Source organism: Brevibacterium sediminis (assembly GCF_013623905.1).
Taxonomy (GTDB): Bacteria; Actinomycetota; Actinomycetes; order Actinomycetales; family Brevibacteriaceae; genus Brevibacterium; species Brevibacterium sediminis.
The window spans coordinates 1-115,343 of the sequence record NZ_JABKDD010000001.1 but is presented as its reverse complement, the minus strand read 5'-3'; the positions used below and the strand labels follow the sequence as shown (position 1 = coordinate 115,343).

Annotated in this window: 100 protein-coding genes, 2 tRNA genes and 1 rRNA gene (1 of these 103 running past the window's edge); 42 read left to right on the top strand and 61 right to left on the bottom strand. The window is 64.5% G+C overall.

The annotated features are described in order from the left end of the window. The 6 genes from HK108_RS00515 to HK108_RS00490 all read left to right on the top strand — a co-directional run. On the top strand, window positions 1-1,159 hold the 3' portion of the coding sequence (locus tag HK108_RS00515) for a four-carbon acid sugar kinase family protein (protein WP_229663876.1). The gene continues 248 nt to the left of window position 1, outside the view; 1,159 of the gene's 1,407 nt are visible here — the last part of the coding sequence; its start codon lies beyond the left edge, outside the window; it ends in the stop codon at window positions 1,157-1,159. Between the two features lie 65 nt (window positions 1,160-1,224). Continuing rightward, on the top strand, window positions 1,225-2,271 hold the full coding sequence (gene pdxA / locus HK108_RS00510; protein ID WP_181270337.1) for a 4-hydroxythreonine-4-phosphate dehydrogenase PdxA: 1,047 nt from the start codon (window positions 1,225-1,227) through the stop codon (window positions 2,269-2,271). A gap of 66 nt (window positions 2,272-2,337) precedes the next feature. Further along, window positions 2,338-3,063 carry a DeoR/GlpR family DNA-binding transcription regulator gene (locus HK108_RS00505; protein ID WP_181270336.1) on the top strand — a complete coding sequence of 242 codons (726 nt, stop codon included), beginning with the start codon at window positions 2,338-2,340 and terminating at the stop codon, window positions 3,061-3,063. 162 nt (window positions 3,064-3,225) lie between these two features. After that, the gene (locus HK108_RS00500) at window positions 3,226-4,683 is read left to right on the top strand and encodes an amino acid permease (protein ID WP_229663875.1); all 1,458 of its coding nucleotides are present in this window, start codon (window positions 3,226-3,228) and stop codon (window positions 4,681-4,683) included. A 423-nt stretch (window positions 4,684-5,106) separates the two neighbouring features. Further along, window positions 5,107-6,489, top strand: a complete 1,383-nt coding sequence (locus HK108_RS00495; RefSeq protein ID WP_181270335.1) for an MFS transporter — start codon at window positions 5,107-5,109, stop codon at window positions 6,487-6,489. Between the two features lie 131 nt (window positions 6,490-6,620). After that, window positions 6,621-8,237: a nuclease-related domain-containing DEAD/DEAH box helicase gene (locus HK108_RS00490; RefSeq protein ID WP_181270334.1), complete on the top strand. Its 1,617-nt coding sequence runs from the start codon at window positions 6,621-6,623 to the stop codon at window positions 8,235-8,237. A 42-nt stretch (window positions 8,238-8,279) separates the two neighbouring features. On the opposite strand, the gene HK108_RS00485 is transcribed toward HK108_RS00490, so the two are convergent. Next, window positions 8,280-8,918 (bottom strand): TetR/AcrR family transcriptional regulator, encoded by a 639-nt coding sequence (locus HK108_RS00485; RefSeq protein WP_181270333.1) that lies wholly within the window; start codon window positions 8,916-8,918, stop codon window positions 8,280-8,282. 230 nt (window positions 8,919-9,148) lie between these two features. Here HK108_RS00485 and HK108_RS00480 point away from each other — a divergent pair, with 230 nt between their 5' ends. Further along, a complete protein-coding gene (locus HK108_RS00480; RefSeq protein WP_181270332.1) occupies window positions 9,149-10,315 on the top strand; it encodes an acyl-CoA dehydrogenase family protein in 1,167 nt (388 codons plus the stop codon). Between the two features lie 12 nt (window positions 10,316-10,327). Here the strand turns inward: HK108_RS00480 and HK108_RS00475 are convergent, their stop codons facing one another. Next, window positions 10,328-11,299 (bottom strand): NADPH:quinone oxidoreductase family protein, encoded by a 972-nt coding sequence (locus tag HK108_RS00475; RefSeq protein WP_181270331.1) that lies wholly within the window; start codon window positions 11,297-11,299, stop codon window positions 10,328-10,330. Between the two features lie 176 nt (window positions 11,300-11,475). Here HK108_RS00475 and HK108_RS00470 point away from each other — a divergent pair, with 176 nt between their 5' ends. From HK108_RS00470 to HK108_RS00455, 4 genes are all read left to right on the top strand, one after another. Then, window positions 11,476-12,498 carry a phosphotransferase family protein gene (locus HK108_RS00470; RefSeq protein ID WP_139907412.1) on the top strand — a complete coding sequence of 341 codons (1,023 nt, stop codon included), beginning with the start codon at window positions 11,476-11,478 and terminating at the stop codon, window positions 12,496-12,498. Beyond that, a complete protein-coding gene (locus tag HK108_RS00465) occupies window positions 12,495-13,289 on the top strand; it encodes an SDR family oxidoreductase (protein ID WP_181270330.1) in 795 nt (264 codons plus the stop codon). The genes HK108_RS00470 and HK108_RS00465 overlap by 4 nt, the downstream gene beginning before the upstream one ends. A gap of 82 nt (window positions 13,290-13,371) precedes the next feature. After that, window positions 13,372-14,577, top strand: a complete 1,206-nt coding sequence (locus HK108_RS00460) for an acyl-CoA dehydrogenase family protein (protein ID WP_172168705.1) — start codon at window positions 13,372-13,374, stop codon at window positions 14,575-14,577. An 85-nt stretch (window positions 14,578-14,662) separates the two neighbouring features. Beyond that, complete coding sequence (locus tag HK108_RS00455) at window positions 14,663-16,381, top strand: class I adenylate-forming enzyme family protein (RefSeq protein WP_181270329.1); 1,719 nt, start codon at window positions 14,663-14,665, stop codon at window positions 16,379-16,381. Between the two features lie 54 nt (window positions 16,382-16,435). On the opposite strand, the gene HK108_RS00450 is transcribed toward HK108_RS00455, so the two are convergent. Genes HK108_RS00450 through HK108_RS00440 form a run of 3 tightly spaced genes read right to left on the bottom strand, consistent with a single transcriptional unit; the run spans window position 16,436 to window position 20,457 of the window. After that, complete coding sequence (locus HK108_RS00450; RefSeq protein WP_181270328.1) at window positions 16,436-16,669, bottom strand: hypothetical protein; 234 nt, start codon at window positions 16,667-16,669, stop codon at window positions 16,436-16,438. Between the two features lie 54 nt (window positions 16,670-16,723). Further along, window positions 16,724-19,327 carry an AAA family ATPase gene (locus tag HK108_RS00445; RefSeq protein WP_181270327.1) on the bottom strand — a complete coding sequence of 868 codons (2,604 nt, stop codon included), beginning with the start codon at window positions 19,325-19,327 and terminating at the stop codon, window positions 16,724-16,726. Then, the gene (locus HK108_RS00440; protein WP_181270326.1) at window positions 19,324-20,457 is read right to left on the bottom strand and encodes a metallophosphoesterase family protein; all 1,134 of its coding nucleotides are present in this window, start codon (window positions 20,455-20,457) and stop codon (window positions 19,324-19,326) included. Before HK108_RS00440 ends, HK108_RS00445 begins: the two co-directional genes overlap by 4 nt. A 122-nt stretch (window positions 20,458-20,579) precedes the next feature. On the opposite strand from HK108_RS00440, the gene HK108_RS00435 reads away from it, so the two are divergent. From HK108_RS00435 to HK108_RS00425, 3 genes are all read left to right on the top strand, one after another. Then, on the top strand, window positions 20,580-21,404 hold the full coding sequence (locus HK108_RS00435) for an ABC transporter ATP-binding protein (protein WP_181270325.1): 825 nt from the start codon (window positions 20,580-20,582) through the stop codon (window positions 21,402-21,404). An 85-nt stretch (window positions 21,405-21,489) separates the two neighbouring features. Next, complete coding sequence (locus tag HK108_RS00430) at window positions 21,490-22,533, top strand: ABC transporter substrate-binding protein (RefSeq protein WP_181270324.1); 1,044 nt, start codon at window positions 21,490-21,492, stop codon at window positions 22,531-22,533. Between the two features lie 3 nt (window positions 22,534-22,536). Continuing rightward, window positions 22,537-24,672, top strand: coding sequence for an iron ABC transporter permease (locus HK108_RS00425; RefSeq protein ID WP_268236614.1), 2,136 nt, complete (start codon window positions 22,537-22,539; stop codon window positions 24,670-24,672). 160 nt (window positions 24,673-24,832) lie between these two features. Here the strand turns inward: HK108_RS00425 and HK108_RS00420 are convergent, their stop codons facing one another. Both HK108_RS00420 and HK108_RS00415 read right to left on the bottom strand, forming a co-directional pair. Beyond that, window positions 24,833-26,197 (bottom strand): SLC13 family permease, encoded by a 1,365-nt coding sequence (locus HK108_RS00420; protein WP_181270323.1) that lies wholly within the window; start codon window positions 26,195-26,197, stop codon window positions 24,833-24,835. A 70-nt stretch (window positions 26,198-26,267) separates the two neighbouring features. Further along, the gene (locus HK108_RS00415; RefSeq protein ID WP_181270322.1) at window positions 26,268-27,401 is read right to left on the bottom strand and encodes a PrpF domain-containing protein; all 1,134 of its coding nucleotides are present in this window, start codon (window positions 27,399-27,401) and stop codon (window positions 26,268-26,270) included. A gap of 113 nt (window positions 27,402-27,514) precedes the next feature. On the opposite strand from HK108_RS00415, the gene HK108_RS00410 reads away from it, so the two are divergent. After that, window positions 27,515-28,435 carry a LysR family transcriptional regulator gene (locus tag HK108_RS00410; protein ID WP_139469629.1) on the top strand — a complete coding sequence of 307 codons (921 nt, stop codon included), beginning with the start codon at window positions 27,515-27,517 and terminating at the stop codon, window positions 28,433-28,435. Window positions 28,436-28,504: 69 nt separating this feature from the next. Here the strand turns inward: HK108_RS00410 and HK108_RS00405 are convergent, their stop codons facing one another. Continuing rightward, window positions 28,505-29,416, bottom strand: a complete 912-nt coding sequence (locus tag HK108_RS00405) for a LysR family transcriptional regulator (protein WP_181270321.1) — start codon at window positions 29,414-29,416, stop codon at window positions 28,505-28,507. Between the two features lie 64 nt (window positions 29,417-29,480). On the opposite strand from HK108_RS00405, the gene HK108_RS00400 reads away from it, so the two are divergent. From HK108_RS00400 to iadA, 7 genes are all read left to right on the top strand, one after another. Then, window positions 29,481-30,962, top strand: a complete 1,482-nt coding sequence (locus tag HK108_RS00400) for a malate:quinone oxidoreductase (protein WP_181270320.1) — start codon at window positions 29,481-29,483, stop codon at window positions 30,960-30,962. A 212-nt stretch (window positions 30,963-31,174) separates the two neighbouring features. Next, complete coding sequence (locus HK108_RS00395; RefSeq protein WP_181270319.1) at window positions 31,175-32,737, top strand: ABC transporter substrate-binding protein; 1,563 nt, start codon at window positions 31,175-31,177, stop codon at window positions 32,735-32,737. A 101-nt stretch (window positions 32,738-32,838) separates the two neighbouring features. After that, the gene (locus HK108_RS00390; RefSeq protein ID WP_139469708.1) at window positions 32,839-33,852 is read left to right on the top strand and encodes an ABC transporter permease; all 1,014 of its coding nucleotides are present in this window, start codon (window positions 32,839-32,841) and stop codon (window positions 33,850-33,852) included. Beyond that, complete coding sequence (locus HK108_RS00385; RefSeq protein ID WP_181270318.1) at window positions 33,849-34,781, top strand: ABC transporter permease; 933 nt, start codon at window positions 33,849-33,851, stop codon at window positions 34,779-34,781. Before HK108_RS00390 ends, HK108_RS00385 begins: the two co-directional genes overlap by 4 nt. Continuing rightward, the gene (locus tag HK108_RS00380) at window positions 34,778-35,569 is read left to right on the top strand and encodes an ABC transporter ATP-binding protein (RefSeq protein ID WP_181270317.1); all 792 of its coding nucleotides are present in this window, start codon (window positions 34,778-34,780) and stop codon (window positions 35,567-35,569) included. Before HK108_RS00385 ends, HK108_RS00380 begins: the two co-directional genes overlap by 4 nt. Next, the gene (locus HK108_RS00375) at window positions 35,566-36,402 is read left to right on the top strand and encodes an ABC transporter ATP-binding protein (protein WP_181270316.1); all 837 of its coding nucleotides are present in this window, start codon (window positions 35,566-35,568) and stop codon (window positions 36,400-36,402) included. Before HK108_RS00380 ends, HK108_RS00375 begins: the two co-directional genes overlap by 4 nt. 50 nt (window positions 36,403-36,452) lie before the next feature. Continuing rightward, entirely contained in the window at window positions 36,453-37,607 is a 1,155-nt protein-coding gene (iadA, locus tag HK108_RS00370) for a beta-aspartyl-peptidase (RefSeq protein ID WP_181270315.1), read from the top strand. A 6-nt stretch (window positions 37,608-37,613) separates the two neighbouring features. Here the strand turns inward: iadA and HK108_RS00365 are convergent, their stop codons facing one another. Next, the gene (locus HK108_RS00365) at window positions 37,614-38,480 is read right to left on the bottom strand and encodes a helix-turn-helix domain-containing protein (protein WP_229663873.1); all 867 of its coding nucleotides are present in this window, start codon (window positions 38,478-38,480) and stop codon (window positions 37,614-37,616) included. Window positions 38,481-38,531: 51 nt separating this feature from the next. Between HK108_RS00365 and HK108_RS00360 the strand changes: the two genes are divergently transcribed. After that, window positions 38,532-38,954, top strand: coding sequence for a VOC family protein (locus HK108_RS00360; protein WP_181270313.1), 423 nt, complete (start codon window positions 38,532-38,534; stop codon window positions 38,952-38,954). Between the two features lie 29 nt (window positions 38,955-38,983). Here the strand turns inward: HK108_RS00360 and HK108_RS00355 are convergent, their stop codons facing one another. The 11 genes from HK108_RS00355 to HK108_RS00305 form a co-directional block, all read right to left on the bottom strand. Then, a complete protein-coding gene (locus HK108_RS00355) occupies window positions 38,984-39,568 on the bottom strand; it encodes a hypothetical protein (protein WP_181270312.1) in 585 nt (194 codons plus the stop codon). Between the two features lies 1 nt (window position 39,569). Then, window positions 39,570-41,108 (bottom strand): sodium/proline symporter, encoded by a 1,539-nt coding sequence (locus tag HK108_RS00350; protein ID WP_181270311.1) that lies wholly within the window; start codon window positions 41,106-41,108, stop codon window positions 39,570-39,572. Further along, on the bottom strand, window positions 41,105-41,311 hold the full coding sequence (locus tag HK108_RS00345; RefSeq protein WP_139469641.1) for a hypothetical protein: 207 nt from the start codon (window positions 41,309-41,311) through the stop codon (window positions 41,105-41,107). The genes HK108_RS00350 and HK108_RS00345 overlap by 4 nt, the downstream gene beginning before the upstream one ends. Before the next feature lie 166 nt (window positions 41,312-41,477). Further along, window positions 41,478-43,076 (bottom strand): molybdopterin-dependent oxidoreductase, encoded by a 1,599-nt coding sequence (locus tag HK108_RS00340; protein WP_181270310.1) that lies wholly within the window; start codon window positions 43,074-43,076, stop codon window positions 41,478-41,480. 20 nt (window positions 43,077-43,096) lie between these two features. Further along, complete coding sequence (locus HK108_RS00335) at window positions 43,097-43,423, bottom strand: hypothetical protein (RefSeq protein ID WP_181270309.1); 327 nt, start codon at window positions 43,421-43,423, stop codon at window positions 43,097-43,099. Window positions 43,424-43,476: 53 nt separating this feature from the next. Then, entirely contained in the window at window positions 43,477-44,994 is a 1,518-nt protein-coding gene (locus HK108_RS00330) for an aldehyde dehydrogenase family protein (protein WP_181270308.1), read from the bottom strand. Then, the gene (locus tag HK108_RS00325; RefSeq protein WP_139469645.1) at window positions 44,991-45,887 is read right to left on the bottom strand and encodes a dihydrodipicolinate synthase family protein; all 897 of its coding nucleotides are present in this window, start codon (window positions 45,885-45,887) and stop codon (window positions 44,991-44,993) included. The genes HK108_RS00330 and HK108_RS00325 overlap by 4 nt, the downstream gene beginning before the upstream one ends. A gap of 217 nt (window positions 45,888-46,104) precedes the next feature. After that, a complete protein-coding gene (locus HK108_RS00320; protein WP_139469709.1) occupies window positions 46,105-46,887 on the bottom strand; it encodes a Bax inhibitor-1/YccA family protein in 783 nt (260 codons plus the stop codon). Between the two features lie 217 nt (window positions 46,888-47,104). After that, window positions 47,105-48,688 carry an AbgT family transporter gene (locus tag HK108_RS00315; RefSeq protein WP_181270307.1) on the bottom strand — a complete coding sequence of 528 codons (1,584 nt, stop codon included), beginning with the start codon at window positions 48,686-48,688 and terminating at the stop codon, window positions 47,105-47,107. A 299-nt stretch (window positions 48,689-48,987) separates the two neighbouring features. Beyond that, window positions 48,988-50,073 carry an inositol-3-phosphate synthase gene (locus HK108_RS00310; RefSeq protein ID WP_101545123.1) on the bottom strand — a complete coding sequence of 362 codons (1,086 nt, stop codon included), beginning with the start codon at window positions 50,071-50,073 and terminating at the stop codon, window positions 48,988-48,990. Between the two features lie 152 nt (window positions 50,074-50,225). Then, complete coding sequence (locus HK108_RS00305) at window positions 50,226-51,818, bottom strand: peptide chain release factor 3 (RefSeq protein ID WP_181270306.1); 1,593 nt, start codon at window positions 51,816-51,818, stop codon at window positions 50,226-50,228. A gap of 163 nt (window positions 51,819-51,981) precedes the next feature. Between HK108_RS00305 and HK108_RS00300 the strand changes: the two genes are divergently transcribed. Further along, window positions 51,982-52,350 carry a hypothetical protein gene (locus tag HK108_RS00300; RefSeq protein ID WP_181270305.1) on the top strand — a complete coding sequence of 123 codons (369 nt, stop codon included), beginning with the start codon at window positions 51,982-51,984 and terminating at the stop codon, window positions 52,348-52,350. 178 nt (window positions 52,351-52,528) lie between these two features. On the opposite strand, the gene hrpA is transcribed toward HK108_RS00300, so the two are convergent. The 3 genes from hrpA to HK108_RS00285 all read right to left on the bottom strand — a co-directional run bounded on the left by hrpA (window position 52,529) and on the right by HK108_RS00285 (window position 58,984). Beyond that, window positions 52,529-56,836 (bottom strand): ATP-dependent RNA helicase HrpA, encoded by a 4,308-nt coding sequence (gene hrpA, locus HK108_RS00295; RefSeq protein WP_181270304.1) that lies wholly within the window; start codon window positions 56,834-56,836, stop codon window positions 52,529-52,531. A 51-nt stretch (window positions 56,837-56,887) separates the two neighbouring features. Further along, a complete protein-coding gene (locus HK108_RS00290; RefSeq protein ID WP_218973669.1) occupies window positions 56,888-58,210 on the bottom strand; it encodes an Nramp family divalent metal transporter in 1,323 nt (440 codons plus the stop codon). A gap of 186 nt (window positions 58,211-58,396) precedes the next feature. Then, the gene (locus tag HK108_RS00285) at window positions 58,397-58,984 is read right to left on the bottom strand and encodes a DinB family protein (protein ID WP_139469650.1); all 588 of its coding nucleotides are present in this window, start codon (window positions 58,982-58,984) and stop codon (window positions 58,397-58,399) included. 51 nt (window positions 58,985-59,035) lie between these two features. Between HK108_RS00285 and HK108_RS00280 the strand changes: the two genes are divergently transcribed. The 5 genes from HK108_RS00280 to HK108_RS00260 all read left to right on the top strand — a co-directional run bounded on the left by HK108_RS00280 (window position 59,036) and on the right by HK108_RS00260 (window position 62,574). Further along, window positions 59,036-59,428: a YidH family protein gene (locus HK108_RS00280; RefSeq protein WP_181270303.1), complete on the top strand. Its 393-nt coding sequence runs from the start codon at window positions 59,036-59,038 to the stop codon at window positions 59,426-59,428. After that, window positions 59,428-59,775, top strand: coding sequence for a DUF202 domain-containing protein (locus HK108_RS00275; protein WP_101545131.1), 348 nt, complete (start codon window positions 59,428-59,430; stop codon window positions 59,773-59,775). Before HK108_RS00280 ends, HK108_RS00275 begins: the two co-directional genes overlap by 1 nt. Before the next feature lie 140 nt (window positions 59,776-59,915). After that, the gene (locus tag HK108_RS00270) at window positions 59,916-60,233 is read left to right on the top strand and encodes a hypothetical protein (RefSeq protein ID WP_229663872.1); all 318 of its coding nucleotides are present in this window, start codon (window positions 59,916-59,918) and stop codon (window positions 60,231-60,233) included. A 161-nt stretch (window positions 60,234-60,394) separates the two neighbouring features. Then, a complete protein-coding gene (locus tag HK108_RS00265; RefSeq protein ID WP_139469653.1) occupies window positions 60,395-61,321 on the top strand; it encodes an AEC family transporter in 927 nt (308 codons plus the stop codon). A gap of 68 nt (window positions 61,322-61,389) precedes the next feature. Beyond that, window positions 61,390-62,574: a TIGR01906 family membrane protein gene (locus tag HK108_RS00260; protein ID WP_229663871.1), complete on the top strand. Its 1,185-nt coding sequence runs from the start codon at window positions 61,390-61,392 to the stop codon at window positions 62,572-62,574. A 199-nt stretch (window positions 62,575-62,773) separates the two neighbouring features. Here the strand turns inward: HK108_RS00260 and ppk2 are convergent, their stop codons facing one another. Together ppk2 and HK108_RS00250 are read right to left on the bottom strand one after the other, a co-directional pair. Next, window positions 62,774-63,676: a polyphosphate kinase 2 gene (ppk2, locus tag HK108_RS00255; protein ID WP_139469655.1), complete on the bottom strand. Its 903-nt coding sequence runs from the start codon at window positions 63,674-63,676 to the stop codon at window positions 62,774-62,776. Window positions 63,677-63,743: 67 nt separating this feature from the next. Continuing rightward, the gene (locus tag HK108_RS00250; protein WP_172168655.1) at window positions 63,744-65,030 is read right to left on the bottom strand and encodes an MFS transporter; all 1,287 of its coding nucleotides are present in this window, start codon (window positions 65,028-65,030) and stop codon (window positions 63,744-63,746) included. Window positions 65,031-65,120: 90 nt separating this feature from the next. Between HK108_RS00250 and HK108_RS00245 the strand changes: the two genes are divergently transcribed. Then, window positions 65,121-65,197, top strand: a tRNA-Leu gene (locus HK108_RS00245). Between the two features lie 65 nt (window positions 65,198-65,262). Beyond that, a complete protein-coding gene (locus HK108_RS00240; protein ID WP_139469657.1) occupies window positions 65,263-65,706 on the top strand; it encodes a hypothetical protein in 444 nt (147 codons plus the stop codon). Between the two features lie 124 nt (window positions 65,707-65,830). Here HK108_RS00240 and HK108_RS00235 read toward each other — a convergent pair whose 3' ends face one another. After that, window positions 65,831-66,226 (bottom strand): winged helix-turn-helix transcriptional regulator, encoded by a 396-nt coding sequence (locus tag HK108_RS00235; RefSeq protein ID WP_219922142.1) that lies wholly within the window; start codon window positions 66,224-66,226, stop codon window positions 65,831-65,833. Window positions 66,227-66,344: 118 nt separating this feature from the next. Between HK108_RS00235 and HK108_RS00230 the strand changes: the two genes are divergently transcribed. Beyond that, window positions 66,345-66,950, top strand: coding sequence for an NAD(P)-dependent oxidoreductase (locus HK108_RS00230; RefSeq protein ID WP_139469658.1), 606 nt, complete (start codon window positions 66,345-66,347; stop codon window positions 66,948-66,950). A gap of 116 nt (window positions 66,951-67,066) precedes the next feature. Here the strand turns inward: HK108_RS00230 and HK108_RS00225 are convergent, their stop codons facing one another. From HK108_RS00225 to HK108_RS00205, 5 genes are all read right to left on the bottom strand, one after another. Continuing rightward, window positions 67,067-68,440 carry an NAD(P)/FAD-dependent oxidoreductase gene (locus tag HK108_RS00225; RefSeq protein WP_139469659.1) on the bottom strand — a complete coding sequence of 458 codons (1,374 nt, stop codon included), beginning with the start codon at window positions 68,438-68,440 and terminating at the stop codon, window positions 67,067-67,069. 91 nt (window positions 68,441-68,531) lie between these two features. Continuing rightward, the gene (locus HK108_RS00220) at window positions 68,532-69,776 is read right to left on the bottom strand and encodes a S8 family peptidase (RefSeq protein ID WP_229663870.1); all 1,245 of its coding nucleotides are present in this window, start codon (window positions 69,774-69,776) and stop codon (window positions 68,532-68,534) included. Beyond that, window positions 69,773-70,720, bottom strand: coding sequence for a Ppx/GppA phosphatase family protein (locus HK108_RS00215; RefSeq protein WP_181270301.1), 948 nt, complete (start codon window positions 70,718-70,720; stop codon window positions 69,773-69,775). The genes HK108_RS00220 and HK108_RS00215 overlap by 4 nt, the downstream gene beginning before the upstream one ends. Before the next feature lie 8 nt (window positions 70,721-70,728). Beyond that, window positions 70,729-71,256, bottom strand: coding sequence for a DUF501 domain-containing protein (locus tag HK108_RS00210; protein ID WP_181270300.1), 528 nt, complete (start codon window positions 71,254-71,256; stop codon window positions 70,729-70,731). Beyond that, window positions 71,256-71,750, bottom strand: a complete 495-nt coding sequence (locus tag HK108_RS00205; RefSeq protein WP_172168647.1) for an FtsB family cell division protein — start codon at window positions 71,748-71,750, stop codon at window positions 71,256-71,258. Before HK108_RS00205 ends, HK108_RS00210 begins: the two co-directional genes overlap by 1 nt. A 487-nt stretch (window positions 71,751-72,237) precedes the next feature. On the opposite strand from HK108_RS00205, the gene HK108_RS00200 reads away from it, so the two are divergent. After that, window positions 72,238-73,335 carry a DUF559 domain-containing protein gene (locus HK108_RS00200; RefSeq protein WP_181270299.1) on the top strand — a complete coding sequence of 366 codons (1,098 nt, stop codon included), beginning with the start codon at window positions 72,238-72,240 and terminating at the stop codon, window positions 73,333-73,335. 446 nt (window positions 73,336-73,781) lie between these two features. On the opposite strand, the gene eno is transcribed toward HK108_RS00200, so the two are convergent. From eno to mfd, 5 genes are all read right to left on the bottom strand, one after another. Beyond that, on the bottom strand, window positions 73,782-75,062 hold the full coding sequence (eno, locus tag HK108_RS00195) for a phosphopyruvate hydratase (RefSeq protein WP_139907336.1): 1,281 nt from the start codon (window positions 75,060-75,062) through the stop codon (window positions 73,782-73,784). A 76-nt stretch (window positions 75,063-75,138) separates the two neighbouring features. Continuing rightward, window positions 75,139-75,981 (bottom strand): tyrosine-protein phosphatase, encoded by an 843-nt coding sequence (locus HK108_RS00190; protein WP_181270298.1) that lies wholly within the window; start codon window positions 75,979-75,981, stop codon window positions 75,139-75,141. Beyond that, window positions 75,978-76,427, bottom strand: coding sequence for a MazG nucleotide pyrophosphohydrolase domain-containing protein (locus HK108_RS00185; RefSeq protein WP_229663869.1), 450 nt, complete (start codon window positions 76,425-76,427; stop codon window positions 75,978-75,980). Before HK108_RS00185 ends, HK108_RS00190 begins: the two co-directional genes overlap by 4 nt. Window positions 76,428-76,490: 63 nt before the next feature. Then, window positions 76,491-76,685, bottom strand: a complete 195-nt coding sequence (locus HK108_RS00180; RefSeq protein WP_139469666.1) for a CsbD family protein — start codon at window positions 76,683-76,685, stop codon at window positions 76,491-76,493. A gap of 120 nt (window positions 76,686-76,805) precedes the next feature. After that, complete coding sequence (gene mfd, locus HK108_RS00175) at window positions 76,806-80,408, bottom strand: transcription-repair coupling factor (protein WP_181270297.1); 3,603 nt, start codon at window positions 80,406-80,408, stop codon at window positions 76,806-76,808. A 97-nt stretch (window positions 80,409-80,505) separates the two neighbouring features. On the opposite strand from mfd, the gene HK108_RS00170 reads away from it, so the two are divergent. After that, window positions 80,506-81,984 (top strand): arylsulfotransferase family protein, encoded by a 1,479-nt coding sequence (locus tag HK108_RS00170; protein WP_181270296.1) that lies wholly within the window; start codon window positions 80,506-80,508, stop codon window positions 81,982-81,984. Window positions 81,985-82,106: 122 nt separating this feature from the next. Then, the gene (locus HK108_RS00165; protein WP_139469669.1) at window positions 82,107-82,823 is read left to right on the top strand and encodes a rhomboid family intramembrane serine protease; all 717 of its coding nucleotides are present in this window, start codon (window positions 82,107-82,109) and stop codon (window positions 82,821-82,823) included. Between the two features lie 43 nt (window positions 82,824-82,866). Here HK108_RS00165 and pth read toward each other — a convergent pair whose 3' ends face one another. The 6 genes from pth to HK108_RS00135 all read right to left on the bottom strand — a co-directional run bounded on the left by pth (window position 82,867) and on the right by HK108_RS00135 (window position 88,134). Continuing rightward, on the bottom strand, window positions 82,867-83,466 hold the full coding sequence (gene pth, locus HK108_RS00160) for an aminoacyl-tRNA hydrolase (protein WP_172168632.1): 600 nt from the start codon (window positions 83,464-83,466) through the stop codon (window positions 82,867-82,869). A 188-nt stretch (window positions 83,467-83,654) separates the two neighbouring features. Continuing rightward, complete coding sequence (locus HK108_RS00155; protein WP_139469671.1) at window positions 83,655-84,299, bottom strand: 50S ribosomal protein L25/general stress protein Ctc; 645 nt, start codon at window positions 84,297-84,299, stop codon at window positions 83,655-83,657. A gap of 148 nt (window positions 84,300-84,447) precedes the next feature. Beyond that, on the bottom strand, window positions 84,448-85,464 hold the full coding sequence (locus HK108_RS00150; RefSeq protein ID WP_181270295.1) for an alpha/beta hydrolase: 1,017 nt from the start codon (window positions 85,462-85,464) through the stop codon (window positions 84,448-84,450). Between the two features lie 144 nt (window positions 85,465-85,608). Further along, entirely contained in the window at window positions 85,609-86,580 is a 972-nt protein-coding gene (locus HK108_RS00145; RefSeq protein WP_025777652.1) for a ribose-phosphate diphosphokinase, read from the bottom strand. Next, window positions 86,573-88,030, bottom strand: a complete 1,458-nt coding sequence (gene glmU / locus HK108_RS00140) for a bifunctional UDP-N-acetylglucosamine diphosphorylase/glucosamine-1-phosphate N-acetyltransferase GlmU (RefSeq protein WP_181270294.1) — start codon at window positions 88,028-88,030, stop codon at window positions 86,573-86,575. The genes HK108_RS00145 and glmU overlap by 8 nt, the downstream gene beginning before the upstream one ends. A 32-nt stretch (window positions 88,031-88,062) precedes the next feature. Then, window positions 88,063-88,134: transfer RNA gene (locus HK108_RS00135), tRNA-Gln, on the bottom strand. Between the two features lie 64 nt (window positions 88,135-88,198). On the opposite strand from HK108_RS00135, the gene HK108_RS00130 reads away from it, so the two are divergent. Continuing rightward, complete coding sequence (locus HK108_RS00130; protein ID WP_139469675.1) at window positions 88,199-88,591, top strand: hypothetical protein; 393 nt, start codon at window positions 88,199-88,201, stop codon at window positions 88,589-88,591. 121 nt (window positions 88,592-88,712) lie between these two features. Continuing rightward, window positions 88,713-91,262 carry a UvrD-helicase domain-containing protein gene (locus tag HK108_RS00125; RefSeq protein ID WP_181270293.1) on the top strand — a complete coding sequence of 850 codons (2,550 nt, stop codon included), beginning with the start codon at window positions 88,713-88,715 and terminating at the stop codon, window positions 91,260-91,262. Between the two features lie 189 nt (window positions 91,263-91,451). Here the strand turns inward: HK108_RS00125 and HK108_RS00120 are convergent, their stop codons facing one another. From HK108_RS00120 to purN, 4 genes are all read right to left on the bottom strand, one after another. Continuing rightward, window positions 91,452-91,634: an antitoxin gene (locus tag HK108_RS00120; protein ID WP_139469677.1), complete on the bottom strand. Its 183-nt coding sequence runs from the start codon at window positions 91,632-91,634 to the stop codon at window positions 91,452-91,454. 136 nt (window positions 91,635-91,770) lie between these two features. Beyond that, window positions 91,771-92,112: a DUF3017 domain-containing protein gene (locus tag HK108_RS00115; RefSeq protein WP_181270292.1), complete on the bottom strand. Its 342-nt coding sequence runs from the start codon at window positions 92,110-92,112 to the stop codon at window positions 91,771-91,773. 1 nt (window position 92,113) lies between these two features. Further along, window positions 92,114-93,658 carry a bifunctional phosphoribosylaminoimidazolecarboxamide formyltransferase/IMP cyclohydrolase gene (gene purH, locus HK108_RS00110; protein WP_181270291.1) on the bottom strand — a complete coding sequence of 515 codons (1,545 nt, stop codon included), beginning with the start codon at window positions 93,656-93,658 and terminating at the stop codon, window positions 92,114-92,116. A 48-nt stretch (window positions 93,659-93,706) separates the two neighbouring features. After that, window positions 93,707-94,330: a phosphoribosylglycinamide formyltransferase gene (purN, locus tag HK108_RS00105; protein WP_139469680.1), complete on the bottom strand. Its 624-nt coding sequence runs from the start codon at window positions 94,328-94,330 to the stop codon at window positions 93,707-93,709. A 102-nt stretch (window positions 94,331-94,432) separates the two neighbouring features. On the opposite strand from purN, the gene HK108_RS00100 reads away from it, so the two are divergent. Further along, the gene (locus HK108_RS00100; protein ID WP_101545186.1) at window positions 94,433-94,885 is read left to right on the top strand and encodes a hypothetical protein; all 453 of its coding nucleotides are present in this window, start codon (window positions 94,433-94,435) and stop codon (window positions 94,883-94,885) included. A gap of 166 nt (window positions 94,886-95,051) precedes the next feature. Here HK108_RS00100 and HK108_RS00095 read toward each other — a convergent pair whose 3' ends face one another. Continuing rightward, window positions 95,052-96,386, bottom strand: coding sequence for a cell division protein PerM (locus HK108_RS00095; protein WP_181270290.1), 1,335 nt, complete (start codon window positions 96,384-96,386; stop codon window positions 95,052-95,054). A gap of 115 nt (window positions 96,387-96,501) precedes the next feature. Here HK108_RS00095 and HK108_RS00090 point away from each other — a divergent pair, with 115 nt between their 5' ends. Further along, entirely contained in the window at window positions 96,502-98,310 is a 1,809-nt protein-coding gene (locus tag HK108_RS00090) for a hypothetical protein (protein ID WP_181270289.1), read from the top strand. 137 nt (window positions 98,311-98,447) lie between these two features. On the opposite strand, the gene HK108_RS00085 is transcribed toward HK108_RS00090, so the two are convergent. The 10 genes from HK108_RS00085 to clpS form a co-directional block, all read right to left on the bottom strand. Further along, entirely contained in the window at window positions 98,448-99,866 is a 1,419-nt protein-coding gene (locus HK108_RS00085; protein ID WP_181270288.1) for an amidase, read from the bottom strand. Window positions 99,867-99,915: 49 nt separating this feature from the next. Further along, entirely contained in the window at window positions 99,916-101,763 is a 1,848-nt protein-coding gene (locus HK108_RS00080; protein ID WP_181270287.1) for a dipeptide ABC transporter ATP-binding protein, read from the bottom strand. After that, complete coding sequence (locus tag HK108_RS00075; RefSeq protein WP_181270286.1) at window positions 101,756-102,709, bottom strand: ABC transporter permease; 954 nt, start codon at window positions 102,707-102,709, stop codon at window positions 101,756-101,758. The genes HK108_RS00080 and HK108_RS00075 overlap by 8 nt, the downstream gene beginning before the upstream one ends. After that, a complete protein-coding gene (locus HK108_RS00070; protein ID WP_181270285.1) occupies window positions 102,706-103,653 on the bottom strand; it encodes an ABC transporter permease in 948 nt (315 codons plus the stop codon). Before HK108_RS00070 ends, HK108_RS00075 begins: the two co-directional genes overlap by 4 nt. Window positions 103,654-103,665: 12 nt before the next feature. Continuing rightward, window positions 103,666-105,171: an ABC transporter substrate-binding protein gene (locus HK108_RS00065; RefSeq protein WP_181270284.1), complete on the bottom strand. Its 1,506-nt coding sequence runs from the start codon at window positions 105,169-105,171 to the stop codon at window positions 103,666-103,668. Window positions 105,172-105,297: 126 nt separating this feature from the next. Further along, window positions 105,298-105,903: an RdgB/HAM1 family non-canonical purine NTP pyrophosphatase gene (gene rdgB / locus HK108_RS00060; protein ID WP_139907320.1), complete on the bottom strand. Its 606-nt coding sequence runs from the start codon at window positions 105,901-105,903 to the stop codon at window positions 105,298-105,300. After that, window positions 105,900-106,622, bottom strand: a complete 723-nt coding sequence (gene rph / locus HK108_RS00055) for a ribonuclease PH (protein ID WP_139469689.1) — start codon at window positions 106,620-106,622, stop codon at window positions 105,900-105,902. The genes rdgB and rph overlap by 4 nt, the downstream gene beginning before the upstream one ends. A 58-nt stretch (window positions 106,623-106,680) precedes the next feature. Further along, window positions 106,681-107,502, bottom strand: coding sequence for an MBL fold metallo-hydrolase (locus tag HK108_RS00050; RefSeq protein ID WP_181270283.1), 822 nt, complete (start codon window positions 107,500-107,502; stop codon window positions 106,681-106,683). Further along, window positions 107,499-108,077 carry a DUF2017 family protein gene (locus tag HK108_RS00045; protein WP_181270282.1) on the bottom strand — a complete coding sequence of 193 codons (579 nt, stop codon included), beginning with the start codon at window positions 108,075-108,077 and terminating at the stop codon, window positions 107,499-107,501. The genes HK108_RS00050 and HK108_RS00045 overlap by 4 nt, the downstream gene beginning before the upstream one ends. 3 nt (window positions 108,078-108,080) lie before the next feature. Next, on the bottom strand, window positions 108,081-108,386 hold the full coding sequence (gene clpS, locus HK108_RS00040; RefSeq protein ID WP_101545203.1) for an ATP-dependent Clp protease adapter ClpS: 306 nt from the start codon (window positions 108,384-108,386) through the stop codon (window positions 108,081-108,083). A 52-nt stretch (window positions 108,387-108,438) separates the two neighbouring features. Here clpS and HK108_RS00035 point away from each other — a divergent pair, with 52 nt between their 5' ends. Next, on the top strand, window positions 108,439-109,758 hold the full coding sequence (locus HK108_RS00035) for a nicotinate phosphoribosyltransferase (protein WP_139907319.1): 1,320 nt from the start codon (window positions 108,439-108,441) through the stop codon (window positions 109,756-109,758). A gap of 112 nt (window positions 109,759-109,870) precedes the next feature. On the opposite strand, the gene HK108_RS00030 is transcribed toward HK108_RS00035, so the two are convergent. Beyond that, window positions 109,871-111,664 (bottom strand): DEAD/DEAH box helicase, encoded by a 1,794-nt coding sequence (locus tag HK108_RS00030; protein ID WP_139469693.1) that lies wholly within the window; start codon window positions 111,662-111,664, stop codon window positions 109,871-109,873. Beyond that, the gene (locus tag HK108_RS00025) at window positions 111,665-111,919 is read right to left on the bottom strand and encodes a DUF3039 domain-containing protein (protein WP_035320920.1); all 255 of its coding nucleotides are present in this window, start codon (window positions 111,917-111,919) and stop codon (window positions 111,665-111,667) included. A 31-nt stretch (window positions 111,920-111,950) separates the two neighbouring features. Here HK108_RS00025 and HK108_RS00020 point away from each other — a divergent pair, with 31 nt between their 5' ends. After that, complete coding sequence (locus HK108_RS00020; RefSeq protein WP_139907318.1) at window positions 111,951-112,466, top strand: flavin reductase family protein; 516 nt, start codon at window positions 111,951-111,953, stop codon at window positions 112,464-112,466. 279 nt (window positions 112,467-112,745) lie between these two features. On the opposite strand, the gene gdhA is transcribed toward HK108_RS00020, so the two are convergent. Further along, window positions 112,746-114,092: an NADP-specific glutamate dehydrogenase gene (gene gdhA, locus HK108_RS00015; protein WP_139907317.1), complete on the bottom strand. Its 1,347-nt coding sequence runs from the start codon at window positions 114,090-114,092 to the stop codon at window positions 112,746-112,748. Window positions 114,093-114,218: 126 nt separating this feature from the next. Here gdhA and HK108_RS00010 point away from each other — a divergent pair, with 126 nt between their 5' ends. After that, window positions 114,219-114,884, top strand: a complete 666-nt coding sequence (locus HK108_RS00010; RefSeq protein ID WP_308423754.1) for a GNAT family N-acetyltransferase — start codon at window positions 114,219-114,221, stop codon at window positions 114,882-114,884. Between the two features lie 133 nt (window positions 114,885-115,017). Here HK108_RS00010 and rrf read toward each other — a convergent pair. Continuing rightward, window positions 115,018-115,136, bottom strand: a 5S ribosomal RNA gene (rrf, locus tag HK108_RS00005). Window positions 115,137-115,343 lie beyond the last annotated feature (207 nt).

Here is a 115,343-nt window from a genome sequence, read left to right as displayed (position 1 = left end):
GCAGGCAAGTGAGCTCTACACCGAGCTCATCGAAACCGCCGGGGCTGTCGACCTCGTAGCATGCCGAATCGACACCACCCTGCGCGGCAACGTCGGACCCGCCGCGGCCGCCGCCATCTCGGCCCGCAGACGATCTCTCGCCGCGACCGACGGGCCACGCCACCGCGTACTGGGCCTGTGCGTGCCGGCGTTCCCTGCCGCAGGCAGAACCACCGTGCAGGGGCGACAGCTGCTGGGCGGCCGACTGCTCGAACACACCGAGCTCGCCCATGACGTCCGCTCCCCCATGCGCACCTCCGTCATCGAGGACATCCTTGCCGCCGGCACGGATCTCAACAGCCGCCTCATCGATATCGCCACGGTGCTGGCCGGTCGGGATGCCGTACGCACCGCCGTACTCGACGCCATCGGCGAAGGAACGGACGTGCTCATCGCCGATGCCCTGACCACCGACCACATCGACCTCGTCGGGTCCGTCATGGCTGAGATCAGCCACGAGCTCGCCGAGGCGGCTTCCCCCGACATCCGCGACCGGGCAGGTCTGGCCGACGGTGAGCGGTTGGACTGGGTGACCATCGACCCCGGGCCCGGCAGCCTCGCCCTGGCTCAGTCTCGGCTGCCGACTCGCGCCGACGGCATTCTGCTCGGCATTTCGGGATCGGCCACTGAGGTCACCCGTGCACAGCTTGCAGCAGTGGCCGAGGACCCCACGATCACGGTCCTGCGCGCGCCTTTGGACGACGCGGGACTGCCCGATGTGGAGGCCGCACTCGCCCTCATCGATCGGACCGCCTCGGCGCGGGCGATCATCATCGCCACCGTCCTCGAGACCAGCGACCTGCGCGAACTCACCGACGCTGAATCCGAAGAGACGACACGGCGCCTGGCACTGATCGCCTCGGCGGTCATGTCCGCCATCCCGGTCTCCGGCCTCTACACCACCGGCGGGGACGTCACTGCCACGGTGATGCGCGAGCTCGGTGCGATGGGGATGGAGATCGACAAGGAGATCGTGCCTCTGGCCGTGGGCGGTCGCCTCGTCGGCGGAAGCGCTGACGGACTGCCGATCGTCACGAAAGGCGGGCTCATCGGTGAAACCGGCACCGCCGTCGACTGCCTCGAATTCCTGTCGACGACTGCTCGCGTCAGGCGAGACTGAATCGTGCACGACGACCCCAGCACCCCACCCACCGACATCCATCCGAACCATCTGAGGAGACAGAAATGACAGCACCAGCACTCGCCGTGACCGTGGGTGACCCGGTCGGAATCGGACCGGAGATCACCGCCACGGTGCTTGCGGAGTTCGCCGGCAGAGACGATCAGCATGGAATCGCTGTGGCGGATCTGGCCGTGATGAAACGGGCCGTCGACGTCCTCGGACTCGACGTCGAACTGCGCTCCATCTCCGACTGGTCGACCCCGTCAGCCGGTGAAGGCGTCATCGACGTCTTCGATACCGGCGTTCTCGGGGATGACCTTCCTGACTGGGGAGTCGTCGATGCCCGCGCCGGCAGGGCTTCGGTGGCCGCGATCGAGCTCGCCACCAAGGCGGCCATGGATCAGCAGGTCGCCGGCATCGTCACCGGCCCCATCAACAAGGAAGCCGTATGGAAGTCCGGTTCGCAGCACCTCGGGCACACCGAGATGCTCGGTGAGCTGACCGGAGTGACGAAGCAGGACACGATGTTCGTCGTGGAGAACACGAAGGTTCCCGACCACAAACTCCAGATCTTCTTCGCCACCCGCCACATGTCCCTGCGCAAGGCTCTCGACGCCCTGACCGTGGACACTCAGGTCGACTCCATCGAACGCGCCCACCGGGCCCTCCAGCTCTACGGCGTCGCCTCGCCGAGACTGGCCGTCGCTGCTCTCAACCCCCACGGTGGCGAGAACGGCGCCTTCGGCGACGAGGAGATCGAGATCCTCCGCCCGGCCGTGGAGAAGGTCAATGCGGGTGGCGCCTTCGAAGTCGCCGGACCGATCCCGGCGGATTCCGTCTTCCACCAGGGGCTGACCGGCCGCTATGACGGAATCCTCTCTCAGTACCACGATCAGGGGCACATCGCATCGAAGACCTTCGACTTCGACGGCACCATCTCGGTCACCGTCGGATTGCCGATCCTGCGCACGTCCGTCGATCACGGAACCGCCTTCGATATCGCCGGTCAGGGTATCGCCGATGCTGGCACCATGCGCTCGGCCTACCGCGCGGCCATCAGCTACGCTCCGTTCGTCGACGGCATCCGCGCGGAATACCTGCCGCAGTAGGCTGAGTCGTATCTCCGGCCGCGGCGTCGCTGCGGCCGGATCACTGCCGAAGGAGAGGGAGAACAGATGGCGATCCGATCGGGCACTCAGCGCCGCCGCGAAGCCATTCTCGGCCTGCTCAAGACCGGTTCGTGGAGCATCCCTCGCCTGGCCGATGCACTCGAGACCTCGGAATCGACGATCCGCCGCGACCTGCGTGAGTTGGCCGCCGACGGTGAGATCATCCGCACCATCGGCGGAGCAGCAGCCGCGGGCTATGTCGAACCGCCATTGGGCGAGCGGATGGAGCAGCAGGCGGAGGCGAAGGACGCGATCGCCGCACGAGCGCTCGAACGACTCGACGACGCCCGAGTGCGCACCGTCTTCCTCGACGCCGGTTCGACGACCGTGCGTTTGGCCGAGCGGATCAGGGACCGTAAAGAGCTCACCGTGTTCACTCGCGGTCTCGAGATCGCGCTGGCCCTGGCTCATCCCTCCGGCCCTGCAGTGATCATGGTCGGCGGTGAGGTCTCGACACTTTCGCACGGCACCACCGGCGCGCTGTCCGATCATGCGCTGTCGCGCATCCATGTCGACATCGCTTTCCTCGGTGCCGATGCCGTCGATCCGGCACAGGGCCTCGGCGAACCGAGTCTCGACGAAGCACGCACGAAAGAGCTCATCGCCGAGCGGGCCGGAACAGTCGTCGTCCTCGCCGACAGTTCGAAAGCCGGCCGCGACGTCGCCGCATGGGCACCGATGCCGTCCGGCTGGACGTGGATCGACGAGCACGCGTCCCACCGGCACGATTGACAACTCTGGGCTGACGACTCCATTCGCCGACCACCGTGTGATCGACGACATCTGATTCTCGCGACTTCTGTGTAGAATCCCGGAGGCAGTTTCAACAGTGACTGCCTGGAGGCTCGGCATTCGTGCGAAATCCGAGCCCTGGTCTCACAAGGAGAAAGCTCTATGAGCGAACCCCACAACTCGGGTGCTGACACTGACAACGCCGCTGGGGGCGGCAAACTGCGCAACCGGCACATCACCATGATCACGCTCGGCGGCATCATCGGTGCAAGCCTCTTCGTCGGATCCGGAAACGTCATCCGCTCGACTGGACCGGCTGCCATCCTCTCCTATCTCATCGGCGGACTTCTCGTCTTCCTCGCCATGCGGATGCTCGGTGAGATGTCGGCGCGACGACCTGCCGTCGGCTCCTTCATGGAGTACGCGAACGAGTCCTTGGGCGGGTGGGCCGCCTACCTCGTCGGCTGGCTGTATTGGTACTTCTGGGTCGGCGTCATCGCCTATGAAGCGGTCGTCGGCGGCGGAATCATGTCAGGCTGGTTCCCCGCGATTCCCACCTGGCTCTGGTCCCTCCTCCTCGTCATCGTCTTCATCGGCACGAACGTCCTCTCGGTCCGCGTCTTCGGTGAGGTCGAGTTCTGGCTCGCGAGCATCAAGGTCATCACGATCGTCGTCTTCCTCATCGTCGGTGCACTCTTCGTGTTCGGCGCCTGGCCCAACGCGACGAATTCCGTATCCAATCTGTGGGACCACGGCGGTTTCATGCCCATGGGCTTCAGTGCCGTGATGATCGGCGTGGCCACCGTCATCTTCAGCTACTTCGGCACCGAGATCGCTGTCATGGCATCGGCCGAGTCGGTCGATCCGGCTCGCGGCATCAACCAGGCCACTCGGACTGTCATCTGGCGGATCATGCTGTTCTTCGTCGGCGGCGTGCTCATCATCGTCACCGCGGTTCCCTGGGATGAGCTGCCCGATCCCGATACGATCGCTCCGTTCGCTCATGTCTACGGTCTCTTCGGTCTGCCGGGCGCCTCGGCGATCATGACGATCGTCCTCTTCACCGCCGTCATCTCGGTGCTCAACTCCGGCCTCTATTCGGCCTCCCGCATGTTCGCTTCCCTGGCCGACAAAGGGTATGCGCCCGCGCTCATCCGCAAGCGCTCGAAGACGAACGTCCCAGTGGCCGCTCTCATCGCTTCGAGCCTCGGTGCACTGGCGGCAGTTGTCGCCAACTTCACCGTCCCGGCATCAGGGATCTTCGACTTCATCATGAACTCCGGCGGTCTCGTAGCCCTCTTCGTCTATGTCTTCATCGCCCTCGCCCAGTGGCGCATGCGTCTCAAACTCAGCCCAGCCGAGCGAGAAGCTCTGACCTTGAAGTCGTGGCTGACGCCGATCCTCAACATCTTCCTCATCATCGTCGTCATCGGCGTCGTCGTCATCATGCTCCTCAGCGAAGACGGCCGCGCGCAGGTGTGGACGAGTCTCGTCGCCACTGCGGTGCTCTTCGCCGTGTGGCCGTTGGTCAAGCGTCGTCTCAACGCTCGCGGGATCGATACGTCTCCGGCGATGGATCAGCGCGCAGCAGCCGCGGCGAAGGAATCTGCGGCATCCTGATCCAGCACCGCAGTTCGGACATCTGAGTCGCTCGGCCAGAGCCGATTGAGCGGAGGGACCGTGCTTATGCGCGGTCCCTCCGCTCTTTCCGCGAACAGGGGTGCGCGCTGCGGTCGATTGAGGCGAAAGAGAAGACTACTCTTTTCGTCTGCGCAGTTAAATTCGGTCATTGATTGAGTTTTCTGTCAACCCGATTGCCATAACGATAACTTCACTGTTCCCTGTGAAGACGACTTGCCGCTCCGATATTGACGACGCAGAGCGTTCTTCCAGGTCATATACGCCAAAACCGAATGTTCTCCTAATGACACGCCGATGATTTGACAGGATTCTTCGATTGAGAAGCTGAGCACAGGCTCGTAACGTGGCTTCGGTTCGAATGAAGGATCACTTCGACTGTGGTCCACATGACTGGAGGAATTCATGAGTATCCCCTATACCTCAGGATCCGCATCACCTGCTTCCCCGCCCGAACCTGATCTCAAGACGGTCCGCAAGGCCGTCGCCGCCTCCGCCCTGGGCAATGCGACGGAGTGGTTCGACTACGGTCTCTACGCCGTTTCAGTGACCTATCTCGCTCAGCACTTCTTCCCCGGCGAGCATGCTCAGCTGATGGCGCTGCTGACGTTCGCCGTGTCCTTCATCTTCCGCCCACTCGGCGGGATCATCTGGGGCCCGATGGGCGATCGCCTCGGCCGCAAACGCGTATTGGCGCTGACGATTCTGCTCATGGCCGGTTCCACATTCTGCATCGCGCTGCTGCCGTCCTACGCCACGATCGGCGTCGCCGCACCCATCATCCTCGTTCTGCTCCGCGTCATCCAGGGCTTCTCCTCAGGCGGTGAGTATGGTGGTGCCGCCACCTTCATGGCCGAATATGCCCCGGACAATCGGCGCGGATTCTTCGGCAGCTTCCTCGAATTCGGCACTCTGGCCGGAATGGCCGCCGGTTCGCTCTTCGTCCTCCTTCTGCAGCTCGGCCTCGGCGAACAGACAATGACGGACTGGGCATGGCGGATTCCGTTCGTCTTCGCCGGTGTGCTCGGCGTCGTCGGCCTGTACCTGCGCTCACAGCTCGACGAATCCCCTGTCTATGAAGAGCTGGACAACAGCGATCAAGGCAAGTCCGTCAAGGAGGTCTTCGCTACCCTGTTCGCGAACTACAAGAAGCAGCTCCTCGTCCTCGGCGGCATGGTCGTCGCGGTCAACGTGGTCAACTACACGCTGCTGTCCTACATGCCCACCTACCTGCAGAACCCGGTCGGCATGAGCGCGAACGCCTCACTGACCGTGATGTTCCTCGCCCAGGCATTCATGATGATCCTCATCCCGTTCGGCGGAATGCTTTCGGACAAGGTAGGACGCAAGCCCGTCTGGTACTTCTCGCTCATCAGCCTCTTCGTCGCGGCGATTCCGATGTTCATGCTCATGGCCAATGGCTTCGTGTGGGCACTCATCGGACTGGCCGTCCTCGGTGTCCTCTACATCCCGCAGATCTCGACCATCTCGGCGACGTTCCCGGCGATGTTCCCCGGACCTGTGCGCTTCGCAGGCTTCGCTATCTCTTACAACGTCTCCACTGCACTGTTCGGTGGCACCGCCCCCTCGATCAGCGATGGACTCATCGGCGCGACGGGAAACACCATCATTCCCGCCTACCTCGTCATGGCTGCATGCGCGATCGGTTTGATTGCCACGATCTTCATGAAGGAGACGAACGGTGCCTCGCTGCGCGGCTGCGGCCTCCCCGAGACCGGCGCGGACGTCATCCTCGACGAATCGGAGCTCGTCGACGACGCGAAATGACCGTCCGGACCCCTCGTGACCGCATCTGAGTGACGCGTCACCTCCGGCAGAGCAGACCGGCGGCACTACAGCGGAACTTCCGTTGCAGTTTCGCCGGTCTTCTGCGACTGAGTCTGGGTTAATCTCGTGTCATGGTCACGTTGCTTCCCGAACAGCCAGATTTCAATGGATCTACGACCGAGGAGCTCGTGTGGAATGCTCTGTGCCGGCAGCTGCCCGATGCAGCGGCGATCATCCATGGTCAACGACTGACCGGCGATGACAAGGATGTCGAGATCGATTTCCTCATCGTGTGGCCGGGCGCCGGCATCGCCGTCGTCGAGGTCAAAGGCGGACGCGTCGAGGTCGTCGACGGCGCTTGGTTCACCTCCGGCGCCCAGGGAAAGCGAAACCGACTGCCCACCTCTCCCCTCGAGCAGGCGATGATCGCCAAGCACACCCTCGTGGACTATCTGCGCCCGCGGCTCTCCCGCCTCCCCGGACCGATCAGCCACCTTGCGGTCCTCCCCTACACGGAACTGCCGGGCGACTGGGACCAGCCGGACGCGCCGAGGCGTCAGCTCGTCGACAGCACCGAGATCGGTTCCCTGGCATCGAAGATCGCCACTCAGCTGCGCTTCGACTTCGACCCCGAACGCCACGACCTCACGGCCGGCCACGAGTTCGTGCTGAAGAACCTCCGCAGGACCAACCAGGCGGTGGAGAATCTCAAGCTCAGAGCCTCCGAAATCTCTGACCGAGCCGATGCCCTCAGCCGTGAGCAGGCGAAGCTCATCCGCATCCTCCGCCACCAGAATCGTGCCGAGATCAGCGGCGGTGCAGGATCGGGCAAGACCTATCTGGCCCTGCTCAAGGCCAGAGCGCTGACGCAGGAGGGGAAGAAGGTCGCCCTCATGTGCTATTCCCGCGGGCTCGGCCGCTTCCTCCAGCTCTTCACCGCACAATGGCCCGAAGTCGACCGGCCCGCGTTCGCTGGGCTCTTCCACGACCTGCCCATCAGCTGGGGTGCGCCCACCGGCAGCGACGACGACTCGGAGTACTGGGAACAGCGACTGCCCACGATGCTCAAGGAACTCGCCGACGAGCGTCCGCGCAAGAGCCTCTTCGACGCCATCGTCATCGACGAAGGCCAGGACTTCAGCCTGCTGTGGTGGGAAGCCGTCCAATCCTGCCTGCGCAATCAGCTTGCCGACACCCTCTACGTCTTCACCGATGAGCGCCAACGGATCTTCGACCGTCACGGCGCATCACCGATCACGATGAACCCCATCCAGCTCGACGAGAATCTGCGCAACTCATCCCAGATCGTCGCCGGAATCGCCGACCTCGCGTTGGAACCGCCGATCGCACGCAACGGACCCGGCGACGAAATCGAGTGGATCGACGTCGGCCTCGAGGACGCCGTAGCCGAAGCGGATGGGCAGGTCGAAGCACTCATGGATGCCGGGTGGAACGCCGGCCAGGTCGCGCTGCTGACCACCGGATCCAGGCATCCGGAGCAGAAGAACATCGTGGAGAGCGAAGAGATCGCAGCCTACTGGGATCAGTTCTTCGCTGAAGAGGACGTCTTCTACGGGCATGTGCTCGGTTTCAAAGGACTTGAAAGGCCCGCCGTGGTGCTCAGCCTCAACGGGTTCAGAGACCCCCAGCGAGCCGTCGACATGCTCTACGTCGGTATGTCGAGAGCGACGACGAAGCTCATCGTCGTCGGCGACCTGACCATCTTCGACGTGATCTACGACAACTGATCGCTCAGCTTCTCACCGGCTCTCGTCGGTGGGTCTGCGATCTCAGTCCGGTGCCGCACCCAAGAGCAGGGTTCGCGCGGTCCGCTGCCAGGTGGTGAGCATCGGCTCCCGGTGTGGGTCACGTCGGGAGAAGGTGTAGGTCACGGCCATTCCGCGCATGCTCGCGAAGATCATCGTGAAGACCTCATCGAACTCCGGGTTCCGCGTGACCGCCGACCCGAAGAGCTCACGGGCATTGTCCCGGACGCGGTCGAGGACGATCTTCTCGTGCTCACGGACGTTCACGGCCAGTTCATCGTCGGTGCGCGAAGCCGTCCACAGTTCGAGGGCAGAGAAGAAGCTGCCGTGCATCAGCCCCGTCCACAGGGTCCGAATCGCCCAATCGCTTCTGGCGTCGGCGGCGTCGGGTCGTTCCGTTTCCAGTATCCGACCGAATTCGTCGTCCTGGTCCTCCAGCCGTAGGCTGAGTCTCTGTTCGCCGAGGCGGCTGACTGCAGCCGTGAGCAGATCCTGCTTTGAGGGAAAGTGGTGGAGCAGACGCCCCCTAGTCACCCCCGCGATCGATTGGACTCTCACCGTCGTCGTCGCCGCATATCCTTCGCGCAGCAGGCATTCGATCGTGGCATCGAGGATGAGGTCGCGTGAGCGCGCAGTGCGTTCGGCTTGGTTGCCGGCATCCATCGCATCCCCTTCTGCCGTGTTCCGTTCCGGAGCTGTTCGACACCGCAGAACTGCGGTCGAAACGGGCTGCTTCCGACTATCTCACAGATCCAGTCTGTATTGACTGTTTTTCAGGCGGATGCCAGACTGAACGCACGCTCAGTGACCGGGCACACATCATCGCCTCGGCCCGAATACCGGCCTGTCTGCCCGCCCAGCGACAACCACTGCTTGAGAAGAGGACGCAATCGATGAAGAGGAATCTGTACAACGAGGATCATGAGGCATTCCGAGGATCGGTCGCTGCGTTCCTCGACCGCGAAGTCGTCCCCCACTTCGAGGATTGGGAGGAGAACCACCTCGTCGATCGGGAAATGTGGCGCAAGGCAGCGCAGTCGGGCATCATCGGCCTGGCCATCCCCGAGGAGTTCGGCGGTGGCGGCGTCTCCGACTTCCGGTTCGAGATGGTGCGAGCCGAAGAGATCGCCCGCCGTGGCGTCGGTGCGGCCACGAGCGGCTGGGGCGTCTCAGACGGAATCGTCCCCGGCTATCTCATGGAGTTGGGCACTCGGGCGCAGAAACAGAAGTATCTGACTGGACTGACCTCGGGCGCGATGATCGGGGCGATCGCCATGACCGAACCGGATGCCGGTTCGGATCTGCAGGGCATCACCACGAAGGCTGTCCGCGACGGCGACGATTGGATCATCAACGGCGCCAAGACCTTCATCACCAACGGCATCCACTGTGATTTCGTCATCGTCGTCGCCCGCACGAACCCGGAGGCGAAGGCGTCTCAAGGCACTTCGCTGTTCATCGTCGAGGCAGGCACACCTGGGTTCGAGAAGGGCCGCAAACTGAAAAAGCTCGGCCTGGACGCCCAGGACACCGCCGAACTCTCGTTCACCGATGTCCGGGTGCCGGCCGATGCCCTCCTCGGCGAACTCGATCAGGGGTTCATCCACCTCATGGTCAACCTCCCCACCGAACGCCTCCTCATCGGATCGGGAACCCTGGCATCGGCGCGGGCAGCGCTGGCATGGACGGCCGATTACGTCTTCGACCGCCCCGCTTTCGGTCAGACCATCGGCGACTTCCAGAACACTCGTTTCGAACTCGCCGAGCTCGAAACCCGCGTAGACGCCCTGGAGGCGTTCGTCGACCGCTGTGCCCTGGCTCTCAACGAAGGCGAACTCACCGCGGTCGACGCCGCCAAGGCGAAGTACTTGGGCTCGGACCTCGAGATCGAGGTCGTCAATCGCTGCCTGCAGCTCTTCGGCGGCTACGGCTATATGCTCGAGTTCCCCATCGCTCGCGCCTACAAGGACAACCGCATCCAGGCAATCTTCGGCGGAGCGAACGAGGTGATGAAGGAACTCATCGGACGCGATATCGCCAAGCGCAACCGCAAGAGGTGATAACGCCCGCGGCTACTCTCCCGCGACTTCGAGAACGACCTTGCCCATCACGGAACGGCCGTCGAGTTCCCTGATCGCCGAGGAGGCCTCGGCGAGCGGGTAGTTCGCGTGGATGCGCGGGTTGAGGTCACCTGCGGCAACGTGCCCGAGGACGGCGTCCCACTGCTCGTGGATGAAGTTCGGGTGACCCCAGGCCGCCGCGCCCCAAGCGACGCCGTCGACAGAGATGTTCTTCAGCAACAGGCGATTGACCTTGATCGAGGGGATTTCACCGGCAGTGAAGCCGAGAACGAGAAGCCGACCGAACGGAGCGAGCACTCGTGTCGAATCGGTGAATCGGTCGCCGCCGACGGGGTCGAAGACGAAATCGACGCCGCCCGGACAGATCTCCTTCGCCGCGTCCTTGAAGCCGTCGGCGAGGACGACATGCGTAGCGCCGATCTCGCGAACCGCTTCAGCCTTCGCCTGGGTCGAGACGACGGCGATGACTTCGAGGCCCATCGCCAGACCCAGCTGCACTGCGGCCGAACCGAGACCGCCTGCGGCTCCGTGGACGAGGAGGCTCTGGCCAGGCTGGGCATTCGCGCGCACCCGCAGTGCGAAGTCAGCGGTGAGCACGTTCATCGGCATGCCTGCGGCATCGGCCAAGGAAACCGAATCCGGGACCTTCACGGTGGCCTCGTCACCGGCGACGAGGTATTCGGCGAAGGTACCCTTTCCGGTGATCGCAGCAACGCGGTCCCCGACGGAGTAGCGGGAGTCCGGACCCACCTCGGCGACGACGCCCGAGGCCTCGGAACCCAGAGTGAAGGGCAGGTCGTGCTTGATCTGGTACATTCCGCGAGTCTGCAGGACTTCGGGGAACGTCACGCCGGCATATGCGACCTTGATGAGCACCTGGCCCGGCCCCGGCGACGGGCGCTCCACATCGAGATGCTCCACATCATCGGGGCCGGTCAGAGCGGTGACGCGAATGGCTTTCATTGTTTCCTCGCTATCGTTGTGACGCACACGGAACACTCGAGCTCCGGTGTCGGCGGTCTTCTCACCTCTATCACACCGAGCGGCTATGACCGTGATCACTTTCACGGCTTGACTCCCCCGCTCGGGATGAATACTGTGAACTCTACTGAACGACTGTTCACTCGGGAAGGTCAAGGATGACACAATCACCGGCAGGGTTCGATGCGGACAGCATCGGCAGATGGATCGAGCGGAGATTCGGGATCAGCGATTTCGACGTCGAAGTGATGTCGGTCGGTCGGTCGAATCTGACGTTCACCATCCTCGTCGACGGCAACCCACGCTGGGTCCTGCGCCGCCCTCCCCTGGGCCACGAGGGCGGCAGCGCTCACAATGTCGCCCGTGAGGGCCGGATCATGGCAGCGCTCAATGACAGTGACGTTCCGGTGCCGACCGTCCTCGACATCGTCGACGACCCCGAGGTCCTCGACGTGCCCTTCGTGTTCATGGACCACTGCCCGGGATTCCCGATCAACACTCCCACCGAGTGGGAGTCCATCCCACCTGAGAACCGCCGCGACTGTGCATTCGGCATGGTCGACGCGCTGGCGGCGATCCATTCCGTCGACGTCGATGCTGTCGGATTGTCCGATCTGCGTCGACCCGGCGGACTCATCGACCGGCAGCTGCGTCGTTGGATCGGGCAGGTCGAGAAGATCGCGATGCGCGAGACTCCGACAATCCACGAAGTCCACGATGTCCTCCGCGAGGCCATGCCCGACCCTGCGGGCTCGCCCGTGGGAATCGCACACGGGGACTTCAAACCGAACAATATGATCTTCGCGCCGTCGGGGTCGGTCAACGCCGTCGTCGACTGGGAGCTGACAGCCATCGGCGAGGTGCTCACCGACCTCGGCTATTTCGTCGCCATGCTCACGGTGCCCGAACAGTACACCAGCATCTGGGTGCCCCGAGCCGACGACGGTTTCCCCACCACAGACGAACTCATCGACCGCTATCAGGAAGTCAGCGGGCACGAAGTCCACGATGTCAGCTACTACTCGGCGTTCGCGATGTGGAAACTGGCCTGCATCCGTGAAGGCGTCTACACACGACTGGCGACAGGCAAGATGGGCGACCTCGATCTCGACCCGGAAGAGGCCGGAGCCGGGGTCGAAGACCTCGCTCGCCAAGCCCTCGACCTGTTGGAGAGATCATGACCTCATCCCTGGTCGGCAAGCGTGCGGTCGTCACCGGGGCCGCCGGTGGAATCGGCGCCGCTTTGGCCGCCGAGCTCATCGAACGCGGTGCGTCAGTCGTTCTCGCGGACCTCTCCCCCACGGTCGGCGACACCGCCGCCGTACTCGGCACCTCGGCATTCGCGTGGACAGGCGACGTGTCATCGGTCGAAGGAATCGGTGCGCTCATCGAATCTGCCGACGACAGCCTCGGCGGGATCGATCTGTACTTCGCCAATGCCGGAATCATCGGTCCGGCGATGCTCGGAGATTCCGACGCCGACTGGGACGCGATCATCGACGTCAACATGCGGGCCCATGTCCGCGCCGCGCAGGCACTCGTCCCCCGTTGGCAAGAGGCCGGTTCCGGGTATTTCGTCGCCACCGCCTCGGCGGCAGGGCTGCTCACGCAGATCGGCTCGGCCGCATATTCGGTGACGAAGCATGCGTCAGTCGGATTCGCGGAATGGTTGGCTATGACCTATCGCGACGACGGAATCCGCGCCTCGGTGGTCTGCCCGATGGGAGTGAACACGAATCTGCTCGACGACGCCGGATCCGCCGGCGGCGCCGCCCAGAAGGCCGTGACCTCAGCCGGAACCGTCCTGGAACCCGCCGAGGTGGCCGCCATCGTCCTCGACGCCGTCGAGAACGAGCAGTTCCTCATCCTGCCGCACCCCGAAGTCCTCGAGATGTACCGGATGAAAGGCAGTGACTACGACCGCTGGCTGCGCGGAATGTCCCGATACCAAGCCCGACTCAGCGAACAGTGACACCGAGCCCACCACCGAGTGAGACTCACCCAAGACCAGACCTCACAGCAGTGTGAGACCCACCGAGAAGCAAGGAGCCCACGTGTTGGAAATCAGCGAACGCGGACGCGAGTATCAGGAGCGTCTGAACGCCTTCATGGACGAATTCGTCTACCCGGCCGAGCCGGTCTACGCCGAGCAGATGGCCGCGGCGGCCAGCCCCCACACACAGCCGCAGATCCTCGAAGACCTCAAAGCCGAAGCGAAGAAGCAGGGCCTGTGGAACCTCTTCCACCCGCACCCGGAATGGGGACCCGGGCTGACGAACCTCGAATACGCTCCATTGGCCGAGATCACCGGGCGCAGCCTGGAGATCGCCCCCGAAGCGATCAACTGCAATGCACCGGACACCGGCAATATGGAGGTCTTCACGGTCTTCGGCACGGATGAGCACAAGGAGAAGTACCTGGGGCCCCTGCTCGAGGGTGAGATCGCTTCGGCCTTCGCCATGACCGAGCCGGCCGTGGCCAGCTCCGATGCGACGAACGTCGAGATGAGCATGGAGCGCACCGACGACGGATTCGTGCTCAACGGCCGCAAGTGGTTTGCGTCGAACGCGATGCACCCGAACTGCCGGGTGCTCATCGTCATGGGCAAGACCGATCCCACCGCCGAGGTGCACCGTCAGCAGTCGATGCTCGTCGTGCCGATCGATGCCGCCGGAGTCACCGTGGTGCGCAACCTGCCCGTATACGGCTACGCCGACCGGGAGGGCCATGCCGAGATCATCTTCGAGAACGTGCTCGTGCCGTTCAAGGACATTCTCAAGGGCGAGGGCGAAGGCTTCGCCATCAGTCAGGCGCGCCTGGGTCCGGGCCGGATCCACCACTGCATGCGTGCCATCGGAGCCGCCGAGCGGGCGCTCGAACTCATGGTCAAGCGCGCAGAATCTCGCGTGACTTTCGGTGAGAAGCTGTCGAACCGGGCGAACATCCAAGACTGGATCGCCGAGTCCCGGATCGAGATCGATCAGGCTCGGCTGCTGACCCTGCACGCCGCGGACATGATGGACAAGTACGGCAACAAGGTGGCGAAGAACGAGATCGCTGAGATCAAGGTCGTCGCACCGACGATGGCGCTGAAGGTCATCGATCGGGCGGTTCAGGTCCACGGCGGCGGCGGAGTCACCGAGGACTTCCCACTGGCCCGGATGTGGGCGCATATGCGCACCCTGCGTCTGGCCGATGGACCGGATGAAGTGCACAAGCGCTCCATCGCCCGCAATGAGATCAGGAAATACCGCGGCTGAGGTCGGCTCTTCCTCGATACAGTGAGACCCCACCGGGCCCGCAGCAGTGTGCACGGGCCCGGCACCGCCTGCGAAAGGATGTTCAATGACGAACAATTGGTTTGAGGATCGCCCATGGATCACCACTTTGGGCGATCTCGCTCAGGAGCCCTATGTGCTGCCGGATTCCACGCCCTTGGCCGACCTGGCTGCAACAGTCGACGCCCGTGGCGACGAGGAAGGCATCAACTACTACGGATTCACCCTGACCTGGGCGGAGTTCGACCGGTGGTCGACAGCTTTCGCTGCCTTCCTCTCGGCCCACGGGATCAAGCCCGGCGACCGTGTCGGCATCTATGATCAAAACACCCCCGCGTTCGTGATCTCCACCTATGGGGTCTGGAAAGCCGGAGGCACCGTCGTCCCCCTCAACCCCATGTACCGCGGCGAGCTCGAGCACATCTTCGCCGACTCCGAGGTCAAGGGACTCATCGTCTCTCAGGCTGCCTATCTCGACCGGGTCAAGGACTATACCTCGGACCTGCCGCTGGTTGTGCTCAGTGATGACCGGAGCTTCCAGACGGATGGCCCTGATGCGATCTATGCGATGTTCGACAAGCTGCCGCGCTTCGAGGACCTGCCGCCGGCCGAAGGACGTTTTGCGTTCGCAGAGGCGGTGGAGGACAACCTCGATACCGACTTCACCCCGTACTCCCCTGCTCCGTCGGACCTCGGTCTCATCGCCTACACGTCCGGCACCTCGGGACGGTCGAAGGGAGCGGCAGCGACTCATGCGAATATCTCGAGCAACTCGCGCTACTGCCTGCGCAACCCGATCCTGGGTCCCGGCGACGGCTACGTCTCACTGGCTCCCCTGTTCCACATCACCGGATTCATCTGCCAGTTCCTTGCGGCCGTGGCCGGTGGTGCCCGGCTCATCCTGAACTATCGTTTCGAACCCGGTTCGCTCATCGCTCTATGTGATCGGCAGAAGCCTGCGTACATGGCCGGCCCGGCCACGATATATACGGCGATGATGGCGCACCCCGACTTCAGCGCCGAGAAGTTCGCATCCTTCAAATCCCTCATGTCCGGCGGTGCACCGCTTCCCGAAGGACTGGTCAACAAATTCGAAGAGCGTGCCGATATCTATGTCGGTCAGGGCTACGGCCTGTCGGAGACCTGCGCCCAGGTCGCCACCGTGCCGCATGGATTCCAAGCCCCGGTCGACCCGGACAGCGGGAACCTCGCCTGCGGTCTGCCGCAGCCTGATGTGATGATCCGCATCCTCGATGACCACGGTCAGCCCATGGGCCCCGGGGAGGTCGGAGAGGTTGCGATCTCCGGACCGCAGGTGGTCTCCAGTTACCTCAACAACCCGCAGGCCACCGCGGAGCAGATCCCCAACGGCGAGCTGCACACCGGCGATGTCGGGTTCATGAATGAAGACGGGTGGCTGTTCATCGTCGACCGGAAGAAGGACATGATCAATGCCTCCGGCTTCAAGGTCTGGCCGCGGGAAGTCGAGGATGTACTCTACATGCACCCGGCCATCCAGGAGGCAGCTGTCGTGGGCATCCCCGATGACTACCGCGGCGAGGATGTGTCGGCCTTCGTCACCCTGCAGCCCGGCGCCGAGGCGACCGCTGAGGAGATCATGTCATTCTGCCGGCAGAAGCTCGCTTCCTATAAGGCTCCGCACCAGGTGACGTTCATCGATCAGCTGCCGAAGACGAGTTCCGGTAAGATCCTGCGACGGACCATCCGCGCCGATGCCGTCGAAGCCGCCCGGGCGGCCAAGGCAGCAGCGGGCACTGCCGACTGAGGCTGAGGCCAGGGCGGTCTTGCGCGAATCCGGCTTCCGCGGCGTCGGTGTCGTTCAGGGGACGCGGGATGCCGGATACTTGTCTGCCTCGCTGATAATCTCCGGAGTCTGTTCGTCGTCCTCGACAATGCCTGCCATCTCCCATCGGCCGTGGACCGGGCAATATTGGAAGCGATACGCACCGAAGCGGATGGATTTGAATGACATCAGCGGAATCCAGCGAGTGCGGTAGTACCCGCCGCCGGAGCAGCGGACGATGACTTCATCGGCATAGGTCTTCTCGCTCATGACCCCCAGGTTAACGCAAGGCCCCTTAACGACGTCGAGACTGGACGCCGAGATTCAGCCCAGGCTGACGGTTTCGGCGCCGCCGATGGAGGCGAAGCGGTCGGGCTGACAGGTGAGCAGAATGACCTGAGCCGTGCGGCCGACATTGCCGAGGATGACGTTGAGGGCGGCCAGGCGCTGCTCATCGGAGAAGCCGAAGGCATCGTCGAGGATGACCGGTGCTCCGGCTTCCGCATCGACGAGGGTGGCAACGGCGAGTCGGCCGATGAGCGCCAACTGTTCCTTCGTCCCGCCCGAAAGCGCGTCGAAGGCCACGGTGCGTCCGTCGAGCGTGCGGGAGACGATTTCGAGGTTCTCGGAGATCTCCACCGACAGTCCCTGACCGAAGATCACCCGACCCAGCTTCTCGATCGCCTCCTTGAACGGGGCGACGTACCTCCGCTGAGCCTCTTCCTTGTGTGCGAGCACGGTGTCGCGCAATAGTCGGATCGCATTTGCCTGCCGCTGCATGCGAGCCTGCTTCGACCGAATGGACTCCACGTTCTGCTCTGCAGCTTTGAGCTTGTCGTAGATGCCCTCGGCCGCACGGTCATCGATGAGAGCCGCGAGCTGATCGACCTCCTGCCGGTCCTTCTCCTGCTGCTTCTGTTTGCTGTCGACGAGCTGGAGAGCGTTCTGCAGTCGCATCTCAAGAGTCTCGGGGTCGGCGGCCTCGTATGCGGAGCGTGCGGCAGCGGCTTCGTCCTCAGCCTGTGTCAGTGTCGCCGTGGCAGCGGTCAGTGCTTCGTCGAGGGACTCATCGGAGTTCGCTTCCCTGTCCATGCTCAGGCGGGTGCTGAGGTTCTGCAGCGTCGTCGCCGCCTGTTCGCGCGTCGACTGTGCACGCACGGCAGCCACACGTGCCTCATCCCGGTCGGTGCGAATGCGTTCGAGCGCGGTCCTAGCCGTCTCGACCTGCGCGGTCGCATCGTCGACGGCTGCTGACGTCGATTCGACCAGTGCTTCGAGGTCGTCGATCGATGCGGCGGTTCCGCTCGTATCAGCGGGGTCCCCCGCCACGTGTTCGGCTCGGGTGAGCGCGGCATCGAGTCCGTCGCGGTCGTCGTCGCCGATGAGCACCCGCAGAGTCGATGAGGCTTCGGCCAGCACGGACTCGGCATCGGTGCGCACCTCGCTGCGTTCGCGTGCCTGTTCTAGGGAGGTCACGCCGAGCCGGTCGAGTTCCGCGTCGAGAAGGGTCTGCGCGGAGTCGACGGCTCGGTCGAGTTCGGCTGGTGACTGTCCCGGTCGCACGGTGATGTCGACGACGGAGTCGATGAGGATCTGCAGGTCCGAGGTGACGGCGAATTCCTCGGCGGACCCCTTGGGCACATCGGTTCCGTCGATGCTCACGGCGGTATCGCCGAGGCGGCGGGCGACGATCTGTGCGGCGGCCGCGGTCTTCGCGTTCTGCGCAATGCGCAGCTCGGTGAACAGTCCTCCGAGTTTCTCCACGTCTTTCGCGGTCACGGTGATCGACCCGATCGTCGCTTTCGCCTCAGCTGCTCTGCGTTCCTGGTCGCGGATGTCGGCCAGCCTCTTCCGCAGAGTGTCGACCTCTCTGCGTGCGCGGGCCCGAGCGAGATCGGCGGCTGCGGTCTTCGCTTCAACCTGAGCGGTGAGGAGTGCGGCCTGTTTGGCCTCGAGGCCCTTCTGCGCCTCGGCGAGAGACGAGTCCTCTTCCTGCTGTGCGGTCGTGACCGTCTTGAGTGCATCGTCGGCAGTCTTCACCGACTCTTCGGCCGCAGTGACCTCGGTGATGAGTGCCTGACGTCGGTCTCGCGCCTCCTCGGCACGCTGACGTTCTCTCTGTGCGACGCCCGCGCGTTCGAGAGCTCGATCGAGTTCGGTCTTGAGCCCGGACACGGACTGCACAGCCTGTTCAGCCTCTTCGCGTTCGGTCACGGCCGATGCCAGCTGATTACGCCCATTCGTCAGCCGCTCGGCTGCTCGAGCATGCCGGTCGACGAGCCCGTCCATATCGGCGCTGCGAGCCTTCAGTTCACGATGCTGCTCTTCGGCGCCGGGGAGTTCTTCGGTGAGCCTTCGCAGCTCACCCGTCTCCTTGCCCTTTGCCGTGAAGAACCTCAGGTATTCGGTTTCGACTCTGTCGAGGAAGGCATCGTGGTCAGCCGGTTCCTCCCCGGCCTCGCCCAGAGCACCGTGCAGTGCCTTGATCTCGGCCAGGGAAGCCTGGTCGAGGCTCCGGCCCTGAGCGACGTCGAGAGCGTCGAGCAGGTCGACATCGACGGTTTCGTCGAGGATCGCCAAGAACCGCTCATGTGCTTCGCTGCCGCTGAGCTGTTGGGGGACGGGGTTGAGAATGCTCAGCTCGGTGAAGGGCTGTTTGATCCAGCGTTTGCTGTATCGGAGTTCGTAGTCCCCGGTGCTCAGGTGCAGTTCGACCTGCGGACCGACGTCGGAACCGACCGGTTGGGTGTCTTTGACGCTGGCCTTGCGGGAGCTGTCCTTGTCCTCGCGCAGCTGCGTGATGGCCTGATGGATCGAGGACTTCCCGACCTCGTTCGGGCCTTCGACGATCGTCACCCCGGAGCTGAAGTCGACGGTGGCGTCGCTGATGGCGCGGTAGTCGATGAGGCGGATGGAATGGAGTCTCATGAGCCGCTCCTGGCGAATCGGTAGAGCAGACCGAGTGCGTCTTGGGCCGTGACTGCTGAGTCGTCGTCTGCGGTGGCACGTGCGGAGAGTTCGTCAAGAGTCTCCTGCAGGTATCCGCTCAGTCCGAGATCGGCGAAGTCGTCGTCCGCAGCGACGACGGCCAGGTCCATGTGACGCTCCCAGAGTGAGACGAGCGCGAACAGGTCGGAGAAGTGGTCGAGCTGTTCGTCGAGTCGGGCCTTCGCCGCCGTCGGCAGAGTGCCGCGCAGGATCAGCCACACCGCCGTGCGGTCCTTGTCGGGAACGGCATTCATCCGCTCTTCGAAATCGGCGACATCCTCGGCGGAGTTGAGGTCGGCTTCGATGACGGTGAATGCCCATGTGCCGACGTGGACCTTCTCGACCTCGGCCCGGTGGGTGTCGGCATCGATGTCGACGAGGAGCACGTTGCCCGGATCGGTCTCCCGCCGAGAGGTCACTTCCGGTGCTCCCGGATACCAGATGCGGTCGGCGACCTCGAAGGTCGCGTGCCGGTCGCCGAGCGCGACGAACTGGGCCCGGTCGTCGCGCAGCAGTGCCTGCAGATGGTCGGTGTCGATGGTGGCCAGCGATTCCCGATCCGGGTCGAGGACGCTCACGGCTCCGTGGCCGGCGATGATCCGGATATCACCGGCAGCCACCTCGGCGAGGTCTTTCGTCGCTGCGGCGACGAGATCCCCTTGAGGATGTTTGGAAGACCAGGGGGCGCCGATGATCTCGACCCCGGAAACGACGGTGAACGGGTCGCTGCCGCGCAGGACATGCACATGCGAGGGCACCCGTGAGGAGAAGGCCGGGGAGTCATAGATCGATGCGGCGTCCAAGGGGTCATGGTTGCCGGGAAGCAGCACGACCGGCACGGTGAAAGCGTTGAGGACTTCGAAAGTCCGGGCGATGATCGCGCGGTCGAGCTGGTTGGTTTCGAACACGTCCCCGCAGACGAGGACGAACTCCGCGCCTGTCTCGGCGGCGAGCGCTCCGATGCGGGCAACGGCGTCGAGGCGGGCGCGATGGTACCTGGGCCGGGCCTCGTCGCTGAGGTAGTGCGCGGTCATACCGAGCTGCCAGTCCCCCGTGGCGATGAATCTCATCTGCTCCTCCTCAATCGGTCCCATCCTACGGTCGCAGGCCCACACTATCGGCAGGCACTGACGCGGGTGTTCTGCACCACACAGATACCCTCAAACGCTGACTTAGGTTAGGCTAAACATTTGTGAATGCGATTGCACTGACTGCCACCGGCCTCAATCTGGGCTACGACCGCGCCGAGGTCGTCCATGACGTGAGCCTGACGATCGTCCCCGGACGGGTCACCGCCCTGCTCGGACCCAATGGGTCGGGCAAGTCCACCGTCCTGCGCTCATTGGCCCGGCTGCATCCGATCACCTCGGGCGACGTCGTCATCACCGAGGCTGACGCAGACACTCCATCAAGCACTCTGACGGCCAGAGAGTTCGCCCGGTTCGTCACCCTGCTGTCCCAGTCGCGCCCACACCCGTCGGGCCTCAGCGTCCGTGAGATCGTCACCTTCGGCCGCCACCCGCATCGTAAGCGCTTCGCCGGGCTCACCGACGTCGATCGCGCTGCCGTCGATCGCGCACTCTCCCTCACCGGCACCATGGTGATGGCCGACCGTCCGGTCGACCAGCTCTCCGGCGGCGAACTCCAACGCGTCTGGTTGGCGACCTGTCTGGCCCAGGACACCGGAGTCCTCCTGCTCGACGAACCGACGAACCATCTCGACCTGCGCTACCAGGCGGAGATCCTCGACCTCATGCGCGAACTCGCCGACGACCACTCCATCGCCGTCGGCGTCGTCCTCCATGACCTCGAACATGCCGCCACCGTCGCCGATCACGTGGTCCTGCTCGAACAGGGGCGCATCCGCTCGGTCGGCACCTGCGAAGACGTCTTCACCGCCGAGACGCTGAGCGAGGTCTACGGGCTGCCCATCTCGACCCGGATCGATGCCGACACCGGCCTGGTCCGGGTCGAAGCCCTCCACCGACGGACTCGTCGCCCGGCCGCAGCGCTCTAAGCGCACCACCCCACCTTCTGACAGTCACACCCAGAAATCGCACCACCTCATCTCCGATCGTCGATCGGTTCACAGAAAGAACACCATGACCAGAACACCTCTGTCGCGCACCTCGTTCGCCGCCTTCGCCTCGGCAACGGCGGTCTGCGCACTGGCCCTGACCGGGTGCGGCACTACCGATACCGACGCACCTGCTGATGCGAAGGGACAGACCTCCGCATCGTGTGCGGACGACTCGAGCACCACCTCGGCGGATCCGGTCACCGTCACCGACGACACCGGCCACGAGATCGAACTGGACAAGCCGGCGGCGAAGGTCGTATCCCTCGAATGGCAGTACACCGAGGATCTTCTCTCCCTCTGCGTCGATCCCGCCGCCGTCGCCGATGCGAAGGGCTTCACCACCTGGGACACGGCAGAGAAGCTGCCCGACTCCACCACCGACGTCGGCACTCGCCAGGAACCCAACGTCGAATCGATCCTGTCGGCCGATCCGGATCTCGTCATCATCGAAACGACGAATCGCAAGGACAAGATCGTCAGTCAGCTCGAGAAGCAGGGAATCCCCGTGATGGCGATGGCCGGCGCCGACGGCAAGGACCCCGTCAAGTACATGAAGGACACGTTCACCACCGTCGCCGAGGCGACCGGTCGCACCGAGCGCGCCGACACCGTCCTCGGCGATTTCGATGCGAAGCTCGAAGAATCGAAGAAGGCCATCGCCGAGGCGGACCCGGCCACCACCGAATTCGTCTACTTCGACGGCTGGGTCAACGGTTCGAACGTGGCGCTGCGTCCCTTCGGCCAGGGTTCGCTCATCGGCGAACTCGGCGAGGAGCTGGGCCTGAAGAACGCGTGGACCGGTGACGTCGACCCCGCGTACGGCCTCGGACAGACCGATATCGAAGGCATCTCGAAGGTCGGTGAGGCGAACTTCTTCTACACCGGGACCGAGGACCCTGAGACCGAGGACTATGTGGAGCTGCTGAAGAAGAACGACATCTGGGCGAACATCCCCGCAGTGAAGGACGACCGCACCACGGCCTTCCCGGCAGGCATTTGGACCTTCGGCGGACCCAAGTCGTCCGAGCAGGCCCTCGACGCCTACGTCGACGCACTGACCAAGTAGACCGTGGCCTCTCCCCTGACCCGCCCGAACACCTCCCAGCGGACGGCTGCGGCACCGGAATCGACCATGGTTCCGGTCCGCGGCCGCGGAGTCGTCGGTGCCCTGTCGACCGCCTCCGCTCTGCTCGGTCTCGTTGCCGTCCTCGTCATCGCTTCAGCCTGGCATATCACGCAGGGCACCTCGGGCATCGGCATCAGGGAACTGTTCACGACCGTGACCGGCACGCTCTCCCCCGCCGAGGATGGCCCCAGTGCCCGTGACATCCTCGTCGGGTCCCGGCTGCCGCGCGTGGGGGCGGGCATCCTCGTCGGCCTCGCCTTGGGTGTGGCCGGTGCCCTGTTCCAATCACTGGCGCGCAACCCCTTGGCGTCGCCGGACACGCTGGCGGTCACCGGCGGCGCGTACTTCGCCGTCACCGTGGTCACTGCCTTCGGCATTGCGATTCCGATCTGGGCCTCGGGAGGGGTCGCCTTCCTCGGCGGCCTGCTTGCCGCAGCCCTGGTCCTCGGCCTGGCCGGAGGCGCAGGAGCCTCGACGACTCGGCTCGTGCTGGCGGGCACGGCCACGGCGATGGCGCTGCAGGCGGCGACGTCGACCCTGCTCATCCTCTTCGCCGAAGAGACGACGAGTCTCTTCTCCTGGGGTTCGGGCACTCTCAATCAGCTCGACGGGACCGCGGCCCTGCGCAGCATTCCCGTCATCGCTGTCATCGCCGGCGGTGCGATCCTGCTGTCGAGGCGTCTGGACCTGCTCGGTCTCGGCGACGACGCCGCCTCGGTGCTCGGGGTTCCGGTCAGGTCGACGCGGGCCATCGGGATCCTCCTCGCCGTCATGCTCACCGCCACTGCGGTGACCCTGGCCGGTCCGATCGGCTTCGTCGGTCTCTGCGCCCCGGTCATCGCCCGGCTCCTCGCCCGCGTCGTTCCGAGCCTCGGCCGTCATGCCGTGCTCTTTCCGACCGCCGGTCTCATCGGTGCGATCATCGTCATCGTCGCCGATGCCCTGCTGCGCGCGATCGTCGGCGCCACCGAGGCGATCACCCTCCCGTCGGGAGTGACGACGACTGTGCTCGGGGCGATCGTGCTCGTTCTTCTGGCGCGATCGATGCGCACGGCATCACCGGCCGCGGCCACCTCGGCGGCGAACTCGGCTGTGGTAGGTCCGCGACGGGCCGGCTTCGTCATCGGCGTCGGCGTCGTGGTCCTCATCCTCGTCGCCGTGATCGGTCTGCTCACCGGGGAACGGTTCTACCTCCTCGGCGATGTGCTGCTGTGGTTCCAAGACCGGGCGGCACCCGTCATCGACTTCGCCTTCGACTCACGAGCGCCCAGGGTCACCGCTGCCCTGGCCGCCGGTGCCGCGCTGGGACTCTCCGGCACCCTTGTCCAGGCCAGTGCAGGCAACCCCCTGGCCGAACCCGGCCTGCTCGGCATCACGGGTGGAGCCGGGCTGGGTGCCGTCATCGTCGTCACCCTCATCCCCGGCGCCGGGGTCGGTCTCGTCTCCGGGGTCGGCATCGTGGGGGCCCTGGTCGCCTTCGCCATCGTCTACGGGCTCTCGTGGCGGGGTGGGATGAATACCGATCGTCTCGTCCTCATCGGCATCGGTCTGTGGTTCGGGTTCACCGCGCTGACCACACTGTTCCTCGTCCGCGCGAATCCCTGGGACACGCCTGCCCTCTTCACGTGGCTGTCCGGATCGACGTACGGAAGGGCGTGGGCGGATATCGCACCGGTCGCCCTCGCCCTGCTCGTCGCCGTACCGCTGGCGTTCGTGTGGACGCGCGAGCTCGACCTGCTCGCCCTTGATGATGACACCCCACGGCTGGTCGGGGTTCCGCGTGAACCGGTGCGCCTGGCGGTGCTCATCACGGCGGCCGTACTTGCGGCGGTGAGTGTGTCGGCCGTCGGCGTCGTCGGATTCATCGGTCTCGTCGCCCCGCACGCTGCGCGCGCTCTGGTCGGCGCCCGTCATATCCGGGTCGTGCCCACGGCGATGCTGCTCGGAGCCGTGGGCCTCGCCGTCGCCGACGCCGTGGGGCGCACGGTGATCGCTCCGGCGCAGATACCGGCCGGGCTCATCGTCGCCCTCATCGGCGCCCCGTATTTCGTCTACCTGCTGGCACGCACCCGCGCCTGACATTGCGTGAGAATCGCAAAGTCCCGCGCTGCTCCTCGCCTGCCCGGTTGCTTTGCAATTCGATGTGCACTCTCCAGCCGATCCGAGTAACGATCAGCAGATGAAAGGTCGCCGCCGAGTCACGATGGCATTCGGCGGCGACCTGTGTATCGTTCGGTTGTCAGATGATTCCCGTCGGCACCAGCAGAGCCCACGCAAGAAGCGGGGCGATGAGGACGACGAACCCGGCGTAGATCATGAGGTCGCGCCAGATTGTTTTGGCTTCGCCGCCCTGTGTGTTGGCAATGATGAGCGCACCGTCTGTCGAGAACGGAGAGACATCGACGATCGTCGCCGATACCGCGAGCGCCGACATGACGGCTGTCGCGCTGAGGGCACTCTGCTCGAGCAGAGAGATGGACATCGGAATCAGGGCGGTGAGCAGCGCAGTCGAGGATGCGAAGGCAGAACTCACTCCGATGACGTAGCAGAGGACGATCGCGACGATGAGTGGAGCACCAATTGCCACCGCCATCTTCGAGAGCGAATCGATGACGCCGGCGTGGGTGAGCAGGCTGACGTAGACGATCATGCCCGACACCAGAAGGACGGTCGACCACGAGATTCCTGAGACGAGGTTCTCGGAGCTCTTCAAAGAGGTGAACGCCAGCACGAGTCCGCACGCCAGTCCGAGGAAGCCGATCGGCAGCTCGAATCCGACCGCGCCGACAACCATGACGACGATGAGGCCTATGGTCAGCCACACCTGACGAGTCATCGGCGATGTCGCTGTGCGCACCTCGGTCTCTACTGCGACTGCCGTTCCAGAACCGCTTCCCTGCCGAGGCATCCTACCGTCAGAGTCGGGCCCTTTGCTTCCCACACCGGAGTCTCCATGAGCTCCCCAACTCTCAAGGTTGTCCGGGTCGGGCACTGTACGCAGTCGCCCGAGGGCCTTCATCACGACGACAGTGAGAATAGTGACCAACAAGTTGATGACATAGGCTGCGAGGAAGAGAGCCCCGCCGTTGATCTCGAAGCCATTGGCCTCGGCAATGTCACGAACAATGTTTCCGGACACGGAGATCGGTGAGAACCCACCGGCGTGTGCGCCGTTGATGACCATCGCTCCCATGACTACTCCGCTGTAGCCGGTCGAGGCACAGAAGCCCATGGCTGCCGGTGCCAGCAGAGCAACTGCGGCGGGAGAGAATGTGCCCATCGCTGTCAGCAGCGAGGAGACGACGAAGAAGATCCACGGCACGATATTGATACGACCCCGGACTGCGCGGATAGCCAGATCCACGAGGACCCTGATGGTCCCGTTCTTCTGGGCGATGCTGAAGAAGAAAGTCACGCCGACGATCGTCAGCACGATGCTCGCGGGAAACTCCTCAAGGATCTCCTTGTCATCCATGCCGAAGACGAAGGTGCCGAAGACGAAAGCCCCGACGAGGCCCATGATCCCGATATTGATGGGCCATTTGGTGGCGGCGATGAACATCACCACCAGCACCACGAGCATGAGTATCTGAACTAGGGACATGGGTGTTCCTCCAACTTCATTGTCAGCTGATCTTCCTTGAAAAGATTCAGGTATTCCTAGGGACGGTCGTTCATGAGACCAGGGGCAGATCTATGTCTGCGTGGGCAATCCGCCGCGCCACCCGTCTGACTCCGAGACGAGCGACTTGCCCCGACCCGGTGAGCTGAACTCGACAGACGATGACTCCGACGGGGGTGCCGATTCGGATAGCCACCTCGTCGTCGGCGTCGGTGTGCTGAAGAGCCCGCTTGTCGATGGCGTCATTGACAAGACTTCCTTCCACGAATGAAGCCCGTGCCAGGGCGATCGCCGAAGTGATTCCGATGGCGGGATGCAGATCGAACATCGAAACCATCCGCGCAGAAATGTCGTAGTCTCCGGCGGAGATCCTCTCTCCGGAGATGCTGGTGTAGTCGGACGGCGGCGCGATGAGGCCCACCTTGGGTACGGCGGGGCTCGGCTCCTCGCCTTCGGCGCTCAGTCCCATTGACCTCGATGCGGCCGATCGAATCTCGACGAGCTCATTGAGTCTCAGACGGATCTCCGCGGTCGGCTCGGTCCCGGACAGTCCGAGCTCAGCGGCACTGACGAAGCAAGCCGGAGCACCGGCGTCGATGCAGCTGACGGTGATCGAAGCACCGTCGCAACTCACCTCGGTGGCTGCCTCTCCGGTCGGCAGCAGCTCGCCGGTTGAAGCACCGTCGACGTTTTCGAAGAAGACGTTGACCGGAATGCCCGGCATCGAGCTTCCCGGTATCGTTTCGGAGCCGTTCGATGGAATCTTCTTTCCGGGTGTAGCTACATGAGCGACCACGACGGAACGAGTATTCTCATTCACCATCCTCACCGGAGTGACTTCGCCGCCAGGTCGGACCAATCCGTTCTGAACCGCGTAGAGCGCGACAGCCGAAGCGCAATTGCCGCAGTTCGACGTGAACTCGACCGCCGACCGGCCGATTCCGACCTGCGCGAACAGGTAGCTGACGTCGATGCCTGGGATCGCCGACGGCGAAATGACGGCAGCCTTGGAGGTCGTCGAGGAAGCCCCACCGACTCCGTTGAGCTGACGGTCATCTCCCGACCCGAAGGCCGCAGACAAGGCTTGCGCGATCCCAGCTCTGTCCGCCGGCATCTCGTCATTGGCGAACAACCAGCACTTGGACGTTCCGCCTCTGTACCACTGTCCGTGGAGCTGACTTTCCACTCGCTTCTCCTTGGTCCATCGCCGCTGTCTGCGACGACGAACATCAAGTTTTCACATCGTTTAGTTAAGTTCAATCAACACTTAGTAACCTCTCTATAAGCTACGCTTAAACTATGAGTTCAGCGCCCTACAACGTCGACCGCCTCCTCCTGCTGCTTCTCGTCTTTCGGACAGGCAGCCTCTCCGCCGCCGCCGATGAACTCGCGTTATCGACCTCGGCTGTGTCGCAGCAGATCAGCAAACTGGAACGCGAAGTCGGCCTTCCGCTTGTCGTCCGTCACCCGAAGGGCATGCGCCTGACAGATGCCGGAGTCAAGCTCTCGTCTTATGCGGCGACCATCGACAATGCGCTCACGGCCGCAAGGAACGACATGTCCGCGTTTGCTCAGCTCGACCGAGGCGAAGTTCGGATTGCCACATTTCCGACCTTCGCCGCGTCGGTGATGCCGAAGATCCTTCAGCATTTCCATGAACTGCATCCAGACCTCGATGTGACGGTCAAGAGTTACCGTCTCGACCGCATCCAAGAGGCGCTCGAACGCCGCGAAGTCGATCTCGCGACAGTGTGGGACTACCCCTGGGCGCCGATCGACGACCAGATCCCCGTGACGACGACGCTGCTCAAAGAGCCCACGATGCTGCTTCTGCCATCAACTCACGCCTTGGCACGACGCAGAGTCGTGGAGCTCAAAGAGGTGGCGGACAATCCATGGATCACTCGCTCTTCCCACCCCGTGGCCTCGGTGCTCGGACGGATATGCAGTGATGCCGGGTTCGCGCCGCGCATCGTCTTCGAGGCCAATGACTACCAAGAGCTTCTGGGCATGGTCGCCGCCGGGCTGGGGGTGGCCATCGCCCCTCGCCTTGCAGTCCATTTTCATAGCCCCGACGTGAAGGTCGTCTCCATCAGAGGAAATCCAGCGCCGAGACGAATCGTCCTTTCCCAACTGCCCGAACGAGTGCCATCACCGGCCGTGCTGTCTCTGGTTCGCGCATTCCGCAAGATCGCCAGCGCGAAGGAATGGCGGACCTAGCAGCTCCCTCCGACTCCAGGACCGAGCTTCCTCACAAGCGACGGTCTCAACGATGTACGCACTTTCGCTTCAGCCCTCGATTGCCCACGCGGCCGCGTGCTCGCGGATGAAGTCGCGGAGGCGCTCGACGACGCGGCCGGGCCGGCGCACGGCCGAACACAGCGCGATCTCACGCACGTATTCGGATCCGTCCAGAGCCACCTCGGTGATTCCGTCGACCGGACGCACCGCGGGCGGGATCAATGCCACGCCCATTCCACGGCCGACGAATTCGCGGATCGTCGAGAACTCGGTGACCTCGATCTTCACCTCCGGATCGAATCCGCTGGTCTGACACCAGCGGTCGGTCAGCACCCGGAGGTTGTAACTCGCAGGGGTGGCGATGAATTCCTCGTTCGCCAGCCGATCCAGGGTGATGCTGCGGACGCCTGCCAGCGGGTGCACATCGGGCAGAGCCGCGATGATCGTCTGACGTGCGAGCACCTCGTGGCTGACCTCGGGCGGCGGCGGGATGATGATCGCCAGATCGAGGGTGCCCCGCTGCAGATCAGCGACGAGCTCGGCACCGTGGGCCTGTTTGAGATCGAGGCGGATGCCGGGATGAGCCCGGTTGAAAGCCGCGAGCAGGTCGGGCACCTCACCGGCGCCCATCGTCAGCGGAAATCCGAACCGAATCGTGCCGTGCTCGGGATCGGCCGCCTCGGCGAGATCGGCCAGCGCCGCGTCGATCTCCGTCAGCGGGGCACGCACCGCAGCCACGAGGTCCAGTGCTGCCGTCGTCAGACCGATGGCGCGTCCGCGCGGAACGGTCAATGGCACCCCGAGGTGGCTTTCGAGGGCGCGGATACGTCGGCTCATTGTGGATTGGGGTATTCCGAGGGCGGCGGCGGCCTCGGTCAGATGCCCGTCCTGATCGGCAAGCTCGACGAGTTCCCACAGCGCCGTCAGCGGCGCCGCGCGGGACTCGGATGATCGTTCCATATTCTGATCATACAGTTCCGATCACTCATTGGACGGATGATTCATGGGGGCGCATGGTGAGAATATGACTGCGAACCCCAAGCACACCGACCAGTTGCCCGACGCCGATGTCGTCCTCATCGGCGCGGGCATCATGTCCGCGACTCTCGGTTCGATGCTGACTCTGCTCGATCCCGATCTGCGGATCCTCGTTCTGGAGAAGGCCGAAGACATCGCCGGAGAGAGCAGCGACCCGTGGAACAATGCCGGCACCGGGCATTCGGGGTACTGCGAGCTCAACTACATGCCTGACCCCGCCGATGGCGCGAAACCGGCAGAGATCGCCGGACAGTTCCACCTCACCCGCCAATGGTGGGCCCATCTCGTCCGACTCGGGCTCCTCGACCCAGCGGACTTCATCCGCTCGGCCCCACATATGAACCTCGTCTTCGGGGACACGGACGTCACCTACCTGCGTCGACGCGTCGACACCCTGAAAGCCGACCCGCTGTTCTCCGCAATGGAGTACACAGAGGATCCGGACACCATCGCCCGGTGGGCTCCCCTGACGATGGAGGGACGAGCCGACAGCGACGAGCCCATGGCGGCGGCCCGTCACCCGCGCGGCACCGATGTCGATTTCGGCGCTCTGACGTCGGCGCTGCTGAGCATCGGGTCCACCGAGGTGCGAGCGGGTCACACAGTGACCCGGCTCGAATCGCGCGCACCGGGCTGGACGGTCAGCGGATCGACGCCGGCGGGACCGTTCGCCGTGCACGCGAAGACCGTGTTCGTCGGGGCCGGCGGCTTCGCGCTGCGACTCCTGCAGAAAGCCAGGATCCCCGAAGTCCGCGGCTACGCCGTCCTGCCGGTCGGGGCCGCTTTCTACCGGTGCTCGACTCCGGCGGTCGTCGCCCGCCATGATGCGAAGGTCTACGGTCAGGCCGATGTGGGCGCCCCGCCGATGTCGGTGCCGCATCTGGACCGCAGAGTCGTCGACGGCAAGGAGCATCTGCTGTTCGGCCCCTATGCGACCTTCAGCACGAAGCTGCTCAAGCACGGTCGCCTCTCCGACTTCTTCACGACGGTGCGGCCTGACAACCTGCATGTCATCGCGGCCGCCGGTCTGCAGAACCTCAGCCTCGTGTCGTTCCTCGTCAAGGAGCTCGCTGCCAGCCCGTCCCGGAAGTTCGCGCAGCTGCGGCGCTATCTGCCGCTGGCCCGACGCAATGAGTGGACCCTGGTGCCGGCTGGGCAGAGGGCACAGCTGGTCAAACCGGATCGGCAGAAGATCGGCGTCCTCCAGCAGGGCACCGAACTCGTCGTCTCCGCCGACGGCTCGATCGCGGGTCTGCTCGGGGCCTCCCCCGGAGCATCGACGGCGGTGCCGATCATGGTCGATCTGCTCAAGCAGGCCTTCCCCGCCCAATGGCACGACAGCTGGGGGTCCCAGATCGCCGAGGCGGTCCCCGACCTCGATCGCACCGACTGGACCGCCGAGGCGGTCGCTCGTTCCCACGCCACGACCGATGGAGTGCTCGGCCTGTCCCCGGTCAACTTCGCGTGACCTGCGCGGACTTCCGCTGCGCGTACTCGGCCAGCGGACGGCGAGGCAATCGCCTGTCGACATAAGCCGCAGATCAGAGACCTCATTCCACTGCTTGTGCCGTTGGCGGAAGTGCACAGTGGAAATCCTCCAGCTTTGTGGCAGGTTGAATTGCATGGGAGGGCTTTCGACTCTAATGTGACTCACAACACTTACTGTTAGGGAGATCACACATGAGGCGTCTGACCCGCAATTTCGTCGCAATCTGCTCCACTCTCGCACTGACCGCCGGACTCGCCGCCTGCGGCAGCGGCTCCGACGAAGCCGGCGGCGCCGGCGACACGATCGTGGCCGAGACCGCCTTCAACCTCAAGACGATCGACCCGCATCGACAATTCGAGTTCACCGGTTCGACGATCGACAGCGCCATCTACCAGACGGCGCTCGAATTCGAGGACGGTGACCTCACCAAGCCCACCGATGGCCTCTGCTCATTCGAAATGTCCGAGGACAGCAAGGAGATGACGCTGACCCTCAAAGACGAGGATGCGAAATTCTCCAACGGCGATCCCGTCACCGCCGACGACATCGTCTTCTCCTTCGAACGCCTTCAGGGCATCAAGGGCAACCCCTCGTTCTTCCTCGACGGGGTCAAGGTGAAGAAGGTCGACGACAAGACGGTCACGCTCACCAGCGCAGAGCCCAACCCTGCACTGCCCTACATCCTCCCCAACTCCTCGATCGGCATCGTCAATTCGAAGATGGTCAAGGAGAACGAGGGAACCACAGATGAGAAGGACGGCGCCGAACAGTTCCTCAATGAGAACTCACAGGGCTCGGGACCGTACAAGGTGGAGAAGTACGACGCCGACAGCCAGGTCGTGCTGACCGCGAACGAGCATTACAACGGTCCGGAACCGAAGTACAAGCGAGTGGTCCTGCGCAATGTCTCCGCAGAGACGCAGCTGACCGACATCCAGTCGGGTCAGGCGCAGGTCGCCTACGACCTCAACGCCGATCAGGCGAAGCAGATCGATGAGTCGATGGGCAAGATCTCCAGCCTGCCCTCGACTCGCAGCCTCTACATCTTCAACAACGCCGATGAGAAGATCGGCGGCCCCGCAGCGGACCCGAACTTCCGCAAGGCCGTCATGGCGGCGATCGACTACGACAAACTCATCGACCTCGCAGGGAAGGGATCCCAGCGCATGGCCAGTCTCGTGCCGAACGAGTTCGTCGGTGCCGTCCCGAAGGACGAGGCTCCTGAACGCGACCTCGAGAAGGCGAAGAAGCTGCTGAAGGAGGCTGGCTACGACGGAGAGAAGGTCCCCTTCCACTATTCGAGTGATCAGGCCGTCAATGGAGTCGACCTCGCACAGCTCGCCGAAACCCTGCAGGCGCAGCTGAAGGAGGCCGGCATCAACCTCGATCTCAAACCTGCTCCGAGCTCGACTCAGCTCGACGGCTTCCGCTCTGCCAAACAGCCGATGGGCATCGGAACCTGGGGCGCGGACTTCCCCGATCCGACGAACTACAACGTCTTCATTCCCGGCGGCGACGTTGCCGATCGCGTGAACTGGAGCGAGGACCCGAAGCTGAAGAAGCTTGCGGACGAAGCTGCCAAGGCGAAGGGTGACGCGCGCGATGCCGCCTACGCGAAGCTGTTCAAGGCGACCACCGACACCGCGGTGTGGATCCCGCTCGTCCAGCCGGTCAGCACCGTCGCCGTCGGTTCGAGCATTGAGAAGTTCGTCTCCAACGCCGACATCTCGTTCGACTTCGCAAAGGCAGAGTGAGGATGGCGGAAGCCACCACAGCGCCGCACGATACTGATGTCGCGTCCGCTTCTGGTGAGGCGGACGCGGCGCAGCGAGTCAGACCACCGAAGCTCCACCCACTGCTCCGGTTCATCCTCATTCGGATCGGGATTTCGCTCATTCTGATCTGGGGCGTGACCGTGGTGACGTTCCTGCTCACCAACCTCGTGCCCACCGATCCGGTCGCCGCCATCCTCGGTGACCGGGCCGCGGCAGATCCCGAAATCGTCGCGCAGACACGGGAGAAGCTCGGACTCGACCAACCGCTCCTCGTCCAGTACTTCACGTATCTGGGAAATCTGCTGCAGGGAGATCTGGGTGTCTCCAATCAGACCCGCACACCCGTGCTCGCCTCGATCGGACAGGTCTTCCCCGCATCGATCGAGCTTGGCATCGGAGCGATTCTCATCTCAGTGATCCTCGGACTGCTGCTCGGTCTGCTCAGTGCTCTCAAACAGAACAGTCTCGTCGACCACGCCATCCGCACCCTCAGCCTCATCGGCATCTCGGCACCGACTTTCTGGATCGCCACCGTCGCCTACTTCGTCTTCTTCTTCAGACTTCGAGTCGTCCCCGGCGCCGGTCGGCTCGACCCCTGGATCACCCCACCGCCGAAAGTGACCGGCCTCTACACGCTCGACTCGCTCTTGGCGGGTCAGATGGCGACTTTCGCCAATGCGCTGGGCCACCTCATTCTGCCGTCGTGCGTTCTCGCCCTCTTCACCATCGGCCTGCTCACACGTTTCAGCCGTTCGAGCGTCCTCGACATCATCAGGCTCGACTACGTCACCGCCGCCAAGGCGAAAGGGCTGCCGGCTCGGACAGTGGTCTTCAAATACATCTTCCGCGGCGCGCTGGTCCCGATTATCACCGTCGTCGGTCTGGCCTTCGGCTCCCTGCTCTCCGGAGCTGTGCTGACTGAGACCGTCTTCGCCTGGAACGGACTCGGCCAATATGCCTACCGGGGAGCGACAACGCTCGACCTGCCCGTCATCATGGGCGTCGGCCTCGTCATCGGCATCGTCTATATCCTCGTGAACTTCATCGTCGACCTGATCTACGGCTTCGTGGATCCGAGAGTGAGGGTGAGATGAGCATCGGCACCCCGAAACAGCCCGCCAATGCCCCCATCACCGAGGCGGCCCGCCGCGATCCCGTCGACCCCGGACTCAAAAGGTGGCAGATCCGCTTCCCGAAAGCCCTGCGCACTCCGCTGGGGATCGTGGGCGCTGGAATCCTCGTGCTCTGGCTGATCGCAGCGATCTTCGCACCGCTGCTGGCGCCGTTCGATGCTCTGGCACAGAACTTCCCGAGGCTCTCGGCTCCCAACGGGGAGAATCTGCTCGGTACCGACACACTGGGCCGAGACGTGCTTACCCGCATCCTCGTTGCTGCCCGCACCACCTTGCCCGCCGCGGTGTTCGTCGTCATCTGCTCTGCGCTGCTCGGCTCGGTCCTCGGGGCCATTGCCGGATACTTCGGTCGAGCCGTCGACGAGATCATCATGCGCATCGCCGATCTGGTGTTCGCCTTCCCCACGATCATCCTCGCGATGGTCATCGCAGCCGCCCTCGGTCCGGGCTTGAAGAACGCGATAATCGCGATCCTGCTCGTCTCCTGGCCGTCCTACGCGCGTGTCACCAGATCGCTGGTGATGACAGCGCGGGGCAGTGAGTACGTCATCGCCGGACGCCTGCTCGGATTCAGCGCGGGCAGATCACTGGCCCGCGAAATCGCACCGAACGTCATCTCTCCCGTCGTCGTGCTCGCCACCCTCGATGTCGGTTCGGCGATCCTCACCATGGCAGGACTGTCGTTTCTGTCTCTCGGTGCCGTTCCGCCGACCCCCGATTGGGGCGCAATGATCAGCGAAGGCGTCTCTCAGTTCGCTGCCTGGTGGATCGCCTTCTTCCCCGGCCTCTGCATCCTCACCATCGTCATGGCGTTCAACTTCATCGGCGACAGTCTGCGCGACACCCTCGATCCCCATACCGCCCAGGAAGTCGGTGAGACGACCTCATGAGCACGATCAGCATCAGAGACCTCAACCTGTCGGTCACTGCAGGCAAGAAGACCACTCATATCCTCAAAGACGTCTCGTTCGACCTCGAAGCAGGTCGCATCACCGGTGTCGCAGGTGCGTCTGGATCCGGCAAGACCCAGACCGGTCTGGCCGTCATGGGGCTCTCGCCCGCGGGCGCGGAACTGAGCGGAAGCATCGATTTCGACGGAGTCGAACTGGTGGGAATGCCCGCCAAGCAGCACAACCGCCTGCGCGGAGTGCAGCTGTCGATGGTCTTTCAGGATCCGGCCTCGGCGTTCCATCCCATGCTCACGGTCGGCGACCAGATCACCGACCACCTTCGACACCACCAGAAAGTGTCGAAGAAAGACGCCCTGGCCAAAGCCGTCGAGATCCTCGGCCGAACCAGGGTGCCGCACCCGAAGGAGGCGGTGAAGAAGTACCCGCACCAGTTCTCCGGCGGACAGCTGCAGCGAATCGCTTTCGCCTCGGCGATCATCTGCGATCCGAAGGTGCTCATCGCCGACGAACCGACCACAGCACTCGATGTCACCGTGCAGGCAGGCATCCTTCGGCTGCTGCGTGAACTCTGCGACGATCTCGACCTCGCCGTGCTGCTGGTCACCCACGACTTCGGAGTGCTCTCCTCGGTCGCGGACACCATCGTGGTTATGAAGAACGGCGTCGTCGTCGAAACCGGTGAACGGGAGGCGGTCATCACTGCTCCTCAACACGAATACACGCGTTCGCTCATCGAATCGCTGCCAGGAGCGGAGGTCTCCCCATGACATCGATCGACCAGGCCCCGGCCGCCGCCACCGCTCACTCCCCCGCAGCAGGGGCTCCGCTCCTGGAACTCGATTCCGTGGCATGCGAATACAAACTCGACGGCGGCGGCCGCTTCCGAGCCGTTAACGGAGTGTCTCTGCAACTGGGTCGTTCGGAGGTGCTCGGGCTCGTCGGCGAATCCGGCTGCGGCAAATCGACGCTGGCCAAACTCATCTGCGGGTTAGAGAAGCCGGCAGACGGCACCGTCACCTTCGACGGTCATCCGGTCAGAGCGCTCGGGCTGAAGAAGAGAGCGAAGGAACTGCTCGGCATTCAGATGGTCTTCCAGAACCCCTACGCGTCGCTCAATCCGCGCAGGCGGATCCGCGACCAGCTCGACGATGCGCTGGCCCTCAATCCTGACGGCGGTTGGACCGTGGAATCGCTGTTGGACGCCGTCGACCTGCCTGCCGACTCCGCACAGCGCTATTCGCATTCGTTCTCCGGCGGACAGAGGCAGCGCATCGCCATCGCTCGTGCCCTGGCGGCGGGTCCGAAAGTGCTCGTCGGTGATGAACCCATCGCCTCTCTCGATGCGTTCCTCCAAACGCGGATCGCTCGGATGATGCGCGACCTCGCCATCGACTCCGGTGCCTCGATGATCTTCATCAGCCACGATCTCTCAGTCGTTCGCGATATCGCAGACAGGGTCGCAGTGATGGAAGCCGGACGCATCGTCGAAGTCGCCCCGACCGACCAGATCTGGAACGATCCGCAGCACCCGTATACGAAGAAGCTCCTGGCCGCGATTCCCAAGGTCGACGGCAAGGGAATCATCCCCGGCAGCGACTGATCTGCCAAGCAGCCGGCGGTCCCGAGCGACATCGAAAGGACACGAGAGTCATGGTCATCCTGATTCGCGGGGCGGAGATCTGTGCCCCCGAGCCGCTCGGAGTGCGCGACATCCTCGTGGAGGGCTCACGTATCGCCCACCTCGGCCAGGTGGATCGCGACATAGTCGCGCAGTTGCCGGATTCGGCAGTCATCGATGCCGACGGCCTGACTGCTGTGCCCGGTTTCATCGACCCCCATGTGCACATCATCGGAGGCGGAGGCGAAGGCGGATACGCGACCCGCACTCCCGAGATCGACATCGGCGACATCATCCGCGCAGGAGTGACCACTGTCGTCGGCTGCCTCGGCACCGACTCCATCACCCGCTCTCACCGCGGCCTCCTTGCCAAAGCACGAGGGCTCGAGGAAGAGGGCATCACGACATTCGTCTACACCGGCAGCTACCAGCTTCCGGCACGAACTGTCACCGGTTCCGTCGCCGACGACATCGTCCTCATCGACAAAGTGATCGGGGCCGGCGAGATCGCCATCTCCGAAAGGCGGTCGTTCCAACCGACGATCGAAGAACTCGCCGACATCGTCAGCCAATGCCATGTCGGCGGGCTGCTCAGCGGAAAGGCCGGTGTCACTCACTTCCACGTCGGATCGCATTCGACTCGGCTCGCACCCCTGCATCGTCTCCTCGACGATTATCCGATTGCCCCGCCCGCCGTGTATGCCACCCACATCACCCGTGATGACAAGCTCATCGCCGAGGCGGTCGACCTCGCGGCCAAAGGCGCCTTCGTCGACATGACCGCCGGAGCGTCCACCGTCGAAGCGGTGAAGAAGTTCGTTGAATTCGGCGGCCATCTCGACCGACTCACCCTGTCCTCGGACGCCAACGGCAGCCTGCCGAAGTTCGATGCTCACGGACGTCTGACGGAACTCCAGGTGGCAAACCAGACGACCCTGTACGACCAGGTGTGGGCGTGCGCTGATTCCAGCGGCCTGCCCCTGTCGCAGGTTCTTTCGTTCGTCACCGCCAACACTGCAGACGCCCTGAAGCTCCCACGCAAGGGACGAATCCGTCCGGGCGGTGACGCCGATCTGCTGCTCGTCGACGCAGAGCACTCCATCGAGCACGGATTCGCACTGGGCCGGCCGACCATCAGCAGGGGCGAGCTGCTGGTCAGAAGCACATTCGATCAGAGGCCACGCTGAACCCGGTCAGCCTCGCGTGACCCGCGCGGACTTCCGCTGCGCGTACTCGGCAGGGCTGAAACCGGTGACGCGAACGAAATCCGTGCTGAAGTGCGATTGATCGAACCATCCGAAGTGCGCGCCGAGGTCGGCCAGAGTTCCGTCCCACCCGCGGTCGATCACTGCGACCGCGTCGATGATCCGTGCCCTGGCCAAGACCTTCTTCACCCCGACTCCGCAGAAGCTGCTGAATATCCGCTGCAGCGTACGCTCACCGATATCGGCTCTCTCCGAGAGAACCTTCAGGCTCACGACTTCGGGGTCGGACAGGATGTCGAGCACCCGCTTCAGCCGTTCGAACGACGGGGTCATCTGCGGCCGCCAGGACAGCAGCCAGCTTTCCACCGATGCGGCCAATTCGCTGAAGTCGGGCGCCCCGGCACTCTGCGACTGCGCAAACATCTCGGAGAGTCCGAGGTCGGCATCCAACCTCGGAAACCACAGTTCGGCAGGGACGGTCGAATCACGGATGCTCACCGGCTGCTCCTCGGAGAACGCCAGTGTCGCACCCGGCTGAAAGTTCACGCCGAAGACTCCGCCGCGCCCGAAGATTCCCACATCGAAGCGCCGTTTGGTGACCGGACCGGTCACCCATGCTCCAGGCCCGTCCACGTGCGCCCGCCGGCTGTCGCCGAACTCGAAGGTCAGGTGGATGGTCGGTTCGGACAAGGTAGCCGTCTGATAGCTCTCGCCCTCCGGCAGATCCCATTCGACGGCCCAATAGCGTTTGACGAAGGGGCGCAGGCGCTCGGCGACGACACGAACGGACGAATAACGCGCATGCTCGAGCATCTCCCCCGGCTTGAGCACACGTCCGAAGAAGTGCTGCGGCATTGACGCATTTTTCCTAGTGACGTCGTCGTCCATGGCACAAGAATGTCAGACATGATCGAAACACAGAAGACCGACACCGCCGCGACCACCGCCGACAACTCCGCCCCATCACCCGTCGCCACACTGGCGATGGTCACTCTTGACGCCCCGAACGCTGCCGTTCTCGGAGAGTTCTACTCTTCCGTCCTCGGCTGGCCCATCGCCTATTCGGACGAGAACTATGCCATGCTCACCGGTCCCAGCCATGTACTGGGCATCGGCACGATCCCGGACTACCAGAGACCGAGCTGGCCCGACGACGGACACAAGCAGTTCCACCTCGACCTCGCCGCCGACGACATCCATGCGGCAGCCGATCGCTGCGTCGAACTCGGAGCCACCCGGGCCGAACCGCAGCCCGGTGAGACCTGGGTCGTGCTCCTCGATCCCGCCGGTCATCCGTTCTGCATCTCGGACGCGAAGAACTGGGGCTGAGCATCCCCGCAGACCTGACAGCCGAGCCCTCAGCTCCGCCCGACCTTGTCCACCCGCACAATGTAGTGAGACCCATCGAGACCATCGACGAGGATCGTGGCCTCATGCTTCGCATTCCCTCCGGAGACGATCCAGTTGGGTTTGAGCACTCCGCGCAGACCGCCCGCCGGAGCGATCTCGATGCCCATTCCGAGCTTCACCGTCTTGACGACTTTCGCACGCGCCAATGATCGCGCGGTCCGCTCCGCCTCGTCCCGAGTCGGCACCGGTCCCGACTGCTCGCCGATCAGACTCGACCACTCCGATGATCCCGCCGTGGCGCCGCGAGGGGTGAAGTCGGCGATCATACCCCTGCCCGACAAGGCGTTGACGAGCACGTCCATCCGCTGCACCGGCCCGGATGCGCTCCGACGGAAGAGTCCGCGGGTGCGCACGTCGAGGGCGGCCCACCAGAACGGATGATGCACCGCTTGGACCTCGGCGAGCGCGTCAGGGAGTTTGCGCTGGAAGACGGCGAGCGCCTCGGCGGCGGTGACGTGCGGGTCCATCCGCACCGGATCCTCAGTCTGCAGATCCGGGCCGACCGGGCGCCCGGTTCCGATCTCGGCACTCATCTCAGACGTCCTTCGGAACCTGACCGGCCAGGGAATCGTTCTGACCGGTGAGCATGTGTGCTGGGATCGCGCCGATCTTGTCGGTCTCCTTCATCGCCTCGAGGACGTGGGCAGGCACCGGATGCGAGCGCTGAGTGGCCAGGGAGACGAGGATGAGGGCCAGGGTCGAGCACACGATGCCTACTCCCATCGGGTCGACTCCGGTGACGTCGACGAGTCCTGTCAGCTGCCACACGACCGACGACACAGTGCCGGCGATCATCGACCAGATCGCTCCGGGCACGTTCGCCTTCTTCCACCAGGCGGCGGCGATGTAGACGGGGACGAACGCGGCACCGAGCACCGTGGTCGAGAAGATGACCACCTCGGCGACGGCCGGCGGATCATTCACCGCGACGAAGTAGCCGATGATCGCCAGCACGAGAACGGTGAACCGGGAGACCCAGACGGACTGCTGGTCGGACATGTCCTTCTTGAAGAAGCGTTGGAACAGATCTTGGCTGGCGATCGTGCCCGACTGCAGCAGCAGAGCGTCGGCTGTGGACATGATCGCAGCCATGATTCCTGCCATGACGATGCCTACGGCGAAGTTCGGCAGCACAGTGTCTGCGACTTCGAAGACCGCGAGCTCCGGATTGTCCAGAGTCGGCAGCAGGATGAGCGCCATGATGCCGACGATGTAGGGAGCGGGGATGAACAGCAGGTTGAAGCCGGTGGCGTAGAGGCTGGCGCGCCTGGCCACCGAGGGCCGCTTCATCGCCATATGGCTGACGTTGACGTGCGGCCAGCCCATATAGCCGATAGAGAAGACGAGGACGGCGCCGACGATGACTCCCCATTGGACGGATTCGATCCCGTCCGGTCCCCACATGGTCAGCAGGTTCGGGTTGATCTGTCCGACCGTCTCGTTGCCGGCTGTCCACCCGCCCACGGCCTGCAGACATCCGATGAGGATCCACACCATGCCGATGAGCATGATGATCGCCTGCACGAAGTCGGTGTAGGCCACGGCGAGGTAGCCGCCGAGAAAGGTGTAGAAGACGATGACGCCGACGGCGATGAGCAGCGCCCAGGCATACGGAATGCCGGTGACCATCTCGAGTCCGCGCCCGCCGGCGATGAACTGACTCATCACATAGAAGAAGATGCAGAACAGGGCGACCGGCGCGGCGATCGCGCGGATCCACTTCGACGGATATCGATGTTCGAGGTATTCGATCGAGGTGAGCGACCCGAGGATCTGGGAGAGCTTGCGCATCCGCCGGCCCAGGATCGAGAGGTTGAGAACACCGCCGCCGATGTCGCCCATCGCGTACCACAGAGAGAAGTAGCCCTTCGTATACGCCAGCGATCCCGCACCGAGGAACATGTACCCCGACATCGACGACGACTGCAGGCGCAGAGCCGTGACCGCAGCGCCCAGGCTGCGACCGCCGAGCAGATATCCCTCGCTGCCCTTCGAACCTATCTTGAGCGTCCACACGCCGATGCCGGCCATGGCGAGGAAGTAGATGACGAGGAACCAGGTTTCGATGTTCATGCCGCTCCCCCGTTTCCTTTCGCCGAGGCGGCCCCGCCGTCTCGTCCGTCCGCTCCGTTCGCGGTTCTCGCCAGGGCCTGATCCTCAGCCATGTCCTCGGCCTTCCAACCGCGGGAGAGGAAGACGAAGACGAGGGTGTAGATCACCCAGATCGCGGGGATGCCGACGATGATGACGACCGTCGCCGTCGGAAGACCGAACACGTTGACCACCTCGTTGTGATGCGGGAATACAGATGATGTGAATGAGATTACAAGTTATCGCGAGAAGCCTGAGTCTGCAGCGCCAAGTTCGCATGGTGGGAACGCGGGGCACGACTGTCTGACCGACCTGTCGGTTCGATGCGCGTGTCCGTTCCGCAGCGCGGGCTCACTCAACGGTGAACTGGCGCTCGTGGAGTCCCGTCGCGGCACCCGGAATGGCGGGCCGGCGTTCCGAGGTCTGCACGTTTCCGTCCTGGTCGACCGCGCGCACGCTGACCGTGTGCGTGCCGGTGCTCAGTCCCGTGTGCTCGCATCGCCACTGGCGCCAGGTGTCGGCGGTGAGTTCTTCGCTGAGTTCCGCTTCCGCCCAGTCGCCGTTGTCGATGCGCACCTGCACCTTCTCGATGCCTGTGTGCTGCGCCCAGGCCATGCCTGCGGTGACGACCCGGCCGCCGCTCTTGGGCGTGACAGTGGCCCCGGGGCGGGGCACGTCGATGCGCGAGGCCACCAGCACGGGTCCGTGCGTGGCCCAGCCGCGCGTCGTCCAATATGCCTCTTTGTCCGCGAACCGGGTGATTTCGAGATCGGTCACCCATTTCGTTGCCGAGACGTAGCCGTAGAGTCCGGGGACGACCAGGCGTGCCGGGTATCCGTGGTCGCGTGGCAGAGCATGACCGTTCATGGCCACGGCCAGCAGGGCCGCGCGATCGTCGGTGAGCACTTCGAGTGGGGTGGAGGCGGTGAAACCGTCATCGGAGCCCGAGAGCACCATGTCCGCACCGGAGTGCGGTTTCGCCCGTGCCAGCAGGTCCCGGATCGGATAGCCCAGCCATTTCGCATTGCCCACCAGGTCGCCGCCGACCTCGTTCGAGACGCAGGCCAGGGTCACATAGTGCTCCTGGAGCGGGAGGTCGAGGAGTTCGGCCATCGTGATCGTGAACTCGTGCTCGACCATGCCGTGGACGCGCAGCATCCATGTTCCCGCGTCGATCGACGGCGGGAAGAGCGCTGTGTCGATGCGGTAGAAATCCTGGGTCTCCGTGACCAGCGGGGTCAGTCCGGGCACGTCGAGTTCCGCTCCGGTGGGAATCTCCGGCGCCGAGGCGGCCGGTCGCGGGAGGACGAGCTTCGTCACCGTTCCTGCCGCACTGCGGGCCAGTGTGGCCGCGGACTGCCCGGCCGCGACGGCGGCGATGCCGACCGCGCTCAGTCCCGCGGCCAGCCCGAAGAAGGCCCGTCGACCCGGCCTGGCCGGAGTTCGATGCTGCGTGTCGGCTCCGGCGTCCTCGGCGTCGGAGCGAGCCTCAGTGCCTCCACCGGTGCGAGCCGGAACTGTCGCGACGTGAAGGAGGACGAGGAAGGCTGCGGCCCCGGCGGCGATTCCGCCGAGACTCGGCAGGGTGGCCACAAGCCCGGCACCGGAGCTGAAGCCGACGACGGCAGGCAGCAGGCCGAAACCGATGAGCAGGACGAGCGCCAGACCGCGACGGCGAGCGCCGATCCACCCGATGATCGCACCGCACCCCGCCCCTCCTGCCACGATGGTGATGACGAGGGCGAATTTGTCGTGAGTGCCGAAGACCGCGATCGCGGACTTGATGAGCACGGTAGGCATCAGCGGGATGAGTGCCTGGCCGATGAGCAGAGCAGGAGCCGACGCCACGTCCAGGCTGCGGGCGATGAGTTCGGCCGTGCCGAAATAGATGAGTGTCGCAACGACCCCGGCGAGCACAGAGGGCCACGTGCGCTGAGTACTCCCCACCATGCCCTCCTTCTCCCCCATGCTCAGGCCAGGTTTCGACGCAGGCGCACGACCGCCTCGGTGAGGGCGCTGATGCGGTTCTCGCGATCGGGTTCGGGCAGTGTCCGAGCCGAACGCAGTCCGTGTTCGAGGAGCACGACGACCTGATCGGCGAGGGTCTGATCTCCGAGTTCTGGGACCGGCCGGGCCTCGGAGCCGATCCATGAGAACTCGGCCAGGGCCTCACGGATGACTGCACGTCTGCTCGGTGCCGGTGGGGCCGCCTCGTCGAGTTGGGCAGTGGTCAGGGAGATGATCCGGATGCGCAGACGGCGCACCTCGGTCTCGAGTTCCGCCGCTGCCGTGGTCATGGACTCATGATAGTCCTCGTCGATGGGAACAGCGGCGGAACCTCAGACGATGATCAGGTGTCGGCCACCCAGACGGTCATGGTTTCCTGATAGGTGTCCAGGGCTTCCGGGCCGTTGTCGCGGCCCCAGAATCCGGACTGTCGCAGTCCGCCGAACGGAGTGGCTTCGGTGCCTTCGCTGTAGCCGTTGACCGCGAGGGTGCCCACGCGGATCCGGCTCGCCCACCACCGCACTTGGGCGATGTCCTCGCACCACACGCTCGACGCCAGCCCATAGGGTTCGCCGTTGATGAGGTCCACAGCGTCGTCGCGATTGGTGCGTCGCAGCAGCTGGGTCACGGGGCCGAAGATCTCTCCACGGCCGAGTTCGCTGGCATCGGGCACGCCTTCGATGACGGTCGGCGGATACCAGGTGCCGATGTCGGGGACGTCGGCACGGGTGTTGAGGATCCGCGCTCCCTTCTCCACGGCTTCGTCGACCCAGGCGGTGATACGATCGCGGGCGCGAGCATTGATCACCGGGCCGACGTCCGTATCGGCGTCGAACGGATCGCCGACGGTGAGTGCCTCGGTCGCGGTGATGAGTGCGGTGCGGAACTCGGCGAACCTCTCGTCATCGTCGCCGACGTAGATCACCCGAGAGGCGGCGGTGCAGTTCTGGCCGCTGGTGCCGAAGGACGCACCGGCGATGTCGGCGGCGATCGCCTCGAAATCCGTGGCCTGTGCGGAGTCGACGATATAACCGGCCCGTCCGCCGAGTTCGAGGGACACCTTCTTGAGGTTCGACCGGGCCGAGGACTCGAGGAAGGACCTGCCGACGGGTCCCGAACCGGTGAAGGTGAGCACGTCGATGTCGTTGTGCAGACCCATCGCGGCGCCGATCGCTGAGCCGGTGCCGGTGAGGACGTTGAGAATGCCGTCGGGCACCCCCGCCTCGGTGGCGAGCCTGGCGAGGTGGAGGGCGCTGAGCGTCGAATCCTCAGAGGTCTTGACGACCATCGCATTGCCGGCGGCCAGCGCCGGGGCGATCTTCCAGCCGAGCATGGCCACGGGATAGTTCCACGGCAGGATCGCTCCGACGACCCCGCTGGGCACCTTCGTCACCCAGCCCCAACCGTCAGGATTCTGCAGGTAGCGTCCGTCGTCGCGCGAGATGAGGTCGGCGCTCAGTCTGAGGTTCGCGGCGACATCGGGGACGTCTTCCTCGACGCTGCCGAGGGCGACCTTTCCGGCTTCGATGCCGTCGAGGTAGGCGATCTCTGCGGCATCGGCTTCGACGAGGTCGGCGAGGCGACGCAGCACCCGCGCCCGCAGCTTCGCGTCTCCTGCCCAGTCGGCCTCGTTGAAGGCGGTGCGCGCTGTGGCGACGGTGTCATCGAGCTGCTGAACGCTGGCCGCGGACAGGCTTCCGATCACTGTTCCGTCGCTCGGTGAGATGAGACCGATCTCGTCGCCGGTGCCGGTGACGGCGCGGCCGCCGATCCACTGTCCGAAATTGCCGTCGATGATGGCCCGAAGCGCGGTTCGACCGCGGTCGACGAGGGTGCTGTCAGTTGAAGACGTAGGGCTCATGCTGCGTGTTTCCTCTCCAGTTCGGCGATCGCGTCGAGCAGCGACGCCAATGAGTCGGGACCGGCTGTCGGCAGGGGTGGACGCACCGGTCCCTGTTCGTGACCGGTTCGGCCGAGCGCCTGTTTGATGAGTGAGATGAAGGCGGAGTCACCCTCGATGAGTCCGAGGGCATGCCCGAGGCTTCTCCATAGGTCGACGGCGCCGGCCCAATCACCGCTGTCGGCCAGCTCCCACAGTCTCTGGCAGTGATCGGGCAGCAGCCACGCCGAGGCCGCCACCCAGCCGCTGGCGCCCTGGGCGAAGCCCTCGAGGGCGATTCCGTCGGCCCCGACGAAGATCTCGGTATCCTCGCCGAGGCGGTCGCGCAGCTCCCGGATCCGTGTGGCTTCGCCGGAGGTCTCTTTGACGCTCCAGAGTCGGCCGGTGTGCTGGAGCGCGGCGAGGTGGTCCGGGAGCAGGTCGGTGCCGGTGGAGTGGGGATTGTTGTAGACCATGACCGGCAGTTCGGACGCGGTCAGCACCGGGTGCAAGGCGGCGATGACGGCGTCTGGTTCGAGTCCGCCGTAGAAGGGAGGGGTGACCATGACGGCGTCGGCGCCCCAGCCGGCGGCATCCGAGATCTGGGCCGACATCTCTGCCGGGGTGTAGGCCATACAGCCGATGACCACGTGCGCCCGACCGTCGACGGCGGAGACGATGGTCTTGATCTGTGCTTCCCGCTCAGCGGCGCTGAGTGCCAGCGCCTCCCCCGTGGCGCCGAGGCCGAGAAGCCCGGTCACTCCTGAGGCGAGCACCTCCTCGACGCGACTGCCCAGGGCGTCGAGGTTCTGGTCTCCGTCGTCGGAATAGGGGGTCGTCGGAACGGCGAACACACCGCGCATCGGATTCGTCATCGAATCGTCCTCTCAGGCCATGAGGTCTCTGGTCCGCGCTTCATCGATGAAGACGGTCCGCCGACGCTTCTCGTCGGTATCTCAGACGATAGGCAGAAAAGTGATCACAAGCAATGGGCAGCTCGCAACGCACGACGAAGGGCGGACCCCCTTCTCGGGGATCCGCCCTTCGTTCAGCGTTCGGCCGCGACCCACAGTTGTGGAGCGGTCACGTCTCTCAGTCTCTGAAGTAGGAGATGAGGCGCAGGATCTCGACGTAGAGCCAGATGAGGGTGACCATGAGCGAGAACGCGCACATCCAGGAGTACTTCTCCGGGATCTTGTGCTTGACGCCCTCTTCGATCATCTGGAAGTCCATGATCAGTGTCATCGCAGCGAGCACTGTGGCGACGAGGCCGATGACGATGCCCAGCGGAATTCCGAAGATCTCCATGCTGCGGACCCCTCCGGTTCCGAAGGCCAGTCCGAAGACGAGGTTGACGATCGAGAAGATCGCGTAGCCGCCGACGGCGATCACCATGAACTTCATCATCTTCGAGCCGTAGCGCACGCCCTTGAACTTGAAGAGGGCGAGCATGATCGCGAAGACGCTGAGAGTGGCGAGCACGGCCTGGACGACGATGCCGGAGTACATGGACTCGAAGATCGCGGAGATGCCGCCGAGGAACACACCCTCGAACGCGGCATAGCTGATGATCAGGGCCTTGTTCGGTTCCTTCTTGAAGGCGTTGACGAGGCCGAGGACGAGGCCGATGAGCATCGCCGGGAGGGCGAGGACAGGCACGAGCCAGCCGACGACGGCACCGGCGAGGAGGATGGCGAAGAGCACACCGGTCTTCATCATCACATCGTCATAGGTCATCGCACGGTCGGCGACCTGGGGCCCGGCGTTGCGGTTCTCCGCGGCAGGCTGGTTGAAGAGGTTGTTGAGCTCCTGATCGGACATGACCGGCTGGTTGCGTCCAGCCTGGGCGCCCTGGTTGATAGCCCGGTTCATCATGGGGTTACTCACGGTCGAGATCCTTTCGATCTGAGTAGAATATGCGCAGCCGGGAGGCTGCACAGATGATCGTTCACGGTCACAGTCTAACCGGACGGTCTGGACGGGAACTGAGGATTCCCGCCTACAGCGTCCGACGTTGCACGATCGTGATGCTGTGGTGGACAACACCCGATCATGCGCGAGAATTCCCGGATCGGCCCATCGGGTGACCGACTCAGCCCATCTGATAGTGAGTGGCCGCACCCGGTCCCCACGGAATTCCGGTGGCCCACCAGATGAAGAACAGCAGTCCCCACAGGATGAACATGGCGAAGGACAGTGGGATCGTGAATGAGAGCACCGTGCCGATGCCGGCATCCTTCTTGTATCGCTGGATGAAGCCGAGGACGACGACGAAGTACGGGCTCATCGGGGAGATGATGTTCGTCGTCGAGTCACCGATGCGGTAGAGAGCCTGTGTGGTCTCCGGGGAGATCGACAGCAGCATGAACATCGGGACGAGCACCGGTGCCATGAGCGTCCACAGTCCCGAGCCGGAGGTGAGGAACAGTGCACCCACTGCGACGAGCAGCCATCCACCGAGGAGGATGACGAACGGTCCGGTGTTGAGCGCCCCGAAGACCTCGGCACCCTTGATCGCCATGATCTCGCCGAGGTTGGACATCTTGAACAGCGCGAGGAACTGGCTGGCGGCGAAGAACAGGACGATGACCGGTACGAACGGCAGCAGCCCCTTGCCCATCATCTCCGGGATATCGGCGGTGTGCTTGATCGATCCGGTGGCGTAGCCGTAGACGATGCCGACGATGAAGAAGCCGAAGCCGATGATCGCGGCGATTCCGGCCATCAGACCCGAATCGGGACCGAAGCCTCCGGCTTCATCGCGGAGGAATGACCCGGCGGGCCAGGCGAGGGCGAACAGCACCGCCGCGCAGATGACGATGGCGACAACGGCGATGATGATTCCGCGCTTCTCGTTGGCGTCGAGGGCCATCTTGACGTCGAAGTTGTCAGGATCGTCGTCGGTCTCCTCGTCGAGTTCGATCTGGTCGGCTCGCTTGGACAGAACCAGCTCGGTCACCAGGGTCACCGCGGCAGCGACGACGAACATGGAGATGAAGTTGAAGTAGAAGTTCGCGACCGGGCTGACGGAGTAGTCGGCGTCGATGATCTGGGCGGCCGAGGTGGACAGGCCGCCGAGGATCGTGTCGAGCGAGTTGACCATCGGAGCCGCCGAATAGCCTCCCGAGGTCGCGGCATAGGCGACGAGGCAGCCGAGCAGCGGATTGCGGCCGACGGCTTTGAACGCGAGTCCGCCGAGGGGAATCATGATCATGTAGGACGCGTCCGAGGCGATCGATGAGGCGGTTCCGGCCAGGGCGACGATGAACGTGATCCACTTCGGCGAGGCTCCGGCGATGGTTCCGCGCAGCATCGCCGGGATGAGTCCGGACTGCTCGGCCACGGCTACGCCGATGAGCACGATGAGGACGAGTCCCAAAGGCGGGAAGGTGACGAAGTTGTTCGTGGCTCCCGCGACGATCTCACGCAGCGACTCGGTGGAGAAGAGATTCGTCACCGTCACTTTCTCGTCCGTCGCCGGGTTGACGGCGTTGAGCCCGGTGGACGCGAAGATCGCCGAGAGGATCATGACGATGACTGCCAGCGAGAGGAACAGCCAGAACGGGTGGGGCAGTTTGTTGCCGGCCTTCTCGATGATGACGAGGACGCGCATCAGCCAGCTGAGTTCTGACTTGTCGCTCTGCTTCTCATCGGTGGCAGCGGAGGTGCTCGCCATAGGGGTCTCCTCGGTCGTCTCGGCACCGATCGGTGCGCTGGGCCGTGTGCCGCACATGTGAGTGCGATCACGTCGAAGAGACAAGTATCGTGAACAATCCCCGTTGTGTCACGGCGGTCTCAAATACCGGATGCACCGGGGTGGGGCGCCACCCGAACCCCGCCGAGGCGGTCGTGCGGTTCCGTTCTCACCGACGTCGGTGAATGTGCGAGGGCGCCGACCGCAGAATCTGCGATCGGCGCCCTCTCGACCGGCAGGCGACTCAGCACCTCAGAACAGGGTGGGCCGCCTCGGCGATATCAGCGTTCGAGGTCGCCGCGGATGAACGCTTCGACGGCTTCGTGGGCGGCGTCGTCGTCCTGCTGCTCCGGGGGCGACTTCATGAAGTACGAGGAGGCGGAGATGAGGGCTCCGCCGATTCCGCGGTCGAGGCCGATCTTCGCCGCACGCACCGCGTCGATGATGACGCCGGCGGAGTTCGGCGAGTCCCACACCTCGAGCTTGTATTCCAGGGACACTGGGGCGTCGCCGAAGTTGCGGCCTTCGAGGCGGACGAAGGCCCACTTGCGGTCGTCGAGCCATTCGACGTAGTCGCTGGGTCCGATGTGGACGTCGCGGTCGGACAGCTGGGCGGAGGTGTTCGAGGTCACGGCCTGAGTCTTCGAGATCTTCTTCGATTCGAGGCGCTGCCGCTCGAGCATGTTCTTGAAGTCCATGTTGCCGCCGACGTTGAGCTGGTAGGTCCGGTCGAGGACGACGCCGCGGTCTTCGAACAGCTTCGCCATCACACGGTGAGTGATGGTCGCACCGATCTGGGACTTGATGTCGTCGCCGACGATGGGGACACCTGCGGCGCGGAACTTCTCGTCCCATTCCTTGGTGCCGGCGATGAACACGGGCAGGGCATTGACGAAGGCGACCTTCGCGTCGATCGCGGCCTGAGCATAGAACTCGACGGCCTTCTGCGAACCGACGGGCAGGTAGCACACGAGGACATCCGCCTCGGCGTCCTTGAGCGCCTTCACCACGTCGACGGCCTCGCGGTCGGATTCGACGATCGTGTCGCGGTAGTACTCGCCGAGTCCGTCGAGGGTGGGTCCGCGCAGGACCTCGATGCCGGTCGGCTCCACATCGGCGAGCTTGATGGTGTTGTTCTCGCTGGCGGTGATCGCCTCGGCGATGTCGACGCCGACCTTCTTGCCGTCGACGTCGAAGGCGGCAACGAAATCGATGTCACCGACGTGATAGTCCCCGAATTCCACGTGCATGAGGCCGGGAACCTTCGTCCCGGGCGACGCGTTCCGGTAGTACTCCACGCCTTGGATCAGGGACGAGGCGCAGTTGCCCAGTCCGGCAATCGCGACTCGAATCGATTTCGTTCCCACAATTCTCCTTTGTCTGTTTGGGTTTCACCGAGCGGCGGGAATGTCCCACGCGGGCGGTTGGCCCTGTAGGGCTTCGCTTCGGCCCCAACTATCCATAATAATCTCCGCGTCAAAATGCCGGACACCGGCCTTCGAACGCGGCAGTGCTCGTCTCAGCTGACGACCAGAGGTTCGAGAACCAGGTCGGGGTGGTTCTTCTGCACGCCCTGCAGCCGCCACCGGTCGGAGAACAGCGCCAGCAGCTCTCCATCGGAACGGTGGAGGACCTCGACCGAGCGTTCCCGTGCCAGGGTCGGCACGCATTCGGGAGTGGTACGTCGGGCGAGGGAGAAGTTGAGACGCTCCAGGGTGCAGGGAGCGTTGAATTCGTTGGTCATCCGGTCCTCGGCGACTTCGAACTGCATGGGTCCGACGGCGCCGAGCACGGGTGCCTGATCACCGCGCAGATCCGAGCGCAGCACCTGGATGACGCCTTCGTGGTCGAGCTGTTCGATGCCGCGGCGGAACTGCTTGTACTTCGAGGAGTCCTTGGCGCGGATGACCATGAAGTGTTCGGGTGAGAACGTCGGGATGCCGGGGAACTCGACCTTTTTGTCGAGGTAGAGGGAGTCACCGACGCGCAGGGCGGAGGCGTTGACCAATCCGACGACATCTCCCGGGAACGCTTCGTCGACGACATCGCGGTCGCGACCGAAGACCTGCTGAGCGTATTTCGTGGCGAAGGGCTTGCCGGTGCTGGCGTGAGTGAGAACGGTTCCGCGTTCGAAGACTCCCGAACAGACTCGGATGTAGGCGAGTCGGTCGCGATGGTGGGAGTCCATTCCGGCCTGTACCTTGAAGACGAATCCGGAGAAGGGATCGTCGACGGGGCGGGGCTGGTCGTCCTTGTCCAGGCGGGCCTCGGCGGGCGGGGCGAGGTCGACGAGGAGGTCGAGGAGTTTGTGGATGCCGAAGTTGAGCACGGCCGAGGCGAACATCACCGGGGTCGACTTGCCGGCGAGGAAGGTCTCCTGGTCGTGGTTCTGGTCTTCCATCTCCAGCAGATCGGACTCGTCGACAGCGGTCGTCCACGCATCGCCTTCGAGGTCAGCAGCCGCTTCGGACGTGTAGGTGTCCTCACCGGCGATCGTGGCGCCTCCGTCGGTGCGGGTGTATTTCGTGTACTCGCCACTGGTGCGGTCGAGGACTCCGCGGAAGTCTCCGGACTGGCCGACGGGCCAGGTGATCGGGGTGGGCAGGAGGCCGGTGCGCTGCTGAACCTCGTCCATGAGTTCGAGCGCGTCGAGGCCGGGACGGTCCCACTTGTTGACGACCGTGATGATCGGGATATTGCGGTGGGCACAGACTTCGAAGAGCTTCATCGTCTGTGCCTCGAGGCCTTTGGCGGCATCGATGAGCATGACGGCGCAGTCGACGGCGGAGAGCACACGGTAGGTGTCCTCGGAGAAGTCGGCGTGGCCAGGGGTGTCGACGAGGTTGAACACGGCGTCGCGGTACTCGAACTGCAGGGCGGCGGAGGAGATCGAGATTCCGCGGTCCTGCTCCATCTGCATCCAGTCGGAGACGGTGGCGCGGCGACCGGCCTTGCCGTGGGTGGCTCCGGCCTGGCCGATGGCGCGGGCGTGGAGGGCGAGCGCCTCGGTGGTCGTCGATTTGCCCGCGTCGGGGTGGGAGATGACAGCGAACGTGCGGCGGCGGGACGCCTCGTGTCGGATGTCCTTGACGGAATACTGGCCAGAAGTCACCGCAATATCCTATCGTTCTTCGCGCCCATCCGGCGTGTCCGTTCAGTCACAGTGTGGGGCCAGCTTGTGCCGGGCGTCCGGCGGCCGGAACCGTATGTGCGAGGAGGCCCGTGGGGCGTTGCATCCAGCGTCCTGTCGGAATCGGCCCATATGCTGGGGGACGATGTCTGAGGAATTCGTCGAATACGCCGGCCGTTCGGAGCCGAAGGAACGCTGGCTCAAAGCCTTGCCGCTCATCGTCTCGGGAGTCCTTGGAGTCCCGCTGCTGTGCGCGGCGATCTGGTTCTCCTGGCAGATAGCGCAGACGACGAAGTACCTCTTCGATCTCGGCACCTCCGGCACCGAGGCGGCCGGGATGGTGCTGCTCAGCCTGTCCGGGGCCTTCTGCCTCATCTTCTATCTCGCGTTCCTCTTCATCGGCACTCGCCGTCGCACGTGGAAGTGGCGCATCTGGTGGAGCGTCGCCACCCTTCTTGCCGCCGGAGCTCTGCCGTTGTGGTGGCTCTGCAGCGGCTTCTTCGCCGACGTCTGACCCTCACCCGCTGCCGAGACGGCCGCTGACCCACACAGGTCCTCGCAATTCCTACGTTTGGCGGCAACACCTCCCGCTGGCGACTTCTCCTACAGGTACTCGCGCGTCACTCACTCTTCGTGACACAACGCCCCTCTGCAACCAGGTGTTGTGCCGCTGCCGGTGAGGGATGCTCGGGTCAGAGCTGGGCGAGAGCCTTCGCGATGCGCTTCTCCGACACCGGATGTGCCGTGCCCAGCGAATTCGCGAACAGCGACACCCGCAGCTCTTCGAGCATCACAACGACTTCGACCCATTCGGCAGGCAGCGACACGATCAGCTGCGGCCACTCGGCCTTCGCCAGTGCCGGGAATCGATTGCCGATCTTCTTGACCACATCGCTGCTGCAGCCGGTGACTCGATCCATGAGCTGCTTGTCACGGATCGGCGAGTCCTGCATTCCGCCGATGCGCACCACTTCGGCCTGCACCCAGCGGGGCAGCTCGCGCAGCATCTGCGGAGTCATCGCCGCAATGGCGGCTGCGGTCGTCCGGGAGGCTCGCCACGCCTGCACATCGGCGAGGTTGGACAGGATCGCCAACGAGGATGCCTTCGAAACGAGTTTGTCGAGCTCGGTCGCCGCCTGCAGCGCCTTCATCAGGGACGGCAGCAGCGATGAACAGGTCAGCGGCAGCTCGGCGTCGACGTCCTTTCGCAGCTGCGCGAACTCATCGGCGTTGGCCACCCATGACGTCTCGGCCGGCCCCAACCGGTCGGCGACGAGGCCGCGGATCCCGACACGAATCAGTCCGACCAGGAGCTCGTCGGCGGTCTTCTGATGACCGGCGAGGATGAGCTTCTCCTGAGTGGTCAGCCCGTCCTGCAGGTACTTCAGTGCGTCAGACGTGTGCTGGCCCAGCAGGGTGATGATCGCTTCTCGCGTGGCCAGGCGCGCTTGTGCTGCGGTGTCGAAGGCCACGAGGTCGACCGATGTCGCACGGTCCGCGAGCCCCGGAACGACACCGACTGCGGCCTGATCGGGATCGGCCAGCTCACCGAACGACCAGTCCGTCAGACCGGTCTTCGGGGTGAACGCGCTCTGCTTCTGGCGGGCCTTGCGCACCTGGGGTGTGGCTTTCGTTCTCAGAGCAGACAGATCCTCGCCGAGACCGACGGTCTTCTTTCCATCGACGACCCGGAAGGTCAGCCGCAGATGGGCGGGGATCCGCGATCGGTCGAAATCGTCGGCGGTGACCGTGATCGGCACGAGGTCGTTCAGCCCTCCCCCGCCGGCGCGTTCGCTCAAGTACGCGGCGAGCACGTCCGGCAGGTTTCCCTGGTACGGGGTGAGCGCCGGCAGGATCTCGCGGGCGACGTCGGGAGCGGGAACGAAGTAGCGGCGTTTGCTCTTCGGCAATGACCGGATATAGGCGGCGACGAGTTCTTCGCGCAGGCCGGGGACCTGCCAGCTGAATTCGTCCGCGTCGACCGCGGGCACCGCCTCGGCGGGGATCTCCACGGTCACCCCGTCGTCGGTGCTGCCGGGGTCGAAGGAGTAGCGCAGCTTCGCCCGCGTACCGTCGGTCAGTTCCCATTCCATCGGGAAATCCGAGGCCACCGAGGCGGTCAGCTCCTCACTGTCGTCGCTGAGCAGCACCGAGGTGGTGAGGTCGAGCAGGTGCGCGTCCCGTCGTTTCTGCTTCTTCCACCACCCCCGGAAATCCGCCGCCGAGGTGATCCCCTCCGGAATCCGTTCGTCGAAGAATTCGTAGAGGGCATCGTCCTGGTCGAGCACGCGACGGTTCCGTGTCCGCGAAGCCAGTTCCTCGGCCTCGTCGATGACGGCCGCGTTGTGTTCGAGGAAGCCGAAGCGTTCGTGCCAGTCGCCTTCGATGAGACCCTTGCGGATGAACGCGTCCCGGGCGGCCTCGGCGTCGATGGTGCCGTAGCCGACACGACGGTCGCTGACAAGAGTGACCCCGTAGAGGGAGATCTTCTCGTACACCATCGATGCGCCGGCCTTCGTCGACCAGTGCGGATCCGAATGTTGGCGGGTGACCAGGTCACCGGCGGCTCCGACGACCCAGTCCGGGTCGATCGCGGCCACGGTGCGGGCCCACAGGCGGGAGGTCTCGACGAGTTCGGCAGCCATGACGAAGTCGGGGTTGACCTTGAAGAGTCCGGATCCGGGGAAGATCGCGAATCGGGTGCCGCGAGCTCCCTGATAGTCCTTGTGCCGCTGCGACCGTGAGCCGATCATCGTCAGCAGACCGGTGAGCAGGGACCGGTGGATGGCGGCGGCATGCGGGTCGAGTTTGGCAGCCGCCACCTGCTTCCCGGTGTCCCCGGCCGGACCGGTCGCGCCCTGCTTCTTCGCGCTGCGTTTGGCGGCGCTGAGCTCGGCGAATCCGATCTTGCCGTTCGCACCTCGTCCGCCCTGAGCGCTTCCTTCGCCCCGACCGCCGCGGGTGCCCTGACCGCCAGGAGCATTCTGACCCTCACGACCTCGACCGCTGCGACCGCCTTGACCACGGTCGGAACCGTCACCGGACCCAGCAGCATTCGTCTTGCCGCCCTCGCTATCGAGCGCGGATCCGGCCGTGTCGGCATCGTCGCCCGGCTGCCAGACGGATCTCTCGATGCGAATGCCGGCCGAGCCGAGCAGAGAACGCAGCTGACCGACGAGGTCCTGCCATTCGCGGATGCGCACGAAGTTGAGGAACTCGTCCTTGCAGCGGCGACGGAACTTCGAGGATCCCATGTCCGCCTGCAGACTCTGCAGGTAGTTCCACAGGTTGAGGTAGGACAGGAAGTCACTGCCTCGGTGGGTGAATCGGGCGTGCTTCTCATCGGCGGCGGCTCGGACCTCCGCCGGACGTTCCCGCGGGTCCTGGATGGACAGCGCGGCGACGATGACGGTGACCTCTCCCCCGCAGCCGGCCTCCGCCCCGGCGATGACCATTCGGGCCAGGCGGGGGTCGATCGGCAGCACTGTGAGTTTCCGACCGATCTCGGTGACGTGGATCTTCCCTGCCGAGTCGCTGGTCAGCGCCCCGAGTTCGGTGAGCATCGTCCGTCCGTCACGGACGGCCCTGGCCTCTGGCAGGGTGAGGAATGGGAAGTCGAGGATCTCCTGATCGCTTGCGGCGAATCCCAGTGAGGCCATCTGCAGGATGACGCTGGCGAGGTTCGTGCGCAGGATCTCCGGATCGGTGAATTCGGGACGCGAGTCGAAGTCGTCTTCCGAGTACAGGCGGATGCAGATGCCGTCACTGGTGCGCCCGGAGCGGCCTTTGCGCTGGTTCGCACTGGCTTGGGAGATACGCTCGATCGGCAGTCGCTGCACCCGGGTGCGGTTGGAGTAGCGGGAGATGCGGGCGGTGCCGACGTCGATGACGTATTTGATTCCGGGCACCGTCAGCGAGGTCTCGGCGACGTTCGTGGCCAGGACGATGCGAGGTCGTGAATGGGGTTGGAAGACCTTCTGCTGCTCCCCCGCCGAGAGTCGGGCGAACAGCGGCACGACCTCCCAGCTGCTCATCCGCGGACGTCTGCGCAGGTGGTCGGTCAGGGCATCGGCCGTGTCGCGGATCTCCCGTTCGCCGGAGAGGAAGACGAGGATGTCACCGGGTGCCTCGGCTGCGAGTTCATCGACGGCGGCGATGATTCCGTCGGTCTGCTCCTCGACTCCGGTTTCGTAGTTCCCGGATTCGCCGGGCCCGTCGACATCGTCATCGGCAGGATCGTCCCCGAGAGGCCGGTACCGCACCTCGACGGGGAAGGTGCGGCCTTCGACGGAGATGATCGGAGCGTCATCGAAGTGAGCGGAGAACGATTCGGGGTCGATCGTCGCCGAGGTGATGATGACTTTGAGGTCGGGACGTCGGTCGAGCACTTCCTTGAGATAGCCGAGGAGGAAGTCGATGTTGAGGCTGCGTTCGTGTGCCTCGTCGATGATGATGACTTCGTAGTCGCGCAGCAGTTTGTCGCGCGAGAGCTCGGACAGCAGAATGCCGTCGGTCATCACCTTCACCCGAGTGGAATCGGCGACCTGCGCGGTGAACCGCACCTGGTAGCCGATGGTGCTGCCGAGCTCCTCGTCGAGTTCGTCGGCGATGCGCTCGGCCACAGTCCGGGCGGCGATGCGCCGAGGCTGGGTGTGGCCGATGAGTCCGTCGACCCCGAGGCCGAGGTCGAGGCAGATCTTCGGCAGCTGGGTGGTCTTTCCCGATCCCGTCTCGCCGGCGATGATGACGACCTGGTTGTCCCGGATCGCCTCGGCGATCTCGTCCTTCGCCGCGGTGACCGGCAGATCCTCGGGGTAGGTGACGGTGACCGGATGGGCAGCGCGGGCGTCCTTGAGCCGGGCTCGGCGCTGCTGATGGTGCGCTGCCGTGATTCTGCGTCGCTGCTGCGAACGCCCACGTCCGTTCTTCCCGCGCCGAGGCGGCCGTCCTGGATTCGTGTTCGCTGGGGTGGTCGACGGGGTCGGGTTCTCTTCTGCCATTGCGTCTCCCAGCTTAGCGGCAATGCCCAGACTCGGCCCCGCCCAGGCGGGTTACTCCCCGCCGCCCCAGAGTGGGGCGAGCGCCGAGTAGAGCTGCTGGATGCCGAGGATGATGAACAGCAGTGCCGTGATCGCCAGAGCGATGTTCGTGTGCAGCTTGTTGGCCCATTCCTTGGGGATCTTCTTGCCGTTGAGGAGCCCGAGCAGAGTGACTGCGAGGAACGGCATGAACAGCGAGCCGAGGACGCCGTAGGCGAGGATGAGTCCGATCGGTTTGCCGAGGATGAACAGCAGCATCGGCGGGAACGTCAGCCACAGCACATAGAACTTGAAGTACTTGCCGCCGGTCAGGGTGTCGGGATGTCCGCCCGGCTTCTTGCGCATATGGCCCCAGAAGTCGGCGAACATCAGGGACACTCCGTTCCAGACTCCGATGATCGAGGAGAAGGAAGCGGCCCAGAATCCGACGAGGAAGCCGATGCCCACGACCTCGCCGTAGCGGGCTTTGAGGACGTCGGCGAGGTCGAGCAGTCCCTTGTCCTCGGCAGAGATCGAGACTCCCGCGGCACGGACGACCTCGGCACCGACGATGAGCATAGCGATGACGAAGATGCCGGTCATCACGTAGGCCATCGAGTTGTCGATGCGCATCACCCGCATCCACTTCGGAGTGTGCCAGCCCTTCTCACGCAGCCAGTAGCCGTAGGCGGCCAGGGTGATGGTGCCGCCGACGCCTCCGGCGAGCGCGAGCGTGTAGATCACTCCGCCCTCGGGGATGATGGGGATCAGTCCGGTGAGCATATCGGGAATGTTCGGGGCGGCGATGATCGCCAGTCCCACGACGGTGATGAACATGATCCCGACGAGGACGGCGGTGATCTTCTCGAACACGCCGTAGCGGCCGAACCACACCATGACGAAGCCGGCCAGGCCCATGAGCACCGACCACACTGTGAGGTTGAGGCCGGGGAAGAGCGCGGCCAGCGGAAGCGCCGCCGAACTCATCGCCGTGGCTCCGTAGACGAAGCCCCAGATGATGATGTACGGCCCGAAGTACCACGTGGTCCAGCGGCCGAGCGATCGCCACCCCTCGAAGATCGTCTTGCCGGTCGCGAGGCTGAACCTGCCGGCTCCTTCGACGAGGACGATCTTGAGGATGACGCCGACGATCACTGCCCACAGCAGTCCGTAGCCGAACTGGCTGCCGGCCACCAGGGTCGCCACCATATCCGCGGCACCGACGCCGGTGGCCGCGACGACGAGGCCGGGACCGATGACCTTCCATTTGGCCGGGCCGGAGGCCTCTTCGATTCCGGAAACGGTCTCTGCGTCGCCCCCGTAGCCGGGGCCGGAACCGTTCGACTGCTCACTCATGGAGTTTTTCGCTTTCATCTTCGGCCGCGCACAGACTCACCGAGCGGTCGGGGATCCTCCATCGGGTTCTCCCGCATTTCGGCGGCGCAGCGGTCTCAGCATGTCCACAGTCATGATAGGTGACAACGGCGCTGTCGTGTCATCGGTCACCATCCCTCGCGACGGTCGGCCCCGTCCCGCCGCGCCTCAGAAACGGTCGGCGATGGTTCGCAGGCGTTCGAGATACGTGTCGTGGTCGAAGTCCTCCGGCAGGTTCGGAGCTGCCTCGGAGAGTCCGGCGGCGCCGTCGATGCCTTCCCGGACAATGTCGATCTGGCCCACATGCCGGGTGAGGTCGACGAGGACGTGGACCATGATCTGTCCCAAGGTGGTCTCGTCGCGGCCCGTGGGCCAATGCGGCACCCGTCCCGGCGAATCCAGGCTGAGCGAGTCGATGGTCTCGTCGGCGAAGTCTGAGACGCGAGTGTAGAAGTCGAGCAGATACGCGGTCGTCTCGGACTCGGTCGCGCACCAGTCGGCCTGCGGATCGAGGTCGATGTCCGCGTCGCTGACGACCTCTTCCCGGTTCGGCCAGGTTCGGCCGAAAGTGTCGCCGAAGTAGACGATCTCGACCTGTGCCATGTGTTTGAGTGCGCCGAGGAGGTTGAATCCGGTCGGGGTGCGCGGCCACCTCAGGGACCTCTCATCGAGTCCGGACAGCTTCCATCGCAGGTTCGTCCGACCCCGGCGCAGGGACTGCTGCAGGAAGGACTTCATCGTCTCGTCGTCGCTCATGAGCATAGGCTTCCACACCATCTCTGCGCCGTCTACGGTTATCCTCGAAGGGTGAGTGAGAACTATTCGTCGCAGGACTCCCGCAGCCGCATCGCCCGACGGGTCTTCCCCGACGGAGTCGACCCCGATCCTCGCTTCACCCTGGCCAACGAGCGGACCTTCCTGTCCTGGATCCGCACCGCGTTGGCGTTCATCGGCGGCGGAATCGCCGTCGAGGCCTTCACCTCGGAGATCTTCGGCACCGGTCTGCGGGCGACCCTGTCGATCGTGCTCATGGTCATCGGCTTCATCCTCGCCGCCGGTGCCGCCGTCCGCTGGCATCGCATCGAATCGGCGATGCGTCGCAAGACCTCGCTGCCGCTGCCGCTCATCATCCCCATCGTCAGCCTCGCCTCGGCGCTGGGAGCCGGTCTCCTCGTCCTGGTGTTCGCCGGCCTACTGTGATGCCGACCCGCTCACCGCGACCGCAGCCGCATGACGATCCGGCTCTGCAGCCGGAACGCACCGTCCAATCATGGCTGCGCACGAGTCTGACGATGACGGTCGTCAGCCTCATCTTCATGCGCTTCATCCACGTCTTCCAAGGCTGGTCGGTGGCGCTCTTCGTCGTGTGCATGGGCATGGCTATCGTCGCCATCGCCATGCAGGTCAGACGCTACCGGCTAGGTTCGGTCTCGATTCGGGCCGAACGCGGTCGGCCGTCGCCGTGGGCGGTCATCTTCCTCACCACCTCGGTGTGCCTCATTTCGGTGCTGAGCATCGCCTCGGTCATCAAGATCAGCCTGTTCTGAGGCTCTCCACCCGCTCAACTTCCCAGACCTCCTGATCGGCATCCCACCTGCTCCCGCCCGACATCGCGCACACCTGCTGCGCATGCCGCGTTATGAGACCGCCGTCCGGTCCGCTGAACTGCACGCCTAAACTGGTGCGTATGAAGGATGCACGCGAAGTCTCCACCGCCCCACTCGTCGCCGTCGGCCTCATCGGCGGCTTCCTCACCGCCCGCGAGACCGGGATCCGCCCCCTCGGCGGAGTCGTCCTCGCCGCAGCGGGTGCCTACGCCGCCCGCTCCTGGTATGTGAAGAAGGGCTGGCCCGCCGCCACCGGACTGAGCTTGGCCTACCTCGGCGGGTTCGGTGCCTCCCATCCCCTGGCGAAGAAGATCGGCGCATGGCCGGCCGTGTTCGCCGTCAGTGCGGTCAGCGCCGCAGCCTCCTATGTCGTCTCCGATATCGCCGAGGCGGACTGACCCCACCGCCGAGGAGGCCCGACCTCCGCACCCCGCCGCGGATTCCGCCCGGCGACGATCCCGACCGTCCCGAACTGATACCCGCTCTACGGGACTGACACCAGCCGCACCAGACTGACCGCGGCACTCCCAGACGCAGGAAGCGAGGAACCGAGCAGCCCATGCTGGCCGTATTCGAAGGTTTCGCCGTCATCGCCGGAGTCATTCTGGTCGGGTTCGTCCTCGGCCGCTCCGGCGTTCTCGGTCCGCACGGTCAGCAGGTCATCGCGAAGCTCGTCTTCTACGCCGGCACCCCGACGCTGCTCTATATCACAGTCTCCGAGACCGACCTCGGGCTGATCTTCAACACCGCGCTCTTCGCCACCGGCGGCTCGGCGCTCATCGTCGGTGCCGCTCTCTTCGTCCTCACTAAGTGGATCAGAAAGCGCAGCACCGGGGAGGCGATGTTCTCCGCGTGGGCGACCAGCTACGTCAACATCGGCAATCTCGGCATCCCGATCGCCGCCTATGTCCTCCGCGACATCGGCTATGTCGCCCCGGTCCTGCTCTTCCAGCTGCTCGTCCTCGCCCCCATCGGCATGGCCGTGCTCGACGGTGCGGGCAAGAAGCAACATGATTCGCACTGGTACTCCGCGATCCTCCAAGTGCTCAAGAACCCCATCGTCCTCGGTGCTGCAGCCGGTGTGGCCGCCTCGGCGACGGGCTTCGAGCTGCCGCGCTTCGTCTTCGAGCCCATCGACATGATCGGCGCCACCGCGGTCCCGGGTGCCCTGTTGGCGTTCGGCATCTCGCTTAAGGACGGGTGGGGAATCCCCGTCAAGGGCAGCCGCGCACAGCTGAGCTACATCACCGGCGCCAAACTCATCGCTCAACCGGTCATCGCGTGGGCCATCGGCGGCCCTCTGCTCGGCTACGACGGGGTCGACCTCTTCGCCATCGTCGTCACCTCCGCGCTGCCGACCGCGCAGAACGTCTACATCTACTCGATGCAGTACCGACAATCCGAGGCGCTCATGCGCGATGCCGTCTTCATCACCACCGTGCTCTCCGTTCCGGCTCTCGTCATCATCGCCGCCCTCCTCGGCTGACTCCGCGAAATCGGCCGCCGTGGCGTGTCCTCCCGGGCTAGGACCCTGTGGTCACTGACAATGGGGATGTGTCCAGAGACGAGAAGCACGAGACCGAAGACCTCCTGAGCAGGCGGATGAGTTCAGGGTCTGCCAGTGCTGCCGATAAGCAGTCGCAGGCCCCTCTGGAGGCGGCCAATGATCCCTCGACCGACACCGAGGCGTTCGATCCGATCACGGATCCCATCGCCGAGGATGCCCCCAAGCATTCCGCGGATGCGAAGCCCTCGACGGGCCCGGTGAGGGTGACTCCCGCCCACTCGACGAATCCGGCCTCTCAGCCCGCGAGCACGCGTACCGCCGATCACACCGCCGCGCAGAAGTCCGCCGGCACGGATTCGGCCGCCGTTTCATCGACAGCCGGGGCATCATCCTCGACCGATACCGGGACCACACGCGAGGTGCCGCAGAATGCGCGCACCGCAGTGATGAGCGAAGCCGATTGGGCCGCCGTGTCGAAGGCGGCGACGTCGACCGATGCCCGCGATCCCGAGGTGCCCGAACGACGCCGGTCCGTGCTCGATGTCATCGGCACAATCTGGATCATGCTCGCCACCCCCTTCGTCCTGTTGGCTCTGGCAGTGCGCTTCGTCGCCTCGGGGATCTTCCTCAAGTTCGAGTACTTCCGGCCCGGCTTCCCGGCCGATCGGTTCGGCTTCAGTGCCGCCGACCGTGAGCACTACGGGACCTATGTCATCGACTACCTGCACAACTTCGATTCCCGGCGCTACCTCGCCGATATCGTCATGCCCAACGGAGAGCCGATCTTCATCTCCGACGAGCTCAGCCATATGGCTGACGTCAAGGGTCTGATCTCGCTGCTCTACCTCGTGGCTCTCGTCGGCATCATCGGATCTGTGCTGTTCGGCATCTACATGTGCCGCAAGAACGGATCGGGCATCCATGCAGGCGTGCGTCTGGGGTCGATCTTCAGCATCATCTTCATGGCCGCTGTCGCCGTTGTCGCCGTCCTCGGCTGGGACAGCTTCTTCCGCGGGTTCCACAAGGTGTTCTTCGCCGATGGGACCTGGGAGTTCTACGCCGATGATTCGCTCATCCGCCTCTTCCCGCCTCAGTTCTGGGTCGATGCGGGCATCGCCGGCGGCGGGCTCTTCGTGCTCCTGGCGATCATCCTCTTCCTGCTCAGCTTCACCGGGCACAAGAAGCGCCGGGCGCTGCGCAAGGCACGGAAGGACGCCGCCGCAGAGATCTGATTCGGTTTCGCCGCAGTCCGGAGCATCGGCCTCCGGCGGCACAGAGGCGCGTCATTGCACAGCGGGTTCGAGTCCCGCTCCACGGTTCCGGCCGGGTGGTCTTTCCCCTTCCACCCGGCCGAATTTCTGTCCGAAATCATCCGCGTATGAGACCAGCGATCTCCGATCCCCCGCCTCGGTGACGGTGGACGACTGCGGGCTAGTCGTCGACGGCGTCGCGGCCGCGGCGGACGAGCAGCGGGTCGGCTTCGTAGACGACCGAGGGGTCTTTGTCCTCATAGTCGAACTGGTTGAGGAAGTAGCGCATCGCGTTGAGGCGGGCGCGTTTCTTGTCATTGCTCTTGATCGTGATCCACGGAGCGTGGTCGGTGTCCGTGCGGCGGAACGTCTCTTCCTTCGCCTCCGTGTAGTCGTCCCAGCGATCGAGGGACTCGAGATCCATCGGTGAGAGCTTCCACCGCCGCACCGGGTCGATCTGACGGATCGCAAACCGGGTCCGCTGCTCTCTCTGGGTCACGGAGAACCAGAACTTCGTGACGTGGACTCCGGAGTCGATGAGCATCTTCTCGAACACCGGAGCCTGTTCCATGAAGGTCTCGTATTCGTCGTCGGTGCAGAATCCCATGACCCTCTCGACGTTGCCCCGGTTGTACCAGGAGCGGTCGAACATGACGATCTCCCCGCTCGTGGGCAGGTGGGAGATGTAGCGCTGGAAGTACCACTGTCCGGCTTCGCGGTCGGAGGGTTTGTTGAGTGCGACGACGCGGGCGGCACGCGGGTTGAGGTGTTCGGTGAAGCGTTTGATCGTTCCGCCCTTGCCGGCGGCGTCACGACCTTCGAAGACGATGACGTGTTTGGCGCCCGTGTCCTGACCCCAGTACTGGAATTTCAGCAGTTCGACCTGCAGTCTGTACTTCTCGAGTTCGTACTCTTCCCGGTCCATCTGTTCGTCGTACGGGTATCCTTCCCGCCACGTTTCGACGGCCCGGCCCATGGGGTCGATGAGGTGCGGATCCGTGGTCTGACTGTCCTCGACGGTGTACCCTTCGAGGCGGAGTTTGTCGATGTACTCCCGCAGATTCTCTTGGAACAGATTGTTCACGAGATCCTTCCCTTTCGCTGTCGACACCGGGGTGTGCCTCGTGCACGATAATGTGCCGAGATGAATATCAGGTTATGCGATCGACGTCGCGTCGCGGGATGATTCCGACGCTCAACAGTGGGGCGATGGCGATGAGTCCGAAGGACAGCGGGTAGCCGAATGCCGTCACCAGGGCACCGAATCCGGGGCCGAGCAGGGCCGACATGACGAACTGTCCCGTGTTCTGGGCTCCCAGCGCTTTGCCCGACCAGCGCGGTCCGGCGGCTTCGGCGACCGAGGCGAAGGCCAGTCCGTTGTCGGCCACGGAGACGGCTGAGGCGAGGATGAAGACGACTGCGGCGACGGCGGGCAGCTCCGTCAACGACAGGATGGCGATGGCCACGACGACGATCACGGCTGCGACGGCGACGATGCGCATGAGGCCGACGCGGGATCCCGTGCGGTCGGAGAGCGCGCCGACGACCATGCGGCCGACTGCTCCGACGATCTGCGCGATCGCGACGATCGCTCCGGCGGCGCCCGCGCCGATCCCTTGGACGACGATGAGCCAGACGAGTCCGTAGGTGGAGAACGCGAACTGCGGGACGACGAGGAGCGCGGAGACCGCGTGGATGCGCCACAGGAAGGAGTCGCTGCGGTAGGGATTGATCGTCGAGGCGGCGCTGGGCTTCCCCTCCCCCGCCGAGGCGGTGCCCGGTTCGTTCTGTCCGTGTCGTTCCGCCTCCGGTAGGGTGTCGCGGTCGGGGTCGGCCACCTCGGCGCGGGTGGGGGTCGGGTCCGGTGGGTTGCGGATGAGGGCGAAGCAGATGAGGGCGAGGACGCCGGTCACGGCGGCGACGAACCAGAGGTAGGCGGGGAATCCGCCGGCCGCGGCGATCGGTGGGATGGTCACAGCGGCCACGCTCGTGCCCAGTGGTTGGGACATCTGGCGAATGCCCATGGCCAGTCCTCGGCGGTGGCGGGGGAACCAGCCCATGACGACGCGGCCGGATGCAGAGTTGACCGAGGCGGCCGCGGCACCGGAGGCGGCGATGACAATGACCATCCAGATCGGCGAGTCGACGACGAGCACGGCGGCGGCCGAGAAGGCAGCCGTCAGTCCGATGCCCAATGTCATCGCCAGACGTTCGCCGAATCGGTCGGCGAATGCGCCCCAGGCGATGAGGGTGAGGATGAGTCCGAAGCTCGGTGCGGCCGCGACGGTGCCGGCCTGGGTGAGTGTGAACCCGAGGTCGGAGTGCATATAGGGGATGAGGAAGGCGGGTCCGGCGATCGCGATGGTCGCCGCCATCTGCGTGAGGACGCCGACGACGAGGATCACCCAGGCCTGCCGGGTGGGTCCGTTCGTCGTCATCGTTCCAGGTTAGCCGTGTGCCCGGATCGTCCGCGGAATGTCTCAGATCGCGGTGGCCGGGCTTTGCCGATAAAGTGTGTTCTGAGCATTCCCCCTATAGCCCAATCGGCAGAGGCAGTCGACTTAAAATCGATTCAGTGTGGGTTCGAGTCCCACTGGGGGGACCATTCTTCGTCGTCGTCGAGTACCGACCGAGATCGCCGAATCGCGTCGAGTGCGGCATGATCGTCCTATGCCGTTCCTTCTTCTCAGCCCAGGTCAGGCACCGTTGCCGATCGCCTCCGTCGACGATGATCTCGCCCGCAGCCAGCACGGTCCCGCCGTTATCATCACCGCCACCGAGGCGGCCTCCCCCACCGCGACAGACGACTCCACCGCAGCCGATTTCCCTCCGCTGGGTCGCCCGGTCGCCTTCCGTGAAGCTGGAGGCGACTGGACGGAGATCGGCTTCGAGGCAGCCGATCATTGGGTGCAGATGGGTTCGGACCTGCGCAGCCGCCTCGTCGAGGATCATCTTGCGACGCTCAACGTCGCCGAGTTCAAACAGGCGACGAACGGCGGCAGCGCCTCGATCATCACGAACAACTGGGTCTACTCCGGTTCACCTCGGGTCTATCGCGTCGCCGGAGAGCTGCGTGATTTCGTCACCGTGCTCGGACAGCTCTCCCGCGGCTGATCCCTATTGCTGCTCCTCCGCAGTACGAGTGTGACAGCATCCGCCACACTCGACTGGTCGACATGCGACCCATCGTCTCTGCCGAAACGCCCGCACCAGCCGCCGGTTGACCGTTAGGCTCCGGTCACCGGAACGCTCGCAATCCCGCGGACGCATGTGCCTCGTCATGGCGGTCCCGGTTCTCGACGATCTCCGCGACGTTGGCCTCCGCCCACTTCCGAAGCGCGGCCACAGGATCCTGCAGCGATCGCCCGAGATCGGTGAGCGAGTATTCCACCCGCGGTGGCACCTCGCCGAAGACCTCGCGCTCGATGAGGCCATCGGCGACAAGCGATCGCAGGGTCGAGGTCAGCACCTTCGGGGTGATCCCGCCGATGGCCAGCCGGATCTCGTTGAAACGCTTCGGACCGGAATCGAGAATGTCGACGATAAGCACCGTCCACTTGTCTCCGACGCGATCGAGAACCACTCGGGTCGGACATTCAGGGTCGAAGGCATCGCCTTCCCAGCGAACTTTCATACTCATAGCCCAATAGTATCCTTGAGGTACTCGATATCCAAAAGATACCTTAGGAGAGTCAGACTACGACATCCACCGTGCACCGCAGTCGCGCCGCACGAAGAACGAAGGGACTCTTATGAAGATCGCACTCTTTGGAGCATCGGGAATGATCGGCTCTCGCGTCGTCGCCGAGGCGGCCTCTCGCGGGATCGAGGTCACCGCCATCACCCGCTCCGGCACCGAGGTGGCCGGAGCGACCCGCTCAGTCGCCGGCGACATGGCCGATGCGGAGCTCGGAGCACGCATGGCCGCCGATCACGATGTCATCGTCTCCACCACCGGACCCAGCCGCACGGGCGGGGACCACCAGGAATGGCTCGAAGCTCTGTCGGCCCTGGCGAAGGCCAGCGGCGATACGCGACTGTTCGTCGTCGGCGGTGCCGGTTCCCTGTTCGCCGGGGACACGATGCTCAAGGACACCGAGGGCTTTCCTCCCGCGTACAAGGCTGAGGCAGAGACCGGCACGAAGGCCCTCGAGCTTCTTCGTGCCGCGAACCCGTCCCCGTGGACGCTCATCTCCCCCGCCCCGGAGATCGCTCCGGGTGAGCGCACCGGTTCCTACAATGTCGAGCTCGAGGTGCCCGCGGGCGACTCGATCTCGGCCGAGGACTTCGCCGTAGCCATGGTCGATGAGATCGCCGAGCCTGCGCACATCGACGCCCGCTTCACCGTGGCGAACTGAGCAGGACGCACTCGCAGCAGGGCCTGCAGATATGACTGACGCCGGGGATGCATCTGCATCCCCGGCGTCAGTCGTCTCATCAGGGCTTGTCGCCGGATGGCACCGGCTGCCTCAAGTCAGGCCTTGGCAGGCTCCTTCTTCGGAGCCGGCTTCGAGTTGGCGGCCTCGACGAAGTTCTTGCGCGGAACATCGAGGTCTGCCAGCGGCATGGCGTCGCGGCCGAGGACGGCGCTGACGAACCAGTTGCCGAAGACCCTGACCTTGCGGTCCATGGTCGGGATCGCGTAGCCGTGGTAGGCGCGGTGCATGAGCCAGGCGAGGAGTCCGCGGGCTTCGAAGTCACCCATCTGCGAAACACCCTTGTACAGGCCCAGGCCTGCGACCGTACCGATGGTCTTGTGGAAGTACTGCTTGAACTCGGTCTCTCCGCGCAGTGCGGCGAGCACGTTGGCAGCCAGCACCGGAGCCTGACGCACAGCATGCTGAGCGTTGGGCACGCAGAAGCCTGCCACTCCGCCGCCGGACAGGTCGGGAACCGCGGCGTTGTCGCCGGCAGCCCAAGCGCCCTCGACGACACCGTCATCGCCCTCGACCCGCAGGTCGGCGCGTACGGTGACGTTGCCGCGTTCGTTGATCGGCAGGTCGGAGTCGATGAGCATCGGGTTGGCCTTGACACCGGCGGACCACACAATAGTGTCGGCGTCGAACTCTTCGCCGTTCGAAAGCTTGACGTGCTTGTCGGTGCAGTCCTGGAGGAAGGTCTCGAGGTAGACGTCGATTCCGCGTTCGCGCATGTGCTCGACGACCCAACGGGCCTGAGCTTCGCCGACCTCGGGCATGACGCGGCCGAGGGCCTCGACGAGGACGAAGCGGACATCGGCTTCGGTCAGCGTCTCGTACTGGGCGATGGCCGAGCGGACCATGTCCTCGAGTTCGGTCAGCAGCTCGATGCCGGCGAATCCGCCGCCGACGAAGACGAAGGTCAGAGCCTTGCGACGCTCCTCGTCGTCCTCCATGAGTGCGGCGTCGGCGAGGCGGGAGAGGAGGTGGTCGCGCAGGGCGACGGCTTCCTCGATGCGCTTGAGCGCGATCGCATTCTCCTTCAGGCCCGGGATCGGCAGCGCACGGGCAACCGAACCGGAGGCGAGGATGATGTGGTCGTAGTCGAGTTCGAACGCTTCATCGTTCTCGGGTTCGATGGTGGCGAACTTCTCGGCGTGGTTGATCGAGGTGACCTTCGCGGTGATGACCTCGGCACCCGGCAGGTTGCGGCGCAGCGGCACCACAGCGTGACGAGGCTCGATCGACCCGGCTGCCACCTCGGGGAGGAACGGCAGGTAGGTCATGTACGGGTTGGGATCGACCACGGTGACGGTGGCTTCGCCCCGACCGAGGTTCTTCAGCAGATTCTGAGCGGCGAGCAGGCCGACCGAGCCGCCACCGACAACGAGGATTCGTGGACGCAGTTTTGAGTTTCTGATGAGTGCCATAATCCCATGCTAGACCCTTGTGAAAACTTTCACTAATTGTTTGTCCCACGGACTCGAACGCCCCAGATCAGAGCAGTTTCTGCACCTGGCCTCAGTGGCGACGGCGGGCGAAGGAGACGATCGAGATGATCATGAGGACCACGGCGATCAGGGCTCCGGCCCCGAGGACGGCGAAGCCGAGTGTCGGTGTCGACTGCGTGGCGACGATATCGGTCGGAGCGAGAGCCTTCGGGCTCTCGGTCTCATCCGGTGCGGCGGTTTCGGTCTCTTCTGACTTCGCATCCCCGCGACGATGCATCTTCACCCAATCCGCCAGCTCATCCTCGGCGGAGGAGACGTTCTTGGGCGCTTTCGCCTTGATGGCGCTCTGCGGGTCGACGCGCCCCCAGCCGACGATCGGGTCGGGCTTGCCCTTCTTGCTCACGCCCTTGTGACCGTCCACCGGTTTGGCACTCGACTGCAGTATGGCTCGCACCTCATCGGCGCTGAGGTCGGGGTTCTCGGAGCGGATGAGCGCTGCCACACCGGACACGACGGGTGAGGCGAACGAGCAGCCTTGGCCTTCGGCGTAGCCGCCGCTGTAGTACGGAATGGGAATGTCCTTGGCCGGACCCATGAGGTCGACGGCGGTGCCGGGTGCGGTGGAGTCGTCGAGGACCTTCCCGTTCTGGTCGAGTCCGCCCACCCCGATGACGCCCGGAACCGTCGACGGCGACCATGCCTGGGTCGCTCCCTGTGAGGCGTTGCCGACGCAGGCGACGACGAGCACGTCCTTCTTGTAGGCGTAGGCGAAGGATTCGTCCCAGCTCTCCGGCCAGCCCGGATCGTCCCATCCCAAGGACATGTTGATGACCTTCGCACCGGAGTCGACAGCCCATCGGATGGCTTCATCGGCCTGTTCTCGAGTCGATCCGGATTCCTTGGGGCGGTCGGGACCCAGCCACATCGATGCCGACAGGATCTCGGCGTCCGGGGCGACGCCGGTCGGCCCGGCACCGACTCCTCGGCCGGCGATGACTCCGGCCACGGCGGTGCCGTGGTGGATCGTGGTCTTCCCTCCCAGCGGGGTCTTTCCGTCCTTGCCCAGTCCGCTGAAGTCCTTGGACTTCTTCACGACGCCCTTGAGGTCTTCGTGGTCGGAGTTGACGCCGGAGTCGATCACTGCGACTTTGACGCCCTTGCCCGTGGATTTCTTCCAGACCTTGTCGATTCCGTAGTCTTTGATGAACCACTGGCCGGGTCCGGCCTTCGGCGCGGCCATGACGGGTTGGGTGGTACCGACGACGAGTCCGAGGACGACGGTCGTGACGGCGAGGAGTCGCGCGGCGGCTCTCACGAGCTCGTCAGCGCGAGGTCGAGCGCGGTCCCGTCGAGGATGTCGGTTTCGGAGATCCGAATATCCAGCGATCCTCCGGCGGCCGCCACGGCTTGGTCGAAGCGGGCGACGATCCTGGCGAAGAGCAGCGATCCGGCGCCGATGACGTCGACGCGTCCGGGATGCATATACGGCAGGTCCGTGCGTGCCTGGCGGTCCATGGCCAGAAGCTTTCGGGATTCGTCAGCGACGTCGGCGACGCTGATATGTGCTCCGTGGATGCGCTCTCGCTGGTAGCTTTCGAGTCCGAGGATGCCTGCGGTGATGGTGGTGACGGTGCCGGCGACTCCGATGAAAGTGCGCGGGGCCGCGAAGTCGACGATCTGCGCGGCCTGGTCGAGCTGGCCGTCTATATCGGCCAGAGCTGCCTGGATCTGGTCCTGGCTGGGAGTTTCGACCGGCATGTGCCGTTCGGTCAGACGCACCGACCCGATGTCCATGCTCACGGCCGCCTGGACATCGTCTCGGCCGAGGACGAGTTCGGTCGAGCCGCCGCCGAGGTCCATGACGACATAGGGTCCGTCAGCATCCGTGAGGCCGACAGTGGCGCCGAGGAAGGACAGCCGGGCCTCCTCTTCACCGGCGATGACGTCGGGGACGACGCCGAGGATCGAGAAGATCCCGGCGAAGAACTCATCGCGATTCTTCACGTCGCGGCTGGCCGAGGTCGCGACGAATCTCAGCTTCTCCGGCCGGTACTCGGCGGCCACCTCGGCGAATTCCTTCGCCACGGCGAAGGTGCGCTCGAGCGCCTCAGGTGCGAACTCGCCGGTGGCGTCGACACCTTGGCCGAGACGGACGATCCGGGTTTCGCGACGCAGGTCGGTGAGGGTGCCGTCGGCGGCGACATCGGCGATGAGCAGGCGCAGGGAGTTCGTCCCGCAGTCGAAGGCAGCAACACGCATGGCAGGTCCTAGTCGGTGGATTCGGTGGTGGCAGCGGTCTCGGCCAGCGGAGGCACATCGTTCATGAACGACAGTGCGCGGTCGCCGATGGGGTTGATGCCGAGCCCGGCGGACAGCGAGTGGCCGACGAGGGCGTGGAGGCATTTGACCCGGTTCGGCATTCCGCCTGCGGAGTAATCCTTGATCTCTTCAACTTCCGCCAGGCCCGCTGCGGAGCCGATCTCAGAGCGGACGTCGAGGTAGGCCCGGTGTGCGGCGGCGTAGGCGGCAGCGAGCTCTTCGTCTTCGCCGATCTCCGCAGTCCATTCGGCCATGATTCCCGAGGCTTCCAGCCGCGAGCATTCGGCCACGTAGGCAGGATGGGTGAGGTAGAAGGTCGTCGGGAACGGCGTGCCGTCCTCGAGGCGCGGAGCGGTGGCGACGACGAGGGGTTCACCGGATGCGCTGCGGGCGGCGATGCCGAAGACGCCTCGGGGAATGCGCCCGAGTTGGTCTTGGAGGACAGCGAAATCCGCCTCGGTGCACTCTGTGATCATCAGCTCTTCTCCACGGTGTTGCCGGTCTCCTGAATGGACTCCAGCAACTCAAGGTACCAGGCCTGCTTGCGAACCGGCCGTTCGGGCTCGGATTCCTCGTCGACGGCCTCTTGATTCGTGACGATGACCGCGTTCTTGCCCTTTTCCACGTAGTACTGGTCTTCGCGGGCCTTGCGCTTGATGTAGGCGGGGTCTCTGAGGTTCTCGTTCTTCTCTTCGAGGCTCTTGACCTCGGCTTTCGTCGTCTCGATCTCGTTATTCAGGGCCGCGATCTGCTGGGCCTGTTTGAGTGCGGAGTTCAGGGGCGAGAGGAACGCGAGGAGGACGGCTGCGACGACGAGGAGGAAGATTCCCGTGCGCACCGACATGCGGCGGCCACGCGCCTCGGCGTCCGTGCCGGCATCGGCTTCGATGACCGGTTTCGGGCGTCGACGAGGGGTGGCTTTGCCAGGAGCCGATTTCGGGGCACTTCGTCTGGGCTTGCTCGGGACCATGCTTCTTTCCTCTGCGACTGGGGATCGGGGAAGAGTGTCGCAACATCTCCAAGTGTGCCGTGTCCGCATTCCCTGCGCGAGGATTTCGAGCTCGTGGCGTGTTCGATTCTCACGTATCCTCCGTCACGTCCGGTCCCGCCCACTCCTCCCCCGCGAGCATCTCTCACCTCAGCCCGTGCCCGCCCCAGGAGCCATCTCAGCCTCGCCTCCCGCAGGCATCTCACACCACTACTGCTTCCCCCTCCCCGCAGCCCCAACTCCTACACCCACGACGGCACCTCTCACTCTTGGCAGCAAACCACCTCGCTCCTGCGGTGCGTTATGCGCCTCGGGGTGACGGATGTCCGAAGATCGCCGCCGTCGATCACCTGACCTGCGACCAGTCATCTTGCGAGAGCTCCGCCCGATCAATGCCCTATCCACAGAGTTATCCACAGACAAGAGAGCGCTCATTGCTGTTTGGTTGCGTTTATTGCATTTTAGATGCATGTATAAACTATTGAGCACCGATGACATCCTTCGGCTCGGATTCAACCATGGCGACATCAGGCGCGCCCGCAGATGTTGCCTCCGACGGCTGTCGCGGGGCACATATCTCGTCCGCCACGTCTGCGAACTGGACTTCCATCGCCCGCTCTGGGCGAGCATCGCCGAACAGGTCCACCAGGTCTTCATCGAGCACGGAGTCATCCGCGACGATATCAACGATCTCAACGCCTCGGTGATGGCTCACTTCGCACAACGTGCCGATCGGAGAACCGACGACGCGAAGTCGAACCCACCGGCGGAGATCTTCTCGCACATCTCTGCGGCACTAATCCACAATCTGCCCATCTCCCACCCTGTCACCCACCAGGTCGAGGTCGTCCGGCGGGGCACCAACCGCAAATTCAAGACTATCCACGTCCGCGGCAGCATCATCCCGCAGAACCACCGCGCAACGATCAACGGCGCCGAAGTGACCACACTCGAACGCACACTCATCGACGTCGCCCGCAGCTACAACCTCGACGTCTCTGTGCCGATGATCGATGATGCGCTGCACCGAAAGCTGACCACCAGGGAGAAGATCCTCACGAAACTCGCTCAATGCTTGGAGAAGCGCAATTCCGCGAAAGTGCGACTGGCCATCGATCTGGCTGATTCTCGCCGCGAATCCCCCGCCGAGGCTGTCGCCGCGGTGCGATTCTACGAACACGGGATCACGGGGATGGAACCGCAGGTCACGTTTCACGCCGAATCATTGAGGCGCGATATCCGCGTCGACTTCTGTCACCGCCGGGCTCGTCTCATCATCGAGATCGACGGCATCGGCAAGCTCTATCTCGGTTCAGGTGTCCCCCGCGAGGAGCTCGAACAGGAACGCCGCCGCGAGCAGTGGCTGCGCGACCAAGGTTGGCAGGTGATTCGGATCAGTTGGAAGGAGCTGTTCGAGGAGGCGAAATTCTATGACATCCTCCGGTTCATCCGCCGTGCGCAGAACGCCACCGCCTGGTCCCCACCGCGGGCATCTGTGCCGCAGATGCATCGCGGACCGCAGCGCACCGCCGCGGACCGCCGCACCAGGCGGCACATCGCTGCATAGGGCGAGGCATCCCGCACCGCGGCTGTCGTTCACCCCTATTTCGTCGAGCACACCGTCTCCCATGGTGCGATTGGCAGAGTTTCATCCCGCACCGTTGCCGGCAACTCCTACAGGTGCTCGACCGTCCCTCACCCATAGAGACTCGTCAGAGTGGTGCAACGGTGCAAATTACGAGGAACGCGAGGGATAGTCGCCGGTGGGCGGATATGAGACCACCGGTGACAAATGGTGACGCAGTGAACCGGGCCCGGCAACGGAGAATCGTCGCGACGAGGAGACTTCGCGGTGAGAAATGCGGCCCCGGATGGAGGAAGGCCCGAAGGCGGGAAGACTCGAGACGAGAAGCCTCGGATGAGGGAGGTCCGAAGCTGGAAACCCCGAGGCGGGGCCGGGCGATCATTGTGATCGTCCGGCCCCGCCTCGGGGAGTTCAGAGCCCTGCTCGCCTCAGGCTTCGAAGCGCGGGAAGGCGCTGCGGCCCGCGTAGCGTGCGGCATCTCCGAGCTGCTCTTCGATGCGCAGCAGCTGGTTGTACTTCGCGACGCGCTCCGATCGTGCCGGGGCGCCGGCCTTGATCTGACCGGCGTTGGTCGCCACGGCCAAGTCGGCGATGGTCGTGTCCTCGGTTTCGCCGGAACGGTGCGAGATCATCGTGGTGTAGCCGTTCGTCTGCGCCAGAGACACAGCGTCGAGGGTCTCGGTCAGGGTACCGATCTGGTTGACCTTGACCAGCAGCGAGTTCGCCGTGGCGTTGTCGATACCGCGCTGCAGGCGCTCGGGGTTGGTCACGAACAGGTCGTCGCCGACGAGCTGCACCTTCGAGCCGATCGTCTCGGTCAGGGTCGCCCAGCCGTCCCAGTCGTTCTCATCGAGGGGGTCCTCGATCGACACGAGCGGGTACTTCGCCAGCAGCTCTTCGTAGTAGGCGGCCATCTCCTCGGCGGTCTTCTTGCTGCCTTCGAACTCGTAGGCACCGTCGGCGTAGAACTCCGAGGACGCCACGTCGAGGGCGACGGCGATATCGCGTCCGGGACGGTGCCCGGCGATGTCGATGGCCTCGATGATGAGGTCGAGCGCCGCGGCGTTCGAGTCGAGGTTCGGAGCGAATCCGCCCTCATCGCCGAGTCCGGTCGAGAGTCCGCGTTCCTTGAGCACTCCCTTGAGCGCGTGGTAGACCTCGACGCTCCACTGCAGCGCTTCGTGGAAGCTGGCGGCGCCGATCGGGGCGATCATGAATTCCTGGATGTCGACGTTCGAGTCGGCATGGGATCCGCCGTTGAGGATGTTCATCATCGGCACGGGCATGACGTGCGCATTCGGTCCGCCGAGGTAGCGGTAGAGGGGCAGATCCGCCGAGACCGCTGCCGCGCGGGCCACGGCCAGCGAGGTGCCGAGCATCGCGTTCGCGCCGATGCGGGACTTGTTGTCGGTGCCGTCGAGTTCGATGAGCGCCTGGTCGACGAGACGCTGGTCGTCGCTTTCGAGTCCGACGATGACTTCGTGGATCTCGTCGACGACAGCGTCGACGGCCTGGGTGACGCCCTTGCCCAGGTAGCGCTCGGGATCTCCGTCGCGCAGCTCCACGGCTTCGAATTCTCCGGTGGAGGCACCGGAGGGAACGCCGGCACGACCGACGGACTCATCGGCCAACAGCACTTCCACCTCGACGGTGGGATTTCCCCGGGAATCCAGGATTTCACGGGCGTTTGCGGCAACGATCTCGGCCACTGAGTACTCCTTAGCGTTTGGTTTCACATGGGGAACATGTGCCTGGAGGACAGCTTAATGCACCGCGCGTCCAGGCTCACCCTCGTTCCGGGCCCCGGTTGGGCTCGGATTCGAGCAGGCATTGCCGCAGTCGCTCGGGCGTCGCAGGGTCCATCCCGTGCGCGAGCAGGTAGGCTTCGACTCCCCTTGGCTGTCCCTCGTCCTTCGCCGAGGCGGTCCCGTGCTCGGCCTCGATCCGGTCGAGGACCTCGTGCATGAGTTCGGGAGGCGCAGCGGTGGCGGTCTGGGCGAGGTTGCCGGAGATCCCGGCATCGGAGAAGTTCCTGGTGATCGCCTCGAGGAAACCCCCGGACAGGTGGGTGGAGGTGATCGCATATTCGTCGACGATATCTTGCCGTCCCACACCGAGGAGGTCGAGCAGGAATGCTCCGATCACGCCGGTGCGATCCTTCCCGGCAGAGCAGTGGAACACCACACCATCAGCGCAGTGTTCGGCGATCAGGTCGACGGCGGCGGCCAGCCGGTGACCGAAGTGCGTGATCATGAGTTCGTAGATGCGGCCGAGGCTCCGGTCGCTGAGATCCATTCCCGTCGCCTCGGCGGCGGCTTTCATCTCTTCCCTGCTCAATGGTCGGCTGGGGAAGAAGTGGTCGTCGAAGACGGGCAGCTCGATATGTCGGATGTCGAGGCCGTCGAGCGCATCGGGCAGTTTCGCCCTCTCGCCGATATCGCGCAGATCGATGACGGTGCCGATGCCGAGTTCGCCGATATCGGCGCGCGCTCGATCGCTCAGCTGCGCCAGACCGTCGGCGCGGAACACCTTCCCGGATCGCACTCGGCTCTCCCCGGCCTCGGTGGCGGGCCCTCCGAGGTCACGGAAGTTGAAGGTGCCTTCGATCTCGAGCCTCTCCAGACTCATCGGCTTCCGTCCTCTCCTCGCGCTGCGGCCTTCTCTTCCGCTTTGATCCGGCGGTACTCGCGTTCGACGTCTTCCAACGATGCCATCTCATCTCCGGGATCGTCGGTGAAAGCCAGGGGGTGACGACGGATGAGCTTGGCCTCGAGACCATCGATGATGGCGCCGAGGCTGTGACCGTAGTCTCGCCCGCTGCTTTCATCGAGCAGGGCGGAGTGGAAGAGCACTTGGTAGAACACGTCGCCGAGCTCGTCGACGACGGCCGCCCGATTCTCCGCAGTGGGTTCTGTCGCGAAGTCTTCAAGAGCGACGATGAGTTCATTCGTCTCTTCCCGTGCGTACTTCTCGAGGCTCTGATGATCTTGTCGGCTCGACCAGGGGCACCGTCGTCGCAGAGTCGCCATGGCTTCGATCACCGCTTGGAGTCCCGGTTCGTCACGTTCACCCACGAAATATCCTCCTGCCGGCACGAAAGACCCCCACCGCAGAAGCGGTGAGGGCCGATTCGTCGGTCACTTCGAGAATTTGTCCTTGACCGAGGCACCGAGGTCCTTGACCGACTCGCCGACGTCTTTGGCCTTGGCCTTGAGCTGATCGGTGGCACCTTCGGCCTTGAGCTGGTCGTCACCGGTCACATCGCCGACGGTCTCCTTGGCACGGCCGCCGAGGTCTTCGGCCTTGTTCTCGAACTTGTCGTCAACACCCATGGGGATTCTCCTTAGTAGACAGCTGCGTGATTTGCACTTGCTGCGGATGTCTCCGCGTTTCGCACTCTACGCCACCGCCCTGGCTCGTGGGCCGAACAGCGGTGAACAGTCGGAGAGTTCTCAACCGTTCTTCGCGGCTCCGGCCTCCGTGACTTCCGTGGCATCCGACTCGACGACAGGCAGGATGGCGTCGAGGAACTGGTGCGCCCACCGCAGGATGTCCGAATCGGTCATCTCCTTGGAATCGAATCCGGTGCCCGCCATCGGCTTCGGGACGAGGACCGAACGCAGCGCCGGTTTGAGCAGAGACTTCGGGTACAGACGCTTGAGCCTGACCACCTGGGAGTCGGAGAGTTCGACGGGTCCGAAGCGGATGAAGTTGCCCTGCATGACGATGTCGTTGACCCCGGAAGCGCGGGCGCGGATGCGCAGCCGGGCGACATCGGCAAGGACACCGACGGGTTCCGGGTAGGGGCCGTAGCGGTCGATGAGCTCGTCGAGGACTTCCTGCAGTTGTGCTTCGTCCGTCGCCGCGGCCAACTTTCGGTAGGCCTCGAGACGCAGTCGTTCGTGGTCGACATAGTCGGCCGGCAGGTGGGCATCGACGGGCAGTTCGATGCGCATGTCCGCCTCGGGTTCGGTCTCCTCGCCGCGGAATTTCGCCACGGCCTCTCCGACGAGTCGGACGTAGAGGTCGAAGCCGACGCCTTCGATATGGCCGGACTGCTGGCCGCCGAGCAGATTGCCGGCCCCGCGGATCTCGAGGTCTTTCATCGCCACCTGCATTCCGGCACCCAGTTCGGTATGCGCGGCCAGAGTCGTCAGACGATCGTGTGCGGTCTCGGTCAGCTGAGTGTCCGGCGGGTAGAGGAAGTAGGCGTAGGCGCGTTCACGTCCACGTCCCACGCGTCCGCGCAGCTGATGCAGCTGGGAGAGCCCGTACTTGTCGGCGTTGTCGATGATCAGCGTGTTCGCATTCGCGATGTCGATTCCTGTTTCGACGATCGTCGTGCACACGAGCACATCGTATTTCTTCTCCCAGAAATCGACGATGACCTGTTCGAGTCGGGTCTCGTTCATTTTGCCGTGGGCGATGGCGATTCGCGCCTCTGGCACCATTTCGGCGATGTGTCCGGCGACTGCTTCGATATCGCGGACCCTGTTGTGGATGTAGAAGACCTGTCCTTCGCGCATGAGCTCGCGTCGGATCGCAGCCTTGATCTGCTTGTCTTCGCGTTTGCCGACATAGGTCAGCACCGGGTGCCGCTCTTCCGGAGGTGTGGCCAGGGTCGACATCTCGCGAATGCCGGTCACCGCCATCTCCAGGGTGCGCGGGATCGGGGTCGCCGACATGGCGAGGACGTCGACGTTCGTCCGCAGCGCCTTGAGAGTCTCCTTGTGTTCGACGCCGAAACGCTGCTCCTCGTCGATGATGACGAGTCCGAGTTCTTTGAACCGCACCTCGCCGCTGAGCAGTCGGTGGGTGCCGATGACGAGGTCGAGCTTGCCGTCGGCCAGATCCTCCTTGACCTTCTCCGATTCCTGCTTGGTCTGGAACCGGGAGAGGGCGCCGATGGTGACGGGGAATCCCGAGTAGCGTTCGGCGAAGGTCTCATAGTGCTGTTGGACGAGCAGAGTAGTCGGCACGAGCACGGCGACCTGCTTGCCGTCCTGGATCGCCTTGAACGCGGCACGGACCGCGATCTCCGTCTTCCCATAGCCCACATCGCCGCAGATCAGACGGTCCATCGGCACGGTCTTCTCCATGTCCGATTTGACCTCGTCGATGGTGGTCAGCTGATCGGCGGTCTCGACATAGTGGAAGGCGTCTTCGAGTTCGCGCTGCCAGGGAGTGTCCGGCCCGTAGGCGTGGCCGACGGTGGCCTGGCGGGCCGAGTACAGTCGGATGAGTTCCCCGGCGATCTCCTTGACGGCCTTGCGGGCTCTCGCCTTCGTCGTCTGCCAGTCGGCGCCGCCCATCTTGTTGAGGTTCGGGCTCTCCCCGCCGACATAGCGGGTGACCTGGTCGAGAGCATCGCTGGGAACGTAGAGACGGTCGCCGGGCTGTCCGCGCTTGGCAGGCGCGTATTCGATGATGAGGTATTCGCGAGTGTGCTTGTTCGCACCTCGGCCCGTGGTCCGCTGCGTCATTTCGACGAAACGTCCGACGCCGTGCTGATCGTGGACGACGTAGTCGCCGGGGGCCAGATTGAGCGGGTCGACCTGGTTGCGTCGACGGCGGGTGGGCAGCTTGCGCATATCCCGCGTCGAGGTGGCCGCCGCCCGACCGAGCACATCGGCCTCGGTGAGCACGGCGAGTTTGAGATCGTCGAAGACGAAGCCGCCGAAGGACGCGGCCGTCGTCACGGTCACCAGGGCTTCGGGCAGATCGGTCGGGTCGTCGACGAACGAGGCGGGCACTCCGGCTTCGGAGAACACCTCGACCATGCGTCGGCCCGGACCCTGGCCTTCGGTGAGCACGAGGATGCGCCACTTGTCGTGGATGAGTCCCTTGACGTCGGCGAGGATCGCTTCGACGTCTCCGGCATAGCCCTTCGGGATGCGGGCAGGAACGGAGAAGATGTTCTCCTCGGGACCGGCGAGCTCCTCGTCGGTGGCGAATCCGCCGATCTCCCACCAGGCCAGGCCGATGAGGCGAGCGCCTTCGGCCATCTCGGCCACGGTGCGGAAGCTGGCGGCCGACAGGTCGATCGGGGTCTCTCCCCCGCCGGCGGCTCCGGTCCAGGCGGCTTCGAGGAATTCGTTTGTCGTCTCCACGAGGTCTGCGGCGCGGGCGTCGACGCGTTCGGGTTCGGTGATGATGATCTTCGATCCAGCCGGCAGCAGGGCGATGATCGGCTCCATTCCGTCGGCGAGGACGGCGGAGAGCGATTCCATTCCTTCGACGGCGACTCCGCCGGCGATCTTGTCGAGCATATCGGCGGCGCTGGGCACATCCTCGGCGAGTTCCGCGGCCCGCTTCCGCACCGAATCGGTCAGGAGCAGCTCCCGGCACGGCGGTGCCGATAGGCGCAGGGGTTCGTCACCGTCGTCGGTGGGGATCGAGCGTTGGTCGCTGACGGAGAATTCGCGGATCTCGTCGACCTCGTCTCCGAAGAACTCCACACGCAGCGCTCGCTCCGAGGTGGCCGGGAAGATATCGACGATTCCGCCGCGCACAGCGAATTCGCCGCGTCTGGAGACCATATCGACTCGGGAGTATGCGAGTTCGGTGAGCCGTTCGGCCAGATCATCGATCTCGTATTCGTCGCCGACGGCGAGCTCGACCGGCTCGATGTCGCCGAGTCCCTTGGCCAGGGGCTGGAGGAAGGCGCGCACGGGCGCGATGATGAAGGTCAGTTCCCGGCCGGGAGTGGGGTGGGCGAGGCGGCGCAGCACCTCAAGGCGCTGGCCGACGGTGTCCGACCGCGGAGACAGCTTCTCGTGCGGCAGGGTCTCCCAGCTGGGGAAGATCGCGATCGATGCCGACGGCACCCAGTCGGCCAGCGCCTGGGCGAGGTCTTCTGCCTCACGTGTCGTGGCGGTGACGATGAGCTGCGGCGCCGAGGCGGCCCCGTCGGTGGTGACGGTGCGGCGCAGGATCGACGGCCACAGTCCCTTGATCGCATCGATCGTGCCACCGTCGGTGTTCGCGTCGTTGAAGGCCGCGACGAGTTCGGTGATGGTGGGATTCCGGCGGGTGAGATCGAGTCCGTTGAGCACCCGAACAGTCTAGGCCACGCGGCTGACACGACCCATTCGGCGCCCTCTCGGCAAGGCCCGAGGACCACGGGAGTCGAAAACGTGTGAGGATGAGCATATGGCCATGAAGAGAACCGTCCTTGCAGGTTTGGCTGCGGCGACGCTCCTGCTCGCAGGGTGCACGGCCGATGCCGATGACGACATCGCTGTCGCCGAACGGTGGGACTTCCATTCCCGCCCCGAACTCGCCCCGCCGAAGGTCGATATCGACTCCGGGGCCTTCCCCGACGACAACGGAGACCTGGAGACCTTCCTCGCCCCGAAGGGACAGACGCAGGCCGATGACACGTCCTGGGTGGGCGGGCTCATCCTCGACTCCGCCGGTGACCCGGTGTGGATCAGAGACGACTCCGAAGCGCTGTGGGATCTGCGCGTCCAGGAATATCAGGGGAAGCCGGTGCTCACCTGGTGGGAGGGACTGGCCGAGACCCCGCACACCGCCGGCGAGGTCGTCATCCTCGACGACTCGTATCAGGAGATCGCCCGTGTCGGCATGGGCGGCGAGCTTCCCAAGGACACGTCCGACCTGCACGAGACGACGATCACCGCCGATGACACCATGTTCCTCATCTCCTATGTGAAGACGCAGACGGATCTCAGCTCAGTCGGCGGAGCCGAGGACGGCTGGGCCTGGGAGGGCATCGTCCAGGAGGTCGACATCGCAAGCGGTGATCCCCTGTTCGAATGGCGCTCCCTCGATGCCGTACCCATCGATGAGACCGAGACGGAGCTCAAGGAGGGTGAGGGCACGAAGGACGAACCCTTTGACTACATCCACCTCAACTCCGTGTCCGAGGACGACGACGGCAGGGCTCTCCTCGTCTCGGCGCGCAATACCCACGCTGTCTACCAGCTCGACCGGAAGAGTGCCGATCTCAACTGGGTCCTCGGCGGCAAGGCCTCGGACTTCGAGATGGGCGAGAGCGCACAGTTCGCCTGGCAGCACGATGCCCAGCGCCGCTCCGATGGGACGCTGACCCTGTTCGACAACCACGCCGCGCCTCGGCTCGGCGACACCCGCGGTCTGCGCCTCGACGTCGATGAGAAGAAGAAGCGCGCCGAGGTGGTCACGGAGTATCCCGCTCCCGACGACCGTTCGTCGGGCAGTCAGGGCAACTTCCAGGAGCTGCCGGGCGGCAACGTCGTCCTCGGCTGGGGTTCGGAGCCCTACATCTCCGAGTTCTCCAAGGACGGAAAGCTGCTCGCCGACCTCACCTTCACCGGCGGATCGAACTACCGCGCCTACCGCTTCGACTGGCATGCCCAGCCGACTGCTCCCCCGACGGCCACGAAGTCACAGCCGCAGTCCGACATCACTCGGGTGCACATGAGCTGGAACGGTGCCACCGAGGTGGCTTCGTGGAGGGTGCTCAGCGGTGACGACGAGGAGCACCTCGTTGAGAACACCGAGGTCGAGCGCACCGGTTTCGAGACGGCGGCGGACATCACCCCGAACGGTTCGACGATCATCGTCGAAGCTCTCGACGCGGATGGCAAGTCCCTCGGGTCGACCAGAGCGGAGCCTCAGAACAGATAGTTTCGGGAGTTGGACCGGTCGTGAATATTTCGAGGCGATAACGGGCCTAACGGAACGATCACGATTGCCCGGAAGGCCCGGATGTTCGGGGTTCTCCAATCTTCATCACCCACAATTGGAACATGACCGACCACTCCCCCCGTTTCTCCGCCGAGGAATCCCGACTCCTCTTCGGCCCTGACTCCACCGACTCCGGATCTCCCCACTCCGGCCGTTCCGCGAATCCCCCGGTTGCGCACCTGAACACCACCGTCGACCGGCCGCATCTGCTTTCCCGGTTCGCTCCGGTGCTGATCGTCCTGGCCGTCATGTGGGTCATCGAGATCGTCGATGCGATCCTCCCCGTCGACCTCGACGTCTTCAGTCTGGAGTCATGGAATCCGCTCTCGCTCTACGGCCTGGTCACCTCGCCGCTGCTGCATTCGGGATTCGGCCATCTGCTGGCCAATACTTTCCCGTTCCTCGTCCTCGGCATCGTCATCGCCTTCGAAGGCAAGCGTCGTTTCTGGACGGTCACGGGCATCACCGCGCTGAGCTCCGGGCTCGGGGCGTGGCTGACCACGCTGCCCGGCCAGCACATCGTCGGTGCGTCCGGCATCGTCTTCGGATTCTTCGGCTACCTCGCGTTGCGCACCTGGTTCACCGATGACCTGCTGCGCAAGATCATCTACTTCACCATCGGCCTGTTCATCTTCGTCACCTACGGCGCATCGATGATCTTCGGCATGCTGCCGCAGACGAACGACATCTCCTGGCAGGGCCACCTGTTCGGATTCGCCGGCGGCATCTTCGCCGCATGGTGGCTGCACCGTCGCCCGGAGAAGCAGAAGACGGCCTGAGTCCCGGGCAGCGCCCGCTGCTTGGTCAGCACCCGAGGTGCGATCAGCGGGAGTGGAACTTCTGCTGCATGTCGGTGAGCCCGTTGACGATGACCTCTTCGACGGCATCGGCGAGGTCGGAGACGAACATCGGCAGGGTCGTGCGCTCGTCCTTCGAGAACGGGCGCAGCACATAATCGGCGGTGTCCTGTCGCCCCGGAGGGCGTCCGACTCCCGCTCGCACCCGCAGATAGTCCTTCGTCCCCAGCACCGAGGTCATCGAACGCAGACCGTTGTGCCCGCCCTCTCCCCCGCCGAGCTTGGCTTTGATGGCATCGAAGGGGATGTCCACATCGTCATGGACGGCGATGATCCGGTCAGTGGCGATTCCGTAGAAGTCAGCCAGCGCGCGCACCGGTCCGCCGGATTCGTTCATATATCCCGTCGAGGTGGCCAACACCACCCGCGGACCGGGCAGTCCCGGGACGCTGCCGCCGGGCAGCCGCCCGGTGCCGACGTTCGCACGCAGCTTCGTCCGCGTCAGCGTGGTTCCGATGCGGGAGGCGAGTTCGGCGATGACCATCTGTCCGATGTTGTGCCGTGTCGTTTCGTACTTGGGGCCGGGATTGCCCAGTCCGAAGACCAACCATGCTTCGTTCGACATTGCCGTCCTTGTCCGTCCTGTCCGCGCCCGCTGACCGAGTGGTGGGGCTTCTGCTCGCCGCGGGGCGAGAGGTGCGCCGGGTTCGCTCTTGAGAAACGCATTCGGTGGGCCGCCCAACAGGCGGCCCACCGAACAGCGTAGTCAGTCAGTGCTCCTCACGGCACGTTGAGTGCCGGGAGGAGAGAAGATCACTCCTCTTCGGAGGTCTCTTCCTCACCGGACTCCTCAGCGGCCTCTTCCTCGGTCGACTCTTCAGCAGTCTCTTCCTCGGCGTCGGACTCGGTGTCCATCTCGATCTCTTCGGAGACGTTGACGATGAGCTGCTCTTCGTCGGCGATGAGCTCGACGCCTGCAGGCAGTTCGACCTGACCGGCCAGAACGTGCTCGCCGGCGGGACGGCCTTCGATGGAGACCTCGATGAGCTCGGGCAGCTTGGTCGCATCGGCCTTGACGGCGATGGTCGACTCTTCCTGCGAGACCATGGTGCCGGGGGCGGCTTCACCGATGACGTGGACGGGCACGTCGACCTCGATCTTCTCGCCGCGCTTGACGATGATGAGGTCGAGGTGCTCGATATCACGACGGACGGGCTCGATCTGGACGTCGCGCGCAATGGCGAGGACGTTCTTCGATCCGTCGGTGCTTTCGATCTCGAGCAGCGCGTTGGCGTGCTTGAGAGCCAGCATGGTGGCGTGGCCCTCGAGGGACACGTGCACGGGGTCTCCGCCGTGGCCGTAGATGACAGCGGGGATGCGTCCTGCGCGGCGGATGCGGCGCGCTGCGCCCTTGCCGAACTCGTTGCGAGCTTCGGCCAGAAGTTTGAAGTCAGCCATTTTCTCTCCTTCGTGGTGAACTTACCTTCGAGCACCACGGCGAAACAGCCTGAGCACCCACGCGAATCACGAACCCGATGGGTTCGTTTCGTGGGGCAGGACCGCGTCGATCACGGAGACATCAGTCTCCCTCGCCGAGGCAACCCGACTAGTCTACGGCACCGTCCGTTTCGGCACCAATCCGAGAGGTCACGGCTGCAGCGCACGCATCGATTCCGGTTTCGGTGAGGAGGATGTCGTAATGGTTCGTCCCCTGCACATCGACGATGTCCATCTGCGGCCATTGCCGAGCGAAGTCGTTGGTCGTCTCCGGCGGGTACAGGCCCGGTTCGGCGGCGACGAGGTCGCGCTCGGCGAAGAGGAAGACCACTTCGGACTGGGTTCCGTCACTGCCCATGATCGTCTCCAGGGCATCACGGTAGGCGGAGCCGGTGTACATGTCGGCCGAATCGGCCTGCATCGCCTCCACCGACGTCGACGGTTGGAACGAATGGTCGTCCTTGGCCGCCAGATCGTAGACGAAGCTCTCGGTCGCCACGGTGTCGAGGCCGTCGACGAAAGCGGGGTGAGCGGCGAAGAACGCCAAGTACTCCTCGACGCTGCCGAAGGTCATCGACAGCCGCTCGGCGGCCGGGCCGAGGACGGCGGCGATGAGATCATCGGTGTCGAGGTCCTCATCGTTGAGGTCGTCGACGGGGCCGTCTCCATGGGGCTGCCCCACTGGCAGGGGAAGTCCCCCGTCGATGAGGACGGGGCCGCGGAAACGGCGAACCGCCTCGGCGCCGGTGTCGACGTTCGGCTCAGCCGACATTCCGGCCAGGGTCATGGCGACGAAACCGCCCATGGAATGACCGACCAGGGTGACCGGCCCCTCCGGGGCGAAGGCATCGAGCACGGCGGTGACATCCTCGGCGTGGGCGGCCATCCCGAACGGGCCGGGCAGGGTACGCGAGTCGGCTCGTCCGCGCAGGTCGGGCCCGATGATGCGGACGCCGGGCAGTGCGGAGACGAGGCCCGCGAAGAACAGGTGGTTGGAAGTGATGCCGTGGATGACGCACACGGTGGGCACGCGCCCGGGGCCGCTCGCCACCGGCTCCCACACTCCCACGGACAGCTGCCCGCCGGGGACGTCCACGCGGTACCGGTTGTAATCGTGTGAGGACATCGTCCCTGATCCCTTCGCCGAAGTCTTGCCTCCAGTGTAGGACCTCACGGCAGTCCAGACGATGCGAACCCCGAGCCGCATCGACTCGGGGTTCGCATCAGATCCGGCGCAATTGCGCGGATCACGGGGCCTCAGCCTTCGGGATCAGACCTCGAAGAGACTCGTGACCGATCCGTCTTCGAAGACCTCGTGCACGGCACGAGCGATGAGCGGGGCGATCGAGAGCACGGTGAGCTTGTCGAAGATCTTGTCTTCGCTCAGCGGCAGAGTGTTCGTGACGATGACCTCTTCGGCCACGGAGTTCGACAGGCGTTCGACGGCCGGGCCGGAGAACACGGCGTGGGTGGACACGACGATGACGCCCTTCGCGCCGGCGGCCATGCAGGCATCGGCGGCCTGGACGATGGTGCCGCCGGTGTCGATCATGTCGTCGACGAGCACGCAGGTGCGGCCCTCGACCTCACCGACGACGCGGTTGGCCTTGGTCTCGTTCGGTCGGGTGATGTCGCGGGTCTTGTGGATGAAGGCCAGCGGCACTCCGCCCAGCGAGTTCGACCAGTTCTCCGCGACCTTGATGCGGCCGGCGTCGGGCGAAACCACGGCGAGGTCGCCGGGGTACTTGTCCTTGACGTAGCCGGCGAGGATCGGCATCGCGATCAGGTGGTCGACGGGACCGTCGAAGTAGCCCTGGATCTGCGCGGTGTGCAGGTCCACGGTGATGATGCGGTCGGCACCGGCCGTCTTGTACAGATCGGCGACGAGCCGAGCGGAGATGGGCTCGCGTCCGCGGTGTTTCTTGTCCTGCCTGGCGTACGGGAAGAACGGTGCGATGACGGTGATGCGCTTGGCCGATGCACGCTTGAGGGCGTCGACCATGATCAGCTGCTCCATCAGCCATTCGTTGATGGGAGCGCAGTGGGACTGGAGGACGAAGACGTCGCTGCCGCGCACAGACTCGGAGTAGCGGACGTAGATCTCGCCGTTCGCGAAGTTGTAGATGTCGGTGGGGAGGAGTTCGGTCCCCAGATTCTCCGCGACTTGCTCGGCGAGTTCGGGATTTGCCCGACCGCTCACCAGGACGAGCTTCTTATCGCCCGCCGTCGTTATCTCATTCACTGATCCGTTCCCCTTCGGATGCGTTTTCGGCCGCCTGCGCTGCAGGCGTGCCCGGACGGTTTGTCTGAACCCAGCCCTCCAGGTTGCGCTGTGGGGCCACCGAGATGGCCAGCGCTCCTGCAGGGACATCCTTGCGCACCGTCGTGCTCGCACCCGAATAGGCGCCGTCGCCCACGGTGACAGGGGCGACATACATATTGTCCGAGCCCATGCGTGCATGCTTGCCGATGACGGTGCGGTGCTTGTTGACGCCGTCGTAGTTGACGAACACCGAGGCGGCTCCGATGTTCGAGCCCTCCCCGATCTCCGCATCGCCGACGTAGGAGAGGTGGGGCACCTTCGCACCCTTGCCGATATCGGCGTTCTTCGTCTCCACGAAGGTGCCGATCTTTCCGGACTCGCCGAGCTTGGTGCCCGGACGCAGGTAGGCGAACGGTCCGACGTTGGCTTCCGGACCGACGACGGCGAGTTCACCGTGGGTGCGCACGACCTTGGCGTTCTCCCCCACCTCGGTGTCCTTCAGCGTGGTGTCGGGGCCGACGACGGCTCCGGCGCCGATGTCGGTGGCGCCCAACAGCTGGGTGCCGGGCAGGATCGTCGCATCGGCGGCGATGGACACGTCGACGTCGATCCACGTGGTGTCGGGGTCGATGATGGAGACACCGGCACGCATGAACTTCTCGCACTGCCGGCGGTTGAGCTCCTTGCCGAGGTTCGCCAGCTGCACGCGATCATTGGCTCCCTCGACCTGCCACAGGTCGTCGGTGGCCGTGGCGGCGACGGGGCGGCCCGCCTCACGGGAATGTCCGATGACGTCGGTGAGGTACTTCTCACCCTGCGCGTTGTCGGTCGTCAGCGCGGCCAGGCCCTCCTTGAGCGCCGCGGCGTCGAAGGCGTAGATACCGGAGTTGATCTCACGGATGGCCCGTTCGGTCTCGCCGGCGTCCTTCTGCTCGACGATGCGCAGCAGGGATCCGTTCGCGTCGCGGACGATGCGGCCGTACCCGGTCGGGTCGTCCACCTCGGCGGACAGGACGGTCACGGCGTTGGCGTTGGATTCGTGGATCTCGACGAGGCCGTTGATGGTCTCCGTCGTCAGCAGCGGCACATCGCCGTAGGTGACGACGACGGTTCCGCTGAGGTCCTCGGGCAGCTGGGTGAGCGCACATTCGGTGGCGCGGCCGGTGCCCGGAACCTCATCCTGATCGGCGATGAGCAGGGTTCGCTGGGAGGACACGGGAAGGGAGTCGAGGTGGGCGACGAGCTGATCGCGCTCATGGCGGACGACGACGATGAGGTGCTCGGGAGAGGTTCCGGCCGCTGCGGCGACGGAGTGATGGAGCAGGGAGCGTCCGCCGATGGGATGCATCACCTTGGGAAGAGCCGACTTCATTCGAGTGCCTTGGCCCGCTGCCAGAACGATGACGGCGGTCGGATGAGTCTGCGACATAGTTGAATCCTTCGCATGTCGGGTTGGGCCAGCTCCGCCCATAGGATTCGAACCTATACTGCACGGCTCCAAAGGCCGGCGTGCTGCCATTACACCAGGGCGGAACAGCGTGCACCAGTAGAGGGGCCCGCGCTCACGAGACACCATCATGCCACTACGATTAACTGTATGGAAATTCTACGCGAGATTCTTCTGACCCTGCATCTGCTGGGTATGGCCATCATCGTCGGTGGCTATTTCACCGTCATCCGCTCCCCCAAAGTGATGCCCGGAATGCTCCACGGCGCCTATCTGCAGCTGGTCACCGGCCTGCTGCTCATGGGGCTGGCCGAGATGGGCGATGGCGACGTCAACCATATGAAGCTCGGCATCAAACTGGTCGTGGCGATCCTCGTCACTGTCTTCGCGTTCATCGGCAACAAGAAGCAGAAGGCCTTCGCCGCCTCTGCGCCTGCAGAGGGCGGGGCAGGCGTGAAGGTGGCGAACCCGTCGGCGACCATGGCACACCTGGTGGTGGCCTTCGCGGTCATCAACGTCATCGTGGCCGTCTTCATCCACTGACCCTCCCCAATTACTACCTGACGGCGGCTCAGCAACCTCGCGCGAGGTTGCTGAGCCGCCGTCAGGTAGTTCTGAGGGGTGTGAGCTCGTGTCTGAGGCTGACGGTATCGTTGGTGGCGACATGACTGCTGCAGCTGAACACACCGACCATGCCGCCGGCGCCGACTCCCGAGCGGCCGAACTCCTCACCGGACTCAACCCCAGGCAGCGCGAGGCCGTGATCCATACGGGATCCCCGCTGCTCATCGTCGCCGGAGCCGGATCGGGCAAGACGACGGTGCTCACCCGACGCATCGCCTACGCCTTGGCGACCGGTCGCGCCCACCCCGGCGAAGTCCTGGCGATCACGTTCACGAACAAGGCCGCGAAAGAGATGGCCGAACGCGTGTCCTCGATCGTCGGCCCTGCCTCCCGCTCCATGTGGGTCTCGACCTTCCACTCCTCCTGTGTGCGCATCCTCCGCCGCGAGGCGAAGGTGCTGGGCATGAAGTCGAATTTCACGATCTACGACGCCCAGGACGCCCAGCGACTCGTCGCCCAGATCCTCAAGGAGCTCGGCCTCGACACGAAGAAGTACGCCCCGCGGGCCATCCTGCACCGAATCTCGAACCTCAAGAACGACCTGCAGACCCCCGACGACTTCATCCCGCGGCCCAACGATCCCGCCGACGAGGTGCTCGCCGACGTCTTCAAGCGCTACACCTCCCGTCTGCGGCTGGCCAATGCCTTCGACTTCGACGACCTCATCGCGGAGACCGTCCACCTCTTCGGCGCCTTCCCCGAGGTGGCCGATTCCTACCGGCGCCGGTTCCGCCATATCCTCGTGGACGAGTACCAGGACACGAACCCTGCACAGTATGCGCTGATCAAAGCCCTGGCCGGTGACGGCGCAGGAGGGCCGACGGGTGCCGAACTCACCGTCGTCGGCGACGCCGACCAGTCGATCTATGCCTTCCGCGGCGCCACGGTGCGCAACATCGTCGAGTTCGAGAAGGACTTCCCGAACGCTGACACCATTCTGTTGGAACAGAACTATCGGTCGACGCAGAACATCCTCGACGCCGCCAATGCCGTGATCGCGAACAACGCCGACCGCCGGGAGAAGAAGCTGTGGACCTCGGAGGGTTCCGGCGAGCAGATCGTCGGCTGGGTGGCCGAGAACGAACAAGGTGAAGCCCGGTTCATCGTCGATCGCATCGATGACCTCATCGACGAGGAGAAGTACACCTATGGTGACTTCGCCGTGTTCTACCGCACGAACGCTCAGTCGCGCGCCATCGAAGATGCGCTGGTCCGTTCCGGAATCCCGTACAAGGTCGTCGGCGGCACCCGCTTCTACGAGCGCAAGGAGATCAAGGACGCCCTCGCCTACCTGCGCGTCGTCGCCAACCCCGATGACGACGTCAATCTGCGCCGCATCCTCAATGTGCCCAAACGCTCCATCGGCGACCGCACCGAGGGCATCATCGCCGACTTCGCCGACCGGGAGAACATCAGCTTCTTCACCGCCCTGGGCCGCCTCGACGAGATCCCGCACCTGAGTTCACGCGCCCTGACCTCGGTGCAGAAGTTCTACGACCTCATGCAGGATCTGCGCTCCACCGCCGAGTCCTCCCCGCTCTCCCGGGTCATCGAGGCGATCCTCGAACAGTCCGGTTACCTCGAATCGCTGCAGAAGAGCACCGATCCGCAGGACGAGTCCCGTGTCGACAACCTCGCCGAACTCGTCGCCGTGGCCGAGGATTTCGTCGCCACTCGGGAGGCTGCCGCGGTTGCGGAACCGGAGACCCCGGATGACAACGACACCAACACAGACACCGGCACTGAGGCGACCGCCGTGCCTGAGACGACCGATACAGAGACCGAAACCGCCGCCAAGGCGGTCGACCCCGACGTCGATGACGTCGGTTCCGCAGACGCCTCCGCTGCACCGGGCGTCGGCGCGGCGGCCATCGATCAGTTCCTCGAACAGGTGGCTCTGGCCTCGGACACTGATCAGATCCCCGATGCCGAACTCGGTCAGATCACACTGATGACTCTGCACACGGCCAAGGGACTCGAGTTCCCGGTGGTCTTCCTCACCGGACTCGAAGACGGAGGATTCCCGCATTCGCGTTCCTTCGAGAATCCGCAGGAGCTGTCGGAGGAGCGGCGTCTGGCGTATGTCGGGCTCACGCGTGCACGGCAGCGTCTGCTCGTCACTCGCGCCGAGACCCGGAGCATGTGGGGTCAGCCTCAGTACAATCCGCCGAGCCGGTTCCTGTCCGAGATCCCGGAGAACCTCATCAATTGGGAGAACACGGGCAGCTTCTCCGGCGGGTTCGCTTCGGGCGGCTTCGGTTCCGGAGGTTTCGGCTCCGGCGGCTATTCGTCCGGATACTCGGGAGGATCACGCGGCTTCGGGTCGTCACGGTCGTCCGGTGGCAGCTCCCGCTCACGCTCGAGTGCGAGTTCGTCGACACCGGTTGCCGGATTCCCCAATCGGATCCGACCCAATCGTGAGGTCATCTCCGTCGAGGTCGGCGAGAAGGTCTCGCACGAGTCCTTCGGGCTCGGCACCGTCACCGAAGTCAACGGTGTCGGAGACAAGACCGTGGCCGTCGTCGACTTCGGTTCGGCCGGATCGAAGCGGCTGCTGCTGCGCTACGCCCCGATCGAAAAACTCAGCTGAGGCAACGGTGCACGTGGATGCACGGCCAAGCCGTGCATCCACTGCACTGAGCCGTTCGCTCGCGCAGCGGTGCCACTCGTGCCCCGATAGTTGGTATCGACTGACGCTAGCCAGAACACAAGAAAGCGCCGAGGAGAATCACATTCTCCTCGGCGCTCATCCATGCCGGACGCGGCTATGGATTAAAGATCATTCGTTGCCGAGCTTGTCATCGGCTCCGTCGCGACCCTGATTGATCTGGTCTTCGAACTTTCCACCGGTGACATTGTTGGCTGCGTCCGAGGCCTTGTCCAGGCCCTGGTCGCTGATCTCTTCACCCTTATCGCTATTCAAGGCGTCCTTGGCTTTGTTAGTAAGATCGTCGAGTCCCATGCTGTCTCCTTTCATCGGAAAAGGTTCGAAGCGAACCTCTGACGCCACTCACCTTGCCACTATTGTCGACGTGACGACACCTGCGCGTCCCCTTTCTCAGCGAATGTACATAAAGAACGTCGCCGAGACCGACTCCTCAGCGGGTCAGCGGTACGAGGAACGCAAGCCCGACCAGCAGTCCGGCGAACACCAGACAGGTCGTGATGTCGACGACCTTCGACCGATTCGCCCACACTTCGGTCCACGGCGGCGGCATCGCTCGGAACCCGGCGAGACCGGCAGGAACGACCGCGAGGACGACAGCACCGAGGCGGAAATCGATGACGGAGCACGCCGCGGCGGCGACGACGCCCAGGAGACAGCCGAGCAGCACCCAGTCACGCCGAGTGGGATGCGCGTATCGCCGTTTCCAGTAGATCCATCGCTTCGCGATCGGCCCTCTCCCCCGCCGTGCGTGGCGGGGGTGAGTCCGCTTCATCTCAGTGGAAGAAATGGCGGCTCCCGGTCAGGTACATCGTGATCCCTGCCGCCTCCGCGGCCGCGATGACCTCATCGTCGCGGATCGATCCGCCGGGCTGCACCACGGCGGTGACTCCTGCGTCGATGAGGATCTGCAGACCGTCGGGGAACGGGAAGAAGGCGTCGGAGGCTGCGACCGCACCGGTGGCGCGTTCGGCTCCGGCACGTTCGACAGCGAGTTTGGCCGAGTCGACGCGGTTGACCTGCCCCATACCCACACCCACCGAGGCTCCCCCCTTGGCGAGCAGGATCGCGTTGGACTTCACAGCCCGTCCGGCCTTCCACGCGAATTCGAGATCCGCGAGGACCTCGGGTGCAGCTGCCGGACCAGCGGCCAGGGTCCAGTTCTCGACGGAGTCGCCGTCCGCCTGGAAGGCGTCGCGGTCCTGTACGAGGAACCCACCGCTGATCGGCTTGACCTCGTCTGTGGGCACATCGATGTCGCCGAGTTCGAGCAGTCGCAGGTTCTTCTTCGTCGTGAGGATCTCAAGTGCCTCGGCGCTGAACGACGGAGCGGCCAGGCATTCTGTGAAGATCGGCTTGATCGATGCTGCGAGCTCTGCGTCGACCTCGCGGTTCGTGGCGATGACACCGCCGTAGGCCGACAGCGGATCGCATTCGTGGGCGGACTTGTGCGCAGCGGCAGCGGTCTCACCGACGGCGATTCCGCAAGGGTTCGCATGCTTGATGATGGCGACGGCCGGCTGCTCGAAGTCGAATGCCGCGCGGATCGCGGCATCGGTGTCCATGTAGTTGTTGTACGACATCGCTTTGCCGCCGAGCAGTTTCGCACCGGCGATTCCGGCGGTGCCGTCGGAGTACACGGCAGCAGCCTGGTGCGGATTCTCTCCATAGCGCAGGTCGGCGATCTTCTCTCCGATGAGGCCGGCGAATGCGGCCTTCTCATCGGTGGCGAGTTCCGCGGCGAACCAGGAGGCGACGGCCGCGTCGTAGGCGGCAGTGTGGGCGAAGGCGCGGGCGGCGAAGGTGCGGCGGGCATCGATATCGAAGCCGTCTCCGGCGGCTGCGTCGAGCACGGCCGAGTAGTCGGCCGGATCGGTCACGACGGTGACCGTGGGGTGGTTCTTCGCCGCCGCACGCACCATCGAGGGTCCGCCGATGTCGATCTGTTCGATGCAGTCATCGAAGCCGGCTCCGCTCGCGACGGTGTCGGCGAAAGGATAGAGGTTGACGACGACGAGGTCGAAGGGCTCGATCTCGAGTTCGGACAGCTGTTCCAGGTGCTCAGGCTTGCGGGAGTCGGCGAGGATGCCGGCGTGGACGCGCGGATGAAGGGTCTTGACCCGCCCTTCGAGGCACTCGGGGAACCCGGTGAGGTCTTCGACCTTCGTCACCGCGGCTCCCGCCTCGGCGATCTTCGCTGCCGTTGATCCTGTCGACACGATCTGGACTCCGGCGGCGTGGAGGCCGCGAGCCAGCTCCTCCAGCCCGGTCTTGTCGTAGACGCTGATCAGCGCTCTCTTGATCGCGCGGGTTCCTGTCACAGATCCTCCTCGAGGTTCGGTTGCCGGTCGGTTCTTCTCACGGCGGGGTCAGTGGGCGGTCATCGCCGAGGCGACATATCCGCGGACATGTCGCCCTTCGACGACGAGGTCGGTGTGGGCCAGATGTGCCAGCAGACGCACGAGCTCTTCGCGTTCCCGGGCTTTGATGTTCTCGTGCACGGTCTCCTCGGTGTCGTCATCGCCGATGGGCACCGCGTACTGAGTGATGATCGGTCCGGTGTCGACTCCGGTGTCGACGAGGTGAATGGTTCCGCCGGTCAGCTTCACCCCATGGGCGAGCGCGTCGCGGACCCCGTGTGCACCCGGGAACGACGGCAGCAGCGCCGGATGGGTGTTGATGATCCGGGACGGGAAGGCCTCGACGAAGCTGGGACCGAGGATGCGCATGAAACCGGCAGAGACAACCCAGTCCGGGGCGAGCTCGGCCACCGTGTCCTTCAGCGCCAGGTTCCACTCGTCGCGGTCGGCGAAGTCCTTGGGCCGGACGACGAAGGAGGGAATCTCATGCTGTTCGGCTCGGGTCAGGACCCCTGCGGTGTCCGAGTCGGCCCCGATGGCGACGATGTCGACTCCACGGGTCCCGTCGGCGAAAGCGTCGATGACGGACTGCGTGAGGGTACCGGATCCTGATGCCAGAAGAACGATGCGCACCCGCACAGTCTAACGTCTGCAGCACATGGACGATGCCCTGCTGTCATCGTGCGGACACGGCCCGCCGAGGCATTTGTCAGTCGACTGTGAGAAACTGATCCAGTGACGTCACCGCAGAATACCGAAGAGAAGAAGGCGCCGACTCCCGAAGAGGAGGCACAGGCCGCACCGGCACGACACGGGCTCGTCCTGATACTGCTGATCCTCGCCTCGGTGCTGACGTTCACGTATCAGCTGCCGTTCAAGCTCGCCGCCATCGGCTTTGCCATCGCCGCAGTCGTCTGGTCGGTGAAGTACATCGTCGCCGTCGTCAAGACCAAGCAGCGCCGGAACATGTCCTTGGGCATCCTCGGCGGTCTGCTCAGCATCTACCTCATCTTCTCCACGATGTCCTCGGTCATCCTCTGGCCGGTGCAGTCGAAGTACGAGGAATGCCTGCGCGACGCGATCACGCAACAGGCGCAGCTCTCATGCTCGAGTGAGTATCAGTCGGGTCTGGGTGACTGGTTCAAGCAGGTCACCGGCCAGGATCTCGATCTGCCCGGCACCAAGTGATCCACGGGGCCACGGTCCAGGTCATTCAGCGCTGATCCCCTCACCGAGGATGTCCTCGGTTCACGCCTGACCCGTCACCGAGGCGGACTTCCGTTCGCGCCACAGCCGCGGTGAGTACGCTGCCTCACCGAGGCAGCCCAATCCGTCACCGAGGCGGCGCCCTCGTCTAACGCGGTTCGTCTTCGTCGACGATGTCGTCGGCGAGCGATTCCGGTTCGTCCTCATCGAACGCATCCGTTGTGCGGTCCTCTTCGAACGCGCCCGCTGTGGCATCCTCGTCGTCGGGGTACTCTTCGTCATCCTCGGCGAATTCGGAATACTCGGCGTGCAGACCGGAGAGTCTGATCAGCAGAAGGCCGGCGGCCATTCCCACACCGATCCACCCAGTGATCGCCAGCGCCGACGTCAGGGCCGAGGGTCCGAACCCGGAGAGACCCAGCGGGCCCAAGGCCCCACCGGCGAACAGTGCGAGCACCTCGAGGGCGACGAACAGTATCCCGATTGCAAGCCCCAGTCCCATCCACGACTGTGCGGCGATGTCGCGGGCTCGGTCGCGGCCGAGGATGACGCACAGCAGACCGAGCAGCACGAGAAGCGCCGGTGCGGCCGCCGTCCAGGCGGGATAGTCACCGTCCAACAGCTGCAGCACGTGCACATCGGGCACGGGCGCTGAGGTCGAAGTGAATGCAGAGCTCGTCCCGGCCCCGCCGATGCTCACTCCCGTCCCGGCGGTCCACGACAGGGCTGAGAAGAGGATGCTCGGGGCGAAGAGCGCCTGAACGACGATGAGACCGATGCCTGCGGCGACCGGTGAGCTGTAGACCTGCACAGTGTCGGCGACATCGCTCCAGCGGATCACGATTCCGACGACGAGCACGATCGCACCGAGTGCCGCAGCGGCCCACAGCAGACGGCGTGCGAGTCCGACGGAGACAGTCCAGGTGTCATCGGCGATCACGGCCAGTCCGGGGATGTCACCGATTCCTCGCACCCGAATGAAGGCCCACGCCACAGCCGTGACGAGGAAGAGGAAGAGCCGAAGGAATCCGAGCGGAGTCACCGTGGCCTGGCCGACCAGGACCGCCGCGACGAGCAGAGGAGCGGCGTAGGCCACGACGAAGGTGCCCAGAGCTGTACCCATGAGCGCCCACCATCCGCCGGGATCGTCGTCGCTCTCGGCCGGGCTGTCCGCTGCCGTGCTGCGGGCGACTCGTTTGGCCCCCGTTGCCACCAGCAGCCACAGGCCGACAGTCACGAGGCTCGGCGCCAGCGAGAAGTCGAATCCGAGGGACGAGACACTCAGTCCTGACACCGTCCCCCACAGTGCGAACGCCCATTCGGGAATCGCCGAGTACGGCAGCTGCGAGCCGAGCCCGATGATCCAGAAGACGATGGCGACGACGAATCCCGCGGGAACGACGATGAGGTCGATCTTCACGACTTCCATGAGGGCTGCGAAGATCGTCCGACGGTAGGGCTGAGGGTGAGGAGAAGTGTGCATCAGGACCATTTTCGCCTAACCCGGCTCGGCTTCCCGGTATTGACCACGCGATTCCCTGCTCCGGGAAGTACAATTGCGCCAGGACAGGCTTGTACACGCAAAGGATGACCCCACGATGAGCAACGGGAACGATCACCCCAATTTCCCGCCACCACCCAGCGAGCCTCCGGAGAGCAGCGGGTCGAAGCCCGAGTCGGAGTTGCCGACGGATGAGGGCCTTCCGGGTTCGGTCTCCGATGACGCCCCCACCGCAACCGGCGGTTCGGCTCAGTCCGGAAGCGGTTCCTCGGTGCCCGATGACCAGGCACCACCCTTGGGAGCTCCGGGCAACGATGCGCCGGAACGACCGACGGTCGCTCCGGCTGCTTCTCAGCAGAACCAACCGCCTCAGTATTCGGGCCCCGGCGCCCAGAACGATCAGTCCTTCAACTCCGGCCAGCAAGGCGGAGCCAACGTTCAGGGCGGCCCACAGGCGGGTCCCTATCCCGGTGCCCCGTCTCCGAGTGACCAGCCTCAGAACGGGCAGTATCCGAACAACCAGTACCAGAGCCCGCAGCAGCCGAACGGCGGCTACCCCGGGGCTCAATCGCAAGGCGCTCAGCCGCAGGGCGTCCAACAGCCAGGCGGTCAGTATTCGAATGCGGCATATCCGGGGGCGTCTAATCAGCCGTACCCCGGCGCTCAGGACCAGCCGGGCCAGTTTAACTCCGCCCAGAACCAGTCCGGGCAGTATCAGACGGGGTCGGGTCCGAACGCCCAACAGACCGGTTCCGGTCCATCCCAGGCGATTCCGCAGCCTGCACCGGCTCCGGGTTTCGCCGGCGGTCAGAGCACCGCGACGCGTGCCGACAATCGCCCCGATAAGAAGAAGAGCAAACTTCCGCTCTTCATCACCCTCGGTGCGGTCGCGCTGGTCATCATCCTCGTCCTCGTCGGGTTCTTCGTCATCGGCAGCGTGAACAAGAACAAGTACGGACCCGACAAGGTCGCAGAGGACTACGTCGAAGCCCTGAACAAGGGTGATTTCGCAGCCGCGGAGAAGATCGCCCCCTCGACACGGCCTGAGGGCACGAACCTCGATCTGCTGCAGAAGGAATTCACCGATTCCTCATCGGCGAAGATCGAGAAGGCCAAGGTCGAATCGTCGAAGACCGACGGGGACAAGGGCACCGTCGTCGTGTCCTACGAGCTCGACGGCAGCCCCTACAATGTGGAGCTCTCTGCGACGAAGGACGGCAAACAGGACCTGTTCTTCGACAAGTGGACGATGAAGGGCCCCGACCTCAACGTCATCTCCCTCGATATCCCCGCTGCCGACGGTCTCGCCGTCAACGGCGAGGACTACAAGGCGAAGTCGGGCACCACGTCGTTCGCTGTCTACCCCGGCAGCTACGACTTCACGATTCCGAAGAGCAAGTGGATCTCCGAAGCTTCCGATACGGCCAAAGTGAACTTCCCGAAGGCCTTCGCCCCCGGCGGACAGCCGAACAAGGGCCAGGTGTCCCCCACCACCCTCAACCTCGATCTGTCCCCGACCGGCGCCTTCGACAAGGAAGTTCAGAAACAGGTCGAGAAGGAGCTCAAGAAGTGCTTCGACAACAAGAGCATCGAGCCGAAGTGCGACTTCATCAAGTACGACCCGACCGAGATCCCAGTCGGCGGTTCGGACAAGAAGCTCGATGATCTGGCGAAGAAGAACACCGCCAAATGGGACATGAAGGAGATGCCGAAGGTGAAGGCCAGCTTCGGCGCCGGAGACACGAACACCGGCTCGTTCTTCACCGAGAAGCCAGGCAAGTTCAACTTCTCCGTCGACGGCAAGAGGGCCGGCTCCTCGTACTTCTCCAACGGCAACTCCCTGTCGGTGTCCGGAAGCGTGAAGATCGACGGAGACAAGCTCTCGGTCGAATTCTTCGACTTCTGACCCCAGGGTCCACCGCCGACACGGTGCACCTCACCTCCCCGAGGTGAGACACCCACCGTCACCGAGGCGACGTCCAAGTCACAGCGGGCCTGTGACGACCGATTCCCGGTCGTCACAGGCCCGCTGTCGTCGTTCTCTCAGACTCCGACCGACCGAGTCGGCAGCTCGAGGTCGGCCGCGGCTTCGAACCAGGCACCGGCGGCCATGACGAGTTCGTCGGCGAACCGTCGTCCGGCGATCTGCACTCCGATGGTCCGACCGTCGTCCATGGATCCGGCCAACACCGTCGCCGCAGGCTGTTCTGACATGTTGAACGGCATGGTGAACCCGATATGCCCCATCGGTTCGTGCACCTGCGGGTACGGCATCGGCTGCTCGGCCGGGAATGCCGCTTCCGGAGCTGTCGGCGAGATGACCAGGTCGAACTCGGCAGTTGCTTCGACCGTCCGCCGCCGGATCTCCTGAACGCTGTGATAGCAGCGCATCAGGTCGACTCCGCTGGTATCGGCTCCGTCCTGTGCCCACTGCTGGATATAAGGCAGAATGAGCGCCTGTTCGTCGACAGGCAGCGCCTTGAGGTCGGCCCACGACCGGACCCGCCAGAACAGATCCATGTCGCGGAGGTGATCATCGTCGATGAAAGGATCGACCGTGACGATTTCTGCACCGGCCGCAGAGAACCTCTCTGCCGCCTCGGTGACGGCCGAGCGCACCTGCGCCGCTGCGGCGACCCCGCACCCGGCGTCGAGCTGCACGCCGATGCGCAGTCCCCGCGGGTCGAAGGCTCCAGCCGAGTCGCTGCCCGGCAGAGACTGCGCATCATCGGCGGCGAAGCGCGGCAGCCGCGAATAGTCGCGATCGTCCGGGGCGGAGATGATGTCCATGGCGGCTTTGACGTCGGCCATCGTCCGCGCCAGCGGTCCCGCACATCTGCCCAGGTAGGGGGCGTCGAGAGGCACGCGGCCGAAGCTGGGCTTGAGCCCGGCCAGACCGAGCCACGTGCATGGCAGGCGGATGGATCCGCCGATGTCGGAGCCGATGTGGATGGGTCCGTATCCGGCGGCTGCCGCGGCTCCGGCTCCGGCGCTCGACCCTCCGGTCGTCAGGCTCGGGTCCAGCGGTGAACGGGTGATTCCGTGCAGAGAGGACACTCCTGAGGAGAGCATTCCCCAGTCGGGCATCGTCGTCGACCCGAGGACGACGGCTCCGGCTTCTTCGAGACGCTCGGTGATCGGGGCATCGTGGCCGGCCACCGGCATCTCCACCCAGGCGTGGCCGCTGGGCAGCGGAACTCCGCGGCGGGCGATGTTCTCCTTGATCGTCACGGGCACCCCGTCGAGGTCGCTCAACGGTCGTCCCTCTCGCCAGCGTGCTGCGCTGGCAGCGGCGGCGTCCCGGGAGCGTTCGTCGTCGCGGTGGAACAGGGCGTTGATGGTCGGTTCGCAGTCGTCCATGCGGTCGACGACCGCGGAGTGCACCTCGACCGGGTCGAAGTCCCCGCCGGCGAATCCGGCTGCCATTTCGGCCGCGCTGCGGTCGGCAAGCGATGTGGTCATATGCTGCCCTTTCTCTCGATGGTTCGTGGCGCCCTGCGCGCGAGCCGGTCTATCCGGCCGTGAGTGCTTCGGCCAGGCTCGGGGTGGCGGCGATGAGGCGCCGCGTGTACTCGTCCTGCGGGTTCGCGTAGATGTCCTCCGTCGCACCCGATTCGACGATCTGTCCGGCTCTCATGACGATGACCTCGGAGCACAGGTGTTTGACGACGCCGAGGTCGTGGGAGACGAAGAGGAGAGTCAGCGCGTACTCGTCGACGAGGTCGGTGAGCAGGTTGAGGACCTGCGCACGCACCGAGACGTCGAGGGCGGAGACCGGTTCGTCGGCGACGAGGATCTGCGGCCTGGTCACGAGGGCCCGGGCGATCGAGATGCGCTGTCGCTGCCCGCCGGAGAACTGGTGCGGGTACCGGCGCAGGGAGTCCTGGTCGAGGTCGACGGCGGCGATCATCTCCTCGACCCGTGCTGCGCGTTCGTCCTTGTCGACTCCGGCGGCGATGAGCGGTTCGGCGACGATGTCGGCGATGCGCATCCGCGGGTCGAGCGAGGCGAACGGATCCTGGAACACGATCTGCAGGTTCTCGCGCAGGCGGCGCAGAGCCTGTGAGCTCGCGGCTTCGACCCGGATGTCGCCGACGCGCACATGCCCGGTGGTCGGTCGGTCGAGGCCGGAGAGGATGTTCAGCAGCGTCGACTTCCCCGATCCCGACTCCCCCACGATGCCCAGGCGGGCTCCGGCCGCGACGCTGAAGTCGATCCCGCCCAGGGCGGTGACGTCCGATCGTCTGCGACCGAAGAGTCCGCGTCCGCGGAAGATCCGGGTGACGTCCGAGACCTCGATGAGCGGTGCCGATTCCCTCACCGAGGGGGTTCGGTGGTCATCCCTCACCGAGGCGGCTCCGGCCCCGTCCCTCGCCGAGGTGGTCCTGACGCTGTCTTCGTCCGTCGACCCCGCGACGGACATGCCGGTGTGATCCGGTCGGGTCGAGATCTGCGGTTCGTCGCGAAGATCCCCCGGCTCCCTCACATCGACCGAAGCCTCTGCTTCGCCGATCTGCGGCCCCGAGTAGGCGAGCGCGGTCTTGAGTGTGAAGAGTCGGCCGCGGTCATCTGTGGCTTCGAGATCCGAGGATGCCAGGAGCCCTCGCGTGTACTCGTGCTTGGGCGCGGTGAAGATCTCGTCGACGCTGCCGGACTCGACGATGCGTCCGCGATACATGACGATGACCCGATCGCAGACTCCGGCGACGACCGCGAGGTCGTGAGTGATGAACAGCAGTCCGGCCTCCACCGCCGAGACCCTCTCGGCGATGAGGTCGAGCATATGCTTCTGCACGGTGACGTCGAGGGCGGTGGTGGGCTCGTCGCAGATGAGCAGCCTCGGCGAATTGGCCAGGGCGATCGCGAGCATGACCCGCTGCCGCTGCCCGCCCGACAGCTGGTGCGGGTAGGCGAACCGGTCGCTGTCGGGGTCGGGCATGTGGACGTCGCGGAGCAGTTCGAGCACACGCGTCGGAATCTGCCCCCGCGGCGCCTTGCCATGGAGGCGCAGCACTTCGGCGATCTGGTCGCCGATGCGCATGAGCGGATTGAGGGCGCTCATGGGTTCCTGGAACACCATGGACACGATGTCCGAGCGCAGCCCGGCCAGGGTCTTCTCGTTCGCTTCGAGAAGGTTCCCGGAGTGCCCCTGCAGGTGCACCTGGCCACGGGCGTGCAGCTCTTCTGGCAGCAGACCCATCACGGACTGGGCGGTCAGCGATTTCCCCGACCCGGATTCGCCGATGAGTCCGACCCGCTCGCCCGGCGCCAGGCTGAGGCTGACATCGTGGAGCACCGGAGCGTCCGCTCCGGCAGGGGTGATGGTGAGGTCACGGACCTCGAGCAGGTTCTCAGGCACCTCGCGCCTCCATCTTCGGGTCGAACCGGTCGCGCAGCCCATCGCCCAAGAGATTGAATCCGAGCACCGCGAGTGCAATGAACACTCCCGGCCACAGAGCAAGCTCGGGGTGGGTGGACAGGTACTGCTGGGACTCCTGCAGCATCCGGCCCCACGACGGGGTCGGGGCCTGGGTACCGAGTCCGAGGAAGGACAGCCCCGCCTCGGCGAGGACGGAGATCGCGAAGGCCACGGACGCCTGGACGATGACCATTCCGGCGATGTTCGGCAGCACGTGGACGACGGCGATGGCCGGGATCCGACGGTTCGAAGCTCGCGCGGCGCGGACGTATTCGGAGCCCAGCACCTGCAGCGTGCCGGAGCGTGCGACGCGCGCGAAGCCGGGGATCGCGGCGATGCCGACGGCGACCATGGCCGGTCCCGTCCCCGGCGAGTAGACGGCGGCGAAGATGATCGCCAGCAGCAGCGCGGGGAAGGCCAACAGGATGTCGTTGGCCCGCATGATCACCGCGTCGATCCACATTCCCCACGGCTGTTTCGCGAAGAAGGCGGAGATGATTCCGATCGGGGTGCCGATGAGCAGGGCGATGCCGACGGCGACGACCCCGACGAGCAGCGTGATCCGCGCCCCGACCATCACCCAGGTCAGCGTGTCCCGTCCGAAGGTGTCGGTGCCGAACGGGTGGGTGAGGCTGCCGCTCTGCAATCGGGCGGCGGGGTCGATCGTGGTCGGGTCGTACGGGGTCCACACGAAGGAGATGAGAGCGAGTCCGACGATGAGCACGACGAGGCCCGCGCCGATGATCATCGATGCGTTCGCCCGCCGTCCGCTCCTGCGGGACCGGCCCGGCCGGATCTTCGCCGAGGCGGTCGCGTCGGTCGCGTCTAGAGCGACGGGATCGACGTGGTCGCTGGGGCTCTGGGCACTGGTCGGGGTCGGGTTCATGCGGCGTTCCTGATCCGGGGGTCGACGATGGGCACGAGGATGTCGACGATGAGGTTGATGATGAGCACGAGCAGGACGAGGACCATGACGATGCCCTGCACCGCTACGAGGTCACGGTTGGCGACGGCGCGGACGAGTTCGGAGCCGATTCCGGGCAGAACGAAGATCTGTTCGATGATCACGGCCCCGACCAGCAGGGTGGCCAGTTGGACTCCGGCGACAGTGATGACGGGAATCGCCGCATTGCGCAGTCCGTGCGCGAACAGCGCCTTCGTCTTGGTCAGTCCCTTGGCCCGGGCGGTGCGGATATAGTCTTCCCGCATCACATCGAGCACGGCGGATCGGACGTAGCGGGTGAGGACCGCCGCCTGCACGAGAGCAAGCGACACGACCGGCAGGACGAGGCGGAGAAGGAAGCCGCCGAGGCCCTCGATCGGAGCCATCCAGCCTTGGGACGGGAACCATCCGAGGGTCAGAGAGAAGATGATGACGAGGATGATCGCGGCCAGGAAGTTCGGGATCGCGATGCCGACCTGGCTGATCGCCGAGATCGTCACGCCGATCCAGTTGCGCTGCTCGAGGGCGGCGAAGGTGCCCAGGGGCACGGCGATGAGGATGGACACGGCGATGGCGGCGATGACGAGGATCGCCGTGACCTGGACGCTGTCGACGATGACGGGAGTGATCTCGGCACCGGTGACGTAGGAGGTGCCGAAGTCTCCGGTGAGCATTCCTCCCATCCAGTCGAGGTACCGGATGAGAGGTGGCCGATCAAGCCCGTATTGGGCTTCGAGCGACGCTACTGCCTCCGGGGTGGCGTTCGTTCCCAGCGCCACCTGTGCCGCATTGCCCGGCAGCAGGCTCATCAGGGCGAAGATCACCACCGAGGCGACGAGGAGGGACAGCGCGAACTGGATCGCGCGGTTGATTGCGTAGGTGAGCATCGACGTGCGCGGTCAGGACCAGCTGAGGTCGGCGATCTTGAATGCGTCCGAGACGCGGTTGGCGGGTATCCCCTCGACTCCGGACTTGGCAATGACGAGATTCGGGAACAGGAACAGGAAGTCCGAGGCGGCATCCTCGGCGATCGTCCGCGCGATCTTCTTCATTCCCGAGATGTACTCGTCTTCGGTTCCGGTATCGGCTTTGTCTGCCAGCTCCTTGATGGTCGAATCGTCGTAGCCGATGTAGTAGTCCTTCGAGAACACGGTGAGGATGTCGCGCGGTTCTGCGTGGTTGATCACCGACATGTCGTAGTCGTGTTCGGTGAAGGTCTTGTCCAACCACACGGCGGGGAACTCCTGAGTCGAGATCTTCGCCTTGAGTCCGACCTCTTCGAGCTGCGCGGAGACGATTTCGGAGATCGCCTTCGCGTACGGCAGGTTCGGCACGGTGAAGGCGAATTCCTCGCCCTTGATCCCGGCTTCGTCGACGAGCTGTTTGGCCTTCTTCGGGTCGTACTTCCACACCCCGGTGAGGTCTTCGTAGTAGGGGTCGGTCGGGGGCACCATCGAGCCGATGAGCTCGCCGTAACCCGCCCAGGCCGTGTCGAGGACGGCCTTGCGGTCGATCGCGTGCATCACGGCTTCACGGGCCTTCTTGTCTTTGAAGATGCCCTCGGCGTTGTTCATCGACAGCACGACTTCGCCGTTCGTGGTGCCGGAGACGATCTGATAGTCGTCGCTTTGGAACTCTCCGGCAAGTTCGGGTGCCTGGAGGTTGGAGACGAGGTCGATCTCTCCGGACTTCAGGGCGTTCGAGGCCGAAACCGCATCCTTGAAGTATTTGAACTGGACCGAGTTCAGGGACGGTTTCTCGCCCCAGTAGTCGTCGCGAGCGGCGAAGTCGATGGACTGCCCGCGTGTGAACTTCTCGATCGCGAAGGGACCGGTGCCGATGGCTTCGTTCGCCAGGTCGTCGGTGCCTTCGGTGTCGAAGACGGCCCCGACGAGGCTGGTGAGGTTGAACAGCCAGGTGTTCGACGGCTTCTTCAGTTCGATCGTGACGGTGGAGTCGTCCGGGGTTTCGATGGACTCGACGATGTCCATCTTCGACTTCAGCGCGTTCTTCCAGTCCTTCTGCACTCGCTCATAGGAGTACTTGACGTCTTCGCTGGTGAAGTCCGCACCATTGGAGAACTTCACACCATCCTGGAGTTCGAAGCTGTAGGTCTTGCGGTCATCGGACAGTGTCCAGTCCTTGGCCAGTGCGGGCTGGATCTCCCCCTCGCCGTCCAGGCGGACGAGCGATTCGTAGACGTTCTCCATCAGCGCTTCGGGAATGGCGACTCCCGAGGTGGAGGTGAAGTCGAGGTTGACCGGTTCGGCGGTGAAGGCGATCGTCATCGAGTCCTTCTTCTGCGCATCGCCTCCGGTGTCGGAGGCGCCGGCCGAACAGCCTGTGATCAGCAGGCTCGTGGCGGCCGCTGCCGCCACCCACGTCATGATGCGCGGAGTCTTCATTGTTCTCCTCGATTTCGCCGACCACCAAGAGGGTCGTTCGCCAACACTCAAGCATCGTCAGTGTATCCGAAGTTCTCAGCTGGTGAGGCGGCTGTGTTCAGATGGTGGGCGTCTCGAGCAGGTGCTTCAGAGATTCGGCTCGTCGGCGAGAATCGCGGCCAGTGCGTCGAAGGCGAATCGGCGGTGGGAGCGTGAATTCTTCTCCTCAGGCCTCATCTCGGCGGCGCTGAGTTCGGAACCATCGGGCACGAAGATCGGGTCGTAGCCGAAGCCGTTCTCACCCTTGGGTTCGGTGGCCAGGCGCCCGGGCATGACTCCTTCGGCGGTGAACTCGCGACCGTCGGCGGTCACAGCGGCCGCCGCGCAGCGGAACTGCGCTCCGCGGTGTTCGGCCGCGATGTCGCCCAGCTGAGCGAGCAGGAGTTCGAGGTTCGCACGATCGTCTCCGTGCCGGCCGGACCAGCGAGCGGAGAAGATGCCCGGTGCACCGCCGAGCACGTCGACGCTGATTCCCGAGTCGTCGGCGATGGCGGTGTGTCCTGTCGCAGCGGCCGCGGCACGCGCCTTGATCAGCGCGTTCTCGGTGAACGTGACTCCGGTTTCGGCGACATCGCCGAGTCCAGCCTCGGCGGCGGTGAGCACCTGGGTATCAGCACCGAGGACGGGCCCGAGGATGGTCAGCAGCTCGCGCTTCTTGCCCTCATTGTGAGTGGCGAGGACGAAGGTCGTCATCCGGCGAGCACTTCGGACTGGATGCGGGTGAGTTCGGTGCACCCGTGGCCGGCGAGGTCGAGCAGTTTGCCGAGCTCATCGCGGTCGAACGGTGCGCCCTCCGCGGTGCCCTGGACTTCGATGAACTTTCCGGACCCGGTCATGACGACGTTCATGTCCGTCTCGGCGCGGGAGTCTTCGACGTACGGCAGGTCGAGGAGGGGCTCTCCGTCGATGATGCCGACGCTGACGGCCGCCACTGAGTCGATGAGCGGCTGGTGGGCGGCGGGGATCAACCCGGTCGAGCGCCCCTTGTCGATGGCCTTCGCCAGCGCAACGTAGGCACCGGTGATCGAGGCAGTGCGGGTGCCGCCGTCGGCCTGGAGGACGTCGCAGTCGAGGACGAGGGTGTTCTCTCCGAGCTTGTCCATGTCGATGACGGCGCGCAGGCTGCGGCCGATGAGACGGGAGATCTCGTGAGTGCGTCCGCCCTGTTTGCCCTTGACCGATTCGCGGGTGCTGCGGGAATCGGTGGCGCGCGGGAGCATGGCGTATTCGGCGGTGACCCAGCCGCGGCCCTGGCCCTTGAGCCAACGGGGCACGCCTTCGGTCAGTGAGGCCGCGCAGAGGACGCGGGTGTTGCCGAATTCCACCAGCGCGGACCCTTCGGCTGTGTTGATCCAGTCCGGAGTGATCCGGACTTCACGGAGTTCGTCTGCTGCACGGCCGTCTGCTCGCACTGTCTGCCTCTTTCGTCTCGGTGGTGGTGTCTGCTGGTCGCCGGCGATCGTCGCCGGCTCACACGGTCCAGGTGGCTCCGGGCTTCGCCAGCTCGATGGGTCCACGGTACTCCCCGGCCGCCTCACCGCGAACGATGGAGCAGTCGGTCCAGACCGGGATGTGGGTGAGCACGAGCGCGGACGCTTCGGCGTTCTGCGCCACCCGTCCGGCGCGCTTGCCGGTGAGGTGGATGCCGCGCGCAGTGTCGCGGTCTTCCTGGAAAGCGGCTTCGCAGAGGAAGAGGTCGGCGTCTTTCGCCGCTGCGACGAGGTTGTCGCACTCATCGCTGTCGCCCGAATACGTGATGACCTTGCCGGCCGCATCCGTGATCCGCAGAGCATAGGCCTCGACGGGGTGGTCGACGAGGAAGGATTCGATGGTCAGGGAGCCGATCTGGTGACGACTGCCGTGGTCGATGTCGGTGAATTCGAAGGCGTGGTCGAAGTCCGAGTCGTCTCCCCCGTTGGCCACCGGGGACTTTCCGGGATCCGTGTAATAGGCCCTGGACAGGCGTTCCTTCGCACCGGCCGGCGCGAACACCGGAGTGCGCGTGCGGATCGTTCCCGTGTCGGAGATGTCGCCGTTGAAGAACTTCGGGTCGAAGCAGTGTTTGACGTAGAGGCCGGTCATATCCATGCAGTGATCCGGATGGAGGTGGCTGAGCACGATTCCGGAGAGACGATCGGTGTCGACCGTCTCCTGCAGGGGGCTGAGCGCACCGGACCCGAGATCGAGGATGATGCGAGTGGGTGTGTCCTCATCGGTTTCGATGAGGTAGCAGCTGGCGAGGGCGCCGCGTCCTGGGAAGGAGCCTGCGGTGCCGATTGCGGTGAGTCTCATATCTCGTCATCCCCTTGCGTCTGGCCGAGCAAGGTCGTCGTCAGTCGGTCCTGAATCCACGTCAGGAAGTCGTACAGGGTCAGGGTGAGGCCTTCGGATTCGGAGAGGTCCTCACGGTGGGCGTACTTCTCCTCCTGCGCCTCCTCGGTGTCGATCCCGAGGCGGACAGCGAGGACGAGTCGCAGATCGTTGAGGCCCTTCATCCAGGCGAGCACCTCGTCCCGTGTCAGGGAGATGTCATTGCCCTTGCTCAGTCCCAGCAGCACGATGCGCACATTGTGCGCTTTGGCCTGTTTGAGATCGAACTCGGTGAGGCGGCGGAACTCCGCTGAACGCTCATCGTCCTCGGGATCGACGTCGGGCAGCAGCCGCAGCAGCGCCGGGTCCTCCGGACGGGGACGGTCGACGAGTCCGAGCCGGGCTTCCCAGTTCTCCGAGTCCGGACGGTCGTCATCGCTGTCGCTGTCTTCGGCCAGCAGAGCCGCAAGATCGGTGAACACCGTGAGCATGAGCGAGCGTTCGTTGTCTTGCAGGGTGAGGACGACATCGTCCCCTCGTGCGTCGATAGCGGCCATGTGTCAGTCGGATCCTGAATCGGGTTGGCACGCGGCCCACAGGCCGTATTCGTGCATCGCTTGGGTGTCTCGTTCCATGGCTTCGCGGCCTCCGGTGGCAACGACGGAGCGCCCGTTCTCATGGACTTCGAGCATGAGTGAGTGGGCTTTCTCCTCGGAGTAGCCGAAGTAGGTCTGGAACACGAAACTGACATAGCTCATGAGGTTGACCGGGTCGTTGAAGACCACGGTCCGCCAGGGCTTGGCCAGGTTCTCGGAGGGTCGGACGTCGACCTCCGGCTCCAGGACTGGTGTCGTTGGGTTGCTCACGTTTCCACCATACGGCAGAACACTGACGCTGTCGTGACGTAAGATCGCGCCTATGAGTGATCTCACACGGACCGATTCGACGGCGTTCTTCACGGATCAGTACGAATTGACGATGGTGCAGGCGGCCCTGGAATCCGGTGCCGCTCACCGGAAGAGCCTCTTCGAGGTGTTCGGCCGCAGCCTTCCCGCAGGTCGCCGCTACGGTGTCGTCGCCGGCACCGGTCGGATCCTCGAGATGATCCGCGACTTCCGCTTCGACGATGCCGAGCTCTCGTTCCTCAGCAGGGAGAACATCGTCGACAAGCGCACCATCGACTGGTTGGCCGACTATCGGTTCTCCGGCAATATCCGCGGCTATGCAGAAGGGGAGATCTACTTCCCCGGCTCACCGCTGCTGACGATCGAATCGACGTTCGCCGAGGGCGTCATCTTGGAGACGCTCATCCTGTCGGCGATGAACTATGACTGTGCGGTCGCCTCGGCAGCGTCCCGAATGGCTCAGGCGGCCGGCGATCGCCCCTGCGCGGAGATGGGCGGGCGACGCACGAACGAGCATGCGGCCGTGGCTGCGGCTCGGGCCGCGGTCATCGGCGGCTTCGCCTCGACGTCGAACCTGGCCGCCGGCCTGCAGTACGGTCTGCGCACGATCGGCACCTCGGCCCACTCGTTCACCCTGCTCCACGATTCCGAGCGGGAGGCCTTCGCCGCTCAGCTGAAGTCGCTCGGCACCGATACGACTCTGCTCCTGGACACCTATGACGTCGAGGAGGCGCTGACCACGGCGATCGAGCTGGCCGGGCCGAACCTCGGCGGAGTGCGCATCGATTCCGGCGACCTCATCGAACAGGCCAGTGAGGTGCGCGAGAGCCTTGACCGCCTCGGCGCCCGCGACACGACGATCACCGTCACGAGCGATCTCGACGAGTATGCGATCGCCGCATTGGCCGCCTCGCCCGTCGACTCCTACGGTGTCGGCACGCGGGTGGTCACCGGTTCAGGTGCCCCGGCCGCCGGCCTGGTGTACAAGCTCGTGGCTCGTGCCGATGAGGCCGGCGAGTGGACCTCGGTGGCCAAGAACTCCTCCGGCAAGCCCTCACGCGGCGGACACAAGGAAGCGCTGCGCCTCATCGACGGTCCGATCGCCGTGGAGGAAGCCGTCGGCATTCCGAGCCTGCCCGATGATCTCGGCGAAGGCCGTCGGCTCAGCGTCGATCTCGTCGTCGACGGTGAGGTCGATGAGTCGTTCATCGGCGCGGCAGGAGTGAAGAAGGCCTGCGCCCGACATGACGAGTCTTTGGCGGAGCTGCCGCGTTCGGCCAGGCGCCTGCAGGACGGCGAGCCCGCCATTCCCACCGTGTTCTACTCCGCCTGATCCACACCCGGCCCACCGCGAATCGACGAAGCCGCCGAGGCAGACAGTGCGTCTGCCTCGGCGGCTTCGTCAGCCTCATGCCGACAGGGTCTCCCCTGCCGACATCCGGTGCTCACTTCTTGCCGACGAACCAGCCCTGCAGCTTCTTGATCCGAGCCTGGATCTGCTCCCGCGTGGCTTGAGCGACGGCCGGTCCCCCACATGCCTTGCGCAGTTCGACGTGAACGTTCTGGTGCGGCGTTCCGGTACGTCTGGACCAAGCGCCCACGAGGCTCTGGAGCTGGTTGCGCTCTTCCTTCATCGCTCGGTGCTCGAGCTCGCTCGTCTCCGTCTCAGGGGCCGGAGGAGCCGCCGCGGTCTTGCGCTTCGCCTGCCGGGCCTGCTGAGTGCTCAGCAGCTCACGCACCTGATCGGGTTCGAGCAGGCCGGGGATGCCGATGAAGTCGAGTTCATCCTCGGAGCCGATGGCTCCGCCGGTGCCGAATTCACCGCCGTCGTAGAGGACACGGTCGAACAGGGCTTCGGCGCCGAGCGCTTCGAAGGAACCGAGCTGGTCCGACGAGGCGCCCTCGTTGCGGTTCGCCTGCTCCATGGCCTGATCGTCGAAGACGACGACATCGTTCTCGTCCTCGTTCTTCGGGCGATCGAGGGCATGATCGCGTTCGGCTTCCATCGAGTTCGCCAGGGCCAGCAGCACGGGCACTGAGGGCAGGAACACCGAGGCGGTCTCGCCGCGTTTGCGGGCACGCACGAAGCGCCCGATGGCCTGCGCGAAGAACAGCGGCGTCGACGAGGAGGTCGCGTAGACGCCGACACACAATCGGGGAACGTCGACGCCTTCGGAGACCATCCGCACGGCGACCATCCACCGGTCGGTCGAGTTCTGGAACTGTTCGATCCGCTCCGAGGCTCCCGCCTCGTCGGAGAGCACAACGGTCGGCTTCTCACCGGTGATCTCGTGCAGTCGTTTGGCGTAGGCTCGGGCCGCCTCTTGGTCGGTGGCGATGACGAGGCCGCCGGCGTCGTGGACGGTGCGTCGGACCTCGGTCAATCGCATATCTGCGGCTTTGAGGACCGCCGGGATCCAGTCGCCCTTCGGGTCGAGGGCCGTGCGCCAGGCCTGCGAGTTGATGTCCTTCGTCGTCTCCTCGCCCAGGACGTGCGACATCTCGTCGCCGGCCTTGGTCCGCCAGGTCATGGCGCCGGCGTAGGCGAGGAAGAGGACCGGGCGGACGACGGAGTCCTTGAGCGCTCGACCGTAGCCGTAGGAATAGTCCGCCACCGAGGTGCGGATGCCGTTCTCGTCGGGTGCGTAGGTGACGAATGGGATCGGTGAGGTGTCGGAACGGAACGGTGTTCCGGTCAGGGACAGCCGACGGACCGCAGGGCCGAAGGCCTCTCGCACGGCATCGCCCCACGACAGGGCGTCACCTCCGTGGTGGACCTCGTCGAGGATGACCAGAGTGCGGCCGGCGGCCGTCCGGTTGTGGTGGAGAACGGGTTTGGCAGCGACCTGCGCGTAGGTCAGAGCCACTCCGTGGTAGCCGGGTGCGTGTTTGCCCTGGGAGTTCTTGAAGTGCGGGTCGAGCTTGATGCCCACGCGTGCTGCCGAGTCGGCCCACTGCACCTTGAGGTGTTCGGTGGGAGCGACGACTGTGACACGGTTGACGACTCGCTGTGCCAGCAGTTCGGCCGCCAGCCGCAGAGCGAAGGTGGTCTTACCTGCTCCTGGGGTCGCGACCGCGAGGAAGTCCTTGGGCTGCTTCTGGAAGTAGAGTTCGAGAGCCTCAGCCTGCCAGGCACGCAGCTTTCCCGCCGTTCCCCATGCTGCGCGCTCGGGGAATGCCGGTGGAAGCTGTTCTGCCGCGGAGGTCCCTGGTGCTGTTGGGAGACGATCCGCGGACATCTACTCCTGCGGTCCTTCGGACATTGTCTCGTAGATCTCTTTGCACTTGGGGCAGATCGGGAACCGCTCGGGGTCGCGCGTGGGGACCCACACCTTTCCGCACAAGGCGATCAGCGGAGTCCCGGTCACCATGGACTCCATGATCTTGTCCTTGGGCGCGTAGTGGCTGAAGCGCTCGTGATCGCCGGGCTCGACTAGCTGCTCGGACTGCTCGCGCTCGATCGTTGCTGAACCGCCTGAAGCTGGAATGGTCATGGCTCCATTGTAGTTCCCTAGAATGAGAGTCATGGACCAGGCCTACGACGATTCCCTCACAGAACGCTACCGCGAGCTCAGCGACGACATCGCTGCGGCGGTCGCCGTGGTCTCCGCTACCCGTGGCAGTGCCCTGCATGCGATCACCGTCGATTCCTTTCTCGACGTGTCGTACGATCCCCCGACGATGGCCGTCAGCGTCTATTCCGGCTCTCGGATGATGGAGACTCTGGAGACGAGTTCCCACTTTGCGATCTCGCTGCTCAACTCCGACCAGCGCGACATCTCCGAACGCCTCGGCGCTTCGGGCCAACCACTGTACGGATCGCTCAAAGGCATCGACACTTTTCCCGCCCCTCATGCCGGACAGCCGGTGCTCACCGAGGCAATCGCCTGGTTCGAGCTCAAGCTCACCGAGGTGCTCGAGGTTGCGACCCACAATCTCGTCGTCGGGGAGGTGGTGTCCATGGGCGCGGGCGCCGATGCGGGAACGAGTCGTCCCCTGCTGCGTTGGCGAAAAGGCTACGGAACCATCGGAAAGCGCTGACCTTCTCGTCTGGCTCTGACCGGTCCCTGATCACGAACCCACCCAGCACGGTCGACACGGACCGACAGGCAGGACACAGCTATCGGGGTCGATCGCGGGCTCACAGCGTACGACAGAGGCTCTGCTCAGGACCGACGGCTTCGTGGAGAAGTTCACGGGTTCTGAGCAGAGCCTGTCTTGTCGTTTGGGTTGTCAGCCTCGGCTGTCAGCGCTGATCGCGGCCGTCCTGTCGGCTGTGCACAGGCGCTTTGGTCGCCCGGCCGCCGATGGACCAGACGATCAGACGACTCCCTGAGCGAGCATTGCCTCGGAAACGCGGATGAAACCTGCGATGTTGGCACCGGCGACGTAGTCTCCGGGCTGGCCGAACTCGTCGGCCGCAGCCGCGCAGCTGTCGTGGACATCGCCCATGATCTCGGCCAGGCGCGCCTCGGTGAAGTCGAAGTCCCACGAGTCGCGGCTGGCGTTCTGCTGCATTTCGAGCGCACTGGTCGCGACACCGCCGGCGTTTGCGGCCTTGCCGGGGGCGAAGAGGACGCCAGCCTCGGAGAAGATCTTCACGGCTTCCGGCGTGCAGGGCATGTTCGCGCCTTCGGCGAGGGCGATAACTCCGTTCTTGACCAGAGTCGCAGCCGAGTCCCCGTCGAGCTCGTTCTGAGTCGCACATGGCAGTGCGACGTCGACCTCGACGTCCCACACGTTTCCACCCTCGTGGTAGGTCGCGCGTCCCCCGCGCTGCTCCACGTATTCGGAGATGCGTCCCCGCTCTTCGAACTTGATGCGCTTGACGAGTTCGGTGTCGATTCCGTCCGGGTCATGGATGAAGCCGGCCGAGTCGGACATCGTGATGACGGTGCCGCCGAAGGCCGTGACCTTCTCTGCGGCGAATACTGCGACATTTCCCGAACCGGAGATCGAGACAGTGCGACCGTCGATGTTCTTCTTCGCGGCGGCGAGCATGTCCTTGAGGAAGTACACGACGCCGAAGCCGGTGGCTTCGGTACGGACCATGGAACCGCCGTAGGACAGTCCCTTGCCGGTGAGCACACCTGCTTCATAGGAGTTCGTCATGCGCTTGTACTGGCCGAAGAGGTAGCCGATCTCCCGACCACCGACGCCGATGTCGCCCGCGGGCACATCGCGATACTCACCGATGTGACGGTACAGCTCGGTCATGAACGACTGGCAGAACCGCATGACTTCGCGGTCGCTGCGGCCCTTCGGGTCGAAGTCAGATCCGCCTTTGCCGCCGCCGATGGGCAGGCCGGTGATGGCGTTCTTGAAGATCTGCTCGAAACCGAGGAACTTGACGATGCCGAGGTTCACCGAGGGGTGGAACCGCAGACCGCCCTTGTAGGGGCCGAGAGCCGAGTTGAACTGCACGCGGAAGGCGCGGTTGATCTGCACGACTCCGGAGTCATCGATCCAGGGAACCCGGAAGATGATCTGGCGTTCGGGCTCGCAGAGCCGCTCGAGCGCGGAGAGTTCCAGGTATTCGGGGTGCTTGTCCACGACGGGGCCCAGGGAATAGAGAACTTCCTGTACCGCTTGGTGAAACTCCGACTCTCCAGGGTTACGTTGGAGCACTGTGTCGAAGATTGGCTGCAGTGATGGATGTAGACTCATGCGCACAAACATACCGTGACCCGTATAACAACAATCCGAGCGACCAGATAATGGACAGCGCTGTCCGGTCACTTCAAGTGGGATATAAGTCTTCCGCGCAGTTCCAGGGCCACTGAACACGAAAGAATGGACACAAGGCACATGGACATCTCGGAGATCTGGCCGCCGTTCGCACTTCATCTGCGATCAGGTGATATGGAACTCTCGCCCGTAAGAGAGGCCGATATTCCGGAACTCGCACAGATCGCGCGAGGCGGAGTGAGACGTGATGGAATCGAAGCCTTCCTCGTCAATTGGGACTCGGGCACCGATGAGCAGGTAGCACGAAGCCTCGCTCAATACCACTGGTCCACTAGAGGGAACTTCACCGTAGATGAGTGGACGATCGAGTTCACGGTCAGGGTCAATGGCCGCGCCATCGGAGTTCAGGGTGTGACCGGACGTCGGTTTCCACTCACGAGGACAGTCTCGACAGGATCATGGTTGGCGCTGCCTGAACAGGGCTGCGGATACGGCACCAGAATGCGAAGGATGATCATCGAAGCCTTCACCAGATACTTCGGTGCCGCACGATTCGACACAGCGTACTTCGACGGCAATGACGCCAGCCGGCGGGTATCGGAGAAGCTCGGCTACTCCCCCAATGGTGATCGAAGCGCTGTCGGTCAGAACGGCACGGTCCTGACCGAACACCGCATGGTGCTCCGCGCCGAGGACTACGTCCACACAGACAGTGACCTACAAGTCACCGGCGCCGAAGCCTTCCGAACCTTCCTCACTATTGCTACCTGATGGCGGCCCAGCAACCCCGCGCCAGGTAGCAGTACCCCCGTCAGGTAGTAATAAGCACCGGCAGCACACCCGTTCGTGAATACAGTAATGGCCCCGCCCAAAAACTGGACGAGGCCATCACCACTAAAAAATATTGCGGCAGTCACTTACTCTCCCACAACCACCAAGTTGCAGTACCATCAGCGCGAATGGGCTTAGCTACCGGGATCGGAACGGTTAACCGGGCGTTTCCCCACCACTATCACCACCGCAAAACCAACAAACCACCACCACAACCCCACAAAAACAGAGTTGTCAGCGGTAGTGGTCCAAGAACCGCACAGCGAACGCGAACACCAAAAACTATGTCATGCACACCCCACAAAACGGGGCGCATTCTCTCATCACAACCAGAAAGGCGAATAAAGACTCTTCGCACACACCAACCCCACTAAAGGGAAAAAGTTGATGAGTGATCGG

Coding starts and splice junctions, on each gene's coding strand:
- HK108_RS00020 (WP_139907318.1), top strand. CDS start 111,951: ATGGACCAGGCCTACGACGATTCCCTCACAGAACGCTACCGCGAGCTC.
- HK108_RS00275 (WP_101545131.1), top strand. CDS start 59,428: ATGCCGACCCGCTCACCGCGACCGCAGCCGCATGACGATCCGGCTCTG.
- HK108_RS00400 (WP_181270320.1), top strand. CDS start 29,481: ATGACTGCGAACCCCAAGCACACCGACCAGTTGCCCGACGCCGATGTC.
- HK108_RS00440 (WP_181270326.1), bottom strand. CDS start 20,457: ATGAGATTCATCGCCACGGGGGACTGGCAGCTCGGTATGACCGCGCAC.
- HK108_RS00150 (WP_181270295.1), bottom strand. CDS start 85,464: ATGTCCTCACACGATTACAACCGGTACCGCGTGGACGTCCCCGGCGGG.
- HK108_RS00065 (WP_181270284.1), bottom strand. CDS start 105,171: ATGAAGACTCCGCGCATCATGACGTGGGTGGCGGCAGCGGCCGCCACG.
- HK108_RS00250 (WP_172168655.1), bottom strand. CDS start 65,030: ATGACGACGAACGGACCCACCCGGCAGGCCTGGGTGATCCTCGTCGTC.
- HK108_RS00300 (WP_181270305.1), top strand. CDS start 51,982: ATGTCTGAGGAATTCGTCGAATACGCCGGCCGTTCGGAGCCGAAGGAA.
- HK108_RS00325 (WP_139469645.1), bottom strand. CDS start 45,887: ATGACGAATCCGATGCGCGGTGTGTTCGCCGTTCCGACGACCCCCTAT.
- HK108_RS00075 (WP_181270286.1), bottom strand. CDS start 102,709: ATGAACCCGACCCCGACCAGTGCCCAGAGCCCCAGCGACCACGTCGAT.
- HK108_RS00340 (WP_181270310.1), bottom strand. CDS start 43,076: ATGGTGGGGAGTACTCAGCGCACGTGGCCCTCTGTGCTCGCCGGGGTC.
- HK108_RS00315 (WP_181270307.1), bottom strand. CDS start 48,688: ATGGCGAGCACCTCCGCTGCCACCGATGAGAAGCAGAGCGACAAGTCA.
- HK108_RS00405 (WP_181270321.1), bottom strand. CDS start 29,416: ATGGAACGATCATCCGAGTCCCGCGCGGCGCCGCTGACGGCGCTGTGG.
- HK108_RS00430 (WP_181270324.1), top strand. CDS start 21,490: ATGACCAGAACACCTCTGTCGCGCACCTCGTTCGCCGCCTTCGCCTCG.
- HK108_RS00290 (WP_218973669.1), bottom strand. CDS start 58,210: ATGAGTGAGCAGTCGAACGGTTCCGGCCCCGGCTACGGGGGCGACGCA.
- HK108_RS00490 (WP_181270334.1), top strand. CDS start 6,621: ATGGTCACGTTGCTTCCCGAACAGCCAGATTTCAATGGATCTACGACC.
- HK108_RS00120 (WP_139469677.1), bottom strand. CDS start 91,634: ATGGGACTCGACGATCTTACTAACAAAGCCAAGGACGCCTTGAATAGC.
- HK108_RS00495 (WP_181270335.1), top strand. CDS start 5,107: ATGAGTATCCCCTATACCTCAGGATCCGCATCACCTGCTTCCCCGCCC.
- HK108_RS00155 (WP_139469671.1), bottom strand. CDS start 84,299: ATGGCTGACTTCAAACTTCTGGCCGAAGCTCGCAACGAGTTCGGCAAG.
- HK108_RS00385 (WP_181270318.1), top strand. CDS start 33,849: ATGAGCATCGGCACCCCGAAACAGCCCGCCAATGCCCCCATCACCGAG.
- HK108_RS00085 (WP_181270288.1), bottom strand. CDS start 99,866: ATGACCACATCGCTTGCCGACCGCAGCGCGGCCGAAATGGCAGCCGGA.
- HK108_RS00125 (WP_181270293.1), top strand. CDS start 88,713: ATGACTGCTGCAGCTGAACACACCGACCATGCCGCCGGCGCCGACTCC.
- HK108_RS00320 (WP_139469709.1), bottom strand. CDS start 46,887: ATGATGAACCGGGCTATCAACCAGGGCGCCCAGGCTGGACGCAACCAG.
- HK108_RS00210 (WP_181270300.1), bottom strand. CDS start 71,256: ATGATCACAGAGTGCACCGAGGCGGATTTCGCTGTCCTCCAAGACCAA.
- hrpA (WP_181270304.1), bottom strand. CDS start 56,836: ATGGCAGAAGAGAACCCGACCCCGTCGACCACCCCAGCGAACACGAAT.
- HK108_RS00420 (WP_181270323.1), bottom strand. CDS start 26,197: ATGTCCCTAGTTCAGATACTCATGCTCGTGGTGCTGGTGGTGATGTTC.
- HK108_RS00285 (WP_139469650.1), bottom strand. CDS start 58,984: ATGAGCGACGACGAGACGATGAAGTCCTTCCTGCAGCAGTCCCTGCGC.
- rdgB (WP_139907320.1), bottom strand. CDS start 105,903: ATGACGACCTTCGTCCTCGCCACTCACAATGAGGGCAAGAAGCGCGAG.
- iadA (WP_181270315.1), top strand. CDS start 36,453: ATGGTCATCCTGATTCGCGGGGCGGAGATCTGTGCCCCCGAGCCGCTC.
- HK108_RS00485 (WP_181270333.1), bottom strand. CDS start 8,918: ATGGATGCCGGCAACCAAGCCGAACGCACTGCGCGCTCACGCGACCTC.
- HK108_RS00355 (WP_181270312.1), bottom strand. CDS start 39,568: ATGAGTGCCGAGATCGGAACCGGGCGCCCGGTCGGCCCGGATCTGCAG.
- HK108_RS00380 (WP_181270317.1), top strand. CDS start 34,778: ATGAGCACGATCAGCATCAGAGACCTCAACCTGTCGGTCACTGCAGGC.
- gdhA (WP_139907317.1), bottom strand. CDS start 114,092: ATGAGTCTACATCCATCACTGCAGCCAATCTTCGACACAGTGCTCCAA.
- pth (WP_172168632.1), bottom strand. CDS start 83,466: ATGTCGAACGAAGCATGGTTGGTCTTCGGACTGGGCAATCCCGGCCCC.
- HK108_RS00360 (WP_181270313.1), top strand. CDS start 38,532: ATGATCGAAACACAGAAGACCGACACCGCCGCGACCACCGCCGACAAC.
- HK108_RS00170 (WP_181270296.1), top strand. CDS start 80,506: ATGGCCATGAAGAGAACCGTCCTTGCAGGTTTGGCTGCGGCGACGCTC.
- HK108_RS00475 (WP_181270331.1), bottom strand. CDS start 11,299: ATGAAAGCCATTCGCGTCACCGCTCTGACCGGCCCCGATGATGTGGAG.
- HK108_RS00480 (WP_181270332.1), top strand. CDS start 9,149: ATGAAGAGGAATCTGTACAACGAGGATCATGAGGCATTCCGAGGATCG.
- HK108_RS00215 (WP_181270301.1), bottom strand. CDS start 70,720: ATGCGTGTTGCTGCCTTCGACTGCGGGACGAACTCCCTGCGCCTGCTC.
- HK108_RS00330 (WP_181270308.1), bottom strand. CDS start 44,994: ATGAGCCCTACGTCTTCAACTGACAGCACCCTCGTCGACCGCGGTCGA.
- HK108_RS00025 (WP_035320920.1), bottom strand. CDS start 111,919: ATGACCATTCCAGCTTCAGGCGGTTCAGCAACGATCGAGCGCGAGCAG.
- HK108_RS00130 (WP_139469675.1), top strand. CDS start 88,199: ATGGAAATTCTACGCGAGATTCTTCTGACCCTGCATCTGCTGGGTATG.
- pdxA (WP_181270337.1), top strand. CDS start 1,225: ATGACAGCACCAGCACTCGCCGTGACCGTGGGTGACCCGGTCGGAATC.
- HK108_RS00205 (WP_172168647.1), bottom strand. CDS start 71,750: ATGGTCCCGAGCAAGCCCAGACGAAGTGCCCCGAAATCGGCTCCTGGC.
- HK108_RS00270 (WP_229663872.1), top strand. CDS start 59,916: ATGAAGGATGCACGCGAAGTCTCCACCGCCCCACTCGTCGCCGTCGGC.
- HK108_RS00500 (WP_229663875.1), top strand. CDS start 3,226: ATGAGCGAACCCCACAACTCGGGTGCTGACACTGACAACGCCGCTGGG.
- HK108_RS00235 (WP_219922142.1), bottom strand. CDS start 66,226: ATGAAAGTTCGCTGGGAAGGCGATGCCTTCGACCCTGAATGTCCGACC.
- HK108_RS00395 (WP_181270319.1), top strand. CDS start 31,175: ATGAGGCGTCTGACCCGCAATTTCGTCGCAATCTGCTCCACTCTCGCA.
- HK108_RS00350 (WP_181270311.1), bottom strand. CDS start 41,108: ATGAACATCGAAACCTGGTTCCTCGTCATCTACTTCCTCGCCATGGCC.
- HK108_RS00045 (WP_181270282.1), bottom strand. CDS start 108,077: ATGGCCGCTATCGACGCACGAGGGGACGATGTCGTCCTCACCCTGCAA.
- HK108_RS00010 (WP_308423754.1), top strand. CDS start 114,219: ATGGACACAAGGCACATGGACATCTCGGAGATCTGGCCGCCGTTCGCA.
- HK108_RS00465 (WP_181270330.1), top strand. CDS start 12,495: ATGACCTCATCCCTGGTCGGCAAGCGTGCGGTCGTCACCGGGGCCGCC.
- HK108_RS00265 (WP_139469653.1), top strand. CDS start 60,395: ATGCTGGCCGTATTCGAAGGTTTCGCCGTCATCGCCGGAGTCATTCTG.
- HK108_RS00505 (WP_181270336.1), top strand. CDS start 2,338: ATGGCGATCCGATCGGGCACTCAGCGCCGCCGCGAAGCCATTCTCGGC.
- HK108_RS00455 (WP_181270329.1), top strand. CDS start 14,663: ATGACGAACAATTGGTTTGAGGATCGCCCATGGATCACCACTTTGGGC.
- HK108_RS00190 (WP_181270298.1), bottom strand. CDS start 75,981: ATGAGTCTGGAGAGGCTCGAGATCGAAGGCACCTTCAACTTCCGTGAC.
- HK108_RS00095 (WP_181270290.1), bottom strand. CDS start 96,386: ATGCACACTTCTCCTCACCCTCAGCCCTACCGTCGGACGATCTTCGCA.
- HK108_RS00035 (WP_139907319.1), top strand. CDS start 108,439: ATGAGTGATCTCACACGGACCGATTCGACGGCGTTCTTCACGGATCAG.
- HK108_RS00030 (WP_139469693.1), bottom strand. CDS start 111,664: ATGTCCGCGGATCGTCTCCCAACAGCACCAGGGACCTCCGCGGCAGAA.
- HK108_RS00200 (WP_181270299.1), top strand. CDS start 72,238: ATGTATAAACTATTGAGCACCGATGACATCCTTCGGCTCGGATTCAAC.
- HK108_RS00180 (WP_139469666.1), bottom strand. CDS start 76,685: ATGGGTGTTGACGACAAGTTCGAGAACAAGGCCGAAGACCTCGGCGGC.
- HK108_RS00230 (WP_139469658.1), top strand. CDS start 66,345: ATGAAGATCGCACTCTTTGGAGCATCGGGAATGATCGGCTCTCGCGTC.
- HK108_RS00375 (WP_181270316.1), top strand. CDS start 35,566: ATGACATCGATCGACCAGGCCCCGGCCGCCGCCACCGCTCACTCCCCC.
- HK108_RS00090 (WP_181270289.1), top strand. CDS start 96,502: ATGAGCAACGGGAACGATCACCCCAATTTCCCGCCACCACCCAGCGAG.
- HK108_RS00165 (WP_139469669.1), top strand. CDS start 82,107: ATGACCGACCACTCCCCCCGTTTCTCCGCCGAGGAATCCCGACTCCTC.
- glmU (WP_181270294.1), bottom strand. CDS start 88,030: ATGTCGCAGACTCATCCGACCGCCGTCATCGTTCTGGCAGCGGGCCAA.
- HK108_RS00445 (WP_181270327.1), bottom strand. CDS start 19,327: ATGAGACTCCATTCCATCCGCCTCATCGACTACCGCGCCATCAGCGAC.
- HK108_RS00450 (WP_181270328.1), bottom strand. CDS start 16,669: ATGAGCGAGAAGACCTATGCCGATGAAGTCATCGTCCGCTGCTCCGGC.
- HK108_RS00050 (WP_181270283.1), bottom strand. CDS start 107,502: ATGAGACTCACCGCAATCGGCACCGCAGGCTCCTTCCCAGGACGCGGC.
- HK108_RS00335 (WP_181270309.1), bottom strand. CDS start 43,423: ATGACCACGGCAGCGGCGGAACTCGAGACCGAGGTGCGCCGTCTGCGC.
- HK108_RS00115 (WP_181270292.1), bottom strand. CDS start 92,112: ATGAAGCGGACTCACCCCCGCCACGCACGGCGGGGGAGAGGGCCGATC.
- HK108_RS00365 (WP_229663873.1), bottom strand. CDS start 38,480: ATGCCGCAGCACTTCTTCGGACGTGTGCTCAAGCCGGGGGAGATGCTC.
- HK108_RS00240 (WP_139469657.1), top strand. CDS start 65,263: ATGCCGTTCCTTCTTCTCAGCCCAGGTCAGGCACCGTTGCCGATCGCC.
- HK108_RS00410 (WP_139469629.1), top strand. CDS start 27,515: ATGAGTTCAGCGCCCTACAACGTCGACCGCCTCCTCCTGCTGCTTCTC.
- HK108_RS00470 (WP_139907412.1), top strand. CDS start 11,476: ATGACACAATCACCGGCAGGGTTCGATGCGGACAGCATCGGCAGATGG.
- HK108_RS00070 (WP_181270285.1), bottom strand. CDS start 103,653: ATGCTCACCTACGCAATCAACCGCGCGATCCAGTTCGCGCTGTCCCTC.
- HK108_RS00225 (WP_139469659.1), bottom strand. CDS start 68,440: ATGGCACTCATCAGAAACTCAAAACTGCGTCCACGAATCCTCGTTGTC.